This window comes from Mesorhizobium sp. B2-4-2 (genome assembly GCF_006442845.1).
Classification (GTDB): domain Bacteria; phylum Pseudomonadota; class Alphaproteobacteria; order Rhizobiales; family Rhizobiaceae; genus Mesorhizobium.
On sequence record NZ_VFVM01000001.1, the window covers coordinates 567666 to 679084 of the forward strand.

The 111419-nt window shown below is 62.9% G+C and carries 112 protein-coding genes, 1 tRNA gene and 1 pseudogene (2 of these 114 cut by a window edge); 68 read left to right on the forward strand and 46 right to left on the reverse strand.

Features of this window, described 5'->3' with window-relative positions:
- Nucleotides 1-739, reverse strand: partial view of a S9 family peptidase gene (locus tag FJ942_RS02710; protein ID WP_140567669.1) — the beginning only. Its footprint begins 1376 nt before the window's first position; 739 of the gene's 2115 nt are visible here — the first part of the coding sequence; its start codon is at nt 737-739; its stop codon lies off the left edge, out of view.
- Nucleotides 740-855: 116 nt separating this feature from the next.
- Here FJ942_RS02710 and FJ942_RS02715 point away from each other — a divergent pair, with 116 nt between their 5' ends.
- Together FJ942_RS02715 and FJ942_RS02720 are read left to right on the forward strand one after the other, a co-directional pair.
- The gene (locus FJ942_RS02715) at nt 856-1224 is read left to right on the forward strand and encodes an SH3 domain-containing protein (protein WP_140520957.1); all 369 of its coding nucleotides are present in this window, start codon (nt 856-858) and stop codon (nt 1222-1224) included.
- 429 nt (nt 1225-1653) lie between these two features.
- Nucleotides 1654-2079 carry a MucR family transcriptional regulator gene (locus tag FJ942_RS02720; protein WP_095089970.1) on the forward strand — a complete coding sequence of 142 codons (426 nt, stop codon included), beginning with the start codon at nt 1654-1656 and terminating at the stop codon, nt 2077-2079.
- Nucleotides 2080-2266: 187 nt separating this feature from the next.
- On the opposite strand, the gene FJ942_RS02725 is transcribed toward FJ942_RS02720, so the two are convergent.
- The 3 genes from FJ942_RS02725 to FJ942_RS28405 all read right to left on the reverse strand — a co-directional run bounded on the left by FJ942_RS02725 (nt 2267) and on the right by FJ942_RS28405 (nt 3332).
- Entirely contained in the window at nt 2267-2695 is a 429-nt protein-coding gene (locus FJ942_RS02725) for a SufE family protein (RefSeq protein ID WP_140495047.1), read from the reverse strand.
- A 98-nt stretch (nt 2696-2793) separates the two neighbouring features.
- Nucleotides 2794-3141 (reverse strand): DUF5330 domain-containing protein, encoded by a 348-nt coding sequence (locus tag FJ942_RS02730; RefSeq protein WP_140494742.1) that lies wholly within the window; start codon nt 3139-3141, stop codon nt 2794-2796.
- A 23-nt stretch (nt 3142-3164) separates the two neighbouring features.
- Nucleotides 3165-3332, reverse strand: a complete 168-nt coding sequence (locus tag FJ942_RS28405) for a hypothetical protein (protein WP_181169789.1) — start codon at nt 3330-3332, stop codon at nt 3165-3167.
- 342 nt (nt 3333-3674) lie between these two features.
- Here FJ942_RS28405 and FJ942_RS02735 point away from each other — a divergent pair, with 342 nt between their 5' ends.
- The 3 genes from FJ942_RS02735 to FJ942_RS02745 all read left to right on the forward strand — a co-directional run bounded on the left by FJ942_RS02735 (nt 3675) and on the right by FJ942_RS02745 (nt 6578).
- Nucleotides 3675-5420 (forward strand): PAS domain-containing sensor histidine kinase, encoded by a 1746-nt coding sequence (locus FJ942_RS02735; protein WP_140494740.1) that lies wholly within the window; start codon nt 3675-3677, stop codon nt 5418-5420.
- Nucleotides 5395-6159 (forward strand): peptidoglycan-binding protein, encoded by a 765-nt coding sequence (locus FJ942_RS02740; RefSeq protein WP_140494739.1) that lies wholly within the window; start codon nt 5395-5397, stop codon nt 6157-6159. The genes FJ942_RS02735 and FJ942_RS02740 overlap by 26 nt, the downstream gene beginning before the upstream one ends.
- 71 nt (nt 6160-6230) lie before the next feature.
- Nucleotides 6231-6578, forward strand: a complete 348-nt coding sequence (locus FJ942_RS02745) for a DUF1491 family protein (protein ID WP_140494737.1) — start codon at nt 6231-6233, stop codon at nt 6576-6578.
- Here the strand turns inward: FJ942_RS02745 and FJ942_RS02750 are convergent.
- The 6 genes from FJ942_RS02750 to FJ942_RS02780 all read right to left on the reverse strand — a co-directional run bounded on the left by FJ942_RS02750 (nt 6556) and on the right by FJ942_RS02780 (nt 14230).
- On the reverse strand, nt 6556-7587 hold the full coding sequence (locus FJ942_RS02750; RefSeq protein ID WP_140897177.1) for a DUF2336 domain-containing protein: 1032 nt from the start codon (nt 7585-7587) through the stop codon (nt 6556-6558). The genes FJ942_RS02745 and FJ942_RS02750 overlap by 23 nt on opposite strands.
- Before the next feature lie 454 nt (nt 7588-8041).
- Nucleotides 8042-8611: a DUF1254 domain-containing protein gene (locus FJ942_RS02760; protein WP_140897178.1), complete on the reverse strand. Its 570-nt coding sequence runs from the start codon at nt 8609-8611 to the stop codon at nt 8042-8044.
- Nucleotides 8604-9188 (reverse strand): DUF1214 domain-containing protein, encoded by a 585-nt coding sequence (locus FJ942_RS02765; RefSeq protein WP_140624505.1) that lies wholly within the window; start codon nt 9186-9188, stop codon nt 8604-8606. The genes FJ942_RS02760 and FJ942_RS02765 overlap by 8 nt, the downstream gene beginning before the upstream one ends.
- Before the next feature lie 133 nt (nt 9189-9321).
- Complete coding sequence (locus tag FJ942_RS02770) at nt 9322-11475, reverse strand: penicillin-binding protein 1A (RefSeq protein WP_140517962.1); 2154 nt, start codon at nt 11473-11475, stop codon at nt 9322-9324.
- 204 nt (nt 11476-11679) lie between these two features.
- Nucleotides 11680-12612 carry a dimethylarginine dimethylaminohydrolase family protein gene (locus FJ942_RS02775; RefSeq protein WP_140494721.1) on the reverse strand — a complete coding sequence of 311 codons (933 nt, stop codon included), beginning with the start codon at nt 12610-12612 and terminating at the stop codon, nt 11680-11682.
- Nucleotides 12613-12640: 28 nt separating this feature from the next.
- The gene (locus FJ942_RS02780) at nt 12641-14230 is read right to left on the reverse strand and encodes an amidohydrolase (protein WP_181167740.1); all 1590 of its coding nucleotides are present in this window, start codon (nt 14228-14230) and stop codon (nt 12641-12643) included.
- A 75-nt stretch (nt 14231-14305) separates the two neighbouring features.
- Between FJ942_RS02780 and FJ942_RS02785 the strand changes: the two genes are divergently transcribed.
- From FJ942_RS02785 to FJ942_RS02805, 5 genes are all read left to right on the forward strand, one after another.
- Nucleotides 14306-15202, forward strand: coding sequence for a LysR substrate-binding domain-containing protein (locus FJ942_RS02785; RefSeq protein ID WP_140494716.1), 897 nt, complete (start codon nt 14306-14308; stop codon nt 15200-15202).
- Between the two features lie 159 nt (nt 15203-15361).
- The gene (locus FJ942_RS02790) at nt 15362-16456 is read left to right on the forward strand and encodes an ABC transporter ATP-binding protein (RefSeq protein ID WP_140494713.1); all 1095 of its coding nucleotides are present in this window, start codon (nt 15362-15364) and stop codon (nt 16454-16456) included.
- A gap of 69 nt (nt 16457-16525) precedes the next feature.
- Nucleotides 16526-17638, forward strand: coding sequence for an ABC transporter substrate-binding protein (locus FJ942_RS02795; RefSeq protein ID WP_140494711.1), 1113 nt, complete (start codon nt 16526-16528; stop codon nt 17636-17638).
- 16 nt (nt 17639-17654) lie between these two features.
- Nucleotides 17655-18488, forward strand: coding sequence for an ABC transporter permease (locus FJ942_RS02800; RefSeq protein ID WP_140559435.1), 834 nt, complete (start codon nt 17655-17657; stop codon nt 18486-18488).
- Between the two features lie 3 nt (nt 18489-18491).
- A complete protein-coding gene (locus tag FJ942_RS02805) occupies nt 18492-19298 on the forward strand; it encodes an ABC transporter permease (RefSeq protein WP_140580854.1) in 807 nt (268 codons plus the stop codon).
- Between the two features lie 45 nt (nt 19299-19343).
- Here FJ942_RS02805 and FJ942_RS02810 read toward each other — a convergent pair whose 3' ends face one another.
- Complete coding sequence (locus FJ942_RS02810) at nt 19344-20132, reverse strand: fumarylacetoacetate hydrolase family protein (protein ID WP_140517970.1); 789 nt, start codon at nt 20130-20132, stop codon at nt 19344-19346.
- Between the two features lie 255 nt (nt 20133-20387).
- Here FJ942_RS02810 and FJ942_RS02815 point away from each other — a divergent pair, with 255 nt between their 5' ends.
- From FJ942_RS02815 to FJ942_RS02880, 14 genes are all read left to right on the forward strand, one after another.
- Nucleotides 20388-20795: a DUF3168 domain-containing protein gene (locus FJ942_RS02815; protein ID WP_140494704.1), complete on the forward strand. Its 408-nt coding sequence runs from the start codon at nt 20388-20390 to the stop codon at nt 20793-20795.
- Nucleotides 20796-20968: 173 nt separating this feature from the next.
- Complete coding sequence (locus FJ942_RS02820) at nt 20969-21259, forward strand: hypothetical protein (protein ID WP_140494702.1); 291 nt, start codon at nt 20969-20971, stop codon at nt 21257-21259.
- A gap of 71 nt (nt 21260-21330) precedes the next feature.
- The gene (locus tag FJ942_RS02825; RefSeq protein ID WP_140494700.1) at nt 21331-21996 is read left to right on the forward strand and encodes a response regulator transcription factor; all 666 of its coding nucleotides are present in this window, start codon (nt 21331-21333) and stop codon (nt 21994-21996) included.
- 28 nt (nt 21997-22024) lie between these two features.
- Nucleotides 22025-23413, forward strand: a complete 1389-nt coding sequence (locus FJ942_RS02830; protein ID WP_281405523.1) for an ATP-binding protein — start codon at nt 22025-22027, stop codon at nt 23411-23413.
- Between the two features lie 187 nt (nt 23414-23600).
- Nucleotides 23601-24038 (forward strand): hypothetical protein, encoded by a 438-nt coding sequence (locus FJ942_RS02835; protein WP_140520719.1) that lies wholly within the window; start codon nt 23601-23603, stop codon nt 24036-24038.
- Between the two features lie 127 nt (nt 24039-24165).
- On the forward strand, nt 24166-25320 hold the full coding sequence (ccmI, locus tag FJ942_RS02840; RefSeq protein ID WP_140895482.1) for a c-type cytochrome biogenesis protein CcmI: 1155 nt from the start codon (nt 24166-24168) through the stop codon (nt 25318-25320).
- Between the two features lie 14 nt (nt 25321-25334).
- A complete protein-coding gene (gene ccmE, locus FJ942_RS02845; protein ID WP_140494692.1) occupies nt 25335-25778 on the forward strand; it encodes a cytochrome c maturation protein CcmE in 444 nt (147 codons plus the stop codon).
- A 29-nt stretch (nt 25779-25807) separates the two neighbouring features.
- Nucleotides 25808-27799 carry a heme lyase CcmF/NrfE family subunit gene (locus FJ942_RS02850; RefSeq protein WP_140897179.1) on the forward strand — a complete coding sequence of 664 codons (1992 nt, stop codon included), beginning with the start codon at nt 25808-25810 and terminating at the stop codon, nt 27797-27799.
- Nucleotides 27796-28263, forward strand: a complete 468-nt coding sequence (locus FJ942_RS02855) for a cytochrome c-type biogenesis protein (protein WP_140494688.1) — start codon at nt 27796-27798, stop codon at nt 28261-28263. The genes FJ942_RS02850 and FJ942_RS02855 overlap by 4 nt, the downstream gene beginning before the upstream one ends.
- Before the next feature lie 135 nt (nt 28264-28398).
- Nucleotides 28399-29943, forward strand: a complete 1545-nt coding sequence (locus tag FJ942_RS02860; protein WP_140897180.1) for a Do family serine endopeptidase — start codon at nt 28399-28401, stop codon at nt 29941-29943.
- A 339-nt stretch (nt 29944-30282) separates the two neighbouring features.
- Nucleotides 30283-30957, forward strand: coding sequence for a response regulator transcription factor (locus FJ942_RS02865; RefSeq protein WP_181165141.1), 675 nt, complete (start codon nt 30283-30285; stop codon nt 30955-30957).
- A gap of 8 nt (nt 30958-30965) precedes the next feature.
- Complete coding sequence (locus FJ942_RS02870) at nt 30966-32441, forward strand: HAMP domain-containing sensor histidine kinase (RefSeq protein ID WP_140897181.1); 1476 nt, start codon at nt 30966-30968, stop codon at nt 32439-32441.
- Entirely contained in the window at nt 32441-35401 is a 2961-nt protein-coding gene (locus FJ942_RS02875) for a bifunctional [glutamine synthetase] adenylyltransferase/[glutamine synthetase]-adenylyl-L-tyrosine phosphorylase (protein ID WP_140897182.1), read from the forward strand. The genes FJ942_RS02870 and FJ942_RS02875 overlap by 1 nt, the downstream gene beginning before the upstream one ends.
- 51 nt (nt 35402-35452) lie before the next feature.
- Nucleotides 35453-35932 carry a DUF4179 domain-containing protein gene (locus FJ942_RS02880; protein WP_140520713.1) on the forward strand — a complete coding sequence of 160 codons (480 nt, stop codon included), beginning with the start codon at nt 35453-35455 and terminating at the stop codon, nt 35930-35932.
- Between the two features lie 44 nt (nt 35933-35976).
- On the opposite strand, the gene FJ942_RS02885 is transcribed toward FJ942_RS02880, so the two are convergent.
- Nucleotides 35977-38301: a PAS domain-containing sensor histidine kinase gene (locus FJ942_RS02885; RefSeq protein ID WP_140897183.1), complete on the reverse strand. Its 2325-nt coding sequence runs from the start codon at nt 38299-38301 to the stop codon at nt 35977-35979.
- A 246-nt stretch (nt 38302-38547) separates the two neighbouring features.
- On the opposite strand from FJ942_RS02885, the gene FJ942_RS02890 reads away from it, so the two are divergent.
- Nucleotides 38548-38961 (forward strand): hypothetical protein, encoded by a 414-nt coding sequence (locus FJ942_RS02890; RefSeq protein WP_140897184.1) that lies wholly within the window; start codon nt 38548-38550, stop codon nt 38959-38961.
- A 101-nt stretch (nt 38962-39062) separates the two neighbouring features.
- On the opposite strand, the gene pepN is transcribed toward FJ942_RS02890, so the two are convergent.
- Nucleotides 39063-41708, reverse strand: a complete 2646-nt coding sequence (pepN, locus tag FJ942_RS02895) for an aminopeptidase N (RefSeq protein WP_140897185.1) — start codon at nt 41706-41708, stop codon at nt 39063-39065.
- 282 nt (nt 41709-41990) lie between these two features.
- Between pepN and FJ942_RS02900 the strand changes: the two genes are divergently transcribed.
- Nucleotides 41991-42893 (forward strand): DMT family transporter, encoded by a 903-nt coding sequence (locus FJ942_RS02900; RefSeq protein ID WP_224617863.1) that lies wholly within the window; start codon nt 41991-41993, stop codon nt 42891-42893.
- Nucleotides 42894-42902: 9 nt separating this feature from the next.
- Here FJ942_RS02900 and FJ942_RS02905 read toward each other — a convergent pair whose 3' ends face one another.
- From FJ942_RS02905 to FJ942_RS02915, 3 genes are all read right to left on the reverse strand, one after another.
- A complete protein-coding gene (locus tag FJ942_RS02905; protein ID WP_140555832.1) occupies nt 42903-43706 on the reverse strand; it encodes a helix-turn-helix transcriptional regulator in 804 nt (267 codons plus the stop codon).
- A 48-nt stretch (nt 43707-43754) separates the two neighbouring features.
- Nucleotides 43755-44627 (reverse strand): uracil-DNA glycosylase, encoded by an 873-nt coding sequence (locus FJ942_RS02910; protein ID WP_140657993.1) that lies wholly within the window; start codon nt 44625-44627, stop codon nt 43755-43757.
- A gap of 109 nt (nt 44628-44736) precedes the next feature.
- On the reverse strand, nt 44737-45381 hold the full coding sequence (locus FJ942_RS02915; RefSeq protein WP_140657991.1) for a hypothetical protein: 645 nt from the start codon (nt 45379-45381) through the stop codon (nt 44737-44739).
- 220 nt (nt 45382-45601) lie between these two features.
- Here FJ942_RS02915 and FJ942_RS02920 point away from each other — a divergent pair, with 220 nt between their 5' ends.
- Together FJ942_RS02920 and FJ942_RS02925 are read left to right on the forward strand one after the other, a co-directional pair.
- Nucleotides 45602-47281 carry an electron transfer flavoprotein-ubiquinone oxidoreductase gene (locus FJ942_RS02920; protein WP_140657989.1) on the forward strand — a complete coding sequence of 560 codons (1680 nt, stop codon included), beginning with the start codon at nt 45602-45604 and terminating at the stop codon, nt 47279-47281.
- 138 nt (nt 47282-47419) lie between these two features.
- The gene (locus tag FJ942_RS02925) at nt 47420-48013 is read left to right on the forward strand and encodes a DUF922 domain-containing protein (RefSeq protein ID WP_140657987.1); all 594 of its coding nucleotides are present in this window, start codon (nt 47420-47422) and stop codon (nt 48011-48013) included.
- A 13-nt stretch (nt 48014-48026) separates the two neighbouring features.
- Here the strand turns inward: FJ942_RS02925 and FJ942_RS02930 are convergent, their stop codons facing one another.
- The 5 genes from FJ942_RS02930 to FJ942_RS02945 all read right to left on the reverse strand — a co-directional run bounded on the left by FJ942_RS02930 (nt 48027) and on the right by FJ942_RS02945 (nt 51714).
- Entirely contained in the window at nt 48027-49037 is a 1011-nt protein-coding gene (locus FJ942_RS02930; RefSeq protein ID WP_224680932.1) for an endonuclease/exonuclease/phosphatase family protein, read from the reverse strand.
- 159 nt (nt 49038-49196) lie between these two features.
- Nucleotides 49197-50657 carry an AMP nucleosidase gene (locus FJ942_RS02935; RefSeq protein WP_246679641.1) on the reverse strand — a complete coding sequence of 487 codons (1461 nt, stop codon included), beginning with the start codon at nt 50655-50657 and terminating at the stop codon, nt 49197-49199.
- A gap of 101 nt (nt 50658-50758) precedes the next feature.
- Nucleotides 50759-50953: a hypothetical protein gene (locus FJ942_RS02940; RefSeq protein ID WP_140494649.1), complete on the reverse strand. Its 195-nt coding sequence runs from the start codon at nt 50951-50953 to the stop codon at nt 50759-50761.
- Between the two features lie 53 nt (nt 50954-51006).
- Entirely contained in the window at nt 51007-51165 is a 159-nt protein-coding gene (locus FJ942_RS28410; protein ID WP_181169517.1) for a hypothetical protein, read from the reverse strand.
- A 207-nt stretch (nt 51166-51372) separates the two neighbouring features.
- The gene (locus tag FJ942_RS02945) at nt 51373-51714 is read right to left on the reverse strand and encodes a DUF2147 domain-containing protein (RefSeq protein WP_140494647.1); all 342 of its coding nucleotides are present in this window, start codon (nt 51712-51714) and stop codon (nt 51373-51375) included.
- A 446-nt stretch (nt 51715-52160) separates the two neighbouring features.
- Here FJ942_RS02945 and FJ942_RS02950 point away from each other — a divergent pair, with 446 nt between their 5' ends.
- Nucleotides 52161-52427 (forward strand): sel1 repeat family protein, encoded by a 267-nt coding sequence (locus FJ942_RS02950; protein ID WP_010915070.1) that lies wholly within the window; start codon nt 52161-52163, stop codon nt 52425-52427.
- Nucleotides 52428-52826: 399 nt separating this feature from the next.
- On the forward strand, nt 52827-53948 hold the full coding sequence (locus FJ942_RS02955) for a branched-chain amino acid ABC transporter substrate-binding protein (protein ID WP_140494645.1): 1122 nt from the start codon (nt 52827-52829) through the stop codon (nt 53946-53948).
- Nucleotides 53949-54101: 153 nt separating this feature from the next.
- Here the strand turns inward: FJ942_RS02955 and FJ942_RS02960 are convergent, their stop codons facing one another.
- The 6 genes from FJ942_RS02960 to FJ942_RS02985 form a co-directional block, all read right to left on the reverse strand.
- Entirely contained in the window at nt 54102-56063 is a 1962-nt protein-coding gene (locus FJ942_RS02960) for an acetyl/propionyl/methylcrotonyl-CoA carboxylase subunit alpha (protein ID WP_140494642.1), read from the reverse strand.
- A complete protein-coding gene (locus FJ942_RS02965; protein ID WP_140517990.1) occupies nt 56045-56608 on the reverse strand; it encodes an O-acetyl-ADP-ribose deacetylase in 564 nt (187 codons plus the stop codon). The genes FJ942_RS02960 and FJ942_RS02965 overlap by 19 nt, the downstream gene beginning before the upstream one ends.
- Nucleotide 56609: 1 nt before the next feature.
- The gene (locus FJ942_RS02970) at nt 56610-58217 is read right to left on the reverse strand and encodes a carboxyl transferase domain-containing protein (protein ID WP_140897187.1); all 1608 of its coding nucleotides are present in this window, start codon (nt 58215-58217) and stop codon (nt 56610-56612) included.
- Between the two features lies 1 nt (nt 58218).
- Nucleotides 58219-59382: an isovaleryl-CoA dehydrogenase gene (locus FJ942_RS02975; protein WP_140555818.1), complete on the reverse strand. Its 1164-nt coding sequence runs from the start codon at nt 59380-59382 to the stop codon at nt 58219-58221.
- Nucleotides 59383-59448: 66 nt separating this feature from the next.
- The gene (locus FJ942_RS02980; protein ID WP_140567723.1) at nt 59449-60099 is read right to left on the reverse strand and encodes a TetR/AcrR family transcriptional regulator; all 651 of its coding nucleotides are present in this window, start codon (nt 60097-60099) and stop codon (nt 59449-59451) included.
- 69 nt (nt 60100-60168) lie between these two features.
- Nucleotides 60169-60453 carry an acylphosphatase gene (locus FJ942_RS02985; RefSeq protein ID WP_140897188.1) on the reverse strand — a complete coding sequence of 95 codons (285 nt, stop codon included), beginning with the start codon at nt 60451-60453 and terminating at the stop codon, nt 60169-60171.
- A gap of 166 nt (nt 60454-60619) precedes the next feature.
- Here FJ942_RS02985 and FJ942_RS02990 point away from each other — a divergent pair, with 166 nt between their 5' ends.
- On the forward strand, nt 60620-61624 hold the full coding sequence (locus tag FJ942_RS02990) for a bifunctional helix-turn-helix transcriptional regulator/GNAT family N-acetyltransferase (protein WP_140897189.1): 1005 nt from the start codon (nt 60620-60622) through the stop codon (nt 61622-61624).
- A 36-nt stretch (nt 61625-61660) separates the two neighbouring features.
- On the opposite strand, the gene FJ942_RS02995 is transcribed toward FJ942_RS02990, so the two are convergent.
- The 4 genes from FJ942_RS02995 to FJ942_RS03010 all read right to left on the reverse strand — a co-directional run bounded on the left by FJ942_RS02995 (nt 61661) and on the right by FJ942_RS03010 (nt 64673).
- Entirely contained in the window at nt 61661-62773 is a 1113-nt protein-coding gene (locus tag FJ942_RS02995) for a pyridoxal phosphate-dependent aminotransferase (protein ID WP_140897190.1), read from the reverse strand.
- A gap of 199 nt (nt 62774-62972) precedes the next feature.
- The gene (locus FJ942_RS03000) at nt 62973-64121 is read right to left on the reverse strand and encodes a porin (RefSeq protein ID WP_140520696.1); all 1149 of its coding nucleotides are present in this window, start codon (nt 64119-64121) and stop codon (nt 62973-62975) included.
- A 14-nt stretch (nt 64122-64135) separates the two neighbouring features.
- Nucleotides 64136-64486: a GIY-YIG nuclease family protein gene (locus tag FJ942_RS03005; protein ID WP_348640071.1), complete on the reverse strand. Its 351-nt coding sequence runs from the start codon at nt 64484-64486 to the stop codon at nt 64136-64138.
- 96 nt (nt 64487-64582) lie between these two features.
- Nucleotides 64583-64673: transfer RNA gene (locus tag FJ942_RS03010), tRNA-Ser, on the reverse strand.
- A gap of 470 nt (nt 64674-65143) precedes the next feature.
- Between FJ942_RS03010 and FJ942_RS03015 the strand changes: the two genes are divergently transcribed.
- The gene (locus tag FJ942_RS03015) at nt 65144-66286 is read left to right on the forward strand and encodes a porin (protein WP_140494624.1); all 1143 of its coding nucleotides are present in this window, start codon (nt 65144-65146) and stop codon (nt 66284-66286) included.
- A gap of 241 nt (nt 66287-66527) precedes the next feature.
- Nucleotides 66528-67595, forward strand: a complete 1068-nt coding sequence (locus FJ942_RS03020; protein ID WP_226880370.1) for a site-specific integrase — start codon at nt 66528-66530, stop codon at nt 67593-67595.
- Between the two features lie 134 nt (nt 67596-67729).
- Here the strand turns inward: FJ942_RS03020 and FJ942_RS03025 are convergent, their stop codons facing one another.
- Together FJ942_RS03025 and FJ942_RS03030 are read right to left on the reverse strand one after the other, a co-directional pair.
- Entirely contained in the window at nt 67730-68626 is an 897-nt protein-coding gene (locus FJ942_RS03025; protein WP_140897191.1) for an alpha/beta hydrolase, read from the reverse strand.
- A gap of 183 nt (nt 68627-68809) precedes the next feature.
- The gene (locus FJ942_RS03030; protein WP_140897192.1) at nt 68810-70855 is read right to left on the reverse strand and encodes a lytic transglycosylase domain-containing protein; all 2046 of its coding nucleotides are present in this window, start codon (nt 70853-70855) and stop codon (nt 68810-68812) included.
- 303 nt (nt 70856-71158) lie between these two features.
- Between FJ942_RS03030 and dapA the strand changes: the two genes are divergently transcribed.
- The 3 genes from dapA to FJ942_RS03045 all read left to right on the forward strand — a co-directional run bounded on the left by dapA (nt 71159) and on the right by FJ942_RS03045 (nt 73339).
- Nucleotides 71159-72040, forward strand: a complete 882-nt coding sequence (dapA, locus tag FJ942_RS03035; protein ID WP_140494617.1) for a 4-hydroxy-tetrahydrodipicolinate synthase — start codon at nt 71159-71161, stop codon at nt 72038-72040.
- A 25-nt stretch (nt 72041-72065) separates the two neighbouring features.
- Complete coding sequence (gene smpB / locus FJ942_RS03040; RefSeq protein WP_140494616.1) at nt 72066-72545, forward strand: SsrA-binding protein SmpB; 480 nt, start codon at nt 72066-72068, stop codon at nt 72543-72545.
- Between the two features lie 83 nt (nt 72546-72628).
- Nucleotides 72629-73339 (forward strand): GH25 family lysozyme, encoded by a 711-nt coding sequence (locus FJ942_RS03045; protein ID WP_140897193.1) that lies wholly within the window; start codon nt 72629-72631, stop codon nt 73337-73339.
- Nucleotides 73340-73353: 14 nt separating this feature from the next.
- Here FJ942_RS03045 and FJ942_RS03050 read toward each other — a convergent pair whose 3' ends face one another.
- Both FJ942_RS03050 and FJ942_RS03055 read right to left on the reverse strand, forming a co-directional pair.
- Entirely contained in the window at nt 73354-74016 is a 663-nt protein-coding gene (locus FJ942_RS03050; protein WP_224519207.1) for a uracil-DNA glycosylase, read from the reverse strand.
- An 11-nt stretch (nt 74017-74027) separates the two neighbouring features.
- Complete coding sequence (locus tag FJ942_RS03055) at nt 74028-74609, reverse strand: NYN domain-containing protein (protein ID WP_140494612.1); 582 nt, start codon at nt 74607-74609, stop codon at nt 74028-74030.
- Between the two features lie 332 nt (nt 74610-74941).
- Between FJ942_RS03055 and rpoZ the strand changes: the two genes are divergently transcribed.
- The 4 genes from rpoZ (at nt 74942) to FJ942_RS03075 (ending at nt 78698) form a co-directional block, all read left to right on the forward strand.
- Nucleotides 74942-75343 (forward strand): DNA-directed RNA polymerase subunit omega, encoded by a 402-nt coding sequence (rpoZ, locus tag FJ942_RS03060; protein WP_140494610.1) that lies wholly within the window; start codon nt 74942-74944, stop codon nt 75341-75343.
- 128 nt (nt 75344-75471) lie between these two features.
- On the forward strand, nt 75472-77700 hold the full coding sequence (locus FJ942_RS03065; RefSeq protein WP_140517800.1) for a bifunctional (p)ppGpp synthetase/guanosine-3',5'-bis(diphosphate) 3'-pyrophosphohydrolase: 2229 nt from the start codon (nt 75472-75474) through the stop codon (nt 77698-77700).
- A 28-nt stretch (nt 77701-77728) separates the two neighbouring features.
- Nucleotides 77729-78307 (forward strand): orotate phosphoribosyltransferase, encoded by a 579-nt coding sequence (pyrE, locus tag FJ942_RS03070; RefSeq protein WP_140517801.1) that lies wholly within the window; start codon nt 77729-77731, stop codon nt 78305-78307.
- A 10-nt stretch (nt 78308-78317) separates the two neighbouring features.
- Complete coding sequence (locus tag FJ942_RS03075) at nt 78318-78698, forward strand: VOC family protein (protein ID WP_140517802.1); 381 nt, start codon at nt 78318-78320, stop codon at nt 78696-78698.
- 6 nt (nt 78699-78704) lie between these two features.
- Here FJ942_RS03075 and FJ942_RS03080 read toward each other — a convergent pair whose 3' ends face one another.
- Nucleotides 78705-79226, reverse strand: coding sequence for a GNAT family N-acetyltransferase (locus FJ942_RS03080; RefSeq protein ID WP_140897194.1), 522 nt, complete (start codon nt 79224-79226; stop codon nt 78705-78707).
- 217 nt (nt 79227-79443) lie between these two features.
- Here FJ942_RS03080 and FJ942_RS03085 point away from each other — a divergent pair, with 217 nt between their 5' ends.
- The 9 genes from FJ942_RS03085 (at nt 79444) to FJ942_RS03125 (ending at nt 86970) form a co-directional block, all read left to right on the forward strand.
- On the forward strand, nt 79444-80043 hold the full coding sequence (locus tag FJ942_RS03085) for a DUF2062 domain-containing protein (RefSeq protein ID WP_140494599.1): 600 nt from the start codon (nt 79444-79446) through the stop codon (nt 80041-80043).
- A complete protein-coding gene (gene acpS / locus FJ942_RS03090) occupies nt 80040-80453 on the forward strand; it encodes a holo-ACP synthase (protein WP_140494597.1) in 414 nt (137 codons plus the stop codon). The genes FJ942_RS03085 and acpS overlap by 4 nt, the downstream gene beginning before the upstream one ends.
- Nucleotides 80454-80530: 77 nt before the next feature.
- The gene (lepB, locus tag FJ942_RS03095) at nt 80531-81280 is read left to right on the forward strand and encodes a signal peptidase I (protein ID WP_140517805.1); all 750 of its coding nucleotides are present in this window, start codon (nt 80531-80533) and stop codon (nt 81278-81280) included.
- 4 nt (nt 81281-81284) lie between these two features.
- Complete coding sequence (gene rnc, locus FJ942_RS03100; protein WP_140494593.1) at nt 81285-82010, forward strand: ribonuclease III; 726 nt, start codon at nt 81285-81287, stop codon at nt 82008-82010.
- Nucleotides 82007-82939, forward strand: a complete 933-nt coding sequence (era, locus tag FJ942_RS03105; protein ID WP_140897195.1) for a GTPase Era — start codon at nt 82007-82009, stop codon at nt 82937-82939. The genes rnc and era overlap by 4 nt, the downstream gene beginning before the upstream one ends.
- A gap of 5 nt (nt 82940-82944) precedes the next feature.
- Nucleotides 82945-83835, forward strand: a complete 891-nt coding sequence (locus FJ942_RS03110) for an aminoglycoside phosphotransferase family protein (RefSeq protein WP_140897196.1) — start codon at nt 82945-82947, stop codon at nt 83833-83835.
- A 581-nt stretch (nt 83836-84416) separates the two neighbouring features.
- Complete coding sequence (locus FJ942_RS03115; protein ID WP_140897197.1) at nt 84417-85553, forward strand: porin; 1137 nt, start codon at nt 84417-84419, stop codon at nt 85551-85553.
- Nucleotides 85554-85684: 131 nt separating this feature from the next.
- Nucleotides 85685-86455 (forward strand): DNA repair protein RecO, encoded by a 771-nt coding sequence (recO, locus tag FJ942_RS03120; RefSeq protein WP_140494585.1) that lies wholly within the window; start codon nt 85685-85687, stop codon nt 86453-86455.
- Nucleotides 86452-86970, forward strand: a complete 519-nt coding sequence (locus FJ942_RS03125; protein ID WP_140555803.1) for a PaaI family thioesterase — start codon at nt 86452-86454, stop codon at nt 86968-86970. Before recO ends, FJ942_RS03125 begins: the two co-directional genes overlap by 4 nt.
- 45 nt (nt 86971-87015) lie before the next feature.
- Here the strand turns inward: FJ942_RS03125 and FJ942_RS03130 are convergent, their stop codons facing one another.
- Nucleotides 87016-87480 (reverse strand): NUDIX domain-containing protein, encoded by a 465-nt coding sequence (locus FJ942_RS03130; RefSeq protein ID WP_140495041.1) that lies wholly within the window; start codon nt 87478-87480, stop codon nt 87016-87018.
- A gap of 255 nt (nt 87481-87735) precedes the next feature.
- Here FJ942_RS03130 and FJ942_RS03135 point away from each other — a divergent pair, with 255 nt between their 5' ends.
- The 8 genes from FJ942_RS03135 (at nt 87736) to FJ942_RS03170 (ending at nt 95717) form a co-directional block, all read left to right on the forward strand.
- On the forward strand, nt 87736-90468 hold the full coding sequence (locus tag FJ942_RS03135; protein ID WP_140897198.1) for a DUF2339 domain-containing protein: 2733 nt from the start codon (nt 87736-87738) through the stop codon (nt 90466-90468).
- Between the two features lie 61 nt (nt 90469-90529).
- Nucleotides 90530-90772, forward strand: coding sequence for a type II toxin-antitoxin system VapB family antitoxin (locus FJ942_RS03140; protein ID WP_140494579.1), 243 nt, complete (start codon nt 90530-90532; stop codon nt 90770-90772).
- On the forward strand, nt 90772-91188 hold the full coding sequence (locus FJ942_RS03145; RefSeq protein ID WP_140494577.1) for a type II toxin-antitoxin system VapC family toxin: 417 nt from the start codon (nt 90772-90774) through the stop codon (nt 91186-91188). Before FJ942_RS03140 ends, FJ942_RS03145 begins: the two co-directional genes overlap by 1 nt.
- A 157-nt stretch (nt 91189-91345) precedes the next feature.
- Entirely contained in the window at nt 91346-91858 is a 513-nt protein-coding gene (locus FJ942_RS03150) for an RNA polymerase sigma factor (RefSeq protein ID WP_140494575.1), read from the forward strand.
- 2 nt (nt 91859-91860) lie between these two features.
- Nucleotides 91861-92652, forward strand: coding sequence for an anti-sigma factor (locus tag FJ942_RS03155; protein ID WP_140897199.1), 792 nt, complete (start codon nt 91861-91863; stop codon nt 92650-92652).
- A gap of 205 nt (nt 92653-92857) precedes the next feature.
- Nucleotides 92858-93955 (forward strand): GNAT family N-acetyltransferase/peptidase C39 family protein, encoded by a 1098-nt coding sequence (locus FJ942_RS03160; protein WP_140555797.1) that lies wholly within the window; start codon nt 92858-92860, stop codon nt 93953-93955.
- A gap of 5 nt (nt 93956-93960) precedes the next feature.
- Nucleotides 93961-95424, forward strand: a complete 1464-nt coding sequence (locus FJ942_RS03165; RefSeq protein WP_140494569.1) for a RimK family protein — start codon at nt 93961-93963, stop codon at nt 95422-95424.
- A gap of 20 nt (nt 95425-95444) precedes the next feature.
- Entirely contained in the window at nt 95445-95717 is a 273-nt protein-coding gene (locus tag FJ942_RS03170) for a DUF3303 family protein (RefSeq protein ID WP_140517813.1), read from the forward strand.
- 18 nt (nt 95718-95735) lie between these two features.
- Here the strand turns inward: FJ942_RS03170 and FJ942_RS03175 are convergent.
- Nucleotides 95736-96652, reverse strand: a pseudogene (locus FJ942_RS03175) (LysR substrate-binding domain-containing protein).
- Nucleotides 96653-96767: 115 nt separating this feature from the next.
- Here FJ942_RS03175 and FJ942_RS03180 point away from each other — a divergent pair.
- On the forward strand, nt 96768-97658 hold the full coding sequence (locus FJ942_RS03180) for a fatty acid desaturase family protein (protein ID WP_140897200.1): 891 nt from the start codon (nt 96768-96770) through the stop codon (nt 97656-97658).
- Between the two features lie 9 nt (nt 97659-97667).
- Here the strand turns inward: FJ942_RS03180 and FJ942_RS03185 are convergent, their stop codons facing one another.
- From FJ942_RS03185 to FJ942_RS03195, 3 genes are all read right to left on the reverse strand, one after another.
- Complete coding sequence (locus FJ942_RS03185) at nt 97668-99806, reverse strand: EAL domain-containing protein (RefSeq protein ID WP_140897201.1); 2139 nt, start codon at nt 99804-99806, stop codon at nt 97668-97670.
- Nucleotides 99807-99871: 65 nt separating this feature from the next.
- Nucleotides 99872-100504: an HD family hydrolase gene (locus FJ942_RS03190; RefSeq protein ID WP_140517817.1), complete on the reverse strand. Its 633-nt coding sequence runs from the start codon at nt 100502-100504 to the stop codon at nt 99872-99874.
- Nucleotides 100504-101364 (reverse strand): folate-binding protein YgfZ, encoded by an 861-nt coding sequence (locus FJ942_RS03195; RefSeq protein WP_140565023.1) that lies wholly within the window; start codon nt 101362-101364, stop codon nt 100504-100506. The genes FJ942_RS03190 and FJ942_RS03195 overlap by 1 nt, the downstream gene beginning before the upstream one ends.
- Before the next feature lie 82 nt (nt 101365-101446).
- Between FJ942_RS03195 and FJ942_RS03200 the strand changes: the two genes are divergently transcribed.
- From FJ942_RS03200 to FJ942_RS03210, 3 genes are all read left to right on the forward strand, one after another.
- Nucleotides 101447-102778, forward strand: a complete 1332-nt coding sequence (locus tag FJ942_RS03200) for a dihydroorotase (protein ID WP_140897202.1) — start codon at nt 101447-101449, stop codon at nt 102776-102778.
- Between the two features lie 52 nt (nt 102779-102830).
- A complete protein-coding gene (locus tag FJ942_RS03205; RefSeq protein ID WP_140897203.1) occupies nt 102831-103058 on the forward strand; it encodes a hypothetical protein in 228 nt (75 codons plus the stop codon).
- 66 nt (nt 103059-103124) lie between these two features.
- The gene (locus tag FJ942_RS03210; RefSeq protein ID WP_140633375.1) at nt 103125-103856 is read left to right on the forward strand and encodes a nucleotidyl transferase AbiEii/AbiGii toxin family protein; all 732 of its coding nucleotides are present in this window, start codon (nt 103125-103127) and stop codon (nt 103854-103856) included.
- 19 nt (nt 103857-103875) lie between these two features.
- Here the strand turns inward: FJ942_RS03210 and FJ942_RS03215 are convergent, their stop codons facing one another.
- The 4 genes from FJ942_RS03215 to FJ942_RS03230 all read right to left on the reverse strand — a co-directional run bounded on the left by FJ942_RS03215 (nt 103876) and on the right by FJ942_RS03230 (nt 106256).
- Entirely contained in the window at nt 103876-104670 is a 795-nt protein-coding gene (locus tag FJ942_RS03215) for a hypothetical protein (protein ID WP_181169791.1), read from the reverse strand.
- Nucleotides 104671-104739: 69 nt separating this feature from the next.
- A complete protein-coding gene (locus tag FJ942_RS03220; RefSeq protein WP_008874920.1) occupies nt 104740-104997 on the reverse strand; it encodes a hypothetical protein in 258 nt (85 codons plus the stop codon).
- Between the two features lie 387 nt (nt 104998-105384).
- Nucleotides 105385-105759, reverse strand: a complete 375-nt coding sequence (locus FJ942_RS03225) for a TIGR02301 family protein (RefSeq protein WP_140494550.1) — start codon at nt 105757-105759, stop codon at nt 105385-105387.
- A 62-nt stretch (nt 105760-105821) separates the two neighbouring features.
- On the reverse strand, nt 105822-106256 hold the full coding sequence (locus FJ942_RS03230; RefSeq protein WP_140494548.1) for an NUDIX domain-containing protein: 435 nt from the start codon (nt 106254-106256) through the stop codon (nt 105822-105824).
- A gap of 122 nt (nt 106257-106378) precedes the next feature.
- Between FJ942_RS03230 and FJ942_RS03235 the strand changes: the two genes are divergently transcribed.
- Nucleotides 106379-107155: an SOS response-associated peptidase gene (locus FJ942_RS03235; protein ID WP_140897205.1), complete on the forward strand. Its 777-nt coding sequence runs from the start codon at nt 106379-106381 to the stop codon at nt 107153-107155.
- Between the two features lie 65 nt (nt 107156-107220).
- On the opposite strand, the gene FJ942_RS03240 is transcribed toward FJ942_RS03235, so the two are convergent.
- Nucleotides 107221-107376: a hypothetical protein gene (locus FJ942_RS03240; RefSeq protein WP_140494544.1), complete on the reverse strand. Its 156-nt coding sequence runs from the start codon at nt 107374-107376 to the stop codon at nt 107221-107223.
- A gap of 416 nt (nt 107377-107792) precedes the next feature.
- On the opposite strand from FJ942_RS03240, the gene cysS reads away from it, so the two are divergent.
- The 6 genes from cysS to pip all read left to right on the forward strand — a co-directional run.
- A complete protein-coding gene (gene cysS, locus FJ942_RS03245; RefSeq protein ID WP_140897206.1) occupies nt 107793-109241 on the forward strand; it encodes a cysteine--tRNA ligase in 1449 nt (482 codons plus the stop codon).
- A 268-nt stretch (nt 109242-109509) separates the two neighbouring features.
- A complete protein-coding gene (locus FJ942_RS03255; protein WP_246679642.1) occupies nt 109510-109854 on the forward strand; it encodes an endonuclease domain-containing protein in 345 nt (114 codons plus the stop codon).
- Nucleotides 109851-110237, forward strand: a complete 387-nt coding sequence (locus tag FJ942_RS03260; protein WP_140555781.1) for a VOC family protein — start codon at nt 109851-109853, stop codon at nt 110235-110237. Before FJ942_RS03255 ends, FJ942_RS03260 begins: the two co-directional genes overlap by 4 nt.
- A gap of 6 nt (nt 110238-110243) precedes the next feature.
- On the forward strand, nt 110244-110735 hold the full coding sequence (locus FJ942_RS03265; protein WP_140494536.1) for a GFA family protein: 492 nt from the start codon (nt 110244-110246) through the stop codon (nt 110733-110735).
- The gene (locus FJ942_RS03270) at nt 110732-111208 is read left to right on the forward strand and encodes a GFA family protein (RefSeq protein ID WP_140520673.1); all 477 of its coding nucleotides are present in this window, start codon (nt 110732-110734) and stop codon (nt 111206-111208) included. The genes FJ942_RS03265 and FJ942_RS03270 overlap by 4 nt, the downstream gene beginning before the upstream one ends.
- Nucleotides 111205-111419, forward strand: partial view of a prolyl aminopeptidase gene (pip, locus tag FJ942_RS03275; RefSeq protein WP_140818858.1) — the 5' portion only. Its footprint extends 745 nt past the window's final position; 215 of the gene's 960 nt are visible here — the first part of the coding sequence; its start codon is at nt 111205-111207; its stop codon lies beyond the right edge, outside the window. The genes FJ942_RS03270 and pip overlap by 4 nt, the downstream gene beginning before the upstream one ends.

Consider the following 111419-nt stretch of genomic DNA (forward strand, 5'->3'; position numbering starts at 1 on the left):
GCGTGCCGCCGACATTCATGAAGAAGCCGGGATCATTTTCCTCATAGATCAGCCGGTCGCTTGCCGGATCCTGCCCAAGCGCATGGAACAGCACCTTGGAGGGACGGTGGTTGGGGTCGAGCCGGGTGTAGAAAAACCCGTCATTGGCGGCGTTCCACACCCCCGAACCGCCGGTGTCTGGAACCGTGTCCGCGAGTTCCTTGCCGTCGGAGAGGTCGCGCACCCGAAGCGTATAGAATTCGGAGCCCTTGTCGTCGAACGCCCATAAAAGCTTGCCATGGTCGGCCGAATGATCGACGCCGCCAAGCCGGAAATAGGCCTTGCCTTCGGCCTCGGCATCGCCGTCGAGCAGGATATGCTGCGCGCCGCCGTCCCGCGGCATGCGGAAATAGCGCGGCTGCTCGCCGCCGAGTTTGAAGGAGGAGCCATACGCGTAGGGTCCGTCCTTCATCGGCACGGAAGAATCGTCCTCCTTGATGCGACCCTTCATCTCCTTGAACAGCCGCTTCCGCAAATCGGCCGTGTCGGCCATCAGTTTCGACTGGTAGGCGTTCTCGGCTTCGAGATGGGCGCGGATGCCCGCATCGAGCAATGCGGGGTCCCTGAACATCTCCTGCCAATTGTCGGCCCGCAGCCAGGAATAGTCGTCCGTTCGCGTGATACCGTGATGCGTGTCGAAAACCGGCCGCTTCTCGGGCGTTGGCGGGGTGACATCCGGGAATGCAGAAGTTTTGGTCATTGCGTCTCGCTTTGGAAATGTCCTGAATGGCCAATGAACACGCCGATCAGCGCGGGTTCAAGAGCCGGGTCTTATTGCTGCGCCGGGCTCCAGAAAGCGGGCCGGGAGGAGAAATAATGTATATCTATGCTCGCACCGTCGCGGCTCTCGCCGTCGTTTCCGCAACTATGGCCATCGCCGGCCAATCTCATGCGACCGTATTCGCCGCTTGGCAAGTGGCCAACGTGCCGTTCGGCGACACGCTCAACGTGCGCAAATATCCCTCGGGCACGTCCCAGAAACAGGCCGCATATCCGAACGGCACCGTTTTGCAGATGACCGGACGATGCACTGGCGGGACGAACCTGCTCGACATCGCCAATCAGCCGGCATGGAAGCAGCAGCAGGCGGTTCGCTATCGCTGGTGCGAAGTCTGGCATGATCCGGCGAAGAACGGCGGTTTTGTCACCGGGTGGGCCTATGGCAAATACATCGCCCCGTATTGAGTGATCCGAGCTGGTCGGCTGCACGACGCGTGAGGGCCGGCAATGGCCGAGGTGGGGCAACCTATGGTTTTGTGAAAGGGGGTGAGCAACCAAGATTGCCGGCGCGATCGCCAAGCAAAGCGAAGCACTCGGAGATGCTTTGTGAGTTAGCGCGAATGTAACGGTTAGCTAACGCTGCGTCACCGGTCGCTGGTTTCGCCTGGGAAATATCGAAAAATTACATCGTGCACGAAAGATTGAAGCTGATCCGAAAATATTTGATCAACATCGTTCAATATAGTGCAAGGATCGAATTGACTTACTTGCTAGGTAGGTTCATTGATGCCCCCGCGACACGAATCGCAGAAGCTCTGTCTGCACAAAATTCGTGCAATGCCTTGCCTGTAAAAAAGGGCGCACTAAACTAACTCTCGTTGGGGCCTGAAGACCATGGATATTGTCGAAACACCTTCCAGAAACAGCGACGCGCTGATCGAGCTGACCGCCGACGTGGTGGCCGCCTATGTCAGCAACAATCCCGTGCCGGTCGGCGAACTGCCGAACCTCATCTCCGATGTCCATGCTGCTCTCGGGCGTGTGGGCGGAACCGCCGAACAGCCGCCCGCCGACAAGCAGAAGCCGGCAGTGAACCCGAAGCGCTCGGTTCATGACGACTACATCGTTTGCCTTGAAGACGGCAAAAAGTTCAAGTCGCTCAAGCGTCACCTGATGACCCACTATGATCTGACGCCGGATCAGTATCGCGAAAAGTGGAACCTCGACCCGAGCTACCCGATGGTTGCCCCGAACTACGCGGCCGCCCGCTCCCAGCTCGCCAAGAAGATGGGGCTCGGCCGCAAGCGCAAGGCCCGCTAAGCATTTGCTGCCAGGTGAGTACACTTGGTATCGCAGAATGCGGCTCAAACGATAGATAGAGCCGGACGGACAGTTCAACCGGATCGATATCGGCGCCTTCGGGCGCCGTTTTACTTTGCCGGCCGGGCCGGGACAGAGCTGGTAACAGTGCGCGGTACGATGCGATCGGCTGGCCGCGGAGGCGGTATCAGGCCGTCTGCTCGAGCGCGGCCTCTGCGTCGCGCCTGATGCGCTTGACCATCGAGCGAAGGCCGTTGGCGCGCTGCGGCGACAGGTGCTCGTCCAGGCCGAGCGCCTTCAGCGTCGCTTCCGCATCGATTTTCTGGATTTCGCTGGCGGTCTTGCCGGAGAACAGCGCCAGCATGATCGCCACCAGCCCGCGTACGATATGGGCGTCCGAATCGCCCCTGAAGGTGATGACCGGATCGCCGCCCGGTCCCCGTTCGGTGGTAAGCCAGACCTGGCTGACACAGCCCGGCACCTTGTTGGCGGCGGTGCGTTCCTCGTCGGGGAATGGCGGCAGCGCCTCGCCGAGTTCGATGACATAGCGATAGCGGTCCTCCCATTCGTCAAGGAACGAGAAGTCGTCGCGGATCGTCTGGATCGTGGTCGTCATGACAGCGATATAGTCATCCACCGTCGCCGCGTCACGGAAAAACAAGGACACCGCGGGCGTCGAGAGGCAGACTGCCCGCGGTGCGCCGTCGAAACGGCCTAATTCTTTACCGGCAGGTTGACTGTCTCGGGCAAGACGACTTCTTCTTGAACGCTGCCGGTCATTGTGGAGATGTCGGGGCCTGCGGACTTGTCGTCCAGCATGGCGGCCGCGATCTTGGCTGTCTCCTTGGCCCTTGCGGTGATGGTGTGCATTGCCGACTTGCCGGTCTCACAGACATCGGGCTTGCGTTCGCAAATGCCGGCGATGTCGCCGACCGCGTCGCGGGCCGCGAACAAAGCCTGGATCGGGCCTACGCTTTCTTGACCCGGCTCGGAACCGACGCCCAGCGGCAGTGCCAGCAGCACCAGCGAAAACCAGAAAGCCATTCTCATCAGGAAGAACATGCTCGCCTCTTGTCGTGACCGGATCATGCATCCATGAGCATGACCTCTTTTGTGGGCGGGATATTGGCACACAGGCGCAAAGGACGGCTTGCGGGTTGGCCGAGAATTTTCTTCAAATTTGAGGCAAATTCGAAACGAAGCGTTTTGCTGTCGATTTGTCTCAGATTGGAACCATTTTTCTTATCATCCATTAGCCATACACCCCTTTGTTTCTATTGCGTTTTCCACAAAATCAGGCGGTCGGTGCGCTGCGGCTGGCCAGGCTTCGGGCGGCCCCTGCGGATAACCCTCCGTTTACTATGGTGGCATTTGCCCGCCTTTTCGGGCGCTCCCATCCCGATATTCGCCGTGGGCCGGGCCTTGGGTCGGCCCTGCCTTATCCATTCTTTAAAGGCTGGGTGCGAGTTTCAGGGTCAATCAAAACGATCTGCAAAAGCAGAGCTGTTCACGACGAGTGCGGGTGCGTTGAGTTGATGCCGATCAAGGCCAGATACGTTGAATTGCCTGGGGCAATGGCCGCCGGTTGTGAACGTATGGTCCATCCCTCCATTCTTGGGCTGGACGACCGCGAGCGTCAGCGCCGCTTTATCGGCGCCATGCTGGCCGCTCCGTTCTTTGCCGCCGGTGCCGCGGTCACGCTCGTCACGTCAGGCATGGGCGCAGCCGTCACCGTGGCCGCCATCTTCGCGGCCTTTGGTCTTTGCTGGTTCATCGCCTTGCTGGTGGCCGCGACCGGCAGGATGGATCTGGCCGGCCGGGCCGCGCTGGCGATCGCGGGACTTGCGCTCGCCGGTCTTGTTGCCGCTGCCGGCGGGCTGAGCTCTCCGGTCGCGATGCTTTTCGTGGCGCTGCCGTTCGAAGCCTGGTGGATCGGCGCCTCGCGCCGCGCGGCGCTGTGGGGAGCCGTCTGCGCCTTCGTCGCCATTATGTTGCAGCCTGTGACGGCAACCGTCCTCCCGCACGCCGCGGCGCCGGTCGCCGCGTGGCACTGGCTGCTGCCATTGGCCTGGGCGCTGACGCTGGTGCCGCGTATATCGGCGGTTCGCAACACGGCGGCTGCGGCCGACGTAGGGGACACCGGCGATCGTCTGGAAGACATGATCGACGCGGTGGTCCTGCGCGTCGCCCGCCATGGCGAGGTTATCGATGCCTCGGCAAAGGCGCGTACGCTGTTGAAACTGCCCCCGCAACTGCTTTGCGGAACCGGGCTTTTCGATCGCGTGCATCTCTCGGATCGCGTCTCCTATCTCAGTGCCTTGGCCGACATGCGAGACGGGGCGCTGTCGCGCAGGCTGGAGTTGCGCGTCAGGCTGCCGCAGGACGGCAATGGACAGAATGGCAATGGCCCGGCAGACAACTATCGGCCGTTTTCGCTCGAACTGATGCGCGCTCAGGAGCAGGGCGACGTTTTCACGCTTGTGCTGCGCGAGAACGACGAGGTCGCCCGGTTGCGCGAAGACCTCGGCGCCGCCAATGACGCGGCCGCCGCCGCCGAAGTGGCGAAAGGGCGCTTCCTGGCGGTGGTGAGCCACGAACTGCGCACGCCGCTCAATGCCATCATCGGATTCTCCGACATGCTGCTGCACGAGATGTTCGGCGCCTTCAAGGATCCACGGCAGAAGGAATATGTCGGTCTGGTGCGCGATTCCGGCCAGCATCTGCTTGCCGTCGTAACCTCCATTCTCGACGTATCGCGGATCGAATCGGGCGTCTATGCGACCGAACCGGAGCCATTCCGCTTCATGGAAGCCGTCGACATGTGTCAGCAGATGATGCGGCTCCAGGCGCAGGCCAAGAACATCGATCTCAAGGCGCAGATCGCGCCGGACGCCGGCGAAATCAACGCCGACCGGCGCGCCGTGCAGCAGATCCTCATCAATCTCGTCTCGAATGCGATCAAGTTCACGCCCGATGGCGGCGATGTCGTCGTCGGCGCCAAGCGGATCGGTTCGCGCCTGCATTTCTGGGTGCGGGACACCGGCATCGGCATCGCCGAGGAAGATTTCGCCAATCTCGGCAAGCCGTTCATGCAGATCCAGAACGACTATACCCGTCGTTTCGAGGGGACCGGCCTTGGCCTGTCGCTGGTCAAGGGACTGGTGGCGCTGCACGAAGGCACCATGTCGATCGAAAGCATGCCGGGCGAGGGTACCACGGTCACCATCAGCCTGCCGGTGAACGGGCCGAAAGGGCGGCCGGCGGACAAGGCCGGGGTGCTGACGATGCCGCTGGCCAGGGCGAAAGGGGACGGAAATGGCGCGCTCCGCAAAACAGCCTAAGGCGGCCAAGCGCCGCAGCAACGCCTTCCAGGACGGAGCCGTCGCCATCGGCGGCATGATTTCGCGCAATCCCGTCCTGGTGGGAGGGTCGACGGCATTCCTGGTGACGCTGTTCTACGTTTCGGCGAATGCGCTGTGGTACCAGCCTTTTCCGCATGCCGGCGCCTTCTTCGCGACCCGCAGCATGCAGGGCGTTCCGCACGCGGCCGCTGATGAGCCGGAGACCACCTTCAACATCGTGCGGCCAGGTACCGCGCCGGCGCCGGTCAAGGGCGATCCGGTGGTGGAGCAGGTGCAGGGCATATTGAAGGATCTCGATTTCTACGCCGGCACGGTCGACGGCATTTCCGGACCCAACACGCGCAAGGCGATCCAGGCCTATCAGCAGAAGGTTGGGCTCAACACGTCCGGCGAGATCGACGCGCTGCTGCTCGATCAGCTGGGCGCGACCCCGAAAACCGCCGCCGTGCCGAAACCGCAACCGCGTCCCGAAGTGTCGCAGGCGGTTCCAGTGTCGCTGCAGACCGATACGGCTTCCCAAGCGCCGGATCCTCGCATTGTCAAGATACAGGCCGGGCTCAAGGCCTTCGGCAATGACGACATGCAGCTCGACGGCGTCGTCGGCGCCCGTACCAAGGCGGCCATCAAGGAATTCCAGTCGCTGTTCGGCCTGCCGCAGACCGGCGAGCCCGACGAACTGGTCTATGTCAAGATGCGCGAGATCGGCCTGACCAACTGACGGCGCAAACAACGGCTCGCCCAGCGGTGTAAATACCGATAGATAGCCCGCATGCTGTCCGGACTTTTCTCATGCGCGTGACCACGGATCTCTGGGTATCGGCCCTGTTGCGTCGGGTTTTCGGCGCGGGCGGGTTTGCCGCCGTGGTCAAGCGCGGCGCGACCGAAGCCGGCGCCGTGTTCGTTCTAACGCGGAGCCGGCTTGGTGAAATCGCTCTCTATGGGCCGGCGCCACAGACGAGCTACGATTCGGCCAAGCCCGACGACCGTTTCTTTAGCCTTCTCGCCACCGCCGCCGATGCTTCGGTGCTGGACGCCAGACTGGAGCGCGAGAAGAAATTCGATCCCGACATCTGGGTGGTTGAGATCGAGGCCGGCGCTGTTCCTGTCGAGGAGCTTATTTCCGTGAAGATGTCCTGAGGCCAGGGAAGGCCGCTGCATCGTCACTGTTCGACGCCTCGCGGCTGGCGCTGTTGGTGGGGGCGGCGTCGCGAACCACATCGGACAGGGTCACGGCCTTCCATTCCCGCACCTTGTCCAGCGCCGCGTCGCGGTGCAGGAGCCGGTAGCGATCGAGGAAGGTGCGGATCGCCTGCGGATGCGGAAACTCGCGGGAGTAGACGGCAACCGTGATCAGGAATGCCCGGTCCTCGCTGAGGTCGAGCGAGCGCAGCGCCGTCAGCAGCGGCATGTAATTCTGGTTCGCCGTCAGCAACCTGGCCGTCGAGAAATCGATATCGAGCGCATCGGCGAGCGCGGTCTGGAAGAAGGCGGCGTTTCCGGTCAGCGCCGTCTCGCGCAATTTGGCATAGGTATCGGCTCCGGTGAACGGATCGACCTGCGCCGCCTGCGCCTCCTCGCCGGCCCGCATCATGGAGCGCAGCCTGTGCCGCGCATTTTCGGCACCAACGCCCGGCGTCTGCTGCCTTGTCGCGCTGTCGGCGGCCGGCGCCTTCAAGGGAGCGGTTTGTGCCGGGGAGGCTTCCGCTTCCGGATCGCGTACCCGCACCAGCATCGGCCTTTCCAGCGCCCTGATCAGATCGGCGATGGTCGGATTAAGGTTCTTGCGGCGCGCGATCGCGCGCGCATGCGGCAGCCCGTGCCGGCCGATCAGCGCAATGAGGTCGATGTCACTGACTGCGCGCGAGCGGATGAGCAAGGGGGCGGCGATGTCTACCGGCTCCTCGCACAGGCGCCGCACCAGCCCGGCCGGAGCATATTCGCATTCAGAGAGGGCCGCCGCCACGTAGCGGCGCGATTCGACGGACACGTTGTCGAACAGCGGCAGCGTCAGATCTTCGAGCTGGCCGATCTCCCGGCGGGACGGCCGCGTAAGCGAGCAGAACGCAGACACCGCTGCGCGGAACAGCCTTTCGGCCTTTCCCGATTCCGTCCCTACCGCGATTTGCCTGAAGTCCGAAGATGACACGAGGGATACGCCCGATACTCTATACACGCCTGACCATGCTCGACCGGAACCATGTCGGTTTCGCGATTGCCAAGAACAAAGATCAATTTAGCTGGGATCCGTTAGCGCTCCGTTAACCCTCTGCCGGCCTTAATGATATTTGGAGGCGTTGCGTTGTGCTCCGGGGCAACCGAGAGGAATACGCGAACCATGGGCATGGTACTGTCTTTCGTGCCGAGAACGGCACCAACCAATCGAGCAAAGCAAACCACCGAAATACCGGCGGCGGTGATCATCTTTCCCGGTATCCGCTATGAGCGGTCCACCGCAGGGGAAGCGCGGCCTGCCGGCCCTGACAAGCCGGGAACGCCACGCACGCCAGTGCCGCACCACTGAACGTTCTTGAGGCCGAGGCGGGAATCATCCCTGCGGCACCGCCCTTGATTGTTCTGATGCGGATTGTCCGGGCCGCGGTCTAAAAGTCCTGCAGCTCGCACGAACTCTGCTCCAGAAAGCGCGACACGATCGACTTCCAGCTGTCGTCCGGCACGAAGCTGCGGATGACGAATATGCCCTCGTCGATCGGCGCTTCGACGAAGATCGCTCCCTGAAGCTCTTCGGGAAGGTCCCTGCGCATGTCGATCATCTGCGCCGGCGTCAGCACCACGGCATCCAGCTTGCCCCCGGTCGCCGTGTGGTCGTTGAATGAATAGATGTTGTGGCCGTTGCGGTCATAGACCGACACCGACCAGAAGGGCACATTGCCCGGCGCTCTGATCCTCACCATTCCCTCCTCGAGGTCGAACCGGCAAGCCGTCGCATAAAACAGCGGGTCGACCGATTTCACCACCGGCGCGCCGCCCGCCTCGGCATCGAGCCGGGTCATCCGGTACAGATCCGACGCCATCGACAGCCGCGACCAGGCATCGCGTTCCGAGAATTCAGGCACCAGAAGCAGCACGACGATATGCACGATACCGGCACCGACGAGGCCGAGAAGGACGGCATGCACAAGTCTGCGCGTCGCGGCGTAGACACTACGCATCGCAGCCGACCTTGGTGATCTTGGGCAGCGAAACATCCGACAGGCCGGTGCTGCTGGCGATCGGCGTGTCGTAGAATGTCAAGACGAAATACATCCTGCCGGAACCGTCGGTCAGCAGCCAATTGCCGGGCATCGGTTGATGGCCGACGGAAATGAGCACCGAATTGTCGGATTGGCGCAGCACGCCATAGGATTGAAGCGCGGCAAGCCGCGATTTGCCGGTCTCGACCACGCCGAGCGATTGGTCGGCGGCATAGAGGGTCCAGAATCGGGCGGTCGGAAATCCGCCTTCGATCGTGTAGGTACATTCGCGCCTGAGTTCTCCGCCAGCTGCGTCGTCCTCGGCGACAAAGGACAGCCCTTCGGCGCGGCCGAGCGCGAGCACGCCCTCGCGCGCCACGCGGGCCTTGGAATAGGGGTCGGCTGCGGGTGTGCCGATATCGGGAAAGGCGGTCCACTGGCCGATCCTGATCGCCCCGACGCCGTCCTGCATTTTCAGCGCATACCAGACGCTGGCGCCGCCGCCGCCGATGGCTATGGCAAGCGAAAGCAGCGTCAGGAAGGCGTTCTTGAGCATGAAAGGCCGGGCGCATGAAGAATTGCCGCTCGGGGATATCGCGGCGCGGGGTCGTGTGGCAAGCCGCAGGACGCGGATTCGCAAGGTGTGGCTTTTCCATCTTCCCGAAGGCAGAAGGGAAGAGGCGCCGCGATCACAGCGCCGACAGCGTTTCGGGCGGAGCCGATGCACCGAGCCTGCGCGCCGTTTCGAACAGGTGGGTCATGTCCCTGAGCGTCTGTGTCGTCCGGCTGGACAGCACCGGCGGCCGTTCGGCGGCGGCATCGGCCGCTGCCTGTTCCTCGCTCTTCTTCTGCGCTTCCGCGGCCTTGGCCGCGATCTCCTCGTCGACGAAGGGCTTGTCGATGCCGGGGATAGGCTTGAGGTCGATGTTCTGATGCGCATAGACCATGAGCCGCTGCCACACCATCGCCGGCAGCGAGCCGCCTGTCATGTTCTTGGTCGGGGTGAAATCGTCATTGCCCAGCCAGACGGCCGCCGTGTAGTTGCCGGTGAAGCCGACGAACCAGGCATCGCGGTAGGATTGCGTCGTGCCGGTCTTGCCGGCGACGACGATGTTGGGGATCTGCGCGCGCCTGGCGGTACCCATCGCCGGTACCGCGACAAGCATGGTGTTCATCGATTTCAGCGCCTGCTCGGACAGCACGCGGTGCGGCGGCGGCGCATCCTTGGCGAAATCGTAGACCACCTCGCCGGTGCGGGTGACGAGCTGCGTGATGCCATGCCTGGAGCCGACGAAGCCGTTCTGCGCGAACACGCTGTAGCCCGTCGCCTGGTCCATCACGGTCATGCCCGAGGTGCCGAGCACCATGGTCTTGTGCGCTTCGAGCGGCGATTCCACGCCGAATGATTCCGCCATCGCCTTGATCGGCCCGATGCCGAGATAGTCCTTGGCAAGCCGCACGGGCACCGTGTTGATCGACTTGGCCATGGCCACGATCAGCGGGACCTTGCCCGCCGACTCGCCACCGTAATTGTGCGGCGACCAGTTGCCCCAGCTGATCGGCCCGCCTGATACGATCGAATTCGGCGTAAAGCCGTGCTCCATCGCCGTTGCATAGACGTAGGGCTTAAAGGAGGAGCCGGTCTGGCGCAGTGCCTTGGTGGCGCGGTTGAACTGGCTGGCGCCATAGTCGCGGCCGCCGACGATCGCGCGCACCGCGCCGTTGGTCTCGATGACCACCACGGCGCCTTCGGTGACGTTGTACTCCTTGCCGAACTGGCGCAGGTGGAACTCCACCGACTCTTCTGCCGCCTTCTGGATGTTGGCGTCGAAGGTGGTGTGCGCCACCAGCGAGTGCTGCCCGGGCTTGGCGATCTTCTTGACCTCGTCGAAGGCCCAGTCGAGGAAATAATCGGGGCTCTTCTGTTCGCCGCGGTCGACGACATCGGCCGGATGCAGCCTTGCCTGCAGCACCTGGCCCTCGGTCATGAAGCCGGAATCGACGAGATTGGACAGCACCACATTGGCGCGCGCGCGCGCCGCCGGCAGGTTGATGTGCGGCGCGTATTTGGTCGGCGCCTTGAACAGGCCTGCAAGCATCGCCGCCTCGGCGAGATTGAGGTCCTTGACGCTCTTGCCGAAATAGAAGTCCGCCGCCGCCTCGATGCCGAACGTGCCGCCGCCCATATAGGCGCGGTCGAGATAGAGCTGCAAGATTTCCTTCTTCGACAGATTGGCTTCGAGCCACAGCGACAGGAAGGCTTCCTTGATCTTGCGCTCGAAGGTGCGCTCATTGGTCAGGAACAGGTTCTTGGCCAGCTGCTGCGTGATGCTGGAGCCGCCCTGGACGACCGAGTTTGCCCGCACATTTTCGAAGATTGCGCGCGACAGGCCGAGAACGTCGATGCCGTAATGGTCGAAGAAGCGCCGGTCCTCGGTGGCAAGCACCGCCTTGATGACGTGGTCCGGCATTTCGTCGACCGGCACGGAATCGCGCTGGATGATGCCGCGTTGGCCGATCTCGTTGCCATAACGGTCGAGGAAGGTAACGGCGAAGTCGCCCTGGGCGCGCCAGTCGCCGGCCGTGTCCTGGAAGGCGGGAATAGCCAGCGCCAGCATGACGACGATGCCGCCGGCGCCAAGCGTGAAACCTTCGCTCAAAAGCTCGACGATGCCACGGCGCCAGCCGTTGACGCGGAAACGCCGGGAGAAAATCGTCGCGCCCTCCCAGAACTGGCGCGCCTTGAACCCGATCTCGTAGAGAGAAGAATCGATCCATGCGTCGAGCGCCAGCAGCCGGGCGGCGATCGCACCTCTTCTCTTGCGTGGTTCAGGACTGACCATTCAAAAACCCGGACGGCTATGGCGCGGCCTGAAAACCAAGCGGGCAGTTTCAGGGCGACGCCGCCCTGACTATTCATCCATTTGCGGACGCCCACAAGGGTGGCGAGGACACACCTGCAGGGTTTGTTGATGGGGGCGGTACAAACCGCCATTCACCCGCCTGACGCTGATCAGGCGGGCGAAGATGGGGTTGCCGTTCCGGGCTCAGGCCGCCTCGCGCTTCAACGCCTGCGCCATGCAGTGGATGCCGCCGCCGGTCTTGGAGATCTCGCTCATGTCGACGGCCGCCACTTCGAAGCCGCGCGCCTTGAGTTGACCGATCAGCGACTGGCTGGATGTCGGCGCGATCACCCTGTCCTTGCCCAGCGACATGAAGTTGCAGCCGAGCGCCATCGTGTCCTGGAACGGCACGTCGATGATCTCGTGCCCTTTGCCCCTCAGCCAGTCGACGATCCCCGGCTCGGTGCAGGCGAGGCAGACGGCGGTGAGCTTTTCCGCGATCGGCACCACCATCAGGTCGATATGGACATAGTACTCGTCGATGAAGGCGATTCGTGTTTCCCAACCCTCTTTTTCGAACCAGGCCTGCACCTGCCGGGCGCCTTCTTCCTGCGTGCGGGCGCCGCCGCAGCCGATCAGCACCACGCCATCCTCGATGACGTTGAAATCGCCGCCCTCGAAGGTGCCTGCGGTGACCATGTCGTAGATCGGGATGCCGAGTTTTTCATAGGTGCGGATGGCGGCGTAATTCTCGCCGCGCCGCCACCAATTGGCCATGGCGGTGATGATGGCGCCGTACGGCGTCATTACGCTGGAATCGCGGGAGTAGACCTGCATCGGCAGCTCCGGCGTCGGCTCGTGCCAGTGGATGTTGACGCCGAAATGCTCGTAGGCCGCGACCAGATCCTTGTGTTGTGCCTGCGCGATCTGGATGTTGCAGGGCGCCTCGCGCAGGTGCTTGCGCGACAGGGAGCTGGTCGAGAGATGGCGCAGGAAATTGGGCGAGCCGAGCAGCACGTCGGTCAAGACGTCGGTCTCGTTGGCGAAACCCCATGATGTCAGCGGCTTGGTGCCGCCGGCCGGGTTGCGGCGCTGCAGCGAAAACGGCTCGGCGATGATGCGGTCATGAACGGTCATGCGGTTCTCCTCGTATGGGCGTTTGCGGTCATTGCTTGCTTGGTATCCACCAGTCGCGGCCGCGCGGCGTGGTGACATATTCCGGCCAGCGGAAGTTGATGGGCGGATCGTAGTCGCAGAGCGGGGCGATCCAGGTCGAACCGCCAATGCCGCCGCCGGTTCGGGTGACGAACTCGTCCATCGCCATGTCGCGCGCGGCCTTGTCTTCCAGCAGGCGAAGGGCGGATAGCGCGACGGTCTTCGCCGCGCAGATGACCATCGGGTCGATGGTCGCCGGGATGCCACCCAGCGCGTTCATCGCCCAAGCTGGAAAAACATGACCGTTTGCCGAACGCAGGGCAGGGCGGGCGACATAGAAACGCGCCGTCGGCGCGTGCCAGCTCATATCGGTGTAGTCGTCCGAGGTCGAGTTCACCTGCGACGGCGGCAGGTCGCGGCGCAGGATCGCCTCTGCCTCCTGTGGTGCAATCAGCCGCTCCAGCTCGTCGATGAAGGGGTTTTCGCTCGCCACCCCACCGGCATTGACCTGGATCTCGCGGGCGATCTTCTTCGCCGCCTCGTCCCAGCGGGGCGGGCCGACGCTCGCCAACGCCTCATAGGCGATCCCGGCCATGGCATGATTGGCCAGCCCCGGCCGCGACTTCGAAACCCAGTGCCGTTCGTAGCGGCAGCCGCTGATCGCGGCGGCGGCCGAGGCGTTTCGGTCGAGCACGGCGGTGACCTGCTCGGCCATGGCGATGGTCGGAACACGGATCATGTACTGGATCTCGGCAAGGCCTGCCGGCAGATTGTCGGCGGTGGCCTGGCCCGCCGTCAGGATCGCCTCGCTGATCGACCAGCCGCCCTGGTGCGGCAGCATGGAATCGCGCAGCGCCTTGGAGGCTATGTACATCGTCATCAGCGCGTCGTTGGCGCCGGGCGCGCGAACCGCCGAATGTGCCTGCGGGATCGGGGCGCCGTCGCCGGCGGCGCGTGCCCAATTCTCGGGCTCATCGCAGATGAAGCGATAGATCATCGCGTAGGCAGCGCCGCAATGGGTGTCCCAGCGCGCAGTGTTGCAGAGCGGCAGCATGTAGAAGGGATGGAAGGAGATCATGCCGGCAAGGCCGTCATAATAGCCTTTGGCTGCATGGATCGGTTTCGAGCCGCGCACCTTCTCCGCCGGCTCGCCGGTGAAGCGCAGCGTGCCTGCAATGCCGTGGCGCTGCATGGCGGCCTTTGTGGCGAGCAGACCGCCCAGGCTGGCCATGCCCAGGCCCGAGTGCGGATCGGTATGGCCGCCGGCTTCGGAGCCGAGCCCTGGGCGGGGCCGCTTCACCGTGGCAGCGTTCTGGCAGTTGCCGGGCACGGCGTCATATTCGGCATACATGCCGATGGTCGGACCGTCTCCATTGGTCCAGTGGGCGCAGAAGGCCGTCGGCATGCCCGCGGAGCCTTCCTCGACCGCAAACCCCTCGCGCTTCAGCCGATCGACATACCAATCTGCCGACTGGTACTCGCGCCAGGCGGTCTCGCCGAAGTCGAAGATGGTGCGCGTCCAGGCCGACAGCAGCGGCTGGATGCCGTCGAGGCAGGCAAGAGCGGTTTCTTGCGCCGATGTCGTCACCGGTTTTTCCATGCGCCAAAGAAAGCAGTGAAGCGGCTTGCCAAAAAGTGATATGTTTTCCCGGTTCGTGCAAATTCGGTTCACCTCTTGAGAATTCCATCGACGCAGGCGCTGCGCGCCCTCGACAGTTTCGCCCGTCATGGCAGCGTCTGGCGCGCCGCCGACGAATTGCACCTCACCCGCAGTGCGGTCAGCCATCAATTGCGCTTGCTCGAACGCGACCTCGGCTTCGATCTGCTGGAGCGCATCGGCAAGGGCGTGGCGCTGACGCCGCGCGGCCAGCGCTATGCCGCGGACGTGCGCAAGGCGCTGACCGTGCTCGGCGACGCGGTGGCGCAAAACGCCGGCACCGGGGTCGGCGGCTCCTTCGCAGTCTCATGCACACCAGGCTTCGCCTCGCTGTTCTTGTGCACCCATATCGGCGAGTTCCGGCAGATGTATCCGGACGTGGCGCTGAGCATACTGACGCCCCGGCGGCTCGACGACGTCAGCAATCCGGACGCCGACGCCTTCATTGCCTTTGGCGTCGGCAACTGGCCGAACCGCGTGGTGGAACTGCTGTGCGATATCTCGTTCACGCCGCTCTGCAGCCCGACGCTACTCAACAAAGTGGGCGGCTTTTCCAAGCCCGCCGACGTCCTGCGCGCCAACCTGCTGCATCTTGGCGATACGGAGGACTGGGCGCGCTGGCTGGCGCTGGCCAAGGTCGAGAACCCCGACACCGAGGGCGGCATCTTCTTTTCCGACATGAACCTCGTTTTCTCGGCGGCGATTGCCGGCCAGGGCATCGCCATGGGGGACGAGCTGACCAGCCGCCGGGCGCTGAGTGAGGGCCGGCTGGTCAAGCCGTTCGAGACCTCGATCCCGTCGCCGCGTTCCTATTTCCTGGTTTCCGAGCACGCCAAGGCGGGTCACCCTGTGCTGGAGGCGTTTGGGGGATGGTTGAGGTCGAAGCTATCGGAGAACAGGTTGCGGACATATTGAGATCAACTGATCTCCCCCAGGAGAGGTGAATTTCGCGGCTCCAGCGTCGCCGGCATTCGCCATAGATGAATCAAATTTGCCGATCAGGCGAAAACTATTCGGTTGCGGTGAGCCTTCGCGCTGCCTACGATTTCCCCCAGCCACCAAGGAAGAGGCAGGATGCAGCAACCCGGCCGGGCCGCAGAGATCAAGGCGAACGGGATCGGCAAGAGCTTCGGCTCGTTCCGTGCGCTGGACAATCTGACGCTCAATATCGGCCGCGGCGAGTTTTTGACGCTGCTCGGCCCCTCCGGCTCCGGCAAGACCACCTTCCTGATGATCCTGGCCGGCTTCCTGCAGCCCAGCGAGGGCCGCCTGTTCAGCGACGGCGTCGACATTACCGACCGGCCGGCCGAGCAGCGCGCCGCCGGCATGGTGTTCCAGGGCTATGCGCTCTTCCCGCATATGAGCGTCGAGCAAAACATCGCCTTTCCCCTCAAGGTGCGCAAGAAATCTGCCGCCGAGATCAAGCGTAGCGTCGGCGAGATGATAGAGCGCGTCGGTCTGCTCGGCCACGAGAAGAAGCTGCCGGCGCAGCTTTCCGGCGGCCAGCAACAACGCGTGGCGCTGGCCCGCGCGCTGGTGTTCGAGCCGGGCGTGCTTTTGCTCGACGAGCCGTTCTCGGCGCTCGACAAGAGCCTGCGCGGCCAGATGCAGGCCGAGATGAAGCGCCTGCACCAGGAGACCGGCACCACCTTCGTCTTCGTCACCCACGACCAGAGCGAGGCGCTGGCGCTGTCCTCGCGTGTCGCCATCTTCAACCATGGCAAATTGTTGCAGGTCGGAGCGCCTGACGAGGTCTATGACCGGCCCGCCAACCGCTTCGTCGCCGAGTTCCTGGGCGAGATCAATATGCTGCCGCTGAAGGGCGTGCGCGTCGCCGACCATGGCGCGACCGCGCTCTGCGAAGACCGGGCAATCAAGCTGCGCGGCAACGCCGAAGCAGTGGATGGCAATGCCATCCTGGCGATCCGGCCAGAACATATGTCGATAGCGCGCGAGGCGGCGGCAGGCGAGAACGGCATAGCTGCCACCGCGATCGGATCGACCTATCTGGGCGCGGCGACCAAACTCGACCTTACGACACGCCAAGGTGCGAAGGTGACCGTCTCTGTGCCGAACGAGGTCGCGGCCGCGGCACTCAGCAAAGGCAATTCCGTCTGGCTGACCTGGCCGGCGGAAAAGGGTTTCCTCCTTCCGGACGGAGGGCAATGAGCACCGGCGCGGCCTGAATTCGCCGCACCGGATTCCGGATTCGATCAACGAAAACAAAGGGGAACTAACATGAACGATACCAAGAAACAGGCCATCGAAACGCTCTCCGAAAGGACAAGGCGCGGTGAGATCTCGCGCCGGCAATTCACGCAACTTGCAGGCCTCGTGCTTGCCGGCACGCCGCTGCTGCTGCGCTCGACCAAGTCCTTCGCCGCCGCGAAGGAACTGGTGCTGGTCAACTGGGGCGGCGACGCCATCACGGCTTACGACGCCGCCTATGGCCAGGCTTTCACCAAGGACACCGGCATCACCGTCAAGATGGATGGCTCCGGCCCGACCGAAGGGGCCATCGCGGCACAATTTAAAAGCGGTGCGCCGACCTGGGATCTTGTCGACGTCGACCCGTTCTCGGCCATCACGCTTGGCGCGCAAGGCATGCTCGAGCCGATCGACTACACAATAGTCGACAAGAAGAAGATGCGGCCGGGTTTCGGCTGGGATTACGCCGCCTCGACCTATTTCTTCTCCTATGTGATCGCCTACGATTCGCAGAAATACGGCAGCAATGCCCCGACCGGCATGGCCGATTTCTTCGACGTGAAGAAATTCCCCGGCAAGCGCTCCCTCTACAAATGGGGCGTGTCGAGCTGGGAGGCGGCTCTTCTCGCCGACGGCATCGCGCCGGCGTCGCTCTATCCGCTCGACCTCAAGCGCGCGCATGACAAGATCGCCGCGTTCAAGGAGAACGTCGTCGCCTATTGGGGCGGCGGCGCGGAAAGCCAGAGCGTGTTGCTCAACGGCGAAGCCTCGATGGCGATCGTCTGGTCGACGCGAGCCTCGCTGATCGAGCAGGATTCGGGCGGTCAGATCAAGTTCATCTGGGACCAGGGCCTGATTTCGCCCGGCGCACTGGCCGTGTTGAAGAACAACCCCGGCGGCAAGGACGCGGCGATGAAGTTCATCGCCAGCGCGCAGGACCCTGCAAAGCAGCTTGTCATGTTCGACAAGCTCGGTCAGGGCCCGGCCAACCCGGCTGCCGACGCTCTGGTTCCCGCCGACAAGAAGCGCATCAACCCGGTCGATCCCGAGAACATGAAGAAGCAGATCCCGCTCGACATGGACTGGTACGCCAAGAATTACGGGGCGGCGCTGGACGAATATACCAAGATCATCTCCGCCTGACCGGCGCTGGGCTGACATGAGAGGCGTTCTCTCGGATAGGATGGGCGCGGCGCTGCTGATGGCGCCGCTGCTCCTGTTCCTTGGCCTCGCCTATGCCTGGCCGTTCCTCGGCGTGGTGAAGTGGAGCTTCACACTGCCGACGCCGGGGCTTGGCCAGTACGGCGCGCTGATAACCGACCCGCTGGTACAGTCGGTGTTCGTCCGCACGCTGCGCATCGCGGCGATCGTCACCGTTGTGTCGGTTGCCGCTGCCTACGCCATCACCGTGGTCTGGGTGCGCGGCAGCCCGGCGCAGCGGGTGCTGGCCGAATTCTGCATCCTGGTGCCGTTCTGGATATCGGTGCTGACGCGCGCCTTCGGCTGGGTGGCGCTTCTCTCCAACCGCGGCCTGATCAACACCTGGCTGCAGTCGATCGGCTTCATTAGCGAACCGCTGACGCTGGTGCGCAACGAATTCGGCGTCATCGTCGGCATGACGCACTTCCTCATTCCTTTCGCCGTCTTTCCGCTGGCGTCTTCCATGCGCAGCCTCGACGAGCGTGTGCTGCTCGCCGCGCGCGGGCTGGGTTCCAGCCGCATGCGCACCTTCTGGACGGTGTTCGTGCCGATGACGCGCTCCGGCATCATCGGCTCCGCGCTGATCGTCTTCGTCTTCTCGCTCGGCTTCTTCGTTACGCCGGCGATCCTTGGCGGTGGCCGCAGCGTCATGATCGCCGAATTGATCTATCTCCGCATCTTCCAGAGCCCGGACTGGGGGCTGGGTGCTGCCATCAGCGTGGTGCTGGTGTTGTTCGTCGGCATCCTGATGGCGCTGCTCTTCCGCTACGTCAGACCGAAGCAATTGGTGTAGCCTATGCCGACCTATCGCCCCGGTCCCGTCTCGCTTGCCCTCGCCGTCATGGTGGCGCTGTTCCTGCTCCTGCCGCTGCTGGCCGTGATCCCGGTCTCGCTGACGCCCAGCCGGATGCTGGCGATGCCAACGGGCGAGTTGTCGCTGCGCCACTACCGCTCGCTGGTCGAGGATCCGCGCTGGCTTCAGTCCATCCTGCTCTCGATCAGGATCGGCATCGTCAGCAGTGTTATCTCGACGGTGCTGGCACTGTGCTTCAGCCTTGGCGTGTGGATGTTCCAGCCGCGCTTCACCGCGGCTCTGGTCGGCTTCGTGCTGTTGCCGATGGTGGTGCCGCCGGTGGTCTCGGCGGTGACGCTCTATTTCCTGCTCACCTCGATCTCCGGCGTCAGTTCCTTTTTCGGCTACGACACCTGGCTGGGTGTGGCCATGGCGCATTCGGTGATGACGGTGCCCTTCGCCACGGTGCTGATCCTGGTCTCCCTCAGCCAGCTTGACCGCCGTATCGACCTCGCAGCGCGTGGCCTTGGCGCCAGCGTCTGGGAGCGCGCCACGCGCATCATCATGCCCAACATCAAATTCGGCATCGTCACCGCGGCACTGCTGTCCTTCGTGCTCTCCTGGGAGGAAATCGGCGTCACGCTGTTCATCACCTCGGTCAACGCCATCACGCTGCCCAGGTTGATGTGGATGGGTCTGCGCGACAATATCGACCCGGCGATCGCGGCCCTTTCAGTGATCCTGATCGTCATCACCGTGCTGGTGCTTGCAGTGCGCAGCGTTGTGGTGCGGCTGCGTGGAGGACAATGACCGGGGGCCTGTCTGCCTCAGGGGATTGTCACAGGGGTAAAACTGCTAGCAGAAGCGCACCGAGACCCGGCCGAACCTGCCCAAATCGCCGATGACTTCGTCGCCGGCCTCGACATTTATCGGCGTCACGCAGGTGCCGGTTATCACCACTTGCCCCGGCTGGAGCGTTATGCCCAGCCCCGACAGTTCGTTGACGATCCAGGTCAGCGCAACACGCGGATCGCCCAACACGGCTGCTCCTGATCCGATATGCTGCGACTTTCCAGAGACAGAAGCGGCCACCGGGTGCTTCGCGAAATCTACGTCACGCCAATCGTCTTCCGCCGCCTCGCCGATGACGAACAGATTGGCACAAGCATTGTCGGCGATGAGCTGCGGCGCGCCGACAGCGCAGAAATCGTCATAGCGGGAGTCCGGTATTTCGATCGCCGGATGCAAACTCGCCACGGCGTCCACTACATCACCGATTTCATAAGGCGCCGGGCGAGGCGGCAACTGACGGCCGAACCGGAAGGCGAATTCGATCTCGGCGACACGCATCTTGCTTGTCGCCAGGGAAACGGAGCCACCGACCTCGACCGCCTTCTCGGCGAGGAGGCGCCCGGCCATCGGGCCGTCGACGTTGATATGCCGCTGGCCGGCCAGGCTGGTTGCCGCGATCTTCCAGCCGAAGAGCGGAGCCACTGAGCGATCCATGACGTGCGACTGGATGGCGTAGCCTTCGGCCCGCGTCTTCGGCCGCAATTCCTCGGGGATGGCGTCGAGGCGGGTGCCCTTGTCCCAATGGCCTACCAGGAGGCGCGACGCGGCCCTGGCCTTTTCTGGATCGAGCATGATCAGCTCCTGAAATTAGGAAATGCGGCGCTGCCGGGCGTTGCTGATGCTTGCGGTTCGCAAAGGGTACCCGCTATTCATCGTCGCTGACGAGATTGTCGGGAAGTCGTATTTTCGAGATCATCGACATTCATCATCGTGACAACGAATCGGCAATCGTGTTCGTTCAGTAAATGGCTATATATGGCAAAGCGTCTGGAGTGCGGAAGAGCTTCTGGCAAGCAGGGTCGGTACGCACCGGGTGAGGGAGAAACGATGACGGCGCCCGGCGATTTGCAACAGGCACTGTTTCTGAGGCTAAAAAGCGATCCGTCCCTGTCGGCTCTGCTGGGCGGCGCCGGACTGCGCGAACAACCAACCGACAACGTCGCCTTTCCCTATGTGACATGCGGCCAGACCTGCGCCTTTGACTGGGACACCGGCGCCGAGAACCGCGACGATCAACTTATTACGCTGCATGTCTGGTCGAAGGCCCATGGCGAAGCCGAAACGCGCGCCATCATGGATGCCATCGAGGCGCGCCTTGCCGACGCGGTGCTGGAGGTCGGCGCTCGCGGCCAGACACGCCTGTCGCTCGAATTCAGCGAGGCGCGCTATGACGAGGAACTGCTTGTCCATCACGGCCTGCTGCGTTTTCGGGCGCTGACCCAGGAAAACGCCTGACGCGCGCTTTCAATATGAACGAAACGGAGTCTAGACTGGAACTTCATGGGTTTCATCGGGTTGGGCGGTGAAATCTCAATTTGTTTGTCTCGCATTGCAGGGGTGGCGAGCATGGTTTCAGCGGCGATCACCGTTCATTTCACGTTCAGCGCCGATGCGTTACAACGCTGGCCATGAGAACGCTTCGCTCCCATTTCCGAACCGCGACCCTGGCGCTCTGCGCCGGGCTGCTTGCGGTGCCGGCAAGCGTTGCGCCGGCAGCCGCGCAGGATGAATCGATTGTCGTGGCGGCGGCCGACTGCTACGCGATCGGCCAGCAGGTGGCCGAGCAGAATGGCGGGACGCTTGCCAAGGCCTCGCAGTCGACGCGAGGCGGGCAGCCGGTCTGCGTCATCGTCGTGCTCGTTCCGGGCAAGAACGGGCAGCGTCCGCGCCGCTCCGAGATCGTCGTCCCGCAGAACTGACCCCGTCGTTTCCCAGGCCGGCGGAATCGGCCTATAGCTGAAGCAATCGGTCAACAGGCAGTGGTCTTCGCATGCGCGTACTGGTCGTCGAGGATGACAAGGATCTCAACCGGCAGATATCGGATGCGCTGGTCGACGCCGGCTATGTCGTCGACCGGGCATATGACGGCGAGGAGGGCCATTTTCTCGGTGACACCGAGCCCTACGACGCGGTCGTGCTCGACATCGGCCTGCCGCAGATGGACGGCATCAGCGTGGTCGAGCGCTGGCGGCGCGGCGGCCGCAAGATGCCGGTGCTGATCCTGACCGCCCGCGACCGCTGGAGCGACAAGGTCTCCGGCATCGACGCCGGCGCGGACGACTATGTCACCAAGCCGTTCCACATCGAGGAAGTCCTGGCGCGGGTCAGGGCGCTGATCCGCCGCGCCGCCGGCCACGCCTCATCCGAACTGACCTGCGGGCCGCTGCGCCTCGACACCAAGGCCTCGAAGGCCGATGTCGCCGGCGTGCCGTTGAAGCTGACATCGCATGAGTTCCGCCTGCTTGCCTACCTGATGCATCACATGGGCGAGGTCGTCTCGCGGACCGAACTGGTAGAGCATCTCTACGACCAGGATTTCGACCGCGATTCCAACACGATCGAGGTGTTTGTCGGACGGCTCCGTAAGAAAATGGGCATCGACATGATCGAAACCGTGCGCGGCATGGGTTATCGCATGCGTGAGCCGGAGGCGTAAGGCGGAACCGCTCCCTACCAACCCAACCGTGAGCAAGCGGCTCTCACTGCGCTTGTGGCCGCGCTCGCTGACGTTCCGCGTCATCGCCTTTTCCACGGTCTGGGCGATCCTGACCCTCATCGTCATTTTCACGCTCATTACCACGCTCTACCGCCAGGCCAGCGAGCGCGGTTTCGACAGCCTGCTTTCTGCGCATCTGTTCAACCTGATCGGCTCCATCGGCATTTCCGACACCGGCGCGCTCACCGGCGCTCCGGATCTCGGCGACCTCCGCTTCTCGGAACCGAATTCGGGCTGGTACTGGTCCGTCGAACCCGCCTCGGAAGGGGTGCACGGCAATCTCCACTCATCGTCGATGACCAGGACGATCCCGTCGCCCGATGTGGCGGACGTTCCCTTCAACGCCAATTTCCAGCGCAGCTACGCGGCGCAAGGCATCGATGGCGAGGAGTTGGTCGTGTTCGAGAGCGAATTCGTTCTCGATGCCAAGAACCGCGCCGCCCGCTTTCGCGTCATGGGCAACAAGACCGAACTGGAACAGGAGATCGCCACCTTCCAGCGCCGCCTCCTGACCTACCTTTCCCTGTTCGGCGTCGGCATGATCGCCATCAACGCCATCGCCATCCTGCTCGGCCTGCAACCGCTGCGAAGGGTCAGGAACGCGCTCGCCATGGTGCGCGAAGGCACCGCGCAAAGACTTGACGGCCAGTTTCCAGCCGAGATTGAACCGCTTGCCAACGAAACCAATGCCTTGATCGAGAACAACCGGCGTATCGTCGAGCGCTCGCGGACTCAGGTCGGCAATCTCGCCCATTCCCTGAAGACGCCGCTGGCGGTGCTGCTCAACGAGGGGCGGGCGCTTGGTGGCGCCAAGGGGCAACTTATCGCCGAGCAGGCCGCTTCCATGCAGAAGCAGGTCGATCACTATCTCCAGCGCGCCCGCGTCGCGGCGCAGCGCGACAGCGTCGTCTACCGCACGCCGATTACGCCGTTGGTGCAGCGCATGGTCAGGGTCTTGCAGAAGCTCAATCCGCAGACCAGCATGTCGTTGTCGCTGCCGCCGATCGAGATCGTCTTTGCTGGCGAGCGCGAGGACCTCGAGGAGTTGCTCGGCAATCTGCTCGAAAACGCGATGAAATGGGCGAAGAGCGCGGTTTCGGTTTCCGTCGTTCCCGTGGGTGACAAGGACGACAACATGTTCGAGATCGCCATCGAAGACAACGGGCCGGGCATACCCGAGGAAAAAGCGCGCGAAGCGTTGAAACGCGGACGACGCCTGGACGAGACCAAGCCGGGCACGGGTCTCGGCTTGGCCATTGTCGCCGACCTCGTCAACGAGTATGGAGGCATACTGCTGCTCGAACGGTCCGGCATGGGCGGATTGAAGGCGGTAGTGCGATTGCGGAGCCTTCAGTGATGCCTTTCCCCGGCCGATCGACATTGACGGACTGGGCATGTTATGGCGGCGCACCGATTGGCTCCGTAGCCGGCCCAACGGCCAAATTTCCGACAAATATCAACATTATAGGCTCGCCGACTTCTCCGATGACGCGGCCCCCGGCGCATCCATGACAGGCTCCAGCTCAAGAAAACCGGTTGTTGGCATGAAGATTCGCGTCGCACTTGTTTCCGCATTGATGGCCGTTTCCGGCTGCACCACCTTGGGCGGCAAGGCTCCCACCATCGCTGCGACGCCGGCCTCCACGCCACCCAGCAGCGGCAAAGTCGCCACGACGATCATTTCGGCGATGGGCGGCGGCCTCATCGGCGGGTCGGTCGGCAGCGGCCTTAGCGAAGCCGAGAAGCGCAGCGCGCTGGAGGCTGAATACAAGGCGCTCGAATACACCACGAGCGGCCAGAAGGTGACGTGGAAGGGCACCCAGGCGTCCCGCTATGGCGAAGTGGTTCCGGCTCAGCCCTACCGCGTCGGCTCACAGGACTGCCGCCAGTACACGCAGACCGTCTTTACCGGCGGGGCAGGCGTCACGGCGCGTGGAACGGCTTGCCGCAACGCCGATGGCAGTTGGACGCCGCTCACCTGACAGGCTAGCCGGTCCATTTCGGACCCGGCCGGTTGATGTCGATGAAGGATATGCGGCGCGCCCGCCGTCAAAGCGTCGCAGTATGCTTGTGTTGGCAGGGCAAGGCTCTGCCGTTATTGGAAGAACCATGCTGTTCTGGGTCATAGCCGCAATCCTAACGCTGGGCGCCAGCCTGGCGGTGCTGCTGCCGCTGGCCGGTGGCGCCAGGAGCGCGTCTTCGAGCGGCGAGCACGATCTGGAAGTTTATCGCGACCAACTGTCCGAACTCGACCGCGATGCCGCCCGTGGCCTGATCAAGCCTGCCGAAGCCGATGAGGCGCGCGCCGAGATCGCCCGGCGCATCCTTCGCCTCGACAATGCGGACCAGGCCGGCAGCGCATCCGTCGGACGTACATGCGTCGCGACGCGGCTTGTCGCCACCGCGGCCGTGCTGGCGGTGCCGCTGGTCAGTTGGGGCCTCTACATCAACATAGGCTCGCCCGATCTGCCCTCGCAGCCGCTCAGCGAGCGCCTGGCCAAGAATCCGGCCGACAGCTCGGTCGACGAACTTGTGGCTCGCGCCGAAGCCCATCTTGCCGCCAATCCGTCCGACGGCAGGGGATGGGACGTGCTGGCGCCGGTCTATCTGCGCATGCAGCGCTTTTCCGACGCGGTCGCCGCCTATCGCAACGCCATTCGCCTCGACGGCGACAGCGCCGTTCGCCGGGCCGGTCTCGGCGAGGCGATTGCCAGCGCCGCCGGCGGCATCGTTTCGGCGGATGCCCAGGAGGCTTTCGAAGCGGCCCTGAAGCTTGACCCGGCCAATGCCAAGGCCAGCTTCTACCTTGCCATGGCCTTGGCCCAGGAGGGTCGCAGCAAGGAGGCGGCCGCGGCCTGGCAGGCGATGCTGGGCACGCTCCCGAAGGATTCGCCATGGCGCGGCGCGATCGAGCAGGCGCTGGCCAAGTCCGATAGTTCCGGCGCCGGCAATGCAGGCGTCGCTTCGAGCGAGCCGGCAAACGGACCGACCGCGGGCGATATCGATGCCGCTTCATCGATGTCGCCGCAGGACAGGGAAGCCATGATCAACACCATGGTCGCCGGGCTCGACGAGAAGCTGCGGCAGAATCCGCGCGACCCGGAAGGATGGATGCGGCTCGTTCGTTCATACATCGTGCTGGGCAAGGCCGACCAGGCGCGCGAGGCGTTGAGCCGAGCTATTGCCGTCTTTGGAGCCGACAGTGACGAAGCCAGGAAATTCACCGCTTTTGCCGCTTCGCTCGGCCTGACGGCGACGCAATAGGGCTGGACCGGACAATGACACGCAAACAGAAACGATTGTCGGTGATCGCGGGCGGCCTGGCCTTCCTCGGCGCCGCCACCGGCCTGACATTCTATGCGCTCGGCCAGAAGGCGTCCTATTTCTACATGCCCGCCGATCTGGCCACGGCGACGGTGCAGCCGGGCCAGCGCATCAGGCTGGGCGGCCTGGTGGAAAAAGGCACGATCCAGCGCGGGCAGGGGGCGACAGTGGCGTTTTCTGTGACCGACACCCATAAATCGGTCAAGGTCACCTATACAGGCATCCTGCCTGACCTATTTCGCGAGGAGCAGGGGGTCATCACCGAGGGCACGTTCGGCCCGGATGGCGTCTTTGTGGCCGACAGCGTTCTGGCCAAGCACGACGAGCGCTACATGCCCAAGGAAGTGGCCGATGGGCTGAAGGCCAAGGGCGTTTGGCAGGAGAGCAAGAGTGAATAGGCAGGCTCGATATAGCCGGGTTGGCGATCATGGTTGAGACCGGACATTTCGCGCTGGTCCTGGCCTTCGCGCTGGCGCTGGTGCAGACGGTGGTGCCGCTGTTTGGCGCCCGCACCAACAATCAGCGCCTGATGGCGGTCGGCGCTCCCGTCGCGATCACCGGCTTTGCCCTGACGGCGCTGTCCTTCGCCGCACTGGTCAGCGCCTATGCGAGCTCCGATTTCTCGGTCGCCAGCGTCTGGGAAAATTCCCATTCGCTGCAGCCGATGATCTATAAGATCACTGGAACCTGGGGCAATCACGAAGGCTCGATGCTGCTCTGGGTGTTGATCCTGACCTTCTTCGGTGCGCTGGTCGCCGCCTTCGGCTCCAACCTGCCGGCGACGCTACGCGCCAACGTGCTTGCCGTGCAGGGTGCGATCGGCGCGACATTCTTCCTGTTTATACTGGCAACATCCAATCCCTTCGCCAGGCTTTCACCGGCGCCCATCGAAGGGCGCGATCTCAATCCCATCCTGCAGGATCTCGGCCTCGCAGTGCACCCGCCACTGCTCTATCTCGGCTATGTCGGCTTCTCGATCTGTTTCTCCTTCTCGGTAGCCGCGCTCATCGACGGACGCATCGATGCGTCCTGGGCGCGATGGGTGCGGCCGTGGACCCTGGTCGCCTGGATGTTCCTGACCGGCGGCATCGCCATGGGCTCGTACTGGGCTTATTACGAGCTCGGCTGGGGCGGCTTCTGGTTCTGGGATCCGGTCGAGAACGCCTCCTTCATGCCCTGGCTCGCGGGCACCGCGCTGCTCCATTCGGCCATCGTCATGGAAAAGCGTTCGGCGCTGAAGATCTGGACGCTGCTGCTCGCCATCCTGACCTTTTCACTGTCGTTGCTCGGCACCTTCCTGGTGCGTTCGGGCGTCCTGACCTCGGTGCATGCCTTCGCCACCGATCCGACGCGCGGCATCTTCATCCTGTGCATACTGACGCTGTTCATCGGTGGATCATTGACGCTGTTTGCACTGCGGGCCTCGAGGCTGACGGCCGGCGGCCTCTTTCATCCGGTTTCGCGCGAAGGCGCGCTGGTGCTGAACAATTTGTTCCTGACCACGGCCACCGCCACCGTACTCGTCGGTACGCTCTATCCGCTGGCGGTCGAGGCCCTTTCGGCCGACAAGATTTCGGTCGGCGCGCCGTTCTTCGACCTCACCTTCGGACCGCTCATGGTGCCGTTGCTGGCCATGGTTCCGTTCGGGCCGCTGCTGGCCTGGAAGCGCGGCGACGTCTTCGCCGTCGCGCAGCGCCTGATGGCGGCCTTCGCGGCGGCGCTTCTGGCAACGCTGGTAACCGCCCTGTTCATCGACGGCGCTTCGGTATTCGCAGCCCTTGGCGTGGGTCTTGCCGTCTGGCTGATCCTCGGCGCTCTCACCGACCTCGCTGTCAAGGCGGGGTTCGGCAATGTGGCTGCGAGGGTCATGGTCAGGCGCCTGCTCGGCCTGCCGCGCTCGGTCTTCGGCACAGCGCTTGCCCACCTCGGTCTTGGCTTGACCACGCTTGGCATCGTCGGCACGCTTTGCTTCGGCACCGAGAAGATCCTGTCGATGCATGCCGGGCAAACCGTCGAATTGTCCGGCCACACTCTGCGTTTCGTCGGGCTCCATCCGGCGCAGGGACCGAATTACAGCGAGGATCGCGGTCGCTTCCAACTGATCGGTGTCGGCGGCAGTCCGGTTGGCGAAATCAGCTCGGCCAAGCGCTTCTATCCGGTACGCCAGACGACGACGACGGAATCAGGCATCAGGACGATGGGCCTTTCGCAGCTTTACATTTCGCTCGGCGACGAGGGCAATGACGGATCGGTCGTGGTGCGCCTGTGGTGGAAACCGCTGGTGACGCTGATCTGGGGCGGCGGCCTGGTCATGATGGTTGGTGCGGCCATGTCGCTGATGGACAGGCGCCTGCGCGTCGGCGCACCCTCGCGCCGCCGCAAGCAGGCCGGCGCCATGAGCCCCGCGGGCCTGCCATGAAGGCGAAGTTGTCCATCGCGTCGCTCGTGATGGTGCTGGCGCTGTCCTTTGCCGGCACGGCGCTGGCGGTGAAGCCCGACGAGATGCTTGCCGATCCGACGCTGGAAGCGAGGGCGCGAGCGCTGTCGGAAGGGCTGCGCTGCATGGTCTGCCAGAACCAGTCGATCGACGAATCCGATGCCGACCTTGCCCGTGACCTGCGCGTTCTGGTGCGCCAGCGCCTGGTCGCTGGCGATACCGACAAGCAGGTGATGGACTATGTGGTTTCGCGCTACGGCGAGTTCGTGCTGCTGAAGCCGCGCTTCGACCTGCGCAACGCTCTGCTTTGGGGCACGCCGGTGATCCTGCTTTTGGCCGGTGGCCTGTTCGTCGTGCTCAGCGCGAGATCGCGCCGGACACTGGCGACAAAATCCCTCTCCGCCGACGAGCGGGCGGCACTGGAGGCGATCCTGCGCCGCGATTGAGGGCAGGCGGCGATCGTTCGCCAACATTACCAAAGTTTCATGCGTCGGAAATGGCGTCGTAATGTACGCCGCTCTAATTCTCTTCCTCAGGATGCCGACAAGGCGCGTCCCTTCGAAAAGAGGATACGAGACCCCATGAATATTGCCCCCAATTCATATTCCCGCACCCGCAAGCGTCTCCTGGCTGCCGTCGCTTCCGTCGCCGTTGCCGGCGCGATCGGCGTTGGCGCGTTGACCAGCGGAACCAGCCCCGTTCTGGCCGATGCCGTGCGCGTCGAGGCGCCGCAGGTCCCCAGCTTCGCCGATGTCGTCGAGCGCGTTTCGCCCGCCGTTGTCAGCGTCAAGGTCAAGGCCAAGGTCCAGCCCACCGCCGATGACGGCTCCGACGACCAGGACGGTTTCGACAATTTGCCCAACAATCCGCAGCTGCGCCGCTTCTTCAAGGAATTCCGCGGCTTTGGCGATCAGGGCGGCCAGAACGACGATGGCCACCGCCGGTTCAGGCATCGTGACCGCGGTAATGGCGAGCCGCGCCCGGTGGCTCAAGGGTCGGGCTTCTTCATCTCCGAGGATGGCTATCTCGTCACCAACAACCATGTCGTCGAAGAGGGCACCGCCTTCACCGTGGTGACCAATGACGGCAAGGAACTCGACGCCAAGCTGGTCGGTACCGACCCGCGCACCGACCTCGCGGTGCTCAAGGTCGAGGGTGGCGGCAAATTTACCTATGTCGACTTCGCCGACGACTCCAAGGTTCGGGTCGGCGATTGGGTCGTGGCCGTCGGCAACCCCTTCGGTCTCGGCGGCACCGTCACCGCCGGCATTGTCTCGGCGCGGGGCCGTGACATCGGCGCCGGTCCCTATGATGATTTCATCCAGATCGACGCCTCGGTCAACCGCGGCAATTCTGGCGGCCCGACCTTCAACCTCAGCGGTCAGGTGGTCGGCATCAACACCGCTATCTTCTCGCCTTCCGGCGGCAGCGTCGGCATCGCCTTCGACATTCCTGCCTCGACCGCCAAGCAGGTCGTCGAGGATCTGATGAAGAGCGGTGCCGTGCAGCGCGGCTGGCTCGGCGTCGAGATCCAGCCGGTCACATCAGACATCGCCGAATCGCTCGGCCTGAAGTCCAACAACGGCGCATTGGTATCCAGCGCTCAGGACGACGGCCCCGGCAAGAAGAGCGGCATCACCGCCGGTGACGTGATCACCCAGGTCGACGGCAAGGATGTTGCTTCGCCGAAGGAACTCGCCCGCCTGATTGGCGCCTATTCGCCGGGCAAGTCGGTTGACGTCACGGTCTGGCGCGACGGCAAGAGCCAGAGCGTCAAGGTCGAGCTCGGCAAGCTGCCTTCAAGCGACAAGCAGGCCTCGGCCGACGATAAGCCTGCGGCTCCGGCCAAGGCCGATACGCTCGCCGATCTCGGTCTGACCGTCACCAAATCCGAGAACGGCAAGGGTTTGGTGGTGACCGATGTCGATCCCGACAGCGATGCCGCCGACCGTGGCATCCAGCCGGGCGACATCATCACCGCGGTCAATTCGATGGAAGTCAACGGCACCGACGACGTCACCAAGGCCATGGACGAAGCGGTGAAATCCGGGCGCAAGGCCGTCCTGATGCAGATTACCCGCGACGACAACAACCGCTTCGTGGCGCTGCCCGTCGCCAAGGGCTGACAACGACTTTTCCAGTGCGGTGGTTTCAAACACCCCCGAGCCGCCGCACGGGAAGTATGGAGCCGAGCACGTTAGTCAGTCATCGTGCTCCCCTCCGGCGGCAGCGGGCTTCCCATCGCCCGCTGCCGCACTCCGCCCGCGGACCATGCGCTCAGGCTGAGTGAACAAGCGGAGCGCTTTGGTGGCAACGGCATGCCGGCAGCATGTCTGGGTAACACCAGAGAACCAAGACTTTATCGCGCGCGGCCTGGATCATCTTGATCGCGATGCGCTTTGGCGAAGGCTAAAATGCAGATGCCGGCTACTCAATCTTCCAGCGAAATCGCGTATAACGGTCCTATGAAGATTCTCGTCATAGAAGACGATCGCGAGGCTGCGGATTATCTGCAGAAAGCCTTTACCGAGGCCGGGCACACCGCGCATGTCGCGGGTGACGGCGAGACCGGCTTCGCGCTCGCCGATGCCGGCGACTACGACGTGATGGTCATCGACCGGATGATGCCGCGCCGGGACGGCCTTTCGGTCATCGCCGGCCTGCGCTCCAGGGGGAACGCCACGCCGGTGCTGATCCTGTCGGCGCTGGGCGAGGTCGACGATCGGGTCACCGGCCTACGCGCCGGCGGCGACGATTATCTGACCAAGCCCTATGCCTTTTCCGAGCTGCTCGCCCGCGTCGAGGTGCTGAACCGCCGGGCCAGCGCCAAGGAAGCCGAAACCGTCTACCGCGTCGGCGATCTCGAACTTGACCGGCTTTCGCATTCGGTCAGGCGCGCCGGACGCGAGATCACGCTGCAGCCACGCGAGTTCCGCCTGCTTGAATATCTGATGCGCCATGCCGGTCAGGTGGTGACGCGCACCATGCTGCTCGAAAATGTCTGGGATTATCATTTCGATCCGCAGACCAACGTCATCGACGTCCATGTCTCGCGACTGCGCGGCAAGATCGAAAAAGGCTTCGACAAGCCTATCCTGCATACGATTCGCGGCGCCGGCTACATGCTTAGGGCCGGTTAGGCGGCGGCATGGCCCTTTCCGTGCCTGCCATCATGAAGACGACGGCTGCGCGGCTCTCGGCGCTCTATCTCCTGCTCTTCGCACTCTGCGCCGTGCTGCTTGTCCTCTACATGACCTCGCTTTCGGCGCGCATGCTGACCGCGCAGACGCAGGAGACCATCAACGACGAGGTGCTCGGCCTTGCCCGCGCCTACCAGCGCGGCGGCCTGCCGGTCCTGGTGCGCGTGGTGGAGCAGCGCTCGCGCCAGCCCGGCGCCAATCTCTATTTGATCGCCGACGCCAACGGCCAGATCCTGACCGGCAACGTGCAGAGCCTGGAGCCGGGGGTGATCGAAACCGAAGGCTGGACGACCGAGCCGTTCTCCTACCGTCGTTTCGGCGAAGGCGAGCTCGACCGGCAGCGCAGCACACCTTCCGATCAGACCACGCCCCAAGCCGGCGATACGGCGGTCCGATCCGAAGGCGAGAAGGGCCACAATGCGATCGCCCTGGTGCTGCGCCTGCCGAACCAGATGATCATGCTGGTCGGCCGCGATCTGGGCGAACCTGAGCGGTTCCGCGCCGTCATCCGCCGCTCCCTGATGCTGGCGCTCGGCATGATGGGGCTGGGCGGGCTGTTGATCTGGTTCTTCGTCGGCCGCGCCGCGCTGAAGCGCATCGATGGCGTTTCGGAAGCCAGCCGCCGCATCATGGGCGGCGATCTTTCGGGCCGGCTGCCGGTGACCGGCGCCGGTGACGAATTCGACCGGCTTTCCGAGAACCTCAACGCCATGCTGGCCAGGATCGCCATGCTCAACGAGGGACTGAAGCAGGTTTCCGACAACATCGCGCATGATCTGAAGACGCCGCTGACCCGGCTGCGCAACCGCGCCGAGGCGACGCTTTCGGGCAAGCACAAGACATCGGACTACCGCCAGGCGCTGGAAGGCACCATCGCCGAGTCCGACCAGCTCATAAAGACCTTCAACGCCATCCTGATGATCTCCCGGCTGGAGGCGGGTTATTCCTCCGAAAACACCAGTCGCGTCGATCTGGCCGCAGCCGTGCGCGATGTGGTCGAACTCTACGAGCCGGTGGCGGAAGAGGCTGGCGTTTCGCTCGAAGCCGCGGTCGATGGCGCATTCCTTGTCGACGGCAACCGCGAGCTGATCGGTCAGGCGCTGTCCAACATCGTCGACAATGCGATCAAGTACTCGACCGATTCCACCTCCAAGCCGGCTGTCCGCGTGACGCTCGAACGCACGCATGGCGAAATCAGGCTTGTCGTCGCCGACAACGGCCAGGGCATTCCGGACGATGCCGATCGCGCCCGGGCGACCGAACGGTTCGTGCGGCTCGAGAAGAGCCGTTCCCAGCCAGGTTCCGGGCTTGGCCTCAGCCTCGCAAAGGCGGTCATGACATTCCACTATGGCCGGCTTGATCTGTTGCCTGGTAATCCCGGATTATCCGTGGTCATGAGTTTTCCCGCGCGGGAGGATCATTGATGACGGCGGCTGCAAAGCGGATGGCGAGGGACTGGCTGTTGAAGCCGGCGGCAAGGCTTGCTCCTCTGGACGACAGCCGGGCCCGGCAGGAGCTGGCCGAGATCGCCACCTTGGCACGCGAAGAAGGATTGACACGGCTGGCGAAATTCCTGGCTGGAACGGGTGAGGCGCAGGACTTCCTGGCCGCTGTCTTCGACCTGTCGCCGTTCCTGCGTGACATGGCGCGTCGCCGGCCGCAGATATTGGATGGGCTTTTCGACCAGCCGGTCGAGGCCCGGCTGAAGGCGATTATCGTGGCGATCGACCGGGCATCGTTCTCCGAGACGATCTCCGAATCCAGATTGATGATGGACCTGCGGCAATGGAAGGCCGATGCGCATTTCCTGATCGCGCTGGCCGATCTGGCCGCCGAGGCCGAGACCTCGCTTACGGTGCGGCGGTTGAGCGACCTTGCCGATGCGTGCACGCGCGCCGCCGTCGATTTTCTGCTGCGCGACGCGCATGGCCAGGGCAAGCTGAAGTTGCCGGATCCCGCCAATCCCTCGAACCGGTCGGGCTGGATCCTGCTCGGCATGGGCAAGCTTGGCGCGCATGAGCTCAATTTTTCCTCCGATATCGACCTCGTGGTCTTCTTCGACCCGGAAGCGTCGGCCGTCGTCGATCCGCTCGATGCGACGGAGCTGTTTTCGCGGCTGACGCGCCGTCTGGTGCGCATCCTGCAGGACCGCACCGAACATGGTTATGTCTTCCGCACCGACCTCAGGCTGCGTCCCGATCCCGGTTCGACCCCGCTGGCGATCCCGGTCGAGGCGGCGCTGCGCTACTACGAGGCGCGCGGCCAGAACTGGGAGCGCGCTGCCATGATCAAGGCGCGTCCTGTGGCCGGCGATCTGGACGCCGGCACCGCTTTCCTCAAGGAGCTCCAACCTTACATCTGGCGCAAATACATGGACTATGCCGCGATCGCCGACGTCCACTCGATCAAACGCCAGATCCACGCCCACAAGGGGCATGGCGAAATCGCGGTCAAGGGCCACAACGTCAAGCTCGGGCGCGGCGGCATCCGCGAGATCGAGTTCTTCGTCCAGACGCAGCAGCTCATCGCCGGCGGCCGCTTCCCGGAACTGCGAGGCCGCGAGACCGTGCCGATGCTCGGCCAGCTGGCCGCGCGCGGCTGGATCACCTCCGAGGCACGCGACGCACTGGCCCGGCAATATTGGTTCCTGCGCCGGGTCGAGCATGCCATCCAGATGGTGGCCGACGAGCAGACGCACACCCTGCCGGAGGATGATGAAGGGCTGGAGCGAATCGCGCGCATGCTGGGCTTTGCCGATGCGGCTGCTTTTTCCCTGGGCTTCCGCGCCTCGCTGCAGCAGGTCGAACGTCACTACGCGGCGCTGTTCGAAACCGCGCCGGAGCTTTCGGCAGGCATCGGCAATCTGGTCTTCACCGGCGACGTCGACGACCCCGATACGCTGCAGACGTTGCACGGTCTCGGCTTCCAGCGAACGAGCGACATCTGCCGCGTGATCCGTGGCTGGCATTTCGGTCGCTACCGCGTCACCCAGTCGGCTGAGGCGCGCGAACGGCTGACGGAACTGACGCCGGCGCTGCTCAAGGCTTTCGGCCAGACGCGTCGGGCCGATGAGGCGTTGATCCGTTTCGACGAGTTCCTCGCCGGCCTGCCTGCAGGCATCCAGCTCTTCTCGCTGCTCCAGTCCAATCCGGCGCTGCTGAAGCTTATGGCGACGATCATGGGCGCCGCGCCACGACTGGCCGCGATCATCACGCGCCGGCCACATGTGTTCGATGGCCTGCTCGATCCCGCTCTTCTCACCGAATTGCCGGATCGTGGCTATCTATCGGCACGGCTTACCGCTTTCCTCGAAGGCGACCGCGCCTATGAGGACGTTCTCGATCGTTTGCGCATCTTTGCCTCCGAGCAGAAATTCCTGATCGGCGTGCGGCTGCTCGCCGGCTCGATCGATCCGGCCCGCGCAGGCCGCGCCTTTTCTGACCTGGCCGACCTCACCATTGAGGCCGCGTTGCGCGCGGTTATGGCCGAATTCGAGGCGCGCCATGGCACAATCGCCGGCGGCGTGGTTTCGCTGCTCGGCATGGGTAAGCTCGGCAGCCGTGAATTGACGGCGGGGTCGGATGTCGACCTCATCCTGCTCTACGATCACGATGCGGACGCCGAGGAATCCGACGGTGAAAAACCGCTGGCGCCCTCGCATTACTACACCAGGATGACGCAGCGCCTCATCTCGGCCGTTTCCGCGCCGACCGCGGAAGGCGTGCTCTATGAACTCGACCTGCGGCTGCGGCCGTCCGGCAACAAGGGGCCGGTGGCCACCCACGTCGACGCCTTCAAGAAATACCAGCGCCAGGAGGCCTGGACCTGGGAGCACATGGCGCTGTCGCGGGCGCGCGCCATTGCCGGAGATGCCAGGCTCTGTGCCGAGGTCGAAGCCGACGTTGCGGCGGTGCTCGGGCAATTGCGCGACGCAGCAAAGGTGAAAGCGGAAGCGTCCGACATGCGCGCCATGATCGAAAAGGAAAAGCCGCCGCGCGACCTCTGGGACATCAAACTCATTGCCGGCGGCCTGATCGATCTCGAATTCATCGCCCAGGTGGCCGTCGTCACGGGCAATGTCGAGTCCGGCCGCAGGGTCACGGCAACCGCGGAGGTATTGTCGCGCCTTGCGCCACAATTCGCAGCCGCCGATGTCAGGGAGGAGCTTGGCGAGGCCTACCGCCTCTATCTGGCGCTGACCCAGATGATCAGGCTTTGCCTCACCGGCCAGTTCGAGCGGGACGATGTGCCGCCGGGGCTTTCGGATCTGCTTCTGGCGGTCACCGACTTGCCGGATTTCGGTGTGCTGGAAGCACATCTCAAGGAGACGTCGCGGAAGGTCAGGAAGGATTTCAACCTTCTGCTTCGTGCCGGGCGGCCGTGATCAACGGCCGTGCGGATCGCATCGGGGGTGACGATGCAACAGGAGAAGACCATGAGAAAGACAACCAAGCTCGCGTTCGCCTTCATCGCGTTGGCAGGAGCCGTCGGCACTGCGGCCTATGCCGAGAACATCGACAGCGCAAACATGCGTGAGCGCACGATGATGCGCCTCAACAAGGCGATGAAGGACAATGACGGCACCATCAGCTTCGACCAGTTCTCAAGCGTCATGGATTCGCGGTTGAAGAAGCTGGTCGCCGACAATGGTGGCAAGCTCACGGTGGAGCAGCTCGCCGCAGCGCTGGAAAAGGCCCGCTTCGAGCACATGGCCAGGCGCATCATCGCGCGTTACGACAACAAGGGCGACGGTACGCTGACGACGGACGACATCGCCAGTCGCGACAAGAAGCTCTTTGCCCTGCTCGACAAGAACAACGACGGAAAGATCAAGAAGGGCGAACTGCCAAAGGGCGGCCGCTTTGGCCTGCACCGTCAGTGGGATGACGAAGGCGACGACGGCAGCATGCAATAACGCCTTCCGGCACGGGCTTCGGCGACATCGCCGGAGCCCGTTGCTCAAGCTGCGACCTTGACCACGGGCGTCGCCTTCTTCACCGGAATGCGCACCGACACGATCGTGCCGACACCTTCGGTTGAGCGGATTTTCAGGGCACCGCCTTGCAGTTCGGCCAAAGAGCGCGAGATGGCGAGGCCGAGGCCGGACCCGGCATGGCTCTTGGAGAACTGGTTCTGCACCTGTTCGAAGGGCCGTCCGAGCTTGCCGAGCGCCTCCTTCGGGATGCCGCAGCCATTATCCTCGATCGTCAGCACCAGCGCCCCTGAGGTATTGCGGGCCCTGACCGATATGTGGCCGCCTTGGCCGGTGAATTTCACTGCGTTGGACAAAAGGTTTATGACGATCTGCTTGATCGCTCGGCGGTCGGCAAACAGCGTCAGCGCGTCGGCGATGCGGGTCTCCACGGTGATCGCCTTCTGTGCGGCCTGCAGCGAGACGACCCTGACCGTCTCGCTGATCAGCGGGCCGAGATCGATCTCTTCGCGGTCGAGCGAGAATTGGCCGGCCTCGATTTTCGACATGTCGAGAATGTCGTTGATGACGCCCAGGAGATATTTGCCACTGCTGTTGATGTCGGTGGCGTATTCCTCGTAGCGCTCCGATCCCAGCGGGCCGAACAGCCCCTGTTCCATCAGCTCGGAGAAGCCGATGATGGCGTTCAAGGGCGTGCGCAGTTCATGCGACATGTTGGCCAGGAATTCGGACTTGGCCCGGTTCGCCGCTTCGGCGCGCTCGGTTTCCTTCATGTATTTGCGGTTGAGCTCGACCAGTTCGCGCGCGCGCTCCTCTTCGGCCCGGCGGGCGAGGCTGAGATCGTGTATGGTCGCCATCAGCCGGCGCTCGCTGTCGACCAGCTTTTCTTGATGCAGCTTGATCTGGGTGATGTCGGATCCGACCGAGACAATGCCGCCGTCGCGGGTTCTGAGTTCGTTGACCTGCAACCAGCGGCCGTCGGCCAGCTGCCGTTCGAACGTCGCGCCGCCCTGCGGTCCATTGCTGTTGGCAAGCCGCCGATCGGAAGCGAAAGCGAGCATGCGCTCTTCCAGCGTGGCGCGCACGGCGCCTGGCATCACGTCACGGTCCGAAAGGCCATTGTCCTTCTGGTATTTGGAATTGCACATGATCAGCCGCTCGGCGGCATCCCACAGCACGAAGGACTCGTTGATGTTCTCGATCGCCGTCCTCAGGCGCAAATCGGCTGCCTCGGAACGAAGCGCCAGGTGACGCTGCTCGGTGACGTCGACGGCGATGCCGATCAACTGGATTTCGGGTGCTTCCGGATCCATGACCTGCGCCCTTGCGCGCATCCATACCCACTGCCCGTCGGCATGCCGCATCCGGAACACCTGATCGATATGATCGATCTCGCGCGCGACGATCTTGTTGGCGAGCTGGAACAAGTCGCCATCATCGGGATGGATGATCTCGTCGACCTCGCCGAAGGACAGCATCGTGTCGCATGGCTCGTAGCCCAGCATGTCGTACATCGAGCGCGACCAATACATCTTGCCGCGCACCATGTCCCAGTCCCACAAGCCGCAGCGGCCGCGTACCAGCGCCATGTCGATGCGTTGATGCGCTTCGAGATAGATGCGGTCGGCCGCCTGCGCGCGCGCCGCCTGGCCGAAATAGGCATAGAGGATGATGATCAGCACGCCGGCCGTCAGTACGAACAGCGTCACATTCAGCGAGACTGTCTTGCGCCAAGCGTCGAAAACCGCGTCCTGCGGCACCAGCGCCGCTGCCGCGCCTTTGCGACCGTTCGTCAGGCTGACCGCTGCATACCAGTCCTGCCCGCCAATATCGACCTCCATCACTCCGGCGCGGTCGCCGAACATGAACAGAGGCTGGCCGCCCTGGGCGAGGCTATCCAGCGAACGGCCTTGCCAGGACATCGAGCGCGGCGTCACCGCGGTGATCTTGAAGGCGCTGTCGGTGATGACAAGAACGTGGCCGCGGCTCATCGCGCCCTGGCGGCTGGTCGTTTCCAACAGGTCCTGGATGGCGCCCGGCGCGGTGTCGGACGTGGTGGCCAGCGAACTCGCCAGTTGACCGGACGCCAGCATCAGGATCGCCTTGGCGTTGCGCTCGATATCGTCGCGTTCGTTCATCAGCGACAGGACGCGCAGCGCCGCGATCGCGATCAGGAAGATGACGATGAGAGCCGGTATCGATCGGCGCAGCAATGGCTCGGCGGCCAGAAGCCGCTTGTAGGCCGGTTCGGCGATGAGTCGCGCATTCCCGGCAAGGCCGTCGCTTCGCGGCGTCTCGCGACGCGCAAAAGCTATCCCTCCGGGCGCGCCCCACGCGTCCGCCTTCGCCATAAATGGCACTCCCCGATTTGCCTATGCTGTCTGATGATCCGGCAAACGCCGCACTTCCGAATCGCCATTAAAGAATCAAAGGTGATTCGCCTTGTCCAGTGGTCCGGCGAAAAAAGATCAAAAATCGACTAAAATAGCGGCTTTTCCGCCAACCGAGCAGAGGCATGCGATGGTGATTACCGTGGAAAGGGAATAATATTAGAAATCACGCATATTCCGTGCGGGATTGCACATTGGGAGGAAAGCATGAATCGCAGATCTGCAATTGCTCTCGGCGTGTCAGCGGCAGCGGTAACGCCTTTGTTCGCCGTGGCGGCGTCGGTAAAAACGAGGACATACGGCCCGAAGGAGGGCAAGGAGATTGCGCCCGGCATCAGAGTGGTGGAGGTAGGCACGGGAAACTCAGACATTCCTGCCTACAAAAGCATCTCAATCGTCGATGTCGTGTTTCAGCCCGGCACACATGCGCCGGCGATGGTGATGGACAACGACATGGTATGCACCATCACTGCGGGCGAATTCACGATCAAGAAGGCCGACAAGGAGTTCAAGCTCAAGGAAGGCGACATATACACTTGCGCCAAGGGCAAGACCGACGAGGCGACGAATACGAGCGCCGAGGTCGGCGTGCATCGCATCGCCATGTTGATACCCGCGTAGGGAGGCGGGATTCCGTTCGAGCAGCAGAAGCACAGCCTGACGGGCCGGTGGCGTTGCCTTGGCATTGCCGCCGAGCACCATGGTGGCCGCTTGGGTCTGGCTCACGCCAGCGTACGCTCGACAATATCGCTTAAATCCGCCGACAGGTTTTCGGCATTGGCGATCGAAAGCAGCGCTTCCCTGGCCTTGGCCTGCCGGCCAGGTTCGAGCGAACGCCACGACCGGAGCGCCGTTGCCAATCTTGCCGCCACTTGCGGATTGCGTTTTTCGACCTCGAGCACGGTCTGCGTGAAGAATAGGTAGCCTTCGCCGTCGGCGCGGTGGAAGCCGGTCTGGTTGGCACTGGAGAATGTGCCGATCAACGAGCGCACCCGGTTCGGATTGGCCATCGAGAAGGCCGGATGCGTGGTCAGGGCGCGAACCGTCTCCACCGCCTGCGGACCGGGTACGCTGGCCTGAATCTGGAACCATTTGTCCATCACAAGCGGGTCGGACGCATATGTATCTTCGAAAGCCGCCAGTGCCTTGTTTGCCTCCGGCGAACCATGGTGGCGGTGCGCGAGCACGGTCAGTGCCGCGGCGCGGTCAGTCATATTGGTGGCCGACCGGAAGTGCTCCGCCGCAAGCCCGGCGCCATCTGACAGCAGCGAGAGATAATCGAGCATGACGTTGCGCAGCGCCCGCCGTCCGGCGGAAGCTGCGTCCGGGCTGAACGGGCCGGCGTCGGCAAGCCGCTCGTAGAGGCCGGCGAACGCGTCGCGGTTAGCCCTGGCGATTGCCAGCGCCAGCGCCTCGCGCGCAGCGAAGATGGCGTTGGGTTCGATGTTTTTGCCGATGTCGCGCGCTATGTCGGTCTCGCCCGGAAGCGAAAGCGCCAGCGCCCGGTAGGCCGGCTCCAGCGTCTCGTCGCTCGCGATCCTGCCGGCAAGCTCGGTCAGCCGCGCGGTGAAGCCAGGCTCGGCGCCGTCGAGAATCTGGCGGAAGGCCAAGATCAATGCATCCGTAAGCAGCGTGTTGAAGGTCTGCCAGCGCGAGAAGCTGTCGCTGTCGTGGCCGGCAAGGAAGAATTGGTCATCGGTCTTCTGCTCGACGGCAAGCGTTATCGGCGCCGAGAAGCCACGGTTCAGCGAAACCGCCGGACGCTCGGCGACGCCTGAGAAGCGCACCACATGCCGGCGCTTGCGGATGTGGATGATGCCGTCCTCGACGCTGGCGCCGTCGACCGCGTCATAGGCGACCGGCTCGCCGCCGGCGCCAATCAGACCGAAGGCGAGCGGTATGTGCATCAGTCGTTTGCGGCTTTCCGACGGGGTCGGCGGCACCGATTGCTCGATTTCCAGAGTGAATTCCCGCTCCGCCCGGTTATAGGTCGAGCTCACCGCCAGGTTAGGGGTGCCGGCCTGATGGTACCAGAGCGCGAATTGCGACAAGTCGCGGCCGGACACCTCCTCGAACACTGTCAGGAAATCCTCGATCGTCGCCGCCGTGCCGTCGTGCCGCTCGAAATAGAGGTCCATGCCGGCGCGAAAGCTATCAGGCCCGAGGATGGTACGGATCATGCGCACCACCTCCGAGCCTTTTTCGTAGACGGTCGCCGTGTAGAAATTATTGATCTCGCGATAGCGGCGCGGCCTGACCGGATGCGCCAGCGGCCCCTGGTCCTCGGGGAATTGATGCGCGCGCAGCGTGCGTACCTCGGCGATGCGCTTGACCGCACGCGAACGTTGGTCGGCGGAGAATTCGTGGTCGCGATAAACGGTCAGCCCTTCCTTCAGGCAAAGTTGGAACCAGTCGCGGCAAGTGATTCTGTTGCCTGTCCAATTGTGGAAATACTCATGCGCGATGATCGCCTCGATATTGGCGAAATCGGCGTCCGTCGCGGTCTCCCGGTCGGCCAGCACATATTTGTCGTTGAAGACGTTGAGGCCTTTGTTCTCCATCGCCCCCATGTTGAAGTCGGACACGGCGACGATGTTGAAGACATCGAGGTCGTATTCGCGGCCGAATGCCTCCTCGTCCCATTGCATCGATCGCTTCAAGGCATCCATGGCGTAGCCGGCGAGCTTCTCCTTGCCGGGCTCGACATAGATGCCGAGCTCGACCGTGCGGCCGGACATGGTGACGAAACTGTCGGCGACCCGGCCGAGATTGCCGGCGACCAGCGCGAACAGATACGATGGCTTGGGGAAGGGATCGTGCCAAATGGCATAGTGCCAGCCATCGCCGAGATCGCCCTTGTCGACCCGGTTTCCGTTGGACAGAAGCAGCGGCGCCTCGTCGCGGCGGGCTTCGATCCGCACGGTGTAGACGGAAAGGATGTCGGGGCGGTCGAGGAAATAGGTGATGCGGCGGAAGCCCTCTGCTTCGCATTGCGTGCAATAGACGTTGCTTGAGCGGTAGAGGCCCATCAGCGCTTCATTGCCCGACGGCGCCAGCTCGGTCTCGATCGACAGCCGAAAGCGACGCGCCGCCGGGGGCCTGAGGATGGTCAGTCGGTCGGGCGTCACGGCAAAATCCGTCGGCTTGGCTTTCCTGCCGTCGATCTCGACGCGCCTGAGCGTCAGCCCGTCGCCATCCAGCACAAGCGGCGTAGAGGCCGCGACGCCATCCCGGCGCTCGACGGTCAAAATTGCCGTGACGATCGTCGCGCCTGGCGAAAGACGGAATTCAAGGTTCGTTTCCGGAATGAGATAGTCGCTGGGGCGATAGTCTTCGAGTTTGAAGACCTGGCCAGTGTCGGTGCGCATTCCTTGGTTCCTGTCTTTCCGGGCCTGTCCTGCCCGTCCAAAATTTTGAAGTCCGCGCTCTTTACACGAACCGGCGGCTCGACAAAACTGCGACAAGGTCTATTCAGACCTTCCTTTCCAGCATCGCGAGGCAGTCATGGCCGCCGTCTACGACGTCAGGCATATCGAGAGACCGGCAACGCCGGCGCGCACCTGGGCAACCACGCGGGAAGCGGCGGGAGCGTGACAGCAGGCCGCGACAACAGTGACAATACCGTAGGGCACAACACGCTCACCGGCATTATGCTGAAGATCGTCTCGGTGGCGGTCTTCGTCGGCATGTCGACCTGCATCAAGGCGGCGGGCACTGTGCCGGCGGGACAGATCGTCTTCTTCCGCTCCTTCTTCGCTATCTTTCCGATCATTGCCTTTCTGGCTTTCAAGGGAAATCTCGGCACGGCTTTCAGTACAAGCCGTCCGTTCAACCACATCGCGCGCGGCGTCGTCGGCGTCTGCGCCATGGGGCTCGGCTTCTTCGCGCTGACGCGGTTGCCGCTGCCAGAAGCAATCACGCTGAATTACGCCCAGCCACTGTTGGTGGTGGTGTTCAGCTCGATTTTCCTCGGCGAAGCCATTCGTGTCTATCGCTGGAGCGCGGTCGCCGTCGGCCTCGTCGGTGTGCTGATCATCTCCTGGCCGGAGCTGACGCTCCTGAGTTCCGGCGAGGCGCTCGATGACCAGGAGGTGCTCGGCGTCATCGCCGCATTGATAGCGGCGGCGATTTCGGCCGTCGCCATGCTGCTCGTGCGCAATCTCGTGCAAAGCGAGCGCACCGCCACGATCGTGCTTTGGTTTTCGGTCACCGCGAGCGTCATGGCGCTGCTGTCGCTGCCGTTTGGGTGGCAGGCGCTGACGCCGGGGCAGGCGGTCCTTCTTGTCGCCGCCGGCTTCTGCGGCGGCCTTGGCCAGATCCTGATGACCTCGGCTTACCGCCATGCGGAGGCATCGGTGGTGGCGCCGTTCGAATACACCTCGATGATCCTCGGCGTCTTGGTCGGCTATCTCGTCTTCGGCGATGTCGCCACGCTGAACACGCTGACCGGCGGTCTGATCGTCGTTGCCGCCGGCATCTTCATCATCTGGCGCGAACGTCAACTCGGCCTGGAACGCACCCGCACGCGCAAGGCCGCCCCGCCGCAGGGGTGATCAGCACCGTTAGGCCCGCTCTTTCGCCAATCTTACCAGCGCCGTCCGCGTCTGCTCGTCGGCCGGAAAGAAGGACTCGATCGCCAGCTCCGACAGCGTCACGTCCAGCGGCGTGCCGAACACGGTGATGGTGCTGATGAACGACAGCACCTGATCCCCATGGGCAAGCCGCAGCGGATGCACGATGCCGCTCGGCTCGACCCGCGCCGGCCGCCTACTCTTCGGGCCGGAGGGATAACCGCGCAACTCACGCTCCAGTTCGATCAGCACCGGATCGCCTGACGCGTCGTTCTGGTGCTTCAGGCGTTCCAGCAGGTGCGCCCGCCACTCCGCGAGATTGACGATGCGCGGCGCGACACCTCCAGGGTGCAGGCTGAGCCGCAGCACGTTGACTGGCGGCTTGAGCAGCGAGGGCTCGGAAACGTCGGCCAGGAACGGCCCAATGGCAGTGTTTGCCGAAACGAGGTTCCAGTGCCGGTCCACCGCGAGCGCCGGGAACGGCTCGTGCCCTCGAAGCACCGTCTCGACCGCCGCCATGGCCGGTGCCAGCGAAATGTCGGTCAGCGGCCTTTCGCTGAAGCTCGGCGCAAAGCCCGCCGCCAGCAAGAGCTGGTTGCGCTGGCGAAGCGGGATCGAAAGCTGCTCGGCCAGGTGTAGCACCATGTCGCGCGACGGCGCGGCCCGCCCGCTCTCGACGAAGCTCAGATGCCGCTGCGAGATATCGGCTTCCGTGGCGAGGTCGAGCTGGCTCATCCGGCGTCGCGTGCGCCATTCACGGATGAGGCTGCCGGCGGAGGTTTGAGGAGATATCATGAGGGCATGGTTAGGGCGACGGCAGGCGCATTTCAATTACCCGCGAGGTCATGGAGAGGTGAGCGCTCTTAGCTTCGCCTTCACCTCGAGAAAATCCCGCCAAGCCAGCTTCTTGTGCGTCGGCGTCCTCAGTAGATAGGCCGGGTGCAGCGTCGGCATCGCCGGAATAACGACGCCGGACGCTGTCGTGTGGGCGCGCCAGTTGCCGCGCAGCCGCAAGATGCCTTCGCTCGTATTCAGAAGGGTTTTGGCCGAGGGCCCGCCGAGATTGACCAGCACCTTCGGCTTGACCAGTTCGATCTGCCTTTCGATGAACGGCCGGCAGATCTCGGTTTCGTGCGGCGTCGGCGTGCGGTTTCCCGGCGGCCGCCAGGGGATGACATTGGCGATGTAGACGGATGTCCGGTCTAGCCCGATCGCGGCCAACATGCGGTCTAGCAGCCGGCCGGAGCGGCCGACGAAGGGCAGGCCTTCTATATCCTCGTCACGGCCGGGCGCCTCGCCGACCAGCATCACCGATGCATCCGGGTTGCCGTCGGCAAAGACCAGGTTCTTGGCGGTGAACTTCAGGTTGCAGCCGTCAAAAGTCGACATGTGCTGGCGAAGCTCGTCCAGCGTCGAGGCAGCCGAGGCCAATTCACGCGCCAGCGCCGCCTGCGCCTCGTCGGGTACCGCCGAAATGGGCGGGCGCGCCGGCGGAGCGTTAGGCACGGCGCTCGCATCGAGACGCGGTTGGGCGGGCCGCTCCGGTGCTCTGCTATCGCTCGGCGCGGCAGCCGGCATCCGCTCCGCCGGCTTGGGCGCGGCTTCCGCGAAGCGGTTCACCGGCGCGTCCTCCAACGCCTCGTCGACGCCCGCGCTGGCATAGAAGGCGAGCAGCTCGGCGATATCAGGTCGGCTGTTTGGGGAAGCGGCAGTCATGGCGCCACCATCGTTCGACTGGTCGCATATTGCAAGTTGGTGATTGGGGACATTGGCACAACCGGGCAATGACGGCCTGTCTGTGGCAGCGTCATACGCTCACCGCAACCTAACCCGTCGGTATGCGCGGGTCCTGCACCAGATAAAAGGTCCAGCGCGGCGTATAGTCGGTGATCAGGAATTCGAACCTGGCGGTCTTTAGCGGGTCGACCTTGCCGTTCTTGAACAGCAGACGGTCATACGGTTCAAAATCGCGGTCGAAATCGGCAAAATTGCTCGACCAGATATTGTCAGGCGTCTTGTTGCGCTGGTCGAACGAAAGCCCGTCGCCGAAGACGCTCGGCTGATTCAGGACCTCCTGAAGCTCGAACTGGAATTCGATCCAGGCCTGGCCGCTGTTGTTGAGCACGTCCAAGCGCAAATACATGATGCCGTTGGCGAACTCGCCCGCCTTGCCGAACGCCTGGATCGGCTTGGTTGCACGGATGGTCAACGTCACCGGCGTCGCTGAATTCAGCTCTTCGGTGATGACGAGCGGATCGTCCTTGGTGCCGGTGCCGGAAGCGCCGGTGATTTCGAACCCGCCAAGCTCGTCGGAGAAGGAGTAGGCACCGGTGGCCCAGACCTTCACCTCGTCTGCAAAGGCATGGACCGGCGCCAGCAGGGGGAGGGCCGAAAGGAACGCCCGGCAGGCCCTGCCGGGCGTCGATGGGAAGCGCGTTGATGAGAAGCCGCCTGGCCCAGGAATGCGCATGGTGCGAAGTATGGCCGATAAGCAAGCCGTCGAACAATTAAAAACGTACGCGTTGCGGGCAGGCCGGCGCAAAACGGGTGTCCTTCGGCACGATGCGCGACTTTTTGGCCAAATCCGCGTTGTCACAGACGCGCCGGTTTCCTGTCGCGACTTGATGCGCTATGCAGCGCATGAGCCAGCAAGATACGCGCAATAGCGACAAGCCAGTGCGGAGGGGTTGATGAGCGATATCGAACGCGAAAGCATGGAATTCGACGTGGTGATCGTCGGTGCGGGCCCGGCCGGCCTCGCCGCCGCCATCCGCCTGAAGCAAGTCAATCCCGAGCTTTCCGTGGTCGTGCTGGAAAAGGGCGGTGAGGTTGGCGCCCACATCTTGTCAGGAGCCGTCGTCGATCCAATCGGCATCGACCGGTTGCTGCCGGGCTGGCGCGACGAACAAGACCATCCATTCAAAACGCCGGTCACGGCGGACCATTTCCTGGTGCTTGGCCCCGCCGGCTCTTTCCGCCTGCCCAACATGATGATGCCGCCTCTGATGAACAATCACGGCAACTACATCGTCTCGCTTGGCAATGTCTGCCGCTGGCTGGCCGCCAAGGCCGAGGCGCTCGGCGTGGAAATCTATCCGGGGTTCGCCGCGGCCGGCCTGCTCTATAACGAGGAAGGCGCCGTCACCGGTGTTGTCACCGGCGACATGGGCGTCGAAAAGGATGGCACACACGGCCCGGGTTTCGCGCCGGGCATGGCGCTGATGGGCAAATATGTGCTGATCGGAGAGGGCGCGCGCGGCTCGCTCGCCAAGCAGTTGATCGCCAGGTTCAGGCTTTCCGAGGGCCGCGAGCCGGGCAAATACGGCATCGGCCTCAAGGAACTGTGGCAGGTCAAGCCGGAGAAGCACAGGCCGGGTCTCGTCCAGCACTCCTTCGGCTGGCCGCTCGATCTCAAGACCGGCGGCGGCTCTTTCCTCTATCATCTGGACGACAATCAGGTGGCGGTGGGCTTCGTCGTCCACCTCAATTACAAGAACCCCTGGCTGTCGCCGTTCGAGGAGTTCCAGCGCTTCAAGACCCACCCGGCGATCAGCGGTACTTTCGAGGGCGCCAGGCGGTTGGGCTATGGCGCGCGCGCGATTACCGAAGGCGGCTGGCAGTCGGTGCCGAAACTGTGCTTCCCGGGTGGCGCGTTGATGGGCTGCGCCGCCGGCCTCGTAAACGTCCCGCGCATCAAGGGCTCGCACAATGCCGTGTTGTCGGGAATGCTGGCGGCCGAGCATGTCGCCGAGGCAATCGCCGCCGGCCGCGCCAATGACGAGCTCTCCGCTTACGAAGCCGCGTGGCGGGCGACAGACATCGGCAAGGATCTGAAGAAGGTGCGCAACGTCAAGCCGCTGTGGTCGCGCTTCGGCACCATCGCCGGCGTCGCCATCGGCGGCCTGGACATGTGGCTGAACACTTTGTTCGGCTTCTCGCCCTTCGGCACGCTGAAGCATGGCAAGGCCGACTACGCCACGCTAGAGCCCGCCGCGAAGCACAAGAAAATAGACTATCCCAAGGCCGATGGCGTGCTGACCTTCGACCGCTTGTCCTCGGTGTTCCTGTCCAACACCAACCACGAGGAAAACGAGCCGGTGCATCTGCTGGTGGCGGACATGGAGCTGCAGAAGCGTTCCGAGCATGACGTCTTTGCCGGACCTTCGACGCGCTACTGCCCTGCAGGCGTCTACGAATGGGTCGACAAGGACGGCAATGCCGCTGCCGATCCGGCGGCCAAGGACGTGCGCTTCGTCATCAACGCGCAGAACTGCGTCCACTGCAAGACCTGCGACATCAAGGATCCGAACCAGAATATCGACTGGGTGCCGCCGCAAGGTGGCGAAGGCCCGGTCTATCAGAACATGTGAGCGTGCCCGGCCAAGCCGTCACGAAGAACATGCGAGCGGCGGCGGACTTGTCTGTCGCCGGCGACCGCCTGCCTCGATCAAGCCCGTTGAAGCCTTCCGCCGAGTGTGGTCTGCTCGGCTCCGACAAAGGAGGCGGACATGCGCCTGACCAGCCCCACGATGCTCGCCATGGCCTTCATGCTGCTTTGCGCATCAGCCGCGTCGGCGGGCACAAAGCTCACCGTTCACATCCGCACCTATGATGTCGTTGGAAATACCGGAGCCGCCCTTGTCGAGGCAATGGACCGGCTGGGACCCAAGCACGGCTATATGGCGCGTGCCATCGCCGAAACCGGTTACGCCGTGCATTGGGATCTCGATATTGTCCGGAAGGATGGTGCCTGCCATCTGCGGCAGGCCAACGGGACGCTGAACCTGACCTACACTTTCCCGCGGCTCTCGTCGGCAAGCCCTGTCCTGCGCGAACGTTGGGACCGTTTCATGATCGGCGTTCGCAAGCACGAGCAGACGCATGGCGGTATCGCGAGGCGTATGATGCGGGCCACCGAGGCCGCGCTTGCCGGCCTGCGGCGCCCGGACAACTGGTTCTGCACCGCCACGCATCTCGAGGCGCGGCGCCGGATCAAGGCCATCTATGTCGAATACGAAGCCAGGCAGAACGCTTTCGATGCGCGCGAGCATCGCGGCGGCGGGCCTGTCGAGCACCTTGTCGAAGCGTTGACCAAACCCTGAGAATGCCGAAGCATCAACCGCGCGGATTGTTTTCAAGGTCGCTCGCCGCGAGCGCGCTCTCATGCTCGTCATGGGGCAGCCTGTCGTCGGGGCGAAGCGAGAACTCCACGAGTACGGGAAGATGGTCGGAGCCGGTATCTTCCAGTCGCGTTGACGACAGAATGGTCACGCCGCCCTTGCTGAACGCCTGGTCGATCGGGAGGCCTGCATAGCGGCGCAGGAAGTCGGGCAGCTTCCGGTGAATCCAGGTCGACCCGGCCGACGGCATGACCGTCAGTCCGCCGAGAGCGGCGACGCGCCGCACCGCGGCGCTCCATGGCACCGCGTTGCAATCGCCGGCCATGATGGCGGTTTGGCCGAGCGATGAAAGCTGCTCCGAGAGTTCGCCGATCTGCCAATACTGTTCCCGCGGCCACGGCCAGCTGAGATGGATGGCGGCGACGTCGGCGCTCCTGCCGCCGAAATCGATGGTCGCAACGGCCATTGCGCCCCGGCGCTCGCAATGTGGCGCGGTGCCGGCGAGAAAGGGCCGCCGCGAGAGCAGCGCGACGCCGAATACGCCGTTGGGATAGGGACAGAGGATCCGGTATGGATAGGCGCTGGCGATGTAGCCAAGCTCCGTCGCCCACATCGCCGACACCTCGTCCAGGGTGATGACGTCGGGATTGGTCCGGCCGATCAGTGACAGCACTTTTTTCGGCGTCGGGTTGTCGTAGCGCAGATTCATCTGCAGCAGGCTGTAGACTACCTGGTCGGTGGGTTTGGCGACCGCCTGAACCGGCCACGGCCGGGGCAAGGCGGTCGAAGCGGTGGCAAGAGCGGCCACGGCAAAAACCAGGGCCGCGGCCGCTTGCAGGCGAAACGATGTCGCCAGCAGCGGCAGCGCGCAAAGCGCCATCAGCACGGCGAGGTGAATGCGGAAATGCGAAAAGGAATCGAGCGCCGGGTGCAACGCGCCTAAGAAGCCGGCCACCAGCGCGACCGAGAGCGTCATCATCACGATGAATACCAGTGAAGCCGCCATGTCTCGACTGCGTTTCATCGGATCAGATCTGCATGAGTTGCCTGCGATGGTCCCCGCCCGGTTATCGGCAAAAATGCGGCTCAATCAAGATAGCGAATTGCCGGCAAGATGGCGAATCGCCGGCAAGACGGCGAATGGCTCTGGCGGCGCGCAGATCGGCTACTGGAAGGCCGTTTCCGAAAAACTTCTGAGCTTGCGCGAATGCAGCCGCTCCATCGGCATTTCCGAAAGCTTTTCCATCGCCCTGATGCCGATGGTGAGGTGCTGCGCCACCTGCCGCTTGTAGAATTCGGTCGCCATGCCGGGCAGCTTCAGTTCGCCATGCAGCGGCTTGTCGGAGACACACAAGAGCGTGCCGTAAGGCACGCGGAAGCGGAAGCCATTGGCCGCGATCGTTGCCGATTCCATGTCAAGTGCGATCGCCCTCGACTGCGAAAGCCGCTGCACCGGTCCGCGCTGGTCGCGCAGTTCCCAGTTGCGGTTGTCAATGGTGGCGACAGTGCCGGTGCGCATGATGCGCTTGAGATCGTACCCCGACAGGCCGGTGACTTCGGCCACCGCTTCCTGCAATGCCACCTGGATTTCGGCCAGCGGCGGGATCGGCACCCAGACTGGCAGGTCGTCGTCCAGCACGTGATCCTCGCGCACATAGGCATGCGCCAGCACATAATCGCCCAGCGCCTGCGTATTGCGCAGGCCCGCGCAGTGGCCGAGCATCACCCAAGCATGAGGCCTTAGCACAGCGATATGATCGGTGATCGTCTTGGCGTTGGAGGGTCCGACACCGATATTGACCATGGTGATCCCGCCATGGTTCGGCTTCTTCAAGTGGTAGGCCGGCATCTGCGGCAGGCGCTGCGGCGCCACCCCTTCGCTCGGGGCGCTCTGCCCGGCTTTGGTGACCACGTTGCCCGGTTCGATGAATTCGGCATATCCGCCGCCGCCATTCTCCATCAGGTCACGGGCGCGCGCCACGAACTCGTCGATATAGAACTGATAGTTGGTGAACAGCACGAAATTCTGGAAATGCTGCGGCGTGGTCGCGGTATAGTGCGACAGGCGGTGGAGCGAATAGTCGATCCGCTGCGCGGTGAAGGGCGCCAGCGGCCTTGGTTCTCCGAACGCCACTTCGAACGTGCCGTTGGCGATCTGGTCGTCTGTACCGTCGAGATCTGGCACGTCGAACAGGTCTCGGATAGGCCGCTGGATACGCTCGGCCGCGGTTCCGTCGACATGGGTGCCTTCGAGAAAGGCGAAATGCAGCGGGATCGGCGTTGTCGATTCCGAGACCGTGACCGCGACCCCGTGGTTGCGCATGATCAGACGCAATTGCTCGACCAGATAGCTTTCGAACAGGCTCGGCTGGGTGATGGTGGTGGAAAAATGCCCCGGCGTCGGCATGTGGCCATAGGCTTGGCGCGAATCGATCTGGGTGAACGAGTTGGTCGTGACGCCGATCTCCGGGTAGAAGGCGCGGTAGCGCTTGCTGCTGTCGCCGCCGGCGGCAAGCGCCGCGAAGGAGTCGCGCAGGAACTTGGTGTTGCGGTCATAAAGGGCTTGCAACGCCGCGACGGCCTTTTCTGCGGTGTCGAAGCTTTGCCGGCCAAAAGGCGAGGGCATGACGACAGATTCGATGGCTTGGGGATAGATTCGCTTTTCCATGGCTCAATATAGAGATTTGGAAAGGCGGTTGGGAGGGGTGTCCCGATCGAAGGCGCAATTTATCCGCGCTGCAGGCTGACCAGCAGCACGAAACCGACGCCCGACTTCTTCAGTGCTGGCGCGTCGATCGTGGAACCGGCATCGGCACGCATCATCGGTACGGCCAGGACCGGCGCGGCAAGAAACGCCAGAATGAGCGCCGCCCGCGGCAGAAGCCGAACGGTTTTGAAGAGGTTGGCGGCGATGCGGTTCATGGTCTTTGCTTTTCTTTCGAGGTCTTGGTTTGGTCAGGTCTTTGGTTTCTGTCTCAGGGGCGAAGGGTGGTCGGGCAGGCGAGGCGGCAGGTTCTGGAACTGGCCTCGTCCCAGGAACGGGCCGGACGGCCCGCTTCGGCGACGAGGATGGCGAAGAACATTCCAAACAGGCTCACCAGCAGGCAGACGATGGTGAAGCGGCGGGCGAGCATTGGTCGTGTCTCCTTCAATACGCAGGAGAATGCCCGGGCACGACTGAACCGGCTCTGATGCCGACGTTCATCTGCCGTTCAAATCGGTTGATGGATTTTGAGGCGGCGCTGGCCATAAGGAGCATGGCTGCCGGCACAGCATGCCAGGATCATGAAACGAAAACGGGGCCTGCCGGCCCCGTTTTCATGTCGCAAGGATGGGGTCGATCAGAGCTTGTGCCAGGTCTGGCTCTTGCAGATCAGCCCGCCGAGCACGCAACCGCTCATTTTCAGCGAGGTGCCCGATAGTGTCGCCTTGCCGGAGTAGGTCTTGTCGTTTGCCGGGTCGGTTATGTTGCCGGTGTATTTGTTGTCGCCGGACGCCTTGAGCGAACCGATGGTCTTGCCGGCATATTTGCCAGACTTCAGCGTGATGGAAAATGAACCCGAGCCCCCGATGGCCGCGGTATCGCCGGCCTGCGTCTTCCAGTTTCCCTCGATCGGATCGGCCCAGGCCAGACCGGTCAGGATCAAAGTGGCCGCCAGGGCCAGGCTTGCTTTTCGAAACATCTTTCCTCCCTTGGATACCCGGCAGGAGGCTCCGCCTCGCCGGTCTGCCGCTTACGCAAACGTAAGCTAATCCAGCTCCCCGCAAAACAAAAGCGGTGCCGCAGCGGAAGCTTTGGCAATTCAGAAGCGCCGACGGAAGCAATGTCGGCAGGGAAATGAATGTATGCATGCGCGGCGTTTGTTTCGCGTGGTTAGCGGAGTGTTGATTCCGCTCGCGAAAATTTTCGTCAAATTTGGCGCTATCCGGCTGAATCGCTGGCTTTGTATCCTTAACGAATTTCCACGTTTACCTATTGTTTTAGCTTTGTTTTCCTCAAATTAAGCACGCCATTTAACGACGGATTCAAGCCTGCGCGGCATTCTCGAAAGCATCGAAAGAGCAGCCCGGACAGACAAACGGAGGCAGCTCTCGGGAGCCAGACAGGGCCGGAAGAGAGGATTGAAAAATGGCACGTTTTGAAATGCTTGAAGCAGGCTTCGGCGCCATGGGGGCAACTGCCCAGGCCGACATTCTTTTCGAACTGGGGATGATGTATGCGACGGGCCGCGATTGCGAGACCGATGTCGTCGCCGCCCACAAATGGTTCAACATCGCCGCGATCAAGGGTTCGGCCCGCGCTGCGGAATTGCGTTCGGAACTGTCGGCTGCGATGTCGAAGGTCGAGATCGCCAAGGCGCTGCGCGAAGCCCGCGAATGGATGACGATGCACTGAATTTAGAGATAAGGCAGGGCGGCCTTCTGGTCCGCCAGGCAAGGACAAGGCCGCGGTAAGACGGCCACGCGACAAAACCAAGAACGCGGCACGCCCGACAGGGCCAGCGGCGCGGCGGCCATGATCCGGTTTTCGGAAAAATCAGGGCCAGCAGGAAGACAGGGAAGGCGAGTTGGGTTCGAGTGCGGGGGCGCTTGAGAAACAACTCGACAGGCAAAGCCGCGACCGGCCGGAACAAGGCCGGCGCGGCTTTTGCCTTTTTGCTCCAGAGATGCTCCGCAGGCCTAATCGAGCGCCGCCAATGCGCCTAGACAGGCCACACGAAGGATGAAATTGTCCGGCCTCTCTGGAAGAAGCGTGGCCGGGGCGGCCGCGCGTGAGTGGAGGAGTCATACCGCAATGAAAAAATTAAGTATTTTGAACGCGGCCATTTTCGGCCTGATGATGAGCGCGCCGGTCGCCTATGCCGACGACATCACCTTTTCGGTGGTCGGTCCGATGACCGGACAGCTCGCCACCATTGGCGATCAGTTCAAGCAGGGCGCGCAGGCTGCCGCCGACGCGATCAATGCCGCCGGCGGTGTCGACGGTCGCCAGATCAAGCTCGATATCGAGGATGACCAGTGCGACCCGAAGCAGGCGGTTTCGGTCGCCAACCGTATCGTCGCCAATGGCGTCAAGTTCATCGACGGCCACGCTTGCTCGGGTTCGAGCATTCCGGCTTCCGCCGTCTATGCCGAAGCCGGTGCCCTGATGATGAGCCCGGCCTCCTCGAACCCGGTGCTGACCGACGCCGCAGCGAAGGCCGGCTGGCCGACGATCATGCGCCTCTATACGCGTGACGATGCGCAGGGTGCCTTCATCGGCCCCTGGATCGCGAAGAAGTATGCCGGCAAGAACGTCGTCATCCTGCATGACAAGAGTGCCTACGGTCAGGGCGTTGCCGATGCGGTCAAGGCGACGATGAATGCCGGCGGCCTGAAGGAAGTGGACTATGAAGGCATCAATGCCGGCGAAAAGGACTATTCGGCGCTCGTCACCAAGCTCAAGGACCTCAAGGCCGACGTTGTCTATTTCGGCGGTTACCACCCGGAGGCTGGCCTGATCCTGCGCCAGTCGGCGGAACAGGGCATCAAGTTCCAGCTGATCATGCCGGATTCGATAGCCTCGCCGGAATTCTGGCAGGTTGCCGGCCCGGCCGGCGAAGGCACCATGTTCGTCTTCCCGTCGGATCCTCAGGCAAAGCCGGAAGCCAAGGCAGCCGTCGAGAAGATCAAAGCCGGCGGTTTCGTGCCGGAAGGCTTCACGCTATTCTCCTACGCCACGATCCAGGCCTTTGCGGAAGGCATCAAGCGTGCCGGCAGCGATGATCCGGCCAAGGTCGCCGAGGCGCTGAAGAACGGGCAGCCAATCAGCACGGTTGTCGGCAATGTCACCTTCGACGAGAAGGGCGACCTCAAGAACGCCAGCTACGACATCAACCAGTGGCACGACGGCAAGTATGCGCCGATCCAGCCGTAATCGCTGCCTATATCGATGAAATGGCCGGGCTCGTCCCGGCCATTTCATTTCTGCCTGTGTGTCTTGCCATGGACATATAACGGCGGTCGACATTCTACGGCGCCTCTCTCTGTCCGGCAGGACAGGGACGCTTGGCGTCCGGCAGCGAGGCTGTCAGCCTTGCATATCCTCGAACCGCACCAGCACAGTGCCGTCGGTAACCTGCGCGCCCTCGGTGGCGATCTCGGCGATCACGCCATCATGGGGCGCGGCGATGGTGTGCTCCATCTTCATCGCCTCGAGAATAAGCAGCGGTTGCCCCTTCATCACCGTATCGCCCTTTGTCGCCCGCACAAGCTTGACCAGTCCCGGCATCGGCGCGCGCAAACTGCCTGACGCCGCCGCCGCATCATCGCCTCTGGCCAACGGGTCCGGCACCGCGAACGTATAGCCGGCCGCGCCTTCGAATATCGTGATGTGGCCTGGCCAGCGGGCGAGGCGAGGAACGGCGCGAAGGTCATGCGAATTGGCGCTGTCATAGGGTGCATGGAGCGTCACCTGGGAACGCCGGTCTGGTCGTACCGAAACCCTTGCCAGAATATCGTCCTCGCCAAACTTCAGCCGGATCTGTCGTGCCATGCCATGGAAATGCGTGTAGCCGGCAAGCGACGACCATGGATCATCCGATGCCGGCAGCGCGCCCGCCCCGGAGGCCGCTATGGCCGCGGCCGCGACCGTTTCGCCGCTCGGCGGCGCAATCTCGGTCAGCGCCTGCTGGTGGCGGCCTATCAGGCCGGTATCGACGTCGCCCGCCGAAAAGTCCGGATCGGTCACCAGCGCGGCGAGGAAGGCGGTATTGACGATCGAACCGGCGACTTCGGTTCGCGCAAGCGCCGCGCCGAGTGCCTCCAGCGCAGCCGGCCTGTCCCCGCCATGCACCACCAGCTTGGCGATCATCGGATCATAATAGGGAGAAATGGCGTCGCCGGCCCGCACCCCGGTTTCGACACGCATGGCGGCCCCTTGGGGAACCATGTCGGGAAATTTCAGATGATGCAGCGTGCCGGTCGCAGGCAGAAACTCCCTTGCGGCATCCTCGGCATAGAGGCGCGCCTCGAAGGCGTGGCCGGCTAGCTTTATCTCGCCTTGCGTTTTCGGCAGCTTCTCGCCGGATGCGACCCGCAACTGCCATTCTACCAGATCAGTGCCGGTGACCATCTCGGTGACCGGGTGCTCGACCTGCAACCTCGTGTTCATCTCCATGAACCAGAAGCGGTCAGGCGTCAGGCCTTGCGAGGCATCGACGATGAATTCGATGGTCCCGGCACCGCAGTAGCTGATCGCCTTGGCGGCCTTCACCGCCGCCTCGGTCATCGCCTTGCGTAACGCCTCCGTCATGCCGGGGGCGGGGGCTTCCTCGATAACCTTCTGATGGCGTCGCTGCACCGAGCAGTCGCGTTCGAACAGATGGACGGCATTGCCGAAATTGTCGCCGAAAACCTGCACCTCGATGTGGCGCGGTTTGTCGATATATTTTTCCACCAGTACACGGTCGTCGCCAAAAGCGGATTTCGCCTCGCGTCGTGCGCTCGACAGCGCTTCGGAAAACTCGTCGGGGTGCTCGACCCGGCGCATGCCCTTGCCACCGCCGCCGGCCCGCGCCTTGATCAGCACGGGGTAGCCGATTTCGCGTGCCTTAGAGGCCAGGACCACGATCTCCTGTGCCTCGCCATGGTAGCCCGGCACGACGGGCACGCCGGCCTTTTCCATCAGCCGTTTGGCGGCATCCTTCAGCCCCATGGCGCGGATAGAGGCCGCCGACGGGCCGATGAAGGTGAGCCCCGCGGCCGCCACCTGGTCGACGAAATCAGGATTTTCCGACAGGAAGCCATAGCCGGGATGAACGGCTTGCGAGCCTGTCGCCAAGGCGGCCGCGACGATCTTGTCGCCGCGCAGATAGCTGTCGCTGACAGGCGAGGCACCGATATGTACCGCCTCGTCGGCCATCTCGACATGCAGGGATTTCGCATCGGCATCGGAATAGACGGCAACCGTGCGCACCCCCATCCTGCGCGCCGTGCGGATCACCCGGCATGCGATCTCGCCTCGGTTGGCGATCAGGATCTTTGTGAACATGAAACCTCCGTAGACTGCGTTCGCCTCGAGGAAGCAACGGCCTCACGGTATAGTTCGGCCATTTGTTCGTCGAAGCAGCAGAAGATGACGGTCTGCGGCGTCGTATTTCCGCTCAAGAAGCTATTTACGGCGCCGACTGCAATTGCTGCCGCCTCATCCCTCGGATAGCGGTAGATGCCCGTCGAGATCGCCGGAAAGGCGACCGAGCGGCATTCCTTCTCGGCGGCGATTTCGAGCGAACGCCGATAGCAGGAGGCGAGCAACTCCGCCTCGCCCTTGCCGCCGCCCTGCCAGACTGGACCGACCGTATGGATGACGTAGCGGGCCGGCAGCCGATAGCCCTTGGTCAACTTTGCATCGCCGGTCTTGCAGCCGTTGAGCGTGCGGCATTCGGCGAGGAGTTCCGGCCCCGCCGCCCGGTGAATGGCGCCGTCGACCCCGCCGCCGCCGAGCAGCGAGGAATTGGCCGCGTTGACAATGGCGTCGACATCCAACTTGGTGATGTCGCCGACGTTAATGCGGATCCTGTCCTGCACCTCGCCCATTTCACATCCTGAACACGCCGAAGCGCGTTTCCTCGATCTCCGCGTTGAGCGCGGCCGAGAGGCTGAGCGCCAGCACCTCGCGCGTCCTGGCCGGATCGATGATGCCGTCGTCCCATAGCCTTGCGGAGGAATAGAGCGGGTGGCCTTCATGCTCGTATTTCATCAGGATCGGCTTCCTGAACTTCGCTTCTTCCTCAGCGCTCCATTCGCCGCCCTTGCGCTCGATACCCTCGCGCTTGACCATGGCCAGCACCGTCGCCGCCTGCTCGCCGCCCATCACCGAAATGCGGGCGTTCGGCCACATCCACAGGAAGCGGGGCGAGTAGGCGCGCCCGCACATGCCGTAGTTGCCGGCGCCGAACGAGCCGCCGATGATCACGGTGACCTTGGGCACGCGGGCGGTGGCGACTGCCATCACCAGCTTGGCGCCGTCCTTGGCGATGCCGCCTGCCTCATATTTGCGCCCCACCATGAAGCCGGTGATGTTCTGCAGGAACACCAGTGGAATCTTGCGTTGGCAGCACAGTTCGATGAAATGCGCGCCCTTCAGCGCGCTTTCGGAAAACAGCACGCCATTGTTGGCGATGATGCCGACCGGCATGCCGTGGAGATGGGCAAAGCCGGTGACGAGCGTGGTGCCGTAATTCTGCTTGAACTCATCGAACTCCGAACCGTCGACGAGGCGCGCGATCACCTCGCGCACGTCATAGGGCTGGCGCAGATCCGTCGGCACGATGCCGTAGATCTCATCTGCCGGATGAAGCGGCGGAATCGGTTTCTGGACGGCAAGGCTTACGGTCTTGTTCCGATTGAGGTTCTTGATGATGCGCCGGCAGATGGCCAGCGCATGCTCGTCGTCGAGCGCGTAGTGGTCGGCGACGCCGGAGAGCCGTGTATGGACGTCGGCGCCGCCGAGATCCTCGGCGCTGACGTCCTCGCCGGTGGCGGCCTTCACCAGCGGGGGACCGCCGAGGAAGATGGTTGCCTGGTTGCGCACCATGATCGTCTCGTCCGACATTGCCGGCACATAGGCGCCGCCCGCCGTGCACGAACCCATGACGCAGGCGATCTGCGGGATGCCTGAGGCGGACATGTTGGCCTGGTTGTAGAATATGCGCCCGAAATGCTCGCGGTCGGGAAACACCTCGTCCTGGTTGGGCAGGTTGGCGCCGCCGCTGTCGACCAGGTAGACGCAAGGCAGATTGTTCTGCAGCGCGATCTCCTGCGCGCGCAGATGCTTCTTCACCGTCAGCGGGTAATAGGTGCCGCCCTTCACCGTGGCGTCATTGACGACGACCATCACTTCCGTGCCTTCGACGCGCCCGATACCGGCGATGATGCCGGCGGAGGGAATGTCCTCGCCATACATCGACCATGCGGCGAACTGGCCGATCTCGAGAAAGGGCGACCCGGTGTCGAGCAATTGCGCCAGCCGCTCGCGCGGCAGCAGCTTGCCGCGCGCGACGTGTCGCTCGCGCGCCTCTTCCGAGCCACCGCGCTCGACGCTCGCGGCCTTTTCGGCGATATCGCCGACCAGCGCCCGCATGCGTTCGGCATTGGTGTGGAAGGTATCGGAGGAAGGGGAGATCTGGGTCCGGAGGACGGCCATGCTATACCCCCTCCGCCATGATCTCGCGGCCGATCAGCCATCGCCGGATTTCGCTGGTGCCGGCACCGATTTCGTAGAGCTTGGCGTCGCGTAGCAGCCGGCCGGTCGGATAGTCGTTGATGTATCCGTTGCCACCCAGAAGCTGGAGTGCGTCAAGCGTCATCTGCGTTGCTTTTTCGGCGGCAAACAGAATGCAGCCTGCGGCGTCCTTGCGGGTGGTCTGGCCGCGGTCGCAGGCGGCGGCGACCGCGTAGACATAGGCGCGCGCGGCGTTCATCGTCGTGTACATGTCGGCGAGCTTGCCTTGCACCAACTGGAATTCCCCGATCGCCTGGCCGAACTGCTTGCGCTCATGCACATAGGGCACCGCGACGTCGAGACACGCGGCCATCAGGCCGATCGGGCCACCGGCCAGCACCGTGCGCTCATAGTCGAGACCAGACATCAGCACCTCGACGCCACACCCTTCCTCGTGCAGCACGTTGTCGAACGGCACCTCCACATTATCGAAAACCAGTTCGCCGGTGTTGGAGCCGCGCATGCCGAGCTTGTCGAGCTTTTGCGCGACCGAAAATCCGGCAAAGGCCTTTTCGACGATGAAGGCGGTGATACCGCGGGCATGACGCTCTGGATCGGTCTTGGCATAGACCACCAGCGTCTCGGCGTCCGGGCCGTTGGTGATCCACATCTTGGTGCCGTTGAGCACGTACCGGTCATTGCGCTTTTCGGCGCGCAGCCTGAGCGAGACGACGTCGGAGCCGGCGCCGGGCTCCGACATGGCCAGCGCGCCGACGCGCTCGCCCGAGCAAAGCGGCGGCAGGAATTTCTCCTTCTGCGCCGGCGTTGCCCAGCGGTTGATCTGGTTGACGCAGAGATTGGAGTGGGCGCCGTAGGACAGGCCGACCGAGGCCGAGGCCCTTGATATCTCCTCAACGGCGATCACGTGCGCGAGATAGCCCATGCCACTGCCGCCGAACTCCGGATCGGCGGTGATGCCGAGGAGGCCGAGATTGCCGAGTTCCGCCCACAGATGCGCCGGGAATTCGTTCGAGCGGTCGATTTCCGCGGCGATCGGCGCGATCCTGTCCTGGGCGAAGCGCCGCACCAGCTCGCGCAATGCCTCGACATCCTCGTCATGCCCGAAGCTGAGCGTGTTCGTGTACATCCGGTTCCTCCTGCCGCATGACCCCCGAAAATCGACTTGGATTTTCGGAAAAGATCATGCGCGAAACTAAAATCCCACGGCGTCGTTTGCGCGTCCAAACGGATGTGCGGCGCTGTAGGTGTCGATCGTCGCGCCGACGAGCCGCATCGTCATCGAAAGATATGTCGCCGTGACTTCTGCGATCGACAGCCGCTCGCCCGGCCGGAACCAGACGATGACACCGGTCATCATCTGGATCAGCGCCATGGCGGTGAGGCCGGTGTCTTCGACGACGAACACGCCTGCCTCGGCGCCGTCACGCAGAATGGCGCGCAGTTCCTTCTCATAGGCCGTGCGCATCCGCAGTATCTGGGTCAGTCTTTCGGGCGACAGGCTGCGCAGCTCCATGTTCGAAACATGCGTCGCATGGCGGCGGGCGATGTGGAAGGCGATGTGGTTCTCGACATAGGCCGAAAGCCGGCTTGCCGGATCGGCATCGGCGGGCCGTGCGGCGTTCCAGGCTGCGATCAGCTCTTCCATATGCTCGCGCATCAGCGTGAACAGCAAATCCTCCTTGGTCGGGAAATAGCGATAAAGCGCGGCTGCCTGCACGCCTACTTCGGATGCCAGCTGGCGCATCGACATCGCCTCATAGCCGAGCCGCGCGATCAGGTTGACCGCCGCCTCGCGGGCTGCCGCCTCGGTCTTCCCGCCATCGGATCCTGTCGTGCGCGCCAAAAGAGCCTCCCTTGTTGCGAATTAATAAAACGAACGTTCAATTAATTCAAGAGGTATGCCGAAGCCGCATCAGGCATCGATCCGGAAGCCGGTCACAGGATTGCTGGATACCGCATCTTCAACGTCAATCCCGGAAACGGATGCTCCCGGCGGTCCTTTCCAAAGTCGTTCGATCATGGTCGAGACGGCCTCGCCTGTGCCGGCAATCTCGGCGGTCACCGAGCCATCCGCTTCATTGCGCACCCAGCCCGCAAGCCCAAGGCTGGCGGCCTGGCTTCGGACCCAGATCCTGTAGCCGACGCCTTGCACCTTGCCGTGGGCCCGCACACGCACTGCCTTGCGATCGTCAGCCATTGCGTCTCTCCCGAGGCTCGTCTGCTGGAATCTGGCGCAGGCGAGGGGGAATGCAACAGGCCGGTCGAACGAGGATGGAGGGGGCCCGAGTCGAACTCGAATTTAATTGACTCAGTCCACTAAATTTCTAACACTGTGGCTATCATCACCCAAGGGCTGAACGCAGATGCTGGACCAACGCAGTGCTTTGGTGGCCGATATCAGGCACTTCAACCGTTTCTACACCCGCACTGTCGGCCTTCTCGACGAGACCTTGACGCAGAGCCCGTTCACGCTCACCGAGGCGCGCGTCCTGTTCGAGCTTGGTCATCGGGATCGCCCGGCGGCGGCGGAAATCGCCGGCGAGCGAGGCTTCCTTTCGGAGACATTCGACATCGATGTCGGCCCGGCCGCCTCCGAAATCGCCAGGCAACTGCGTCTCGACGCGGCCTATCTGACGCGGATCCTGCGAAAATTCGCCGGCGAAGGCCTGACCGAGACCCGGACCGATCCGGTCGACCGGCGAAGGCGTATCCTGTCGCTGACGGCAAGGGGGCGGGCCGCCCTTGCCGGTCTGCAGGCCGCGGCGGACCGCGACACTTCCCGGCTTATCGAGAACCTGCCCGACCACCGCTTGGCCGAACTCGGCGACGCCTTGCGCAAGGCAGCGGAGCTGCTGGGCGATCCGGCGGCTGAAGGCCAGACGGCGCCCCCCGTCGTGACGTTGCGTCCGCATCGCGTCGGCGACATTGGCTGGGTGGTGCAGCGTCAGGCCCAGCTCTACGCCGAGGAATATGGCTGGAGCATCGAGTTCGAAGCCTTGGTTGCCGAAATCGGAGCCGACTTCATCCGCAATTTCAAGCCAGGGCGCGATTTCTGCTGGATCGCCGAACGCGCCGGCCTCCCGCTTGGCGCGGTGTTTCTGGTTCACCAGGACGACGAGGTCGCGAAACTGCGGCTGCTGCATGTCGAGGCTGCGGCGCGCGGGTTGGGCATCGGCAAGCGCCTGGTTGCGGAATGCGTGAACCAGGCGCGCGCCTGCGGCTACATCAAGCTCGTTCTGTGGACGAATGACATTCTGGTCGCCGCCCGCGCGATTTATGAGCGCGCCGGGTTCAGACTGGTTTCACAGGAGCGCCATCACAGTTTCGGCAAGGAACTCACCGGCCAGAACTGGGAACTCGATCTCTAACGGGCCGGCAAGTGTCGCCGCTATGGCAACGCTCGTTTAGTTTCCACGGGCGGCGGCCAGTGCGCCGGGCAGTTCCTCGGCAAAAATGTCAAGCTCGTGGTCCAGTCCGACGCTGACGCGGATGCAACGATCGAGCCCCGGCGCCATCGGCTTGCGGATGAAGACGTCGCGCGACAACAGGCCTTGCAGGATCTTCAGCGCGAAAGCGCCGTCGCGGCAGCAATCGATGGTGACGAAATTGGTCGCCGACGGCAGCGGCGTCAGCCCGTTCTGTTCGGCTATCTGCGCGATGCGCCGGCGCCCTGCCGCCACCCGCGCCACCACTGAATCCAGATAATCCTGGTCGGCGAGCGCCTCGACGCCCGCCACCTGCGCCATGCGGCTGACGCCGTAGTGGTTGCGGATCTTCTCGAAATCGCTGATCACCTGGGCCTCGGCGACCGCATAGCCGCAGCGTATGCCGGCAAGCCCGTAAGCTTTCGAAAAGGTGCGCATGCGGATGACGTTCGGCCGCGAGACGTCGATGGGCGGCAGTGCGGAGGCCGGCCCCAATTCTCCATAGGCTTCATCGAGCACGAGCATGGTGGTTTCCGGCAGCGCTTCGATGAAGCGCGTCAGCTCGGCCGCTTCCCACCAGCTCCCCATGGGGTTGTCCGGATTGGACAGATAGACCAGCGGCGCTTTCTCCCTGGCGGCTGCAGCCAGCAGCCCTTCCAAATCCTCGTGGTCGTTCGCATAGGGCACGGTGACAAGCCTTCCGCCGACACCGGCAATGTGGAAGTTGAAGGTGGGATAGGCGCCGAGCGAGGTGACCACCGCATCGCCAGGCGCAACATACATGCGCGCCACCAGACCAAGCAGGCCATCGATGCCTTCGCCGACCACGACGTTCTCGACCTTGAGATCATGATGCGCTGCCGCGGCCACCTTCAGGTCGTGATTGTCCGGATCGCAATACATCCACATGTCGCGCGCGATCTCGGCCATCCGGGCGATGACGCGCGGCGAGGGTCCGAAGCTGCTCTCATTGGCGCCGATGCGGGCGCGGAATGCACGCCCGCGCTCGCGCTCCTGCGCTTCGGGGCCGACAAACGGCACGGTCGACGGAAGCGCGGCAACGAGCGGCATAAGGGGAGGGCGCAGACGCATGGCAAAAGCTCGCGTGAGGGAAGGGGCTTCTTGCTAGCGCGCTCAACGGGCGGGTGCAAGTTGCGCGAGCCCGCATCCGCGATGCTGGATTTTTCATTCTTTAGCGAGGCGCAATGAACAATCGTTTGCCGCTCGATCATAACCCCAATGAAAAACCCGGCGGTTGCCCGCCGGGTTTCGATATTCGAAGCGATAGCTGTTAGAACGAGCGCTGGAAGCGGAGCATGCCGCCGACGCTGTTCTTCTTATCGGCAGGTGTAAACGACGGGTTGACGAAGCCAGCATCGTCAAACCGGCCGGCATGGAGGTAGTCGACTTCGGCCGTGACGGTGAAGCCGGGAACGACGTCATAAGCAACGTTCGCCGCAACGCCGACGTTCTTCCAGTCGTCAGCAGACACCTGAAGGTTGAACGAGGTCTTCTCGTTGAACTTGTAGGTGCCGCCGCCCCAGACTGCCCAGTTGCCGCCCCACGCCTTGTAGAAGCCGCGGCCATGGGCTTCGACAAAATTGCCGGCGTCGTCGTTGAGGTTGTCATCGGTGCCGTAGCCGCCCATGATGAACAGCGACAGTGCGTCGCTGACATTGACGTCCAAGCGAACCTTGCCGGCAACTTCCTCGTAATTGCTGTCATAAGCGACAACGCCGGTGATGGCGCCCCAGCCCTGCGTGTACTTCACGCCGCCGACGACATGCGGAACATAGCTGTCGATCGTGTCGGTACCGGTGCCTTCTTCGAGCGAGACCACGGCCGAGAAGCCGTTGCCGGCATCGAAGTAGTACTGGACGACGTTGGTGTCGAAGTCACCATAAGGAACCAGCGTATCCTGGATGACGTTGCCGGCGTAGCCGACGAACGTATCGAAGGCCGATTCGTCCTTACCGACGCGCAGGCCACCGAGCTGGATCCAGGCGAAGTTCAGCGAGACGTCCCGGTTGTGGGCGGCGTTGATCGGCTCGTCGAAGGCATTGTCGTCGCCGAAGTTGAAGCGGGTCTCGGTGTAGGTCTTCAACGTGCCGAGTTCGGTTTCCTGGCCGGTCCAGGTCTTCAGCGTGAAGCGCGTGTTCTTGTAGTAGGTGTTGTGGTCGTCACCGTCCTGGTGATCCGCAGCCTTCGCACCATCGAACGAGCCGGTGTCGCCCACGCCGATGTCGTAACGGACATAGCCGCCGACGCGCAGGCAGGTCTCGGTGCCGGGGATGTAGAAGTAGCCAGCGCCGTAGACGTCGCAAATCTTGACGTATTCAGCGGGCTCCGGCTCGGCGACGACGACGGCGTCGGCGGCGCGCGCACCGGAAACTGCGATCAGGGCCGCAGCGGAGCCGAGAAGAAGGCTCTTGATGTTCATTTTCTGACCTCCAGTCAGAATCGAACGAAACAACCGTTTTGGTGGTGCGTGTTTTTGCAGCAAACAATTGGTATTGCTGCGTTTTTCCGGGAATCCCTGGGTTTTTTCACAAGGAAGGGGCATTCACCACAGACGTTTGCTGGCGAAGGCGTGCCCGGAACCGGATTTGAGATAACGCTCAATGAAGTCGCCTTGGCTTGATTCGAGAACGCCACATAGGTGACGATCTGCCATGGCAGGAACTTGGATGTATGACTGGATTTTCCGTCATTGTGCTCGGCAAGCCGTCGCTTCAGGTCGGACGTGATGCCGACATAACGCTCACCGTCGGCAGTCTTACTTTCCAGCAGGTATACATACCACACGACCGGCCCTCCTTCGCCGAGGCTTCGGAGGGCATCCTGCTTCGCGCTGAGGTCTGGTCTGGGCTTGTCCTGCGAAGCTCGAAGAGCGAAGCAGGATGGCGGAGAGGATGGGATTCGAACCCACGAGAAGCTTTTGACCTCTACTCCCTTAGCAGGGGAGCGCCTTCGACCACTCGGCCACCTCTCCGTTGCGCCGCTGGATAAAGAAAAGCGCCGGCACAATCAACAAGCCCCAGCCAATATCTCGGAAAAAGAAGCCATTATACGGAAAAATAAGAACGCACCGGCCTGCGGCTTTCCGCGATGCGGCGGTTCTGCGGCGATTCCCTGGCTGGTGGCTCAAGGCCTCGCCATGATTCCGTCAGCCGATCGCCGGATTCGCCCGTAAACAAGGGGCTGGGGCGGGCCGAAGGTTAATGAGAGCTTTCTGAGTGAGGCCAAATCGTGTCATTTGTGCAACAACGATGGGGGATAGCAGCCGCACAGCCCTTTCGCCGGTACGATCGTGGTTGAACCCCGTCTGCTCATGGGTAATGTCGATTTCGAAGGAGCGGCGCGGTGCGCATCTTTTTCGGTAGTGGGGATGGGGCAGGGAACGCTGTCCTTCAGCAAAGAATACCCAGACCCGTTTTTTAACTTTTGACTGGAGGTCAGAAAATGAACATCAAGAGCCTTCTTCTCGGCTCCGCTGCGGCCCTGATCGCAGTTTCCGGTGCGCGCGCCGCCGACGCCGTCGTCGTCGCCGAGCCGGAGCCCGCTGAATACGTCAAGATTTGCGACGTCTACGGCGCTGGCTACTTCTACATCCCCGGCACCGAGACCTGCCTGCGCATCGGCGGCTACATCCGTTATGACATCGGCGGCGGCGACGTCGGCACGTTCAACGGTTCGAAGACTGCGGACCACCAGGACGGCTCGGTAAATGATGCCTGGCACAAAAATGCCCGCTTCACGCTGAAGACCTGGACCGGCCAGGAAACCGAGCTCGGCACGTTGAAGACCTACACCGAGACCCGCTTCAACTTCGGCAACGACAACGCAATCGAGCCGTTCAACACCGCCCATAACAAGGACGTCTCGCTGAACTTCGCCTGGATCCAGCTCGGTGGTCTCCGCGTTGGTAAGGACGAATCGGCCTTCGATACGTTCGTCGGCTACGCCGGCAACGTGATCCAGGATACGCTGGTTCCTTATGGTGACTTCGACACCAACGTCGTTCAGTACTACTTCGACGCTGGCAACGGCTTCTCGGCCGTGGTCTCGCTCGAAGAAGGCGCGGGCGTTGTCGGCACGATCGACAGCTACGTTCCGCATGTCGTCGGCGGTCTGAAGTGGACGCAGGGCTGGGGCGCCATCAGCGGTGTCGTCGCTTATGACAGCAACTACGAAGAAGTTGCCGGCAAGGTTCGCTTGGACGTGAACGTCAACGACGCACTGTCGCTGTGGGTCATGGGCGGTTACGGCACCGATGACAACCTCAACGACGACGCCGGCAATTTTGTCGACGCCCATGGTCGCGGTTTCTACAAGCAGTGGGGCGGCAACTGGGCTGTCTGGGGCGGCGGTACCTACAAGTTCAACGAGAAGACCTCGTTCAACGCGCAGGTGTCGTATGACGATTGGAAGAACCTGGGCATCGCGGCGAACATCGCCTACGACGTCGTCCCGGGCTTCACGGTCACTGCCGAAGTCGACTACCTCAATGCAGGCAGGTTCGACGACGCCGACTTCTCGAACTGGACCGGCGCCGACAAGAAGAGCAGCATCGGCGGTATCCTCCGCTTCCAGCGCTCGTTCTAAGGGCTGGTTCCATACAGGTGAAATCCAGCCCGGGCGCATCAACGCCCGGGCTGTTTTTGTTTCGTGACTGGATCAAGGCAAACAGAAGGAACAGGGGGTAACGGTAGCTGAATAGAGTCCGTGGGATGGTTTCGTGGGATCCGCTGATGGCGGATGAAATCACAACTGCGTGATTCAAATCTCTTGAAAGGACGCTCCCAAGCGGATAGGGCTGAATCTATCCCACTCGGGGGTGTGGCAAATGATGACGACCGAAGCGATTCAAGAGGGCGAGCCCTCCGATCATTTTTCGATGTTTTCTTCTCAGAATTCAAAGTTTAACTACACCTACAATAAAATACGAGAAGTAAAGTCGCATAGGGTTGGAGATCTTTTTTCGGCATATCGAGACATATTGTGGGATGATGGGCGGCATAAATACAATGTCAGCTCGTTCATCGGCGAGATAGACGAGATTCTGCTCGGGGAGCGTTTCAGCGCCTTTGATCAGAGTACCCTGGACAACCTTATCGGCACCTTGCGCCAGCGCGGCAACAGCAACGCAACCATCAATCGAAAGATGGCTGCCCTCAGCAAACTGCTGCGCAAGGCCTACAAGATGGGAGATATCCACAGCCTGCCCGAGTTCCGCCGCCAGAAGGAGCGGTCGGGACGGATTCGTTTCCTTGAAAGGGACGAAGAGGCCAGGCTGTTCGCCGCCATCAGGAGCCGCAGCGAGGATGCTTATCGGCTTTCCGTCTTCCTGGTCGACACTGGCTGCCGCCTTGGCGAGGCGCTCGGGCTGATCTGGAACGACATCCAGGAGCATCGCGTCTCCTTCTGGATCACCAAGTCCGGCCGCAGCCGCACCATTCCGATGACCGAGCGTGTCAAGGAAGTGATCAAGCTGCCTCCCGGCGAAGGCCGTCGGCCGAAAGGCCCGTTCACCACATTCAGCCAGGCTCAATACCGTGCCATCTGGAACGATGCGAAGGCCGAAGTCGGTCTGGCCGCCGACGATCAGGTGGTGCCGCACATTCTGCGCCATACCTGCGCCTCGCGTCTTGTCCAGGGTGGCATCGACATCAGGCGCGTGCAGATGTGGCTCGGCCATCAGACCCTGTCGATGACGATGCGCTATGCGCATCTGGCCACCAATGACCTCGACGGCTGCGTCACCGTGCTGGAAGTACCCCGGTCTGGCGGCGTCGACAGCATGAAGGCAGCGCCCGAACCGTCGCCTCGTGCTGCGGCGCGCGGTGCGTCAGACGAACCGCCTGCCGTGAAGACCCCGGCTAAGGCAATGAAGAAGGCCTCAAAGTCCCGATAAGTTCACGCTTTGAAGACGCTGTGGACAACCAATTCCGTGGATCTCCCGATCTGCGGGTTATTCGAGGCATGCTATTCCGGCTTCGGAACCTACCTTGGTCGCCCTGCTGTCGTTTGCCTCGCCGGCAACGGTTTTTAAAGGCGAGTCGGCAGCCGCTCGGCTCTGTCGAGGAAAGCGGCGATGTCGCCCGGCAAGGTTCCGGTTTCGAGAAAAGGGGCGTGACCCTGGCCTTCGACGGTGATCGTCTGCATTGCCGGATGGCGCTCCCGCATCTGCCGCTGTGTGCCCACCGACAGCAAACTCGAATTGGCGCCGCGTATGGCGAGCATGGGAAGGGCCGACAGGGCGTCGAATTGCGGCCACAGCGCCGGCAGCGGCTGCGTCAGGTCGAGATTTGCAACCGTGTCGACCAGCTTCGGGTCGAAATCCGGCAGCAGGCCCTGATCCGTTTCGCGGTAGAGCGCCAGCACCATGCGCTCCCAGTCCGCATCGGCGAGCGCTGAAAAATCCCGGCCGTGAACGCGGCGCTGGGCTGCCACTGCTTCGGCGAAGGTCTTCGGCTTCGGTTTGCGTTCGAGATACGACTGGATATGGGCAAGGCCGGCCGGCTCGATCACCGGTCCGATATCGTTCAGCACGATCGCTTTCAATATGGCCGGCCGCAGCGCACCCAGGACATGAATGATCAGGCCGCCGCGCGAGGTGCCGATGAAGGCGGCTTCCTCGATTCCCAAGGCCGCGAGTCCGGCAAGAATGTCGCCGGCTTCGACGCTGACGTTATAGCGGCTGACATCGGGATCATAATCGGACTGCCCGCGGCCGCGATAGTCAAAGGCGACGACCTTGCGCGGGCTCCCGGCTTTGCTGACCAAATAGAGCGCGAGTTCATGGAAGTCGCGTGCATTGCGGGTGAGGCCGGGCAGGCAGACGACTGGCCAATGTCCCGAAATTGCTTCGCCATAGATCCGGGCATGGAGCTTCAGCCCATCCGGCGCGGTGTAGAAGAAATCGGAGAAACCTTCGCTCGCCATTGGAATGCTGTCCCTTGCTCTCGCCGGATCGTCCGTCTGCTACAGGCGGGGGAAGGGATGGTCAAATGGGGCAGTTACTTCTCCTCTTGCGGGGCCGAAAGTGGCGAGGCTCGCCACTCAGCAGGGCGGGCGGATCCCCGCACAGCGGGGGGCAACTCCTCTCGCAAGGAGGAACGAAAGCCGTCAACCCCGCCCGTTCACAAGATCTCCCACAATGTCGTACTTGCCGGAAATACGCATCTTGTAGACCTCGTAGTTCTCCATCACGCGCTGCACGTAACTTCTTGTTTCCGTGTAAGGAATCCGTTCGATCCAGTCAACGACGGCGTCGATGTCCTTGCCGCGCGGATCGCCGTATTTCGCCACCCATTGGGCAGCGCGGCTGGGGCCGGCATTGTAGCCGGCGAAGGTCAGCACATAGGAGCCGTTGAAGCGGTCGAGTTGCTGGCCGAGGAAGGCCGAGCCCAGCGTCGCATTGTAGCCGGCGTCGGTGGTCAGGCGTGCCTGCGAGAATTGCAGCCCGGCCTTCTTCGCCAGTTGCTTGGCGGTTGCCGGCATCAGCTGCAGCAGCCCGCGCGCGCCGGCGCTCGATATGGCGCCGATGTTGAATTCGCTTTCCTGGCGGGCGATGGCATAGGCCAGCGCCTTGCCCGAACCGGAAATATCGGCGCTATCGGGGATGACCCCCAAAGGATGCGACAGCGCGCCGACATCGATGCCACGCGCGCCGGCGATCTTGCCGATCTTGAGCGACATGAAGTGGTTGCCCTGCTTTTCCGCCAGCACGGCCAGGAGCGCCAGTTCGCCCGGGCTGGTCAACTGTCCTGCAAGGTCACGATAGAGCGTTTCGGCATAACGGTCGTAGCCCGCCTCCTGCAGCCGCTTGATGGCGGCGACGGCTTCGCGACCGGCAAAACTCTGGCGGTCGGCGGCACTCGGTGTGGGATAGACGATGTTCAGCGCCGGGCGACCAATGCGCTCGGCGGCGAGCTGGCCGTAGAATGTCGTGCCATAGGCCGCCGCGCGCGCAAAATAGTCCTTTGCGTTACCTGGACCACCAACTTCGGCGGCGCGGCCGAGCCAGTAATAGGCGCGCGACAATGTCATCGGCCCCTGCGCAAGGTCGGCGATGCGCGCGAAATGTGTTGCGGCAAGCCTGGGATCGTTCAGACCGCGCAGCGCGTACCAGCCGGCATGGAATTCGGCTTCGGCGGCGTTCGCTGTGCTTTCGGCCGCATGCATGGCGACGATCCTGTAGGCGGCTTTCATGTCACCCTTGTCGACCAGCTCGCGCGACAGTACCCGGCGCTCCACCCACCAGGCATCCGGGTCGACCAGCGCTTCGCGATCCGTCGGCGCCTTCATCACGATGGCGGCGGCGTCGGCAATATTGTCTTGCTTGCGAAGATATTCGGCTTGCGCGAAGAAATAGCCGGCAGAACGCTGTGAAGCCGGCACCGCCTTGAGCAGCTTGGGGGTGTTCTTGTCGCCCTTGTCGGCCGCCGCCCAGGCGGTGGCCAGTTGCTCCGCTTGCGCCGGGCCGGCGACGCGCTGCGCCGCGCCGACCCGGTCGGCGTAGAACATGCGCTCCATGCGGAATCGGTGATCGGCGGCCGGGATCAGCCCGCCGAACTCCTTGATCAGCGCTGTCTCGTCCTTGGCCTCCAGGATCGCGGTGCGCCAGAACGGCACCAGCACCGAACGCGCCGCCTCTGCCTTGCCCAGGGCCACATAGGCGCGGGCAAGAAGCATCACGCCTTCGAATGTCTGCGGCTGGCTGCCGTCGAACGCTTGCACAACGATGTCGGGGGCGGGGTTCTCGCGATAGAGTGCGCGTTCGCTGTTCTTGCGCAGCGCGGTTGTCCCCGGCCAGTTGGGCAACATCTTCGCTGCGGCCGCAATGTCGCCGCTCGGCATCTTGTCGCCGCCATACAGCGCGATTGCCCAGGCAAGGATGTGCTGGTCGAGCGAACCGGCGGAAAGGGCATCGCGCGCGGCGCGGGCACGGGGAATGTCGCCCGCCGCCAGTGCGTCCAGACCGCTCTTCAACTGCACGATGCTGGCAGAGGGGGCCGTATCGCGTGGACCCGCATCTTGCGAGCTTTGCATGCCGGGCATCGGAATGGCCGATGTCAACTGCACGTCGACGCTGCCGCCGATCGCCATCTCGGGCATCAGCGCGACGACCGCGCCCAGGAGCGCGAAAAGATGAGGCCGCCTAGTCGGCATCGTTCAGCCTTTACACATCACCAGCAGGCGCGGAAGCTTCGCGACCTGGACCAGACCGTAAACTTAGGTCATGAAGGGCCAGTTAACAAAAGGTTATCGAGGCCGTTCGAATTGCGTTTGCTGGCAGCATGGCAATGCTTGCCGCGCAACCATGTCGAGACTATGGTGCGCCGCCTCGCTTTCGGTTAGAAGGCGCGACATTAAGACCAGAGACGAAAACACCCATGCCTATCGCCCAAAAGTGGCTACCGGTTTTGGGATAACGATATGCGTGAACAAGAAGTCCCAAGGAGTTGGACGAACATGCTGAGAGGCTCGCTGACCGCGCTCGTGACACCGTTCGAAAAGAGCGGGCGTTTCGACGAGAAAGCCTTTCGCGCCTTTGTCGACTGGCAACTTGCGGAGGGCACGACAGGCCTTGTTCCCGTTGGCACCACCGGCGAGTCGCCGACGCTGTCGCATGACGAGCATCGTCAGGTGGTCAAGGTCTGCATCGAGGCGGCCAGGGGCCGCGCTCCGGTCGTCGCCGGCGCTGGCTCCAACAACACCGCGGAAGCGATCGGCCTGGTCCAATATGCCGAACAGGCAGGCGCCGATGCTGCACTTGTCGTCACTCCCTACTACAACAAGCCGACGCAGCGCGGGCTCTATGAGCACTTCGCCGCCGTCGCCAGGGCAACCAAGCTGCCGATCATCATCTACAACATCCCGCCGCGGTCGGTCATCGACATGATGCCGGAGACGATGGGCCGGCTGGCGCACGACTTCAAGAATATCGTTGGCGTCAAGGACGCGACCGGCAAGGTCGAACGGGTTTCCGAGCAGCGTATGACCTGCGGCAAGGATTTCATCCAGCTTTCCGGCGAAGATGCATCCGCGCTCGGCTTCAACGCGCATGGCGGTGTCGGCTGTATCTCGGTGACGGCCAACGTCGCGCCGCGGCTTTGTGCTGAATTCCAGGAGGCGACGCTGTCCGGCGACAGCGCCAAGGCGCTGGAATTGCAGGATCGCTTGCTGCCGCTGCACAAGGCGATCTTTATCGAACCTGGCGTATCCGGCGCCAAATATGCGCTTTCGAAGCTCGGCAAGGTCGAGAACGTGCTGCGTTCGCCGCTGGTCACGGTCGAACAGTCGACGGCCGAAAAGATCGACGCGGCGATGAAGCACGCCGGCTTGATAAATTAGGGATGAGGCGCCACCTCTCGGCATTATGAATCAAGTCAGAAAAGCCGATCCCAACAACAAGACCGTTGCGGAAAACCGCAAGGCGCGGTTTTCCTATGAGGTGCTCGACACGATCGAGGCCGGCCTGGTGCTGACCGGCACCGAGGTCAAGTCGCTGCGCCAGGGCCAGGCCAACATCCAGGACAGCTATGCCTCGGTCGAGGGCGGCGAGATTTGGCTGATCAACTCCTATCTACCGGAATATCTGCAGGCCAACCGCTTCAACCACGAGCCGCGCCGGCGCCGCAAACTGCTGCTCAACAAGCGCGAGATGGCCAGGCTGTCGCAGAGCGTCGACCGCGAAGGCATGACCCTGGTGCCGCTGAAGATCTATTTCAACGACCAGGGCCGGGCCAAGCTGCTGCTCGCCGTAGGTCGCGGCAAGAAGCTGCATGACAAGCGCGAGACGGAAAAGCAGCGCGACTGGTCGCGTGAGAAGGGCAGGCTCTTGAAGGAGCGCGGGTGACAGCCATCAGGCGGCAGCCAAGCGGATAAGTGTTTGGCTTTCAGGGTTCTAGCCAAGGAGCCAGAATACCGGAGTGGACAGTCTTGAAGAACCGGATCATCCTCTGGGGATCGGTCAGCCTGGTTTTTGCAATCCTCATGATCGCTGGCGGCTTCTTCTATTTCCATGCGTTTTCTCCGGATCGCGGCAAATATCCTGTCAGGGGCATCGACGTTTCGCATCATCAGGGCCGGATCGACTGGCGACGCGTTGCCGCCGCCGATGTCGCCTTTGCGGTCATCAAGGCGACCGAGGGCGGCGATCATGTCGACGATGCCTTTGCCATCAATCTGCGCGAGGCTCGTGCTGCCGGGCTCGCTGTCGGCGCCTATCACTTTTTCACCTTCTGCCGGCCGGGCGCCGACCAGGCGAAGAATTTCATCGCCGTGGTGCCGCACGACCAGCCTTTGCTGCCGCCGGTTGTCGACATCGAGTTCGGCGGCAATTGCCCGCAGCGTCCTTCGCCCGAACAACTCGACACCGAACTCCAGGCCTTCCTCGGTCCCGTTGAAGCCGCCTTTGGCAAGAAAGCCATCATCTATCTGACCGACGATGCAGCAACGGCCTATGCAGGACAGATCGCCGCCCGTCCGCTCTGGCTTCGCTCACTGCTGCTCGAGCCGGGTCGCGACGATTGGGTCTACTGGCAGTACCACAACAGGGGCCGCGTCGAGGGCATCGTCGGTGACGTCGACCTGAACGTCCTGCAAGGCGGTCAGGAGACGCTGGCCGCGTTGTTCGCGCCGGCGTTGTAAGGCAATTCCAGACCCTACGAATCCAGGAACGCCGCAATTTCCCTGAAAACGCTGACGAACATCGCTTCGGTCAGCACGCCGGTGTTGGTGTTGTAGCGCGAGCAGTGATAGCTGGAAAACAGCGTAATGCCATCGGCCTCCTGCCGCCCGCCATGCTTGAAGGGATAGGCGGCGACGCGCTGGCCCAGTGCCCGCACGGTCGACTGGTGCGCGATCGAACCAAGTGTCAGCACGGCCCGCAAATTGGGAAACCGTGCGATCGTCGGCACAAGGAAAGTCCGGCAGGTGGCGATCTCGGCGCCCACAGGCTTGTTCTCGGGAGGCACGCAGCGGACGGCGTTGGTGATTGCCGTTCCAACGAGCTCCAACCCATCGTCAGGCCGTGCCTTGAACTCGCCGCGCGCCAAGCCGTGCGCGATCAACGTGCCGTAGAGCAGGTCGCCGGCATAGTCGCCCGTGAAAGGCCGGCCCGTGCGGTTCGCTCCGCGCAGGCCGGGCGCAAGCCCGACGATCAGCAGCCGGACCGAATCGTCGCCTTCGGGCGGCAGGAAGGTCGGAACCGGCGCGTTGAACCACGATGGCTCGCGTTGCCGCCACTCGGCAATGAAACCGTGCAGCCGCGGACAGAGCGGGCAATCGCGATCGGGTTCCGGGGAGGCGGCCAGATGTGCGGCCAACGCAGCCGCCCTCAGTACTCGTCCTCTTCCGTCTCGGCCGGTTCGGGTCGGCGCACCGGCCTTTCGGAGGGATCGCGGCCCACCTCGTTCTTCAACGTCATCAGGTCGATGAAATGGTCGGCCTGGCGACGCAGATCGTCGGAGATCATCGGCGGCTGCGAGGCCATGGTCGAGACGATCGACACCTTGCGCCCGCGCCGCTGCAGCGCCTCGACCAGCGTGCGGAAATCGCCGTCCCCGGAGAAGATGACATAGTGGTCGACGACATCGGCCAGTTCCAGCGCATCGACGGTCAATTCGATGTCCATGTTGCCCTTGATCTTGCGGCGGCCGGTCGAATCGGTGAATTCCTTGGCCGGCTTGGTGACGACCTTGAAGCCGTTATAGTCGAGCCAGTCGATCAGCGGCCGGATCGAGGAATATTCCTGATCCTCGACCAGGGCGGTGTAATAGTAGGCGCGCAGCAGGTAACCGCGTTTCTGGAAGCTCGACAGGAGCTTGCGATAATCGATGTCGAAACCGAGCGCGCGCGACGTGGCGTAGAGATTGGCGCCGTCGATGAACAGGGCGATCTTTTCACGGGGGTCGAACATGGAAAAATTCCTTTTCGAAATAAGCGGCCGTCAAAACGAAATGCGACTATCAGTAGGGTTCGCAATAAACCGGCTGACCTTACGCTTTTCGAAATAACGCCAGGTTTGTGGCAATCCAAGGGTTCGTTGCCGCACTGCAAGCAATTGTGATCGCCGGCTTGGTACCGGCGCACCGGAGCTCGACCGAAACCGGCTTCGGGGGAAATCCGACAAAGCAATGACAGATCGTCCGTTCTCCGGCCCCGGCATTCCATAATGCTTGTATTTCGGCGGCGTTCGGGTTATTGACCGCGCCTGTTTTCCATTAAATCCAGGCATGAAAGGGGCAATCCATGGCCCGCGTAACCGTTGAAGATTGCATCGACAAGGTCGACAACCGCTTCGAGCTGGTGCTTCTGGCCGGCCACCGTGCTCGTCAGATCAGCCAGGGCGCGCAGATCACCGTCCCGCGCGACAATGACAAGAACCCGGTCATCGCACTGCGCGAGATCGCCGACGAGACGTTGTCGCCCGACGACCTCAAGGAAGACCTGATTCATTCGCTGCAGAAGCATGTCGAAGTCGACGAGCCCGAAGCCGATGGCGAGGCAATCGCTGATCAGACCGGCGCAGCCGTCACGGCCGCCGATACCGATGATGCCGAGGACAACATCGCCTTCGATCGCATGACCGAGGAAGACCTGCTGGCCGGCATCGAAGGCCTGGTGCCGCCGGAAAAGAGCGACGACTACTAAGATTGCTTTGCGGAGGCGCCTGGAACAAGCTTCCGGCACTTCCGTCCCGGCAGTTTCGTGGCTATCTATGACATGCGCCGTGCAGTAGTGCGGCGCATGATTCATTTCATCGCCGAGAGATTCCGCCCATGATGCGTCAGTATGAGCTTGTCGAGCGCGTCCAGCGCTACAAGCCTGACGTCAACGAGGCGTTGCTCAACAAGGCCTATGTCTATGCCATGCAGAAGCATGGCCACCAGAAGCGCGCTTCCGGCGATCCCTATTTCTCGCATCCGCTCGAAGTCGCCGCCATCCTCACCGAAATGCACATGGACGAGGCGACGATCGCCGTCGCCCTGCTGCATGACACGATCGAGGACACCACGGCGACCAGGGCCGAGATCGACGAACTGTTCGGGCCCGAGATGGGCAAGCTGGTCGAGGGTCTGACCAAGCTGAAGAAGCTCGACCTCGTCTCCAAGAAGGCCGAGCAGGCCGAGAACCTGCGCAAGCTTCTGTTGGCGATCTCGGAAGACGTGCGCGTGCTTCTGGTCAAGCTCGCCGACCGCTTGCACAATATGCGCACCCTCGACCATGTGCCGGAAGCCAAGCGCCTGCGCATCGCCGAGGAGACGATGGATATTTATGCGCCGCTGGCCGGGCGCATGGGCATGCAGGGCATGCGCGAGGAACTGGAAGAGATCGCCTTCCGCTACATCAATCCGGAAGCCTATCGCGCCGTCACCGCCAGGCTCGCCGAGATTTTCGAGCGCAACAAGGGTGTGCTGTCCGAGATCGAGAAAGCGCTGTCGGCGCTGTTCGAGAAGCATGCGATCAATGCAGGCGTCAAAAGCCGGCAGAAGAAGCCGTGGTCGGTGTTCCGCAAGATGGAGGCCAAGGCGCTCTCCTTCGAGCAATTGTCCGACATTTTCGGCTTTCGCGTCGTCGTCGACAATGTCGAGGACTGCTATCGCGCGCTTGGCGCCATCCACACCGCCTGGTCGATGGTGCCCGGCCGTTTCAAGGACTACATCTCAACACCGAAGCAGAACGATTACCGCTCGATCCACACCACCATCGTCGGGCCGTCGCGTCAGCGCGTCGAGCTTCAGATCCGCACCCGCGAGATGAACAAGATCGCCGAATATGGCGTCGCCGCCCATTCGATCTACAAGGATACCGGCGGCAAGGCGAACGGCACGGCCCATTCGATCTCGAAGGAAACCAATGCCTATGCCTGGCTGAGGCGCACGATCGAACAACTCGCCGAGGGCGACAATCCCGAGGATTTTCTCGAGAACACCAAGCTGGAACTGTTCCAGGATCAGGTGTTCTGCTTCACCCCCAAGGGCATGCTGATCGCGCTGCCGAAAGGTGCCACGCCGATCGACTTCGCCTATGCGGTTCACACCGATGTCGGCGACACCTGCGTCGGCGCCAAGGTCAACGGCCGCATCATGCCGCTGATGACGGAGCTGAAGAATGGCGACGAGGTGGAGATCATCCGCTCCAAGGCGCAGGTGCCGCCGGCCGCGTGGGAATCCGTCGTCGTCACCGGCAAGGCGCGCGCCGCCATTCGCCGCGCCACCAAGAACGCCATCCGCAAGCAGTATTCGGGTCTCGGCGCGCGCATTCTCGAACGGGCTTTCGAGCGGGCCGGCAAGAATTTCACCAAGGAAAACCTGAAGCCCGTCCTGCACCGGCTGGCGCGCAAGGACATCGAGGACGTGCTGGCGTCCGTCGGCCGCGGCGAATTGGCGTCCACCGACGTCATGAAAGCCGTCTTCCCCGATTACAAGGACGAGCGCGTCACGCCGGCGGCGCCCAAGCAGCGCGAGGAAGGCTGGTCGAAGATTCGCAACGCCGCCGGCATGCTGTTCCAGATCCCGGGCCGTGCCGCGCGCAAGGACAAGGACCAGCCGCGCGACGGCGCGGTGCCAATCCGTGGCGTGCGCGGCGACCTGCCGGTGCGTTTCGCGCCGGAAGGGGCGGTGCCTGGCGACCGCATCGTCGGAATCGTACAGCCGGGCACCGGCATCACCATCTATCCGATCCAGTCGCCGGCGCTGCAGGCTTTCGACGACCAGCCCGAGCGCTGGATTGACGTGCGCTGGGACATCGACGAGCGCACCAAGGAACGCTTTCCCGCTCGTGTTTCCGTCACCGCCATCAATGCACCGGGATCGCTCGCCGACATCGCTCAGGTCGTTGCCTCGAACGATGCCAACATCCATACGCTGTCAATGGTGCGCACCGCGCCCGATTTCACCGAAATGCTGATCGATCTCGAAGTCTGGGATCTGAAGCATCTCAACCGGCTGCTGTCGCAGCTCAAGGACAATTCGAGCGTTAGCGATGCACGGCGTGTCAATGGCTAACGTGACTGATCTACATGGGGATAGACGGATGAATACGGACGAAGTGCTGGATATTTTTCGCCAGGCTGGTGCTGTCCTGGAGGGGCATTTCATTCTGACGTCGGGTCTGCGCAGTCCGGTGTTCCTGCAGAAGGCGCGCGTGTTCATGCATGCCGATAAGACCGAGCGGCTGTGCAAGGCGCTGGCCGAAAAGATCCGCGCCGCCGTGCCGGGCAAAATCGACTATGTCGTCGGCCCGGCCATCGGCGGGCTGATCCCGGCCTACGAGACTTCGCGCCATCTTGGCGTGCCGGCGATCTGGGTCGAGCGGGAAGGGGGCGAGTTCCGGCTGCGCCGCTTCGAGATCGCGCGCGGCGCGCGTGTCGTCATTGTCGAGGACATCGTCACCACTGGATTGTCTATCCGCGAGACCATCGACTGCCTGCGCGAACTTGGCGCCGAGGTCACGGCGGCGGCCTGCATCATCGACCGCTCCGCCGGCAAGACCGATGTCGGCGTGCCGCTGATCGCCCTCGCCGAGTACGAGGTGCCGGCCTATCCGGCCGATCGGCTGCCGCCGGAACTTGCCGCCATACCGGCGATCAAGCCGGGCAGCCGCAATATCTGAGAGGGGCGGGATGATCGTCAGTATCGATCATTTCGTGCTGACAGTGGCGTCGATCGAGGCCACCTGCGCCTTTTATCAGCGCGTTCTGGGCTTTCGGCGCATCGATATGCCGGGCCTGCCGACAGCGCTGGCTTTCGGCAACCAAAAGATCAATGTCCACGAGGTCGGCCGCACCTTCGAGCCGAAGGCGAAGTCGCCGACGCCCGGATCCGGTGATTTCTGCCTGATCACCGATCGGCCGCTCGGCGAACTCCTCGCCAGTCTCGAAGCCGATCGTGTGGCGGTGGAACTTGGACCAGTAGAGCGGATCGGCGCACGCGGCCGCATGATGTCTGTCTATTTCCGCGATCCCGACGACAATCTGATCGAGGTCAGTGAATATCTGGAATAGCCGCCGTTAAATCCGCGCGAGATCGAGCAGCATTGCGCAGCGCCGGCTCACCGGCATGCCGTGCGCGGCTTCCTGTCTCAGCCACCCGGCGAGCCGCGCATCGATCCGCGCATCCTCCAGGACGCGGAATCCGAACTTTCGGTAGAACGGCACGTTCCAAGCAACATCGCGAAATGTCGTCAGCGTGATCGTTGCAAGGCCGCGCCGCCTGGACTCCTCGATGACGGTCTCCAGCAGGGCTCGGCCGATGCCCGAGCCTTGCCACTCAAAACGAACGTCGAATTCCAGGATATGCAATGCATCGTCCTCAACGCTGGCGCTCAAGAAGGCGATGGCGCGGTCGCGCTTGTCCGTGGCGACCCAGCATGTGCCCTCCGTGATCAGCGCGCGGTGCCGCTCGACGCTCATATTGCCGTCTTCGGCGATCCAGGCGAGGTCCGGTATGGAACGAAACGCCAGCCCGGCGGATTGCTCGATATCGGGCAACTCTTTCGCCTCGTCGTCGCGCGCTGGTCGAATGGTGGCCATGCCGGCCGTCCTTCTTTTCCTCAGTTTCGCCTCAATGGCGATCTTGTTACCCTCTGCGGCAGACCATCGCGGCAGCGTTTCGTTGTTCCGAAGGCAGCCTGTCGCTATATCAAAGTCGTTGTTGCCTTTCTGCGCCCCGGAAGCGCAAGATAAGTTGCTGTGACCTGGCTTGGGGTGGCAGGACGGCGGGTATTGGTAGACCAGGAATTGGAATAGAGTGCTTTTTCGACGCCGCGAGCCTGATGGCCTCTTGGAGCGGGTGCGTACCTATCTATGGCCGCGCCGGTCGTTTTCGCGCTCGCTGCAGTACTTCTCCAAGCGCATCCTGCGGCTGAAGGCCACGCCGCATGCGGTGGCGGCCGGCGTCGCCGCTGGCGTCTTTGCTTCGTTCTTTCCGGTGGGTTTCCATTTCGCCATTGCCGCGGTGCTGTGCTGGCTCATAGCCGGCAATCTGGTGGCGGCCGCACTTGGCGCCGTATTCTTCGGCAATCCGCTGACGTTCCCGCTGCTGTGGGGCGCCTCCTGGGAGACCGGCAAGCTGATCCTGCACAGCCGCCTGCCAGCGCACGGCCCGCCAGCACATCTGGGCGAGATGCTGCACAACCTTTCCTTCGCGCAATTGTGGGCCCCGGTGCTGAAGCCGATGCTGATCGGTGCGATACCGCTTGGACTGGCCTTTGGGGTTCTGTTCTACGCCATCACGCGCTGGGGCATGAACGCCTTTCGCGAGCAGCGGCGCAAACGGCTGGCAGAGCGCGCGGCCCGCCATGAGCAATCGTCTCACCCAAACGCAAGCATCGGTTCCACCGCGCGATGATCATCGGCATCGGCAGCGATCTGATCGATATCAGACGCATTGAAAAGTCCTTGGAGCGCCATGGCCAGCGCTTTATCCAGAGAATCTACACCGAAGTCGAGCAAGCCCGCTCCGAAAACCGTCGGGCGCGGGCGGCCTCCTACGCCAAGCGCTTCGCAGCCAAGGAGGCCTGCGCCAAGGCACTGGGCACCGGTCTGGCGCAGGGCGTGTTTTGGCGCGACATGGGTGTCGTCAATCTTCCGAGCGGCGCGCCCACCATGGCACTGACCGGTGGCGCCGAGGCGCGGCTGAACGCGATTCTGCCAAAGGGCCATCGGGCGATGATCCATCTCACCATCACGGATGATTTTCCGCTTGCTCAAGCCTTTGTGATCATCGAAGCGTTGCCCGTCGAACAAGCGCCACATTGATTGCATCTGACCACCGGCATGACGTTGCCCAGCGCGCGCCGAGACTCTATACCATCCAACGCACAATCGAGGACGACATGAGCGTGGCTGAAAAACCCCAGAAGAAATCCGGCGGGCTTGGCGAAACCGTCAGCGTCATCGTCCAGGCGCTTTTGCTTGCCTTGGTCATTCGCACGCTCTTGTTCCAACCCTTTTCGATCCCGTCGGGTTCGATGCGGCCGACGCTGCTCGAGGGCGACTATCTCTTCGTCACCAAATGGTCTTACGGCTATTCCCGTTATTCGCTGCCCTTCGGCCCGGACATCTTCTCGGGCCGCATCTGGGGCTCCGAACCGAAGCGCGGCGACGTGGTGGTGTTCAAGTTCCCGCCGGACCCGTCCGTTGACTACATCAAACGTGTGGTGGGCCTGCCCGGCGACAAGATTCAGGTGAAGGACGGGCAGCTGTTCATCAACGGCGTCGGAGTCCCGCGCGTGAAGACCGGTCAGATCGACAATCCCGACATCACCGAAAAGGACTATCCGATCGACGTCTATCGCGAGACGCTGCCCAACGGCGTCAGCTACGATACGCTGGATCTGTCGCCGAACTCGATCGGCGACAACACGCGCGAGTTCGATGTTCCGCCCGGTCACTATTTCATGATGGGCGATAACAGAGACAACTCCGCCGACAGCCGATTCTCCGTCGGCTACGTTCCGGCCGAAAACCTGGTTGGCCGGGCCAACCTTGTTTTCTTCTCGATCGCCGGCAAGGCGAGCCCGCTCGAAATTTGGAAATGGCCGTCGCTTATGCGTGCTTCGCGCCTCTTCCACTTCGTTAATTAGGGTCATGGCGGCGACAAGACGGCTGACCGCCGACGCGCTCGCCGAAGCGCTGGTGGAGCGCACGGGCCATGCCTTTGCCGACCGCCGGCGCCTGCAGCGTGCCTTGACCCATGCCAGCGCCCGCGGCGCCAATGCCGGCACCGACTATGAGCGCTTTGAGTTCCTGGGCGACCGGGTTCTCGGCCTGGTGGTGGCCGATATGCTGCTGGCCGCGTTTCCCGATGCGGCGGAAGGCGAATTGTCGCTGCGTTTCAACGCGCTGGTCAATGCCGAGGCGCTGTCGGAGATCGCCGAACATATTGGTCTGCCGGAGCTGATCCGCGCCGGATCCGACGTTCAAGGGCTCGAGGGACGCAAGCGCGTCAATCTGCGCGCCGACGCACTGGAATCGCTGATCGCCGTGCTCTACCTCGACGGAGGGCTGGAAGCGGCGCGCGCTTTCATCCACAAATATTGGCAGCCGCGCTCGCAGGCGTCGGGCGCCGGCCGACGCGACGCCAAGACCGAGTTGCAGGAATGGGCGCATCAGGCGGCAAGCGCCGTGCCCGTCTACCGCATCGATAGCCGCGAGGGGCCGGATCACGATCCGCTGTTCACCGTCAGTGTCATGGTTGGTGGGTTTCAGCCGGCTGTCGGCAGCGGCCGCTCCAAACGCGAGGCCGAGCAGGCCGCCGCCGCCGCCCTTCTCATTCGTGAAGGTGTCTGGATCGATCAGGGAGACGCGGCATGACAGCCACGGAAGACACGGTTCCGGCCGCGCCTGCGGCCGTTACGCATTCCGGCTTCGTAGCGCTCATCGGTGCGCCCAATGCCGGCAAGTCGACGCTGGTCAACCAGCTTGTCGGCGCCAAGGTGTCAATCGTCACCCACAAGGTGCAGACGACGCGTGCCATCATCAGAGGCATCGCCACGCACGACAACGCGCAGATCGTCTTCGTCGATACGCCGGGCATCTTCAAGCCGAAGCGGCGTCTCGACACGGCAATGGTGACGACAGCCTGGGGCGGCGCCAAGGATGCCGATATCGTGCTGCTCCTGATCGATGCCGAGCGTGGCATTAGAGGTGATGCCGACGCCATTCTCGAACGCCTGAAGGATGTGCGCCAGCCGATGGCGCTGATCCTCAACAAGGTCGACCGCGTCAAGCCGGAGGCGTTGTTGGCGCTGGCGGCAGCAGCGAACGAAAGAGTGCCGTTCAAGCGCACCTTCATGGTTTCGGCGCTGACCGGCTCGGGCTGCAAGGACCTCCTCGATTACCTTGCCGAGGCGCTCCCGGTGGGGCCCTGGTATTATCCGGAAGACCAGATCTCCGATCTGCCGATGCGCCAGCTCGCCGCCGAGATCACTCGCGAGAAGCTCTATCTCAGGCTGCATCAGGAACTGCCCTATTCCTCGCACATCGAAACCGAGAAATGGGAAGAGAAGAAGGACGGCTCGGTGCGCATCGAGCAGGTCATCTATGTCGAACGCGACAGCCAGAAGAAGATCGTGCTCGGCCACAAGGGCGAGACCATCCGTGCCATCGGCCAGGCGGCGCGTATGGAAATCGCCGGCATCCTCGAGCAAAAGGTGCATCTGTTCCTGTTCGTCAAGGTGCGCGAGAACTGGGGCGACGATCCCGAACGCTACCGTGAGATGGGGCTCGAGTTTCCGCACTAGGATGGATGGATAGCAAGTCGAATATCGACGCAGCTTTGGTCAGCCGGTTGATCGCGGCGCAGTTTCCTCGCTGGAGGGATCTTGCGGTTCGGCCGATTGAACCTGGCGGATGGGACAACAGAAGCTTTCGTCTCGGCGACGAGATGACCGTTCGGTTGCCCAGTGCCGCCGCCTATTCCCTGCAAGTGGAGAAGGAACATCGCTGGCTGCCGAGGCTGGCGCCGCTGTTGCCGCTGCCCATCCCTATACCGCTGGCGATGGGAGCCCCGGCCGAAGGCTATCCGTGGCATTGGTCCGTCTACAGGTGGATCGAAGGTGAGACTGCAAAGCGCGAGCGTATCGCCAACCTGTCGGAATTCGCGGCGGACCTGGCCGGCTTTCTGGTTGCGCTGAAGCGGATCGACCCGGCTGGCGGACCGGGGCCGGGCCAACACAATTTCTTTCGCGGCGGGCCGCTGAACGTCTATGACGGGGAGACGAGACAAGCGATCGCGGCGCTCGACACCCGTATCGACGCCGGCGCGGCAAGCGCTGTCTGGGAAACGGCTCTTGCCGCCCCTTGGCAAGGCCCGCCCGTCTGGTTCCACGGCGATGTCAGCTGGGGCAATCTTCTGGTTGAACACGGCAGGCTAAGCGCGGTGATTGACTTCGGCACCTCCGGCGTCGGCGAGCCCTCATGCGATCTGGCGATTGCCTGGACATTGTTCGAGGGAAAGAGCAGGGGGGCCTTCCGCGCTGGCCTCGGCGTCGACGACGCGACCTGGGCGCGCGGCCGCGGCTGGGCACTGTGGAAGGCGCTGATCACCGCCGCCGGCGAGATAGACGTCAACTCGGCCGAGATCGAACAATCCTGGCGCGTGATCGACGCGGTGCTGGCCGACCACAAGCGCCGGTAATAATGACCCAAACCGTTGGCTGGTGGCTATCGACCAGGGACGCCGAGGTTCCGTTGGGTCGACTTCTCAGTTGGCCAGCGCGGATTCTTGCAGACGAGTCCGCCGACGTCGGATTGATCTTCCCATCATGGCCTGTGGTCCGTCCCGGCGTGCCCGTGACCCGCTGAAAAGACTCCTTCGAGGGGATCGGCTTCGGTTTCACGTGGCTGGGGAATGGCTAGGTAGAAACGACCATGGAAGTGGCTTTATTTACGCGAAGTTTCTCAAACAATTGGTGTTCGGAGAATATCATCATAAAATTGGAACATACAGGGAATTATTACGGAAATATGACAATGTTCCACTTGTGCGATGCCGCAGTCTGAAGTGAATTCTCCAGTGATATTTCTGCAACACGGATTTAATCTATGTCATAAATCCCGAATGTTTGTGGAATTGTCATTGAAGGCGGAAGATTGATGGGTATGTTCGCCGCGAAAAGGGGACGCGGTGCGGGCCTTTTTCGTTGTGGTGAGGCGGGAAAATATATCCGCCAACCAAAATCCGAAGCCATTTTTAACTTTGACTGGAGAGGTCAGAAAATGAACATCAAGAGCCTTCTTCTCGGCTCAGCCGCGGCACTGATCGCGGTCTCCGGCGCTCGCGCCGCCGACGCTGTCGTCGTCGCCGAGCCGGAACCCGCTGAATACGTCAGGATCTGCGACGTCTACGGCGCCGGCTACTTCTATATCCCCGGCACCGAGACCTGCCTGCGCATCGGCGGCTATCTCCGCTATGACATAGGCGTCGGGGACAGCGGCACGCTGGATGGCGTCAACAACGTTGCCGATCACATGGACGGCGATAGCCACGACACCTACTACAAGAACATGCGCTTCGCGCTGAAGACCTGGACCGGCCAGGAAACCGAGCTCGGTACGTTGAAGACCTACACCGAGACTCGCTTTCAATTTGGCAACAGCAGCGGCGACTATGAGACTGGCGGCACTGGCTGGCAGGCCGGCAACAAGGCGACGACCCTCAACTTCGCCTGGATTCAGCTCGGCGGCCTGCGCGTCGGTAAGGATGAAACGGCATACGATTCGTTTATCGGCTATGCCGGCAACGTCATCCAGGACACGATCATCCCGTACGGTATCAAGGATACCAACGTCGTGCAGTACTATTTCGACGCTGGCAGCGGCTTCTCGGCCGTGGTCTCGCTCGAAGAAGGTACCGGCGTCAACACGATCGACAGCTATGTTCCGCATCTCGTCGGCGGCTTGAAGTACAAGGGCGACTGGGGTGCGGTCACCGGCGTCGTCGCCTATGACAGCAATTACGAGGAAGTGGCCGGCAAGGTTCGCTTGGACGTCAATGTCGGCAAGGAACTGACGCTGTTCGTCATGGGCGGCTACGGCACCAACGACAACATCAACGACTTCGGCACGGGCCGCACCCAATACAAGCCGTGGGGTGGAAACTGGGCGATCTGGGGTGGCGGCACCTACAAGTTCAACGACAAGACCTCGTTCAACGCCCAGATCTCCTATGACGACTGGAAGAACCTCGGCGTCGCTGCCAACGTCGCATACACGATTGTGCCCGGTTACACGATCACGGCTGAAGTCGATTACCTCAATGCAGGAAAATTCGACGACGCCGACTTCAACAACTGGACCAAGGCCGACAAGAAGAGCAGCGTCGGCGGCATCCTCCGCTTCCAGCGCTCGTTCTAACGGATCGACTGACCCCACCAGACCGCCCGCAGCTATGCTGCGGGCGGCTTTTTATGCACCCTTGCGAGAGCCAGCCCAGGCACCAAGCCCGTACCTTGATTTCGCCACCCGATCGGTGAAATGCTCCAGGCATGGAATGGCGCGACGAGGGAATCATTCTCGGCACCCGCAAGCATGGCGAAACCAGCGCCATCCTCGAGGTGATGACGCGTGCGCATGGCCGCCATCTCGGCCTCGTGCGTGGCGGGCGCTCGCGCAAGCAGCAGCCTGTTCTCCAGCCCGGCAACCGTGTCGACCTGCTTTGGCGGGCGCGCCTTGATGAGCACCTCGGCACGTTCCAGGCCGAAGCGATCGAGATGAATGCGGCCAGGTTGATGGAGAGTGCGGTCGCCGTGTATGGCCTGCAGACCATGGCCGCGCATCTGCGCCTGTTGCCCGAGCGCGACGCCCATGGCGGCCTCTACGAGGCACTGTCGGTGATGATCGTGCATCTCGATGACGTCGATGCGGCCGGCGAACTGGTGGCCCGTTTCGAGCTCCTGATCCTCGACGAACTGGGTTTCGGTCTCGATCTCAGCCAGTGCGCCGCGACCGGCACGCGGCAGGATCTTGCCTATGTCTCGCCGAAATCGGGCCGAGCGGTGTCGCGGGAAGCCGGCGCGCCCTGGCGCGACAAGATGCTGGCGCTGCCGGCCTTCCTGCGTGGCTCCGGCCTGCGCGCCGATCCGGCGGCGATCCAGGATGCCTTCCGGCTCACCGGCTTCTTCTTCACCCGTCACGTCTACGAGCCGCGCGGCATCGAGCAGCCGGACGCGCGCTCCGGCTTCCTCGCCGCGCTGCGCAAGCACCACACGACAAAAGGCCTGTCGGGAGAAACCGCCGCGAGAGAAATCATCACATGAGCGAAGTGGAACTTTATCCAGGCCGGGTCTCGCCGCTCGGCCTCGGCACCATTCCGCATGCCGACATGCTTGCCTACACCGGCCTGGAACTTTTGCAGCGCATCATCGATGGCAAATATCCGGCGCCGCCGATTTCCTTCCAGCTCAGCTTCGCGCTGACCGAAGTCTCGGAAGGCCGTGCCGTGTTTCGGGGTGTGCCGAACGAGCGCCACCTGAACCCGTTGGGGGGCGTGCATGGCGGCTGGGCGGCGACACTGCTCGATTCGGCGCTTGCCTGCGCCGTGCAGACGCTGCTCGCAAAAGGCGAGGCCTATACGACGGCGGAATTCAAGGTGAACCTGACGCGGCCGATCACGCCCAGGACCGGAGAGGTTGTCTGTGAGGGCAAGGTCATTCACAAGGGCCGCACGCTGGCCGTTTCGGAAGCGACGCTGAAGGACGCCGGCGGCAAGCTGCTGGCTTTCGGCACCGAGACATGCTCGATCTTCCCGGCCTCCAATCTGGCGGCACGATAGGAATCGTCCTAAGGCGCACTGGGCGAGCGGTGATAACAGCGGATGTTATCCGGCATTTTGCCGTTCCACGAAATCGTCCAGGATCGCGCGCTGGCCTTTGAGTATCTTGAGACCGGCCTCCAACTCTGAAAACCAACCGGCCCGGTCCACTTCGGGAAATGCCTTCATGGATCCCGACCTTGGCGGCCACTCCATGGTGAACATGTTGCTTTTGATGGCATCGGTGTCGACGTCGGCCTCGACGCTCCACGCACTCACGATCTTGCCGCCAGGCTGCCGATAACTGCCGACAGGCTGGAAGTCGCCGTTGATGGCGACGCCGAGTTCTTCTTCCGCCTCACGTCGGGCGGCTTTCAACTCGTCCTCACCTTCGTCGACGAGCCCTTTGGGGATAGACCATGCCCCCTCGTCTTTTCTTGCCCAGAACGGTCCACCCGGATGGACGAGCAGGAACTGGAGGGCCCCGGCGTTTCGCCGGTAGATCAGCAGTCCTGCGCTTCGTTGCGGCATACGTATTCCCATGACATCGCTTGGAGAACCCTTTGCGGCCAAGGTATCATAGGCCATCGGCTGCGGGTTTGGCAGGCAATGTTCCGGAAACCGGCCATTCGCAAGCGATGCCGAGGGCCAATGGGCGCAAGCCGCTGGCTTTCGACGCCGAAACATGCTCGATCTTTCCAGCCGCCGATCCGACGGCCGTTGGCTGGTCGTTTGCAGGCCACATTTGATTGTCAGTAGCAACTGGTCTGGTTTGGGGGAGCCGCCATGTTTGAAAGCCTGATCGGCCTTGTCGCCATCATCGCGCTGTTCGTCATCATTTCGCGCCAGCAGAGCCGCATCGGACTGATCGAGCGTGAGCTAGGCGCACTGCGGAGCCTCGTCCTTTCCGGCGCCGTGCCGCCTCTCGCCAAGCAGTCCGAACCGGCGGCGACCGAGGGCCAGCCGGCCGAAGCCGTTGTTGCTGCGGCCGTGGTCGTTTCGCCAACGGCCAGCGAGGCAGCCACCGGGCAGGCGCTGCCGGCTCTGGAAACCGACGCCGTGACGGACGAGGTCAAGCCGGGACCATGGACACTAGGCGAGGCGGCGCCCAAGGTAGCCGAGCCTGTCGCAGTGGTGAAAGCGCCCGGCAAACCCGATATCGAAACGGCGCTCGGCACCCGCTGGGCGGTCTGGGTCGGCGGTTTGGCACTGGCGCTGGGCGGCCTGTTTCTCATCCGCTACACGATCGAAGCCGGAATTTTCGGCCCCGGTGTGCGGCTGACCATGGCCGGGCTGCTCGGCCTTGTGCTGATTGCAGCCGGCGAATTCATTCGCCGCACCGGCTTCAGGGTGCCCGTGCAAGGCGCGGCAGGCGCCTACATCCCGGCGATCCTGACTGCGGCGGGCGCCTTCATCCTGTTCGGCGCCGTCTATGCCGCACATGGCATCTACGGATTTATCGGGCCGGCGCTCGCCCTCACGCTGCTCGGCGCCATCGGCATAGCGACGATTGCCGCCGCCCTTGTCCGCGGCCAGGCGCTGGCTGGTATCGGCCTAGTCGGCGCCATGGTGACGCCGATGCTGATTGCCTCTCAGGCGCCCAATCCCTGGGCCCTGTTCGGCTATCTGGCGATCGTGCTTGCCGCCAGCGGCGTCATTGCCCGCATGCGCGATTGGAAGTTGCTGATGACGGCGGCCTTTGTCGGTACCGGCATCTGGACGATCCTCTACATGACCGATGCGCCGGGCGCGAATTTATCCGTGATCCTGTTCGTGAACACCGTCACGCTGGCCGTGCTCGCCTTCGTCTGGCTCGGCCGCCGCAGCGACGAAGGCGGATCAGCCACGGCTTTCGACTGGCCGTCCGTCGCGCCGGGCCTGTTTGTTGCCCTCTCGGCGCTGGGCCTTTCGGTCGATCCGGCCTTCGTCGCTGCCGGCGATGCCTTGCCGGGAGCCGTCGTGCTCGCCGCGATGGTGGCCGTCGCGCTCTACCGCCCCCCGGCGCTGCCACTGCTCTATGCGGCGGGACTGGTGACGGTGCTGATCTATCTCGGCATCATCCCGCCGACTTCGATCGCTTCTGATTTTTCAGGCGACGTCTTGGGCATCGATGCCGTGCCCCTGGCGACATCGAACGCACTGACCTTGCGCATCGGTGTTGCGCTTGGCCTTGTCTTCATCGGCGCCGGTTTCTGGGCCGCCCGCAAATTTGCCGCCGCGACCCACTTCCGCGCTGCGTCATGGGCGGCGTGGGGCGTCATCGTGCCGTTGGTCGTCCTGCAGGCACTCTGGTTCACGTTCGGCAATCTCGACCGCGATCTTGCCTACGCCGCCGTGGCGGCGCTGCTGGTCGTGGTTTTCGCTGCCGTGGGCGAGTGGATCGCGCGCGGCGAGCAACCGCCGTTGCAGGGCAGGGCCGCCGTATCCTTCGCGCTCGGCGGAGCCGCGCTCGCAGGCCTGCTGATGCTGCATATGGCCTTCAGTTCCGGCTGGACAACCATCCTGCTTGGTGCGGCCGCAATCGTGCCGGCGCTGGCCACGCGCTGGCGTTCCTATCCGGTGCTCGGCTGGATTTCCGTCGGCGCGGTCGCGGCGGTGCTTGGTCGTGTCATCTTCGATCCGACCGTCGTTGGCCCCGAGTTCCTGTCGACGACCCCGGTCTTCAACTGGCTGCTGCCGGGCTATGGCGTGCCGGCGCTCGCCTCCGCTTTCGCCGCCTGGCAACTGGCCCGCACCACCGACGGCCGGCCGCGCCTGGCCATGGAAGCTTCGGCGGCGCTGTTTGCACTGCTGACGCTTGCCATGCTGGTGCGCCACGCCATGCATGGCGGTGTCCTCAACAGCGATGCGCCCACACTTGCCGAACAGGCCATCTACACGCTGATCGCGATCGGCGCCGGCGCCATACTCGTGGCCATCGACAGGCGCTCGCCAAGTTCCGTGCTGCGCTACGGGTCCATGGCGGCGGGCGTGATCTCGGTCGCCTTCATCGTCGTGCAGCATTTCCTGGTGCTGAACCCGCTTTTCACCGACGAGTCGACCGGGCAGATCCCGGTCTTCAACCTGTTGTTCCTCGCTTATCTGCTGCCGGCGGTCGCGGCCGGAGGGCTTGCGCTCTATGCCCGCAACAAGCGGCCGAAATGGTATGCCGCCATGCTGGCGCTGGTGGCGGCACTGCTTGCCTTCGCCTATGCCACGTTGTCGGTGCGGCGCCTGTTCAAGGGCGAGTTCATCGGCTTGTGGAGCGGCCTTGGCCAGTTGGAAACCTACACCTATTCGGCACTCTGGCTGATCATCGGCGTGGCGCTGCTGACCGCCGGCGTCTGGCTGAAATCACAGGTGCTGCGCATCGCCTCGGCCGCATTGATCGCGGTCGCCGTACTGAAGGTGTTCCTCTTCGACATGTCGGAGCTGGAGGGTGTGCTTCGCGCACTGTCCTTCATCGGCCTTGGCGCCGTGCTGATCGGCATCGGCCTGTTTTACCAGCGGCTTTTGACCAGGGCGGCGAAAGAGACTTGAGGGTTAGCATTGTTTGAATATTCAAAATGGAATATATGAATATTCCACGGGAGATATTCAAATGCCGCTCTATATCCGCGACGATGAGGTAGATGCTCTGGCGACGAAATTGCAGCGCGAGACGAATGCGCCGAGCAAAACGGAAGCCGTGCGAACCGCGCTTTTGCACGAACTTGAACGAAGCCGCGCCCGCAAACCGCTGCGGGAGAGGATTGCCGTTCTTCAAGCGCAAGCAGCGGCGTTGGGGCCGTCCGACACCACCTTCGACATCAAGGCATTCATGGACGAGATGTGGGAAGACTGATGTTTGTCGACGCATCGGTTGTCGTTGCAATTCTCGCCAAGGAATCGGGTTGGGAGGAATTGCTGAAGCGGATCGCCGACGTCGACGGTCAGCTGTACATTTCAGCGCTTGTTCGGCTCGAAGCTACGCTTGCCCTCGGGCGAGTGAATGCCGGTGCCAAAAAGCCGACTCCCGAAATGCTGTCTGCGGCGCGCGATCTGGTCGATGCGTTCATTGTTGAGATCGACGCTCGCAATGTAGCCATCAACGAGGATATCGGGGGGCGCGCCATTGATGCCAGCATCCGGTACGGCAAAGCGGTCGGTCATCCGGCCGACCTTAATTTTGGTGATTGCTTTTCCTACGCCTGCGCCAAGGCTCTTGATGTTCCGTTGCTCTTTAAAGGCAATGACTTTCTCAAGACCGATTTGGCGTAGTTGGCCTCCTGTTGATTGCGGGAATAAACCCGCCGCTTCCATCGTTACATCATTGCTTGGGTGACCGGGGCGGTGGACCGCTTCGCACTGGCTGCTTGCGTCGCGCCGCGAAGGCGCGTTCAATCTGATGAATAGGGCAATTCCGAAACCAGCGGTCATGGACGAAAAGAAGGCAGCAATCCTCGGCGAAATACCGCGCCTGCGCCGCTACGCACGCTCGTTGTTGCGCGACCGCGACGCCGCCGACGATCTCGTCCAGGACTGTCTCGAACGGGCCCTCATGCGGCTCGACAACTGGCAGACGGGAGAAAGCCCCAGGAGGTGGCTGTTTACGATCATGCATCATTTGTTCATTGACCAGATGCGCAAAGTGAACCGGCGCGGCGAAGCCGCGATGCTGTCGCTGGAAGCGGGCGAGGCGGTTGCACAGCCGGCCGAGCAGGTGGAAAGCATCGCCTCGCGCGAGATCGTCGACGCATTGCAGGCGATCAGCCCCGACCGCCGTGCCGCACTCGTCATGGTCGCGATCGAAGGCTTTTCCTATGCCGAGGCCGCCAACATCCTGGGAGTGCCGGCGGGAACGCTGATGTCGCGCATCGCGCGCGGGCGCGAGGAGTTGCGCGGACTGCTGGACGACACGGCACGCCGCCGTTCGATAAGGATCGTCTAGAAATGATCCGCCGCGATTTCTCCGAACGCGACATCCACATGGCACTCGACGGCGAGTTGCCGGCCGATGAGCGCGCCGCCTATGACGCATGGCTCGACGCCACTCCCGAGATGAAGGCGAAAAGCGCCCGTTTCATCGCCGACAGGACGGCATTGCGAGATGCCTTCGCTGGCGTGATCGACGAGCCGGTGCCGGTGCGGTTGCGCAAGGTGGTGCTTGGCGAGACGCCAGCCAGGACGCCAATGCCACGCTCGCGCTGGTGGCTTGCCGCCGCCGCTGCCGGTCTACTGGCCGCGGGCGGGCTTGGCGGCTACTTTGCCGGCAGCGACGGTATTGGCCGGGAAGATCAGGCCGAGGATCAGTTGGCCGAGCAGGCGATCGCCGCGCATGTCATCTATGCCGCCGAGAAGCGGCATGCGGTGGAAGTGCCGGCAAGCGACAAGGATCATCTGCTGACCTGGCTGTCCAACCGGGTCGGATTGAAGCTGGTTGCGCCGGACTTGACCGGCAGCGGGTTCCAACTGGTCGGCGGCAGGTTGCTGCCGGCTGGCGAGAGCAAGGCGGCAATGCTGCTCTATGAAGACGACAAGGGCGAGCGCATATCGCTCTTTGTAACGGCCGAATCGGTGGAGAACGCCAGGGGGACCTACGCTTCGGCGCAAGCCGGCGCGCAGGCCGTCTACTGGCTGGACAAGGGCTATGGCTGCGCTGTCGTCGGCTCAGTGCCGCGCGAGCAATTGGCCATCGTGGCCAAGAGCGCCTACAGCCAGCTTCTGGCCGGCCTGGCGAGTTGAACAGCATCGTTTTTTGGCGCCGCCGCCTACTCGAAAACGGTGACCTGGTTCAAAGCCTTTGTCCTCCCGGGCTGGCGCCAATCTGTCACAATTCGGCCCTAATCGAGGTGCGATAGCGCTGGATGGGCGCTGCCGTTTTGGGCTGGTGTCTGGACGTTTCGAATAGGGCCTTCATCACAACCCAATCGAGGTTTTCCAAGCCCGCATGCCTGCCGAGATCCGCACGGCCCGCGCGACTGACGTCGATGATCTCGCCGCCATCGAGAAAGCTGTTTTCTCCAGCGACCGCATTTCCCGTCGCTCCTTCCGACAGTTCATCGAGCGCGAGACCGCCGAGACGCTGGTCGCCGAAAGAGATGGCCGCGTCGCCGGTTATGCGATTGTGCTGTTTCGCAAGGGCAGCGGCGTGGCGCGCCTTTATTCGATCGCCACCAGTCCCTTTTTTGGCGCCCTCGGCATCGGCCGCCGGTTGCTAGTGGCGGCGGAGGAGGCGGCCTTCGAACACGATCGCATGATGCTGCGCCTAGAAGTGCGGGAGGATAATGCCCGCGCCATCGGCATCTACGAGCAGGCCGGCTACCGCAAGATCGGCCGCGAACCCGGTTACTACGAGGACGGCGCCACGGCACTGCGCTACGAGAAGACCTTGCGCGGCGAACTTCCGGCCGCCACGAGCGTGCCATTCTACCAGCAGACCTGCGAATTCACTTGCGGTCCCTGCTGCCTGATGATGGCCATGGGCAATTTCGATCACGACTTCGTACCGGACCCGGTCAGGGAAATTCGTCTTTGGCGCGAAGCGACGACCGTCTTCATGATGTCGGGCCCGGGTGGCTGCGAGCCGTTCGGCCTCGCGGTCGCCGGCTATGAGAGCGGCCTTGCGGCCGAGATTTACGTGTCGTTCTACGGCGCGTTGTTCCTCCAGTCGGTGCGCAGCGCGGACAAGCGCCGGGTGATGGAACTGGCCCAGGTCGACTTTCGCCGACGCGCGGAACTTTACGGCATCCCGGTGAATTACCGTTCATTCACCATCGACGACATTCGCGCCGCGATCGCGAAAGGAAAATTGGTGCTGGTGCTGATCAGCGGCTTCCTGATGTTCGGCAAGAAGGTGCCGCACTGGGTGTTGGCCATCGGCGACGACGGTGACCATATCCTGATCCACGATCCCTGGGTTGAGGACGAGAGGCAGGAGACCATCCTTGATGCCGCCAACATTCCCGTGCCTTACGGCATCTTTATGAACATGGCGCAGTTCGGCCGCGACGGACTGCGCGCCGCCATCACTCTGGGGAAGCGCTGATAACAATGACCTGGGTTATCTTAACTGGCCGGCAGAGCGATCTCGACCAGGTGGCGACACCGCACAAGATTATCACCAACCGCGACTATCTCGCGCATCCGGCGCTGTTTCGCGGCCAGCGTCCCAAGGTCATCAACCTGTCGAACAATTACGGCTACCAGAGCCGCGGCTATTATGCCTCGCTGCTGGCGGGTTCGCGCGGCCACAAGGTCATCCCGACCGTAGAAACCATGATCGATCTGTCGGAGCGCAAGCTTTACGAACATGCGCTGCCCGAACTGGAGCTGGCGCTCAACAAGTGCCGCAAGGATCTTGGCGGCGCTTTTCCGGCGAAGGTCTGCATCTTCTTCGGCATTGGCCCGTCCAAGGTGTGGGACCGATTCGCCAAGCTCCTGTTCGACTGGTTCCGCGCGCCGGCGCTCGAGGTCCACATCAAGGACAGCGCCGAGTGGGCCTCGATCCGCAAGATCGGCTTTCATCCCCTGGCGCGCATGACCGAGGAGGAGGAGAGCTTCTTCCTGCAATGCCTGGACACCTATACCAATCGCGAATGGCGCGACACCAAGGGCCGCACGCCGGCGCGCTACACTTTCGCCACGCTGGTCGATCCGCATGAGGAATTGCCGCCCTCGGAAATCTCCTCGCTGCGCTACTGGGCCAGGATCGCCGAAAAGATGGGCGTCGAAATCGAGCCGATCACCAAGAGGGACCTCGCCAAGCTCGCCAATTACGACGCGCTGTTCATCCGCGAGACCACCTCGATCTCCAACCATACCTATCGTTTCGCGCGCCGCGCCCAGCAGGAAGGCATGCCGGTCATCGACGACCCGCTGTCGATGATCCGCTGCACCAACAAGGTCTATCTCAACGAGCTGATGGCCTACAACAAGGTGCCGGTTCCGCCGACCGTGATGATAGCCGGCACTTCCGACCTTGAACTGGCGGCGCAGACGCTGGGTTTTCCGCTGGTGCTGAAAATCCCGGATTCCTCCTTCTCGCGCGGCGTCAAGAAATGCGCCAATTTCGAGGAATTGAAGACACTCGCCACCGAATGGCTGGAGGATTCCGATCTTCTGATCGCGCAGAAATTCATCCCGACCGAATATGACTGGCGTGTCGGCGTGCTCGGCGGCCAACCGCTGTTTGCCGTACATTACCTAATGGCCAAGAAGCACTGGCAGATCGTCAACCACAAGGCCAGCGGCAAGCCCGACCAGGGCGGCATCAAGACCTTCACGCTGAAGGAGACGCCGCCCCATGTCGTCGAGACGGCAGTCAAGGCGGCGCGCTGCATCGGCGACGGCCTCTACGGCGTCGACCTCAAGGAGACCAAGGACGGCGTCTTCGTCATCGAGGTCAACGACAATCCCAACCTCGATCATGGCTGGGAGGACTCCGGCGAGAAGGACGAGGTCTGGGTACGGCTGACGCAATGGTTCCTGGAACGTTTGGAGCGGCCGGGCCGATAATTATCCGATCTGGGGCAGAGATGCTGTTTTTGGTGACCGAGGATTTTCGCGGCTGCGACCGCAAGGAGATCTACCGCCGCTTCCGCGATTACGGTCGCCTGAAGCCCGAGGAGCTTCTGGTGCACCATAGCTGGATCGCGGCGGACATGAGCCGCTGTTTCCTGCTGGTGGAGACCGACGACGTCACGCTGCTGCAGCGCTGGGTGATCGAGTGGGCGGATCTGGTGGAGTTCGAGATCGTGCCGGTGGCGGCGAACAAGGACATGGTCGAGGCATTGAGCGGGCACCTCTGACCATCGCCGCTTGCCGGCTCAGCGGAGCGCCGGCGAGCTCACCACGCGCTGGCATTCATCGACCAGCCAGTCACGGAACGCCGCCACGACGTCCCTTCTTGCGCTCCGCTGCGGAATCGTCAGGCAATAGGGCTGGCGCAGCGCAATCGCCTTGGCGACAGGCCGGACCAGCCGGCCGTCCTCCACGGCCTCGGCGCAATAGATCCCTTGCGCCAGCGCCACGCCCAGTCCCGAAATGGCGAGGTCGAGCGCCGCGCGCGAGGAGTTTGCCGACAGGCCGCGCTGAATGCCGCGCCCAGGCGCTATGCCGGCCGCCTCGAACCAACTGCGCCATGAGGGAAAGGATGCGCCGGTCGGTCCCAGTCGGTGTGGATCAGGGGCAGCCCGGCGAGCGGACCGCCATCCGCCTCCAGCACGCTGGCGAGCTTTGGCGCGCAGACGGGATAGACCGCGTCCTGGACAATGTCCTCGATCGGGTGCTCACGATAGTGCGGACCGTAGGAGAGCCTGAGGTCGATCAGGTCGCGGTCGAACGACACCGGGTCGTCATCGCCCCTGAGAGATATGTCGACGGCACCGTGGATGGCGATGAAGCCGGCAAGGCGCTCGGAAAGCCAGCCCATGGCCATGGACGGCGGGACCGAGACGACGAGCCGCGGGCGGAACGCATCGCCTGCAAGCTGGCGCGAGACGCTGCCGATTTCCTGGAAGGCCATGGTCAATCGAGGCAGCATCTCGACGCCAGCCTCGCTCAGGACGACACGCCGGTTGGCGCGGTGGAAGAGCTTGCGGCCGACTTGCTCCTCGACCATGCGGATGAGCTGGCTGACTGCGGCGGCCGAGACCGAAAGCTCTTCCGCCGCCGCGGCGAAGCTGCCGGTGCGCGCCGCCGCCTCGAAGGCCTGAAGACCTCGCAACGATGGCATTGCAACCATGGCGGTGACCAAAAAGATAAGTTCAGCTTATCTATATTGCAGAAATCCTCGTTGTTAGAAAGGTTTCTTGCTGGGGTATGCTGACCGAATGAATTCAATCAGCCGGGATGCCCCTATGGATCATCGTGACGTGATCGCCTCGCTGACGAATGAGGAGCGCAGCCGGCTAACCGGCAAGTCGGATGGGCCCGGCCTTGTTCAGCTCGCTTTCCACCTCGGCGCGATCCTGCTCCTCGGATCGTTGATCGCCGCCAAGGTGCCGTTCTGGCCGCTGCTGATGCTGCCGCAAGGCATACTGATCGTGTTCCTGTTCACGCTGCTGCATGAGACGGTGCATCGCACGGCTTTCGAAAGGCAATGGCTGAACGACGCAGTCGCGCGTGTCTGCAGCCTGGCGATCGCGCTGCCGGCCGACTGGTTCCGCTATTTCCATTTCGCCCATCACCGTTTCACACAGGATCCCCAACGCGATCCGGAGCTGGCTTTCCCGAAGCCGGAAACCTGGCGGCAGTACCTGGTCCACGTTGCCGGACTTCCAGTGTGGTTGGGGCATTTGAAGACGCTCTACGCCAATGCCGTGGGACGTTGCCAGGACAGCTACGTGCCCCCCAAGGGGCGTCCGAAGGTACGCGCCGAGGCGCGCGCGATGATTGCCTTCTACGCCGTCGTGCTGATGCTCGCGCTGTGGTTCAAGGCGACGGTGCTGCTCCATGTCTGGATCTTTCCCGCGCTGCTCGGCCAGCCGTTCCTGCGGCTCTATCTGCTGGCCGAGCATGGCCGCTGCCCCTTCGTCGCAAACATGCTGGAGAATACCAGGACGACGCTGACCAACTGGGCTGTGCGCAAGCTTGCCTGGAACATGCCCTTCCATGCCGAGCATCACGCCTATCCGGGCGTGCCCTTCCACCGGTTGCCGGAGTTTCATGCGCTGATCGAGCGGCATCTGAAGGTTGTCGAGCCGGGTTATATCGGCTTCCATGAAAAATACATCGAGACGCTGCGCTGATCTATGGCGTCAGCCGGTCTGGCTGCGCACCGCGCTCGATTTCAACAGGTGCTGAATCTCCGCCGCCTTTGACGGCACGCCGATCAGATAGCCTTGCGCCTCCACGCAGCCGTTTCGGCGCAGCATGTCGAGCTGTGCTTCGGTTTCTACGCCTTCGGCGGTGACGGTGATGCCCAGTTCGGCGCCCAGTCCGATGATGGTGCGCACGATCGCTGCGGTGTCGAGATTGCCGATATCGGAGATGAAGGAACGATCGATCTTGATCTTGTCGACGGGAAAGCGCCTGAGATAGCCGAGTGAGGAATAGCCGGTGCCAAAGTCGTCGAGCGCGATGCGGATGCCGAGTTCACGCAACTGTCGCAGCGTCTTCAGGACGGCTTTGCTCTCGTCCATCAGCACGGTTTCGGTGATCTCCAGTTCCAGTCGTCTGGCCGGCACGCCCGAAAAGGCCAGGGCGGAGATGACGCTGCGAGCAAAGCCGCCGCTTTTGAGCTGCACGGCGGAGACATTGACCGCAATGCGCAGGCCAGGTGGCCAGGCTGCCGCCGTCGCACAGGCCTTTCGCAGCGCCCATTCGCCAAGCGGCACGATCAGCCCGGTTTCCTCGGCGACCGGAATGAATTCGTCCGGCGCCACAGTGCCGCGCGACGGCGAATGCCAGCGCATCAGGGCCTCGGCGCCGACAATCTCGCCCGAAGCTATGGCCATGATCGGTTGGAAATCGAGATCGAATTCCCGGCTCGGCAGCGCCGTATCGAGATCGGCTTCGAGCGCCCGGCGCGCGCGCACCGTGGCATCCATGCCGGGCTCGAAGAAACGGTACAGGTTGCGCCCTTCGCTTTTTGCCCGGTAGAGCGCCATGTCGGCGTTTGTCAGCAATGTATCGGCGTCCCTGCCATCGCCGGGAGAAAGCGCGATGCCAACGCTGACGCCAACATGCATGTCCCGGCTCTTGTCATGAAATGGTTTGGCGATGGCCTCGACAATGCGTTTCGCCAGTTTTTCCGCGCTCGCCAGGCTCTCGACGTTGAATTGGACGATCACGAACTCGTCGCCGCCAAAACGGGCGACGATATCTGCGTCGTTGTCCACGCAGCGCAGCAGTCTTGCGGCCACGCCTTTCAGCAGCCGGTCGCCAGCCGGATGCCCCAGCGTATCGTTGACGACCTTGAAGCGGTCGAGGTCGAGCGAGAAGATTGCCAGCGGTCCCGCGGCCGCATCCTCCAGTGCCCGGTCGAGCCGGTCGCGAAACACCGAGCGATTGGGCAACCCGGTCAGCACGTCGTGATGCGCAAGATGGGTCATGCGCTCCTCGGCAAGCCTGCTCTCGGTCACGTCATCGAAAGTGGCGACCCAGCCGCCGCCGCTCATCGGCCGGCGGGCAACCATCAGCGTTCGTCCGTCGGCGAGCCGGCGGGGGGTCGACCGCGTCTGGCCGGCCAGCACGCGAGCCTCGGTCCTCGAAACTTCGTCCTCGACATCTATGGGCGCATAGACCCCAAGGCGCACCAGCCGTTCGAGGAGTTCGCGGTGAGTCATGCCGAGCGGCAGATCCACCTCGGTCACACCATAAAGCTCCAGGATGCGCTGATTGCGTACGATCAGCCTGCCGCCGGCGTCATACATCAGCAGGCCCTGCGACATGTTCTCGAGCGCCGCGTCGAAGCGGCGATGCTGTTCCTTGAGATCCTGTTCGGCGCGCCGCTGCTCGGTGATGTCTTCGTAGATCGAAACCCAGCCGCCCGATGCCAATGGCCGGTGCGAGATGCTGATGATGCGTCCATCAGAGAGCGCCTCCTCATAGGTCGAGGGTTTCGCTCCATCGATATAGGGCTTGCGGATGGCGTAAAGTTCTTCGGCGCTTTGCGAGGCGATGCCGACATCGACGCTGTGCCGCAGGATGTCGATGAAACGGATCCCCGGCTGCGCCACGTTGGCGTCGAGGCAGAAGATGTTGATATAGTTGCCGTTGCAGATGATCATACGCTCGTCGGCGTCGAACATGCAAAGACCATGCGACATGTTCTCGACGGCGGCCGAAAAGCGTTCGTTTTGTTCGCGCAGTTCGTCTTCCATATCACGACGATCCACGCCTTCGGCCCCCTGTTCAGGGACGGTCGAACCATCCTTGTCGTCAACGACGGGCATGAGGCGTGCCTGCGGCTCGTGATCGAACACCGCACTGTCGGCTGTTCCGGTTAATTTAGCGTTTTCTATCCTACCGCCGTAGCAACCTTGCGCCGCGACTTCTCGATCGCGGAAAAACGCTTCAGGAAGGCATTCTGTGCCCAGGTTACCGAGCGCGGCGTGAAATCGAAGCGCTCGGCACTGAAGCCGCGTGGACGACCGAAGAACTCGGTCGCCTCCGCGGTCGAAAAGCCGGCGAGCAGCGTTGCCTCGAAATAGGCGGCGATCTGGTCCGCGCGCTTGATCTCCTTGCGCAGGCCGGCGCCTGGTTCCGGCGGTAGCGAGAAGCGCAGATGGATGGCGCGCTGCAAGCGCAGTTCACAGTCCTTGTAGCTGCCGCCCATCACCGATTTGAACGGCGAGATCATGTCGCCGATGACATATTCGGGCGCATCGTGCAGCAATGCCATAAGCCGGGCGTCCGCCGGCGCATCGGGCATCAGGTCGCAAAACAGCGCTTCCACCAGCAGCGAATGCTGGGCGACCGAGAAGGCGTGCTCGCCGCGGGTTTGGCCGTTCCAGCGCGCGACGCGGGCGAGCCCGTGGGCGATGTCCGAAATCTCGATATCGAGGGGTGAGGGGTCGAGCAAGTCGAGCCGGCGGCCGGACAGCATGCGCTGCCAGGCGCGTGGCGGCGCACCGATGCGGTCGGCCGCCATCAGGCCTCCTCCGTGCCGGCGGCTTCCTGGGGAAAGCTGAATTTGGCGAAAGGTGGAATGGCCACCGTAACCGGCACGTCTCCGGCCAGGATCGGCTGGCCGGCGTCGAGCGCTGTCTTGACCCTGTCGATACGGGCGATGCCGAGGCCGATCGTGCCGGCATTCGAGCCGAGAGTGCCCACCGATCGCCCGTCGACGGTCAATTCGGCGCCGGCCTCAGGCAAGGCCCGTTCGGCCCTGACGATCAGCACCCGCCGCCTTGCCGTGCCACGATGCTGCATGCGCGAGACGACCTCCTGGCCGACATAGCAGCCTTTCCTGAAGCCGACGCCACCGGTCTCGTCGAGCAGCACGTCATGCGGGAAGGCGTCGCCGAGCTGGTAGTCGGTGCCGCTCTCGGCAATGCCATGCGCGATGCGCAAGGCCTGCCATGCGGCACCGTCGTCAGTCTCTTGAGCGCTGCCATAGGAGCGGGTGACGCTTTCATCGCGAAAGCGCCGGTCGGCCAGCACGGTTGAATCCTTTTGTGAGGGAGTTGACTCATTTCCCCAGGCAATGGAGACAAGCGTCTGTTCGGATTTGGCAATCTCGACCTTGGCGCGCAACTTGTACAGCATCAGCCGGCGTACGAAATCGTCAGCGATGTCGGCGCGGCATTCGAGGCGGAACGCGTTTTCGCCGGCCCGTGAGATCAGGAAGTCAAACAGGATCTTGCCTTGCGGTGTCAAAAGCGCGCCCGGTTTTGCCTCGCCGGCGCCGAGCGCGTCGAGGTCGGTGGTCAGGATGTTCTGCAGGAAGTGTTCGGCATCCGGACCGGAGACGGAGATCAGCGCGCGGTCTTTCAGCAGGGCAAAGGGCATGGGGCGGATAAAAGCCTGATCTTGCAAAACAGATGGCCATTACGTAAGCCGCTGACACTTCCCCTGCAAGAGATCGATCAGCATGGCCAACACCTACGACCTCATCCTGACAGGCGGCATGGTGGTCAACCATGACGGCGAGGGGCAACGCGATGTCGGCGTGAAGAATGGGCGCATCGCCGCCATCGGCGATCTGCGCCAGGCCTCGGCCGGCGAGACGATCGACTGCCGGGGCCTGCATATCCTTCCGGGCGTCGTCGACAGCCAGGTGCATTTCCGCGAGCCGGGACTGGAGCACAAGGAGGATCTGGAGACTGGATCTCGGGCGGCGGTGCTCGGTGGCGTCACCGCCGTGTTCGAAATGCCCAACACCAATCCATTGACCACCAGCGAAGAAACGCTTGCCGACAAGGTCCGACGCGGCACCGGCCGTATGCACTGCGACTTCGCCTTCTGGGTCGGCGGCACCCGCGACAACGCCAACGATGTCGCCGAGCTCGAGCGCCTGCCGGGCGCGGCCGGGATAAAGGTTTTCATGGGCTCGTCCACCGGCGACCTGCTGGTCGAGGACGATGAAGGCGTCGCCTCGATCCTCAGGAACACCCGCCGCCGCGCCGCTTTCCATTCGGAAGACGAGTTCCGGCTGCGCGAATGCCTTGGCGAGCGCATCGAGGGCGATCCTTCATCGCATCCGGTCTGGCGCGACGAGATCGCCGCCTTGCGCTGCACCGAGCGGCTGGTGCGCGTCGCGCGGGCCGCCCGTGCCCGCATCCACGTCCTGCACATCTCCACGGCCGAGGAGATATTGTTCCTCGAACAGCACAAGGATGTCGCCACCTGCGAGGCGACACCGCACCATTTGACACTGTCGGCGGACGACTACAAACGGCTCGGCACGCTGATCCAGATGAACCCGCCCGTCCGTGCCCCGCGCCATCGCGACGGCGTCTGGCACGGCATCGCGCAAGGCATTGTCGACGTACTCGGTTCCGACCATGCCCCGCACACATTGGCCGAAAAAGCAAAACCATATCCGGCATCGCCCTCGGGCATGACCGGCGTGCAGACGCTGGTGCCTATCATGCTCGACCATGTCAATGCCGGTCGGCTGACCTTGCAGCGCTTCGTCGATCTTTCAAGCCACGGCCCGCAGCGCATCTTCGGCATGGCCAGGAAAGGCCGTATCGCCGCCGGCTATGATGCCGATTTCACAATCGTCGACATGAAGCGGCGCGAGACCATCACCAATGCACAAGCCGGCTCGAAGGCCGGCTGGACGCCTTATGACGGCAAGGAAGTCACCGGCTGGCCGGTCGGCACTGTCATTCGAGGCCAGCGCATCATGTGGGAGGGCGAGATCGTGACGCCGGGCCAGGGCAGGGCAGTGGAGTTCTCCGAGGCGTTGCCCGCATAGCCATTTCACATCGTTGGATTTCTTAGGCACGATCCACTAAGTTGAGTGGGTTATGCGCACAGATATCACGCCAATGATTGTTCCCGCTGAGTTTCCGGAGCTCCAGGCACTCGTCTGGAGCCGCGATGCAACGCGCCCAATTCCTCCCGAGGAAGCTTTCGCCATCTACGAGCGCAACTGGCGGTTTGTCGATCAAGAGCGCCTTACAACATCTGAAAGGCTGCTTATCCAGAACCTGGCGGAAAAATTCGGCCAGGGCATTCTTTTGACCACTGGCTGAAGTTTCGTTTCCTTCCTGATTTCTCCGCAACTGGAATATTCACAAGAACATACGCGAGCGGAAATCATGAAGGAATTCAAGAAGCCCGAACACCGGATCATCGCTGAGGCTCTCGGCTTGATGGACCACCATCTCCTGACCGCGAACAAATGCTGGTTTGGGGGTGGGACGGCGATTGTCATGAAATTCGGCGAGTACCGACGATCCCTGGATGTTGATTTCCTGTGTGCCGATGCCGATGGTTATCGTGAATTGCGGACCCATGCGGTCCAACGAGGGATCAGGGCATTTTTCCCCGAACCCGTCGAAGCCGTCCGAGATTTCCAGATCGATCAGTATGGTTTGAGGACAATCGTAAGATTGCAGGGCCAACCGATCAAATTCGAAGTGATCCGCGAAGGGCGCATCCAACTTCAAGGTCATGTCGACAATGATCTAAAGGTGCCCGTCCTCGTTGCAGCGGACATGTTTGCCGAGAAGCTGCTGGCCAATGCCGATCGGTGTCAGGATCGCGCGACCGCATATCGCGATGCCATCGATCTTGGGATCTTGATTGGCATCTATGGACGCATCCCGGCGCAGGCTCGCGTCAAGGCGCAGACCGCCTACGGCCCTGATATCCAGAACAAGGTTGCCTGGGTCGCAAACAAGCTTCAGGACCAGGACGAGCTACGCAACGCTGCCGAAGTCCTGCAAATGAATCCCGACATGGCCACAAAGGCGATCTCGGCTCTTCGGGATGAAGCTATCCGCCTATGGCCCGATGCAGGCATTCGCCGAGACGATCCGCACGAATAGGCACTCGCGTGTCCGAGTTTCAATCCCCTGCGACGAAAAACGTCCATTGCCCAGCGGGCGTGATGCCGACGCGGTAGAAGATGTAGGCGCCGAACTGCTTCATGTCGTCGAAGTCGCTCGCGGTGACGATCTTGAACAGCTCGACCCGTTGCCTGGCGTCGAGCTTGTCCAAGGGTAGAGCGAAGAAATACGGCCAGACATAGAGCTCTTGTGGCGTCCCGGCATCGACATGGACATAGCCGGCATTGAGCACCTCCTCCAGTATGGCAAGAATCTCCTGGCCATCCTGGTCGCCGGAGAGCCCCTTGAGGAAGGTAATGGCGTCGCCATCTATGTCGGTCAGTGACAATTGGGTCATGCCGTCGCCCTTGCCGATCAAAGGCCTCAGTCTTTCGACGTCGCCGCTCTCGCAGGCTTCGATGATCAGGTCATGCATGCGCCGCACCGGTTCAGGCAGCTTGCCGAGGTCGTAGACGACCTCCGGCGTGGGCGCGTCGGGATCGACGCGCGGCCTGTTGGTGGCACCGTCGCCGTTCGGCGGGGTGACCGGCTCGGCCTTGTCCGGAGTGGTTGGCTGGCTGGTCGAAGATGGCGTTCCGACCGGATCGGGTATCGGCTCGGTGCTTCCCGGCGACGACACGTCGTCGTCCACCATCGGTTGGACCGGCGACGGGAATTCTTCGCGCTTGATCTCGCTCAGCGCATAAGCGGGGCTGCTTGGCAGACACGCAACCAAGGGAATTGCGGCACTGCACGCGGCGAAACAGATGCAAAGGACCAAGCCGCGCGGCTTGCCTGACATCGAAAAATCCACTGCCCGTTTCTCCCTGCTTCCGGGCATGATGCCCGAGCGGCATTTGCCGTCAAAGAACCGGACGTCGGTTCAGTGCCGCAGCCGTTCGGGTTCGAAGGCGCCAGCAATGACCTTTTCACGCATGCGGTCGAGCAGGGCAAGGGCCGATGTCTCGCCGTTGGCGCGCAGCATTTCGCCGAACGCGGTTTCAAGCGCCGCTTCGGCGATGATCTCGGGTTCTATGCCTGCCGAAAGACCTTCGGCCCAGGCCTCGCTGTGGCTCTCCACCGCGGTCAGGCGCTTTTCTTCCCTGACCAGCGCGTCGATGTCGTTGACACCATGTTCCATAAGCGATGTCCACCCTTGCAAGCAGCGATCCGTCGATGGATCAGGCTTGATCTGTTCCGTTTACACGCAGCCGCAAATAAGTCTTTGTAAATACGACATTTTTTTGATCGTTCTTTACAGGAGGCCGGTTGCGCTTGCGAAGCTGCATTCAATCCTGGTCAAACTTAGCCGATTAGGCGTGCCTGCGGGGTGAAAACCTTCAGTTTGAGTTAATTCCACATCCGCGCGCTAACGTTTCATTAACGCTGTTGCATAAGCGCAACAAAAGGATTGCACCATGACAGTTCTCGACACAAGCTGGATATGCCCGCAGTCGTCGCCAATGGACCGGATATCTGTTGATGAAGGCCGGATGCGCTCTTGCGAGGGCACTTTGGGCGATATGCGCTAGTTGCCGTAGCGCGAGGCGATGTCGCGCGACAGGGTCTCGCCTTCCTTCATGTAGCGGCCGATGGCTTCGGTCGCCGACGCGGTGCATTGCGTGTAGGTGCCGCCGAATGAGCGGTAGCCGCGATTGAAGCTGGCGATGAAGCGGGCGCGCCGTTGCGGATCCGGGTTCTCCGATTCGAGCAGCTTCTGCATCTCGCCGCGCCACTGGTCGCCCTTTTCGCCGCACAGATTGCGCAGGAAATGCAGCGACCCCAGAACCTCCGCCAGCCGCATCAGCCCCGGTTCGAAGGGTGCCTCGGCGCTGAACGCCGGTCGTGCCGCCACAGGGCTGACGGCAAGGCATGTCGCGAGAAGGAGAGGAAGGCAACGCATAAGTCAATCTGGCCAAACAATTTGCCGCCTGCAAGGCGATTGTGCCGGGCGAATTCCGGATTTCAGGGTCGCTCAGGGGTTTGCGACGGCCGTCCGAGCAGTTCCTCGGCGACCGCGAGCACCGAACCGGCAAGCGGCAGATCAGCCATTTCGGCCAGCGTGTAGAAGGCGGCGGTCTCGGCGTCGTCGCTGGCCACGGCCTCGCCGCCGGCATGGGCCGCACCGAATACCGTCAGCAGGTAATCGACCGGATGCCCGTCGAGCGTGCCGTCGATGAGGATTTCGCGCAGCCGTCGGTAGTTTTCGGCCTGCAATTGCGTCTCCTCCAGCAATTCGCGCCGTGCCGCCTGTTCCAGCGTCTCACCGGCTTCGACCTTGCCGCCCGGGAATGCATAGAACCCTTGCGAGGGTTGTCGCGCCCGCTTGACCAGAAGCACGGCGTCGCCGCGCACAACGGCGACCGAGACCGCGGGAATGACTTTTCGCACTTCGTCCATGGATATCCGATCGCCTTGATTTACGGCAGCCTGTTGTGGACCGGCCGACGCCGGACAGCTTTAACGGTTGCAGTGCTGCTGTTCCATCGCCACTTTCGAACCGGACATCAGGACCAATAGACATGTGCGGACGTTTTGCCTTGACCGCGACACCGGACCAGACAGCCGCTTTCCTCGGGCTGGCGGAGGTGGAGCAGTTTCCTACGCGCTACAATATAGCGCCGACGCAGCCGGTGCTGATGGCGATCTCAGGCCCGCCGCGGGCGCCGGGTTCCAACCTGCCGGACCGCCGGCCGATGCTGGTGCGCTGGGGCCTGATCCCCGCCTGGGTAAAGGATGTCAGCGAATTTCCGCTGCTGTTCAACGCACGCTCCGAAGGCGTAATCGAAAAGGCCTCGTTCAAAGCCGCCATGCGCCATCGCCGGGCGCTGGTGCCGGCATCCGGCTTTTACGAATGGCGCCAGGCGCGGCCCGGAGAGGCGGGCGGCAGGAAGGGGCAGCCTTACTGGATCAGGCCGCGGCATGGCGGGTTGGTCGCCTTTGCCGGGCTGATTGAGACCTATGCCGAACCGGGCGGCTCGGAGTTGGATACCGGCGCCATTCTGACGGTCGAGGCCAATGCCGACATCGCGCATATCCATGACCGCATGCCCGTGGTGATCGCACCTGAAGACTTCACCCGCTGGCTCGATTGCCGAGGACTTGAGCCGCGCGACGTCGCCGACCTGTTGCGGCCGGCGCAGCGCGACTTCTTCGAAGCAATTCCGGTCTCCGACCTCGTCAACAAGGTCGCCAACACCGGGCCGGAGATTCAGGAGAAGGGGGAGATCGGGCCCGAGCCCGAGAAGGTCAGGCGCCGGAAACCCGGCGCGGACGACAGTCAGATGACGTTGTTTTAGCAGGAACTCTGTTCGAGGTGCGGTTTGGCGCCTCGTTCGGACCCTTGGGCCGATTGCGCACTGCTTCAGGCAGCGCGGGGCGATACGATTTTCTGCACCGGCTTTTTCTTCTTCGCGGTGTGGAGCAGGGCGGCGACGATCGCGGCCGGGCCGATTGCGCGATAATGGTTTGCCAGCGCTGGTTGCTTGGCGCGGTTGGCTTCCTGCTTGCTTCGAGGCATGTGTCTCTTCCCAGATAACGTTTCCGTGTCTGCGTTTGGCGGCCGAATCCGACCAAATCGTGACGCAGGTTGATCTAGCCGGCGTATGTTTCATCACTGTGCCGACATGTTTAATAAAATGTTTCAGTGGCTGATTCCGTGTGATCGGGCGACGCATTTGCCAGTTCTGGCGTCGTTTTTCTCGGGATAAGCGACTTGACGGCAACACTGGCCAAGGCGATAAAGCCGCCTATGAAAACGTCTTTCGCCATTTGTGGCATTTGCATTATTGGCTAGCTTCGCGCTGGTCCGGACGTTTTCGCCTCATCTTCCCCTAGATTGGACAAACGCCCCGGCCAGCAGGCTGGAGTCCGTTTTGCGCCTCGGCGCGGAGCTGGCTTCATCCAGGCAAAAGTTCTGAACCGGAAAGGCATGGAATGTCTGACGCACCGAAGGGCCTGCGCCTCTACAACACGCTGACGCGCGCGAAGCAGGATTTCGTCCCGATCGACGCGCTGAACGTGCGCATGTATGTCTGCGGTCCGACCGTCTACGATTTCGCCCATATCGGCAATGCCAGGCCCGTAATCGTCTTCGACGTGCTGTTCCGGCTGCTGCGCCATCTCTATGGCGAGACGTACGTCACCTATGTGCGCAACATCACGGATGTCGACGACAAGATCAATGCACGCGCACTGCGCGATTTCGGCAGCGAGATATCAGCCGGCAGACTGTCGCTTAACGAGGCGATAAGGCGGGTGACGGAGAAGACCGCGGGCCAATTCCACAAGGACGTCGCGACGCTCGGCTGCCTGGAGCCAACAGTCGAGCCGCGCGCCACCGAGTTCGTCGAGCCCCGTGCCGACGGCAAGGCAGACATGATCACCTTGATTCAAAGCCTGATCAAACGCGGCCATGCCTATGTTGCCGCAGGCGAAGTGCTGTTCGACACCGCTTCGATGCCCGACTACGGCCAGTTGTCGAAGCGAAATCTCGACGAGCAGCAGGCCGGTGCTCGCGTTGCAGTCGACGCGCACAAGAAGAATCCTGGCGACTTCGTGCTGTGGAAGTTGTCGTCCCCGGAGGAGCCGGGCTGGCAGAGCCCATGGGGCAGGGGCCGGCCGGGCTGGCACATCGAATGCTCGGCCATGTCCGCCGCCTATCTGGGCGAGGTCTTCGATATTCATGGCGGCGGTCTCGACCTGATCTTCCCGCACCACGAGAACGAGATCGCCCAGTCACGCTGCGCGCACGGCACCGATGTGATGGCCAACATCTGGATGCACAACGGCTTCCTGCAGGTCGAAGGGCAGAAGATGTCGAAGAGCCTCGGCAATTTTTACTCGATCAACGAGCTGCTGGAGACCGAAACGTTCGGCGGCCGCAAATGGCCCGGCGAGGTGCTCAGGCTGGCTATGCTGATGACCCATTATCGCGAACCGATCGACTTTTCCGTGCGCAAGCTCGAGGAAGCGGAGAACACGCTGCGCAAGTGGAAACGCGCGGCCGATCTGGCGCCGGCGGTCGGGCAATTGCCGGCCGAGGTCGTGCAGGCGTTGTCGGATGATCTCGCCACCTACGCCGCCTTCCAGGTTTTGACCCAGTTGGCCGGCGAGGCGGTCGACTTCAGCGGCGATGGCGAAAACGCCGCAGCGGCCTCGCTGAAGGGTGCGCTTGCCTTCCTGGGTTTCGATGTCGGGGCGGCCAAGGTCGACGAGGCCGCGGTCGCCAAGGCGATCGCCAGGCGCCTGGAATTGATCGCCGCCAAGAACTGGGTCGAAGCCGACCGCATCCGCGACGAGTTGTTGGCGCAAGGCGTGCAGTTGAAGGACGGCAAGGACCCGGTCACGGGCGCGCGTGTGACAACGTGGGAGGTGAAGCGGTGAGGGCGACTGTTCTTGTGGCGGGAATGGAGAGGTTGGCGCGAAGCACCCCCCTCTGTCCTGCCGGACATCTCCCCCTCAAGGGGGGAGATTGGATATCACCGAGGCTTTCGCCAATCGCTGACGTTGGAGGTTGGGCACCGTCAGCGAAACTGCCGATCTCCCCCCTTGAGGGGGAGATGTCCGGCAGGACAGAGGGGGGCGCCTCGCCGTGATCCATTATCGTGTGTCTCCTGTCAATCGAGGCAATGCGCGCAAGATGCGCAAGGCTATGACCGACGCCGAACTGAAGCTTTGGAATGAGATACGCGCACACCGACTCATGGGGCTGGCGTTTCGACGTCAAATGCCAATAGCGGGCTACATCGTCGATTTTGCTTGCCCTAACAGGAAGCTGATCGTTGAGCTGGATGGTTCTCAGCACGCCTCTCATGAGGTCTCGGCGTCTGACACCGCGCGAACAGCCAAGCTCACAGCGCTCGGCTGGACCACCCTGCGCTTCTGGAACGATGACGTGATCCGCGATATCGACAATGTCTGTCAGCATATCGTGATTGCGGCCGGCCTGGCTGGCGCGGAAGTGCCGGAACCAGCAACGGAGGAGTTCGTTCCATGATCGACCATCTCGGCATCGACGTTGCTGACTTTGACGCTTCGAAGGCTTTCTATGACAAGGCGATGGCGCCGCTTGGGGCCTCGCTGCTCTATATGGTGCCGCTGGAATACACCGGCGGCGCCAAGGTCGGTGGCTACGGCCGCGATCGGCCGGTGTTCTGGCTCCAGGAAGGCAAGGAGGGGCAAAAGGCCCGCCAGCACGTTGCCTTCACCGCGCGCAGCCGCGCCGAGGTTGATGCTTTCCATGCTGCCGCTCTCGCCGCCGGCGGCAAGGACAATGGCGGGCCGGGCCTGCGCCCGCACTATCATGCGGACTACTATGGCGCCTTCGTCTTCGATCCCGACGGCAACAATGTCGAGGCCGTCTGCCATGATGCGGAGTGACCTGCCATGAGCCTCGACAACCGGCCGATCTACACCGGCGGCTGCCAGTGCGGCGCCGTGCGCTTTCGCGTCGAGGGCGCACTCGGCGATGCCTCGGTCTGCCATTGCCGCATGTGCCAGAAGGCGAGCGGCAATTTCTACCTTCCGCTGGTCTCGGTGCGCGGCGCCAAGGTGGACTGGACGCGCGGCGAGCCCAAGCGCTTCCGCTCGTCGAACGCTGCCTGGCGTGGGTTCTGCGCCGAATGCGGAACGCCGCTGACTTTCGAGGCGCCGGACGGCATGGCGCTGGCGATTGCCGCCTTCGACGCTCCGGCTGATATCGCGCCGACCATCCAGTGGGGCACCGAGGCAAAGCTGCCTTACGTGGATTCCATTCCAGAATTGCCGGGCGAGGATACGATGGCGGATATGGGTTCGGCCCCCTATCTGGCAGAGCTTGTTTCCTACCAGCATCCCGACCACGACACCGAGCAATGGCCGCCGGAGAAAACATCATGAGCGAGACCATTCGAACCGGCGGCTGCCAGTGCGGCGCCGTGCGCTTCCGCATCAAGGGCAAGCTTGGACGCCCGTCCATCTGCCACTGTCGCATGTGCCAGAAACAGTTCGGTTCCTTTTTCGGCGCCCTGGTGACAGCGCCGAAGGACGGCGTCGAATGGACACGTGAGGAGCCGAGCTATTTCCAGTCCTCGGTCAACATCGATCGCGGTTTCTGCGCCCGCTGCGGCACGCCGCTGACCTACCGCCAGCCCGGCGGCTTGGAGATCGCCATCGGCGCCTTCGACGATCGCTCCGACCTGGCGCCGCAGATCCAGGTCAATTACGCCGGGCGGCTGCCTTGGGTGGAGACGATCTTCGACCAGCCCGTCCACCAGGATCCAGACTATTATGCTAGGCAGGAGGAGATCATCTCCTTCCAGCATCCCGACCATGAAACGACGGACTGGCCGTCCAAAGGTTTGCAACTATGAGCTCTGAACTGCGCACGCTTTATCCCGAGATCGAAGCTTTCGAGAGCGGTATGCTCGACGTCGGCGACGGCCACCAGGTCTATTGGGAACGCTCCGGCACCAAAGGCGCCAAACCGGCGGTGTTCCTGCATGGCGGGCCGGGCGGAACCATCTCGCCAAAGCATCGGCGGCTGTTCGATCCCGATCTCTACGACGTCATCCTGTTCGACCA

Excerpts from the sequence above, each read along its gene's own strand:
- FJ942_RS02715 (WP_140520957.1), top strand. The coding sequence starts at position 856 with ATGTATATCTATGCTCGCACCGTCGCGGCTCTCGCCGTCGTTTCCGCA.
- FJ942_RS02720 (WP_095089970.1), top strand. The coding sequence starts at position 1,654 with ATGGATATTGTCGAAACACCTTCCAGAAACAGCGACGCGCTGATCGAG.
- FJ942_RS02725 (WP_140495047.1), bottom strand. The coding sequence starts at position 2,695 with ATGACGACCACGATCCAGACGATCCGCGACGACTTCTCGTTCCTTGAC.
- FJ942_RS02730 (WP_140494742.1), bottom strand. The coding sequence starts at position 3,141 with ATGTTCTTCCTGATGAGAATGGCTTTCTGGTTTTCGCTGGTGCTGCTG.
- FJ942_RS28405 (WP_181169789.1), bottom strand. The coding sequence starts at position 3,332 with ATGGATGATAAGAAAAATGGTTCCAATCTGAGACAAATCGACAGCAAA.
- FJ942_RS02735 (WP_140494740.1), top strand. The coding sequence starts at position 3,675 with ATGGTCCATCCCTCCATTCTTGGGCTGGACGACCGCGAGCGTCAGCGC.
- FJ942_RS02740 (WP_140494739.1), top strand. The coding sequence starts at position 5,395 with ATGGCGCGCTCCGCAAAACAGCCTAAGGCGGCCAAGCGCCGCAGCAAC.
- FJ942_RS02745 (WP_140494737.1), top strand. The coding sequence starts at position 6,231 with ATGCGCGTGACCACGGATCTCTGGGTATCGGCCCTGTTGCGTCGGGTT.
- FJ942_RS02760 (WP_140897178.1), bottom strand. The coding sequence starts at position 8,611 with ATGCGTAGTGTCTACGCCGCGACGCGCAGACTTGTGCATGCCGTCCTT.
- FJ942_RS02765 (WP_140624505.1), bottom strand. The coding sequence starts at position 9,188 with ATGCTCAAGAACGCCTTCCTGACGCTGCTTTCGCTTGCCATAGCCATC.
- FJ942_RS02770 (WP_140517962.1), bottom strand. The coding sequence starts at position 11,475 with ATGGTCAGTCCTGAACCACGCAAGAGAAGAGGTGCGATCGCCGCCCGG.
- FJ942_RS02775 (WP_140494721.1), bottom strand. The coding sequence starts at position 12,612 with ATGACCGTTCATGACCGCATCATCGCCGAGCCGTTTTCGCTGCAGCGC.
- FJ942_RS02780 (WP_181167740.1), bottom strand. The coding sequence starts at position 14,230 with ATGGAAAAACCGGTGACGACATCGGCGCAAGAAACCGCTCTTGCCTGC.
- FJ942_RS02790 (WP_140494713.1), top strand. The coding sequence starts at position 15,362 with ATGCAGCAACCCGGCCGGGCCGCAGAGATCAAGGCGAACGGGATCGGC.
- FJ942_RS02795 (WP_140494711.1), top strand. The coding sequence starts at position 16,526 with ATGAACGATACCAAGAAACAGGCCATCGAAACGCTCTCCGAAAGGACA.
- FJ942_RS02800 (WP_140559435.1), top strand. The coding sequence starts at position 17,655 with ATGAGAGGCGTTCTCTCGGATAGGATGGGCGCGGCGCTGCTGATGGCG.
- FJ942_RS02805 (WP_140580854.1), top strand. The coding sequence starts at position 18,492 with ATGCCGACCTATCGCCCCGGTCCCGTCTCGCTTGCCCTCGCCGTCATG.
- FJ942_RS02810 (WP_140517970.1), bottom strand. The coding sequence starts at position 20,132 with ATGCTCGATCCAGAAAAGGCCAGGGCCGCGTCGCGCCTCCTGGTAGGC.
- FJ942_RS02815 (WP_140494704.1), top strand. The coding sequence starts at position 20,388 with ATGACGGCGCCCGGCGATTTGCAACAGGCACTGTTTCTGAGGCTAAAA.
- FJ942_RS02820 (WP_140494702.1), top strand. The coding sequence starts at position 20,969 with ATGAGAACGCTTCGCTCCCATTTCCGAACCGCGACCCTGGCGCTCTGC.
- FJ942_RS02825 (WP_140494700.1), top strand. The coding sequence starts at position 21,331 with ATGCGCGTACTGGTCGTCGAGGATGACAAGGATCTCAACCGGCAGATA.
- FJ942_RS02835 (WP_140520719.1), top strand. The coding sequence starts at position 23,601 with ATGAAGATTCGCGTCGCACTTGTTTCCGCATTGATGGCCGTTTCCGGC.
- ccmI (WP_140895482.1), top strand. The coding sequence starts at position 24,166 with ATGCTGTTCTGGGTCATAGCCGCAATCCTAACGCTGGGCGCCAGCCTG.
- ccmE (WP_140494692.1), top strand. The coding sequence starts at position 25,335 with ATGACACGCAAACAGAAACGATTGTCGGTGATCGCGGGCGGCCTGGCC.
- FJ942_RS02850 (WP_140897179.1), top strand. The coding sequence starts at position 25,808 with ATGGTTGAGACCGGACATTTCGCGCTGGTCCTGGCCTTCGCGCTGGCG.
- FJ942_RS02855 (WP_140494688.1), top strand. The coding sequence starts at position 27,796 with ATGAAGGCGAAGTTGTCCATCGCGTCGCTCGTGATGGTGCTGGCGCTG.
- FJ942_RS02860 (WP_140897180.1), top strand. The coding sequence starts at position 28,399 with ATGAATATTGCCCCCAATTCATATTCCCGCACCCGCAAGCGTCTCCTG.
- FJ942_RS02865 (WP_181165141.1), top strand. The coding sequence starts at position 30,283 with ATGAAGATTCTCGTCATAGAAGACGATCGCGAGGCTGCGGATTATCTG.
- FJ942_RS02870 (WP_140897181.1), top strand. The coding sequence starts at position 30,966 with ATGGCCCTTTCCGTGCCTGCCATCATGAAGACGACGGCTGCGCGGCTC.
- FJ942_RS02875 (WP_140897182.1), top strand. The coding sequence starts at position 32,441 with ATGACGGCGGCTGCAAAGCGGATGGCGAGGGACTGGCTGTTGAAGCCG.
- FJ942_RS02880 (WP_140520713.1), top strand. The coding sequence starts at position 35,453 with ATGAGAAAGACAACCAAGCTCGCGTTCGCCTTCATCGCGTTGGCAGGA.
- FJ942_RS02885 (WP_140897183.1), bottom strand. The coding sequence starts at position 38,301 with ATGGCGAAGGCGGACGCGTGGGGCGCGCCCGGAGGGATAGCTTTTGCG.
- FJ942_RS02890 (WP_140897184.1), top strand. The coding sequence starts at position 38,548 with ATGAATCGCAGATCTGCAATTGCTCTCGGCGTGTCAGCGGCAGCGGTA.
- pepN (WP_140897185.1), bottom strand. The coding sequence starts at position 41,708 with ATGCGCACCGACACTGGCCAGGTCTTCAAACTCGAAGACTATCGCCCC.
- FJ942_RS02900 (WP_224617863.1), top strand. The coding sequence starts at position 41,991 with ATGCTGAAGATCGTCTCGGTGGCGGTCTTCGTCGGCATGTCGACCTGC.
- FJ942_RS02905 (WP_140555832.1), bottom strand. The coding sequence starts at position 43,706 with ATGATATCTCCTCAAACCTCCGCCGGCAGCCTCATCCGTGAATGGCGC.
- FJ942_RS02910 (WP_140657993.1), bottom strand. The coding sequence starts at position 44,627 with ATGACTGCCGCTTCCCCAAACAGCCGACCTGATATCGCCGAGCTGCTC.
- FJ942_RS02915 (WP_140657991.1), bottom strand. The coding sequence starts at position 45,381 with ATGCGCATTCCTGGGCCAGGCGGCTTCTCATCAACGCGCTTCCCATCG.
- FJ942_RS02920 (WP_140657989.1), top strand. The coding sequence starts at position 45,602 with ATGAGCGATATCGAACGCGAAAGCATGGAATTCGACGTGGTGATCGTC.
- FJ942_RS02925 (WP_140657987.1), top strand. The coding sequence starts at position 47,420 with ATGCGCCTGACCAGCCCCACGATGCTCGCCATGGCCTTCATGCTGCTT.
- FJ942_RS02930 (WP_224680932.1), bottom strand. The coding sequence starts at position 49,037 with ATGGCGGCTTCACTGGTATTCATCGTGATGATGACGCTCTCGGTCGCG.
- FJ942_RS02935 (WP_246679641.1), bottom strand. The coding sequence starts at position 50,657 with ATGCCCTCGCCTTTTGGCCGGCAAAGCTTCGACACCGCAGAAAAGGCC.
- FJ942_RS02940 (WP_140494649.1), bottom strand. The coding sequence starts at position 50,953 with ATGAACCGCATCGCCGCCAACCTCTTCAAAACCGTTCGGCTTCTGCCG.
- FJ942_RS28410 (WP_181169517.1), bottom strand. The coding sequence starts at position 51,165 with ATGCTCGCCCGCCGCTTCACCATCGTCTGCCTGCTGGTGAGCCTGTTT.
- FJ942_RS02945 (WP_140494647.1), bottom strand. The coding sequence starts at position 51,714 with ATGTTTCGAAAAGCAAGCCTGGCCCTGGCGGCCACTTTGATCCTGACC.
- FJ942_RS02950 (WP_010915070.1), top strand. The coding sequence starts at position 52,161 with ATGGCACGTTTTGAAATGCTTGAAGCAGGCTTCGGCGCCATGGGGGCA.
- FJ942_RS02955 (WP_140494645.1), top strand. The coding sequence starts at position 52,827 with ATGAAAAAATTAAGTATTTTGAACGCGGCCATTTTCGGCCTGATGATG.
- FJ942_RS02960 (WP_140494642.1), bottom strand. The coding sequence starts at position 56,063 with ATGTTCACAAAGATCCTGATCGCCAACCGAGGCGAGATCGCATGCCGG.
- FJ942_RS02965 (WP_140517990.1), bottom strand. The coding sequence starts at position 56,608 with ATGGGCGAGGTGCAGGACAGGATCCGCATTAACGTCGGCGACATCACC.
- FJ942_RS02970 (WP_140897187.1), bottom strand. The coding sequence starts at position 58,217 with ATGGCCGTCCTCCGGACCCAGATCTCCCCTTCCTCCGATACCTTCCAC.
- FJ942_RS02975 (WP_140555818.1), bottom strand. The coding sequence starts at position 59,382 with ATGTACACGAACACGCTCAGCTTCGGGCATGACGAGGATGTCGAGGCA.
- FJ942_RS02985 (WP_140897188.1), bottom strand. The coding sequence starts at position 60,453 with ATGGCTGACGATCGCAAGGCAGTGCGTGTGCGGGCCCACGGCAAGGTG.
- FJ942_RS02990 (WP_140897189.1), top strand. The coding sequence starts at position 60,620 with ATGCTGGACCAACGCAGTGCTTTGGTGGCCGATATCAGGCACTTCAAC.
- FJ942_RS02995 (WP_140897190.1), bottom strand. The coding sequence starts at position 62,773 with ATGCGTCTGCGCCCTCCCCTTATGCCGCTCGTTGCCGCGCTTCCGTCG.
- FJ942_RS03000 (WP_140520696.1), bottom strand. The coding sequence starts at position 64,121 with ATGAACATCAAGAGCCTTCTTCTCGGCTCCGCTGCGGCCCTGATCGCA.
- FJ942_RS03015 (WP_140494624.1), top strand. The coding sequence starts at position 65,144 with ATGAACATCAAGAGCCTTCTTCTCGGCTCCGCTGCGGCCCTGATCGCA.
- FJ942_RS03020 (WP_226880370.1), top strand. The coding sequence starts at position 66,528 with ATGATGACGACCGAAGCGATTCAAGAGGGCGAGCCCTCCGATCATTTT.
- FJ942_RS03025 (WP_140897191.1), bottom strand. The coding sequence starts at position 68,626 with ATGGCGAGCGAAGGTTTCTCCGATTTCTTCTACACCGCGCCGGATGGG.
- FJ942_RS03030 (WP_140897192.1), bottom strand. The coding sequence starts at position 70,855 with ATGCCGACTAGGCGGCCTCATCTTTTCGCGCTCCTGGGCGCGGTCGTC.
- dapA (WP_140494617.1), top strand. The coding sequence starts at position 71,159 with ATGCTGAGAGGCTCGCTGACCGCGCTCGTGACACCGTTCGAAAAGAGC.
- smpB (WP_140494616.1), top strand. The coding sequence starts at position 72,066 with ATGAATCAAGTCAGAAAAGCCGATCCCAACAACAAGACCGTTGCGGAA.
- FJ942_RS03055 (WP_140494612.1), bottom strand. The coding sequence starts at position 74,609 with ATGTTCGACCCCCGTGAAAAGATCGCCCTGTTCATCGACGGCGCCAAT.
- rpoZ (WP_140494610.1), top strand. The coding sequence starts at position 74,942 with ATGGCCCGCGTAACCGTTGAAGATTGCATCGACAAGGTCGACAACCGC.
- FJ942_RS03065 (WP_140517800.1), top strand. The coding sequence starts at position 75,472 with ATGATGCGTCAGTATGAGCTTGTCGAGCGCGTCCAGCGCTACAAGCCT.
- pyrE (WP_140517801.1), top strand. The coding sequence starts at position 77,729 with ATGAATACGGACGAAGTGCTGGATATTTTTCGCCAGGCTGGTGCTGTC.
- FJ942_RS03075 (WP_140517802.1), top strand. The coding sequence starts at position 78,318 with ATGATCGTCAGTATCGATCATTTCGTGCTGACAGTGGCGTCGATCGAG.
- FJ942_RS03080 (WP_140897194.1), bottom strand. The coding sequence starts at position 79,226 with ATGGCCACCATTCGACCAGCGCGCGACGACGAGGCGAAAGAGTTGCCC.
- acpS (WP_140494597.1), top strand. The coding sequence starts at position 80,040 with ATGATCATCGGCATCGGCAGCGATCTGATCGATATCAGACGCATTGAA.
- lepB (WP_140517805.1), top strand. The coding sequence starts at position 80,531 with ATGAGCGTGGCTGAAAAACCCCAGAAGAAATCCGGCGGGCTTGGCGAA.
- rnc (WP_140494593.1), top strand. The coding sequence starts at position 81,285 with ATGGCGGCGACAAGACGGCTGACCGCCGACGCGCTCGCCGAAGCGCTG.
- era (WP_140897195.1), top strand. The coding sequence starts at position 82,007 with ATGACAGCCACGGAAGACACGGTTCCGGCCGCGCCTGCGGCCGTTACG.
- FJ942_RS03110 (WP_140897196.1), top strand. The coding sequence starts at position 82,945 with ATGGATAGCAAGTCGAATATCGACGCAGCTTTGGTCAGCCGGTTGATC.
- FJ942_RS03115 (WP_140897197.1), top strand. The coding sequence starts at position 84,417 with ATGAACATCAAGAGCCTTCTTCTCGGCTCAGCCGCGGCACTGATCGCG.
- recO (WP_140494585.1), top strand. The coding sequence starts at position 85,685 with ATGGAATGGCGCGACGAGGGAATCATTCTCGGCACCCGCAAGCATGGC.
- FJ942_RS03125 (WP_140555803.1), top strand. The coding sequence starts at position 86,452 with ATGAGCGAAGTGGAACTTTATCCAGGCCGGGTCTCGCCGCTCGGCCTC.
- FJ942_RS03130 (WP_140495041.1), bottom strand. The coding sequence starts at position 87,480 with ATGCCGCAACGAAGCGCAGGACTGCTGATCTACCGGCGAAACGCCGGG.
- FJ942_RS03135 (WP_140897198.1), top strand. The coding sequence starts at position 87,736 with ATGTTTGAAAGCCTGATCGGCCTTGTCGCCATCATCGCGCTGTTCGTC.
- FJ942_RS03140 (WP_140494579.1), top strand. The coding sequence starts at position 90,530 with ATGCCGCTCTATATCCGCGACGATGAGGTAGATGCTCTGGCGACGAAA.
- FJ942_RS03145 (WP_140494577.1), top strand. The coding sequence starts at position 90,772 with ATGTTTGTCGACGCATCGGTTGTCGTTGCAATTCTCGCCAAGGAATCG.
- FJ942_RS03150 (WP_140494575.1), top strand. The coding sequence starts at position 91,346 with ATGGACGAAAAGAAGGCAGCAATCCTCGGCGAAATACCGCGCCTGCGC.
- FJ942_RS03155 (WP_140897199.1), top strand. The coding sequence starts at position 91,861 with ATGATCCGCCGCGATTTCTCCGAACGCGACATCCACATGGCACTCGAC.
- FJ942_RS03160 (WP_140555797.1), top strand. The coding sequence starts at position 92,858 with ATGCCTGCCGAGATCCGCACGGCCCGCGCGACTGACGTCGATGATCTC.
- FJ942_RS03165 (WP_140494569.1), top strand. The coding sequence starts at position 93,961 with ATGACCTGGGTTATCTTAACTGGCCGGCAGAGCGATCTCGACCAGGTG.
- FJ942_RS03170 (WP_140517813.1), top strand. The coding sequence starts at position 95,445 with ATGCTGTTTTTGGTGACCGAGGATTTTCGCGGCTGCGACCGCAAGGAG.
- FJ942_RS03180 (WP_140897200.1), top strand. The coding sequence starts at position 96,768 with ATGGATCATCGTGACGTGATCGCCTCGCTGACGAATGAGGAGCGCAGC.
- FJ942_RS03185 (WP_140897201.1), bottom strand. The coding sequence starts at position 99,806 with ATGCCCGTCGTTGACGACAAGGATGGTTCGACCGTCCCTGAACAGGGG.
- FJ942_RS03190 (WP_140517817.1), bottom strand. The coding sequence starts at position 100,504 with ATGGCGGCCGACCGCATCGGTGCGCCGCCACGCGCCTGGCAGCGCATG.
- FJ942_RS03195 (WP_140565023.1), bottom strand. The coding sequence starts at position 101,364 with ATGCCCTTTGCCCTGCTGAAAGACCGCGCGCTGATCTCCGTCTCCGGT.
- FJ942_RS03200 (WP_140897202.1), top strand. The coding sequence starts at position 101,447 with ATGGCCAACACCTACGACCTCATCCTGACAGGCGGCATGGTGGTCAAC.
- FJ942_RS03205 (WP_140897203.1), top strand. The coding sequence starts at position 102,831 with ATGCGCACAGATATCACGCCAATGATTGTTCCCGCTGAGTTTCCGGAG.
- FJ942_RS03210 (WP_140633375.1), top strand. The coding sequence starts at position 103,125 with ATGAAGGAATTCAAGAAGCCCGAACACCGGATCATCGCTGAGGCTCTC.
- FJ942_RS03220 (WP_008874920.1), bottom strand. The coding sequence starts at position 104,997 with ATGGAACATGGTGTCAACGACATCGACGCGCTGGTCAGGGAAGAAAAG.
- FJ942_RS03225 (WP_140494550.1), bottom strand. The coding sequence starts at position 105,759 with ATGCGTTGCCTTCCTCTCCTTCTCGCGACATGCCTTGCCGTCAGCCCT.
- FJ942_RS03230 (WP_140494548.1), bottom strand. The coding sequence starts at position 106,256 with ATGGACGAAGTGCGAAAAGTCATTCCCGCGGTCTCGGTCGCCGTTGTG.
- FJ942_RS03235 (WP_140897205.1), top strand. The coding sequence starts at position 106,379 with ATGTGCGGACGTTTTGCCTTGACCGCGACACCGGACCAGACAGCCGCT.
- FJ942_RS03240 (WP_140494544.1), bottom strand. The coding sequence starts at position 107,376 with ATGCCTCGAAGCAAGCAGGAAGCCAACCGCGCCAAGCAACCAGCGCTG.
- cysS (WP_140897206.1), top strand. The coding sequence starts at position 107,793 with ATGTCTGACGCACCGAAGGGCCTGCGCCTCTACAACACGCTGACGCGC.
- FJ942_RS03255 (WP_246679642.1), top strand. The coding sequence starts at position 109,510 with ATGACCGACGCCGAACTGAAGCTTTGGAATGAGATACGCGCACACCGA.
- FJ942_RS03260 (WP_140555781.1), top strand. The coding sequence starts at position 109,851 with ATGATCGACCATCTCGGCATCGACGTTGCTGACTTTGACGCTTCGAAG.
- FJ942_RS03265 (WP_140494536.1), top strand. The coding sequence starts at position 110,244 with ATGAGCCTCGACAACCGGCCGATCTACACCGGCGGCTGCCAGTGCGGC.
- FJ942_RS03270 (WP_140520673.1), top strand. The coding sequence starts at position 110,732 with ATGAGCGAGACCATTCGAACCGGCGGCTGCCAGTGCGGCGCCGTGCGC.